Below are 112,444 nucleotides of genomic sequence, written 5' to 3' on the forward strand. Positions count from 1 at the left end.
CGGCGACGAAGCCGCGGTGTGGGCCGATGCGGCCTACGACACCCATGCCAGACGAGCCCGGTTGAAAGCGGAAGGCAAAAAGCCCCGCATCGCGTTCCGTCCCAACAGACATCATCCGGAACTGCCGCCAAGGCTCAAACGCTACAACCGCCTCATCGCACGCCGGCGAGCCCAGGTCGAGACCACCTTCGCCACTCTCAAACGCCGCATGCGACTGACCTGCATCCGCTACGTTGGTCTGATGAAGGCAAGCGGGCAGGTCCTGCTCGCCTCGATCGCCTTCAACATGAGGCGGTGGGCCACGATCGCGGCCTGAACCGCCCGCCGAGGGCGACCACTACAGACTTGGCTAGCAATTGCCGTAACCACGGCCCTTCTCCTGCTGTCCTCAACCTCAAAAGCCGATAACGCAACAGGCCCACAAGGGGAGAAGGAAGAGGAGCGAAGCCGCGCGAGGTAAATCCGGCTGCCACTGCTCACCGCGGGAGAAGCGCTTCAGCGCGCTCACGGCAAATATGGATAGCCATTTCATTGACCAATCGCGGCAATCGCTCGATATTCGCAACATCGAAACTGCTCCTCGAGTCAAAGCCGCACGATGAGAACCGATCGCCAGCGCAATTCTAATGACATGCATGCGTGCATGACGCCGCGCTGTTTCTCGGCGGCGACGGGTGCCTGTTGTTGTTGCTGACCGCGTCCTAGCAACATCCACATCGCAATTGCCAGACAGGAGCGCCGGAATTCCGGCGAACGAGCAGTCATGTCCCACACCCAGTCCAACGCCTATATCATCGAGATCCACGACCGTGCCGCCGGCATCGTCACCCGCGATGCCCGCGGCTTCCGCTTCTTTTCCTCTGAGCGCCTGTTCGACAGTCTCGAAGGGCGTCAGTTCCGCTCGGCGCGCGAAGCCGAGCGCGCGGCGCGCGCGGTGCTCTCGGAGCGGGGGCGGCGCCTGAGCTGATCAGCTCAGGCGGCGTGCCCTGGTGCGGGCCGCTTTCTTCGCGGCAGCGGAGCGGGTCTTGGCGCCCTTGGTCTGGCTCGCCTTCCGTGCGGCAGCCGAACGCGACGCCGCGGTTCGTCCGCTCGCGGCGCGCTTGCCCTGCTTCGACAGCGCGCTGCGCGATGCGGTCGAGCGCGGCTCTTTCTTCAAAACGTTCTCGACCGCGCGCGACACTTTCGGCCGGCGCTTCGGCGTGCGTTTGCCTTGGCCGACCTCGTAAGCATATTTGGCGCTGCGGCGTGTCGATTTCTTGGTTCGTCCTTTGCGCGGCGGCGGCAGATCGACGCCGGCGCGGCGCGCCTCGGACAGGCCGATCGCAATGGCCTGCTTGGTCGACCGTGCGCCGTGCTTGCCTTTCCGGATCCTGTCGATCTCGTCCTTGACGAATTCGCCTGCCTGCGTGCTTGCCGATTTGCCCGCGCGCTTGTCCTGCTTCGCTTTGCGGATCACTTCTTGTCTTGGCATGGGTGAGTTCCCTCAAGATGTACAGGGATGTCTCACCGCAACGCGCAGAATGATCGATTGATCCTTCTCAGTTCCGCAAGGCCGCAAGCAATTCGTCAGGCCGCTCTGCCATGATCATATGCCCGGCGCCCGGCACCATGACGGTCTTTGCATGCGGGATGGCGGCTGCAAGAGCCTTGCCCGCCTTCGCCGGGGTCATTATGTCCCGTTCGCCGAGAATTAATGTCGTCGGCACCTTCACGCTCGCTGCGGCGGTCAGCGCATTCGCGTAGGCATTGCAGGCCGACAGATCCCTGAACAGCACGCCGGGCTCGCAAGACTTCAGCACCGCCTGCGCCCCGCCATGCATCCACAGGCCCGGCGCGAGGCTGCCGCCAAGCTCGGCGTTGAAGCCGAGGCCCCAGATCGAGACCATGTCGTTGGCATCCTGCGAGTTGGCCTCGGCGGCCTTCAGCAGATCCGGGCCGACCGTCATGGTCGCGGCGGTGCCGATCAGGCTCAGCGCGGAAACCTTGTCGGGGTGACGCGCCGCCGTCTCCAGCGAGATCAGCGATCCCATGGAATGGCCGATCAGATGCGCCTTCGCGGCGCCTGCCGCATCGAGCAGTGCCGCGGTCCAGTCGGCCATCTCGGCGATGCTGCCGAGCGAAGGTCCGCTGGAGCGGCCGTGAGCGGGAAGATCCGGCGCCAGCACGCCAAAACCGTGATGGGCGAACCAGCGCGTATGCAGCGCCCAGGTCGAATGGTCGAAGCCGGCGCCGTGGAGGAAGACGACCGCGGGCAGGGACTTGTCGAAGTCGCGGCCGCCGGTTGCGACGAACACATCAGCGCCGTTGACGGAGAGCTTCATGGTGTCAGACCTTCTGCGAGATGCGCAGCGCCTGCGCGAGATCGTCGATGATGTCGCTGGCGGCCTCAATGCCGACCGACAGCCGCACCAGCTCCTCGCCGATGCCGGCCGCCTTGAGCTGCTCGGCATCCATCTGCTGATGCGTGGTCGAGGCGGGATGAATGACCAGCGTCTTGGCATCGCCGACATTGGCGAGATGACTGATCATGCGCAGCGATTCGATGAACTTGCGGCCCGCAGGGCGGCCGCCCTTGATGCCGAAGGAGATGATCGAGCCGGCGCCGCGCGGCAGGAGCTGCTTGGCGAGCTGATAGTCCGTGTGCGTCTCCAGCGAGGGATGCAGCACCCAGTCGACGGCCTTGTTGGACTTCAGGGCTTCCAGCACGAGATGCGTGTTCTGCATGTGGCGGTCCATGCGCACGCCGAGTGTTTCGACGCCCTGCAACAGCTGGAACGCGTTGGTCGGCGACAGGCAGGCGCCGAAATCGCGCAAGCCCTCGGTCCGCGCGCGCATGATGAAGGCGGCAGTGCCGAACTGCTCGTCGAAGACGATGCCGTGATAGCCGCCATAGGGCTCGGTCAGCACGCCGAACTTGCCCGAAGCGCGCCAGTCGAAGCGGCCGCCGTCAATGATCGCGCCGCCGATCGCGATGCCGTGGCCGCCGATCCATTTGGTCGCCGAATGCATGACGATGTCCGCGCCCAGCTCGATCGGGCGGCTGAGATAGGGCGTGGCAAAGGTGTTGTCGATCAGCAGTGGAATCTTTGCGTCATGTGCGATCTGAGCGACCTTGGGAATGTCGAGCACTTCCAGCCCGGGATTGCCGATGGTCTCGCCGATCACGAGCTTGGTGTTCGGCTTGATCGCCGCGCGGAACGCATCGAGATCGCGCGGCTTCACGAAAGTGGTGGTGATGCCGAAGCGCGGCAGCGTGTGCGCCAGCAGGTTGATGGTGCCGCCATAGAGCGAGCTCGACGCCACGATGTGGTCGCTGGCATTGAGCAGCGTCGCGATGGCCAGATGCAGCGCGGCCATGCCGCTCGCGGTGCAGATCGCTCCGACGCCGCCCTCCAGCGCCGCGAGCCGCTCCTCCAGCACGCCGGTGGTCGGGTTGGAGATGCGCGTATAGATGTGGCCGGCGCGCTCCAGATTGAACAGTGCGGCGGCGTGATCGGAATCCTGGAACACGTACGACGTGGTCTGGTAGATCGGCACCGCGCGGGCCCCGGTCACGGGATCCGGATGCTGGCCCGCATGCAGGCTCAGGGTCTCGAAGGCGGGCGGTTTCGGCGCGGGCATGCGGGGGCCTCGTTGTCGATCGGCGGAGGAGGCGTTGTGCCATAAAAATGCACACGAAGTTAGCCCATTGATGGCCGCGATGACGGTGCGCTCCCTCTCCCGCTTGCGGGGGAGGGCTGGGGAGGGGGTGTCTCCGCGTCGGGATTGTTGCTGATTGCGGAGAATGTCCCTGCGTGGCGAGAGCCCTCACCCGCCGCGCTTCGCGCGTCGGCCTCTCCCGCAGGCGGGAGAGACGAAGAACTAGCACCGTCCGCGCCTAACCCCCGATCGCTTGCTCGATACTCCGCGCCTCCCGTAACAAGATCTCCGCGACCTCCTGCTCGCGGCGGGGGCCGAGCCTCGTTCGCACCGCGGAGACGGTGATGGCTGCAGCCGGTCGCCCGTCCGGGGTCTTGATCCAGGTCGAGATCGATTTCGTGCCCTGCACGAGGCCGATCTCCCTCAGGCCATATCCCAGCCGTCGCGCGGCGGTGACCTCGCCGAGGACCGTCGCCATATCGGTCTTGTAAGCCTCGAACCGCTTCTCGTTCGCTGCGACGATCTTTCGCGCCTCCGGCGCCGGCATCGCCGCGAGGATGGCGACGCCGGCACTGGAGACGCCGAGCGGGCGGCGCGCGCCGATCTCGATCGACAGCACCTGGATCGGATAGATTCCGATCCTGCGATCGACGCACAGCGTGTCGTTGCCGGTGCGCACCGTCAGGAACATCGTGTCGCCGATTTCGGTGGAGGCACGTTGCAGCGATGGATTGGCAGCGATCAGCAGCCGCGACGGCCGTGGCCGTGCCAGCGCCAGCTCCGGCACCTGGTTGCCGATCGCGTAGCGGCCGGTCCGCTCGTGCCGCTCGACGATGCCTTCCTCGATCAGCACGTGGACGATGCGGTGCACGGTCGGACGGGTGAGGCCGGTCGCCCGGATCACTTCGGCCAATGGCACACCGTCCTCGCGGCCTGCGGCAAGAATGCGCAGCACTGCGAGCGCGCGCCGGATCGCCTGCGCGCCCTGTCGGGGTGATGTCGCGTTGCTGGCGATTTTCGTCTTGTCCATAATATGGACAAGAACGCCACAATTCACTCGACAGGACAAGCGCGCGTCTGGAGATTGCGCCCCGGTCGATCTGCCGCGCGCATCGCCGCACTCGACGTGAATTTGGAAGCGCTGCCGGGAGGTTAACATGAGATTAATCTGGATTGCCATAGCTGCCGCCACCGCGATGCTGGCAGGGCCCGCGTCGGGCCAGCAATGGCCGGCCCGCAGCGTCAAGCTGATCGTGCCTTATCCGGCCGGCGGCAATGTCGACAGCGCCGCGCGCATCGTCGCCGACAAGCTGCAGGAAAAGCTCGGCCAGCCCTTCATCATCGAGAACAAGGCCGGCGCCGGCGGCATGATCGCGGGCGAAGCCTTCGCGAAGTCCGCGCCCGACGGCTACACGCTGTTCGTCGGTGCCAACGGTCCGGTGCTGTTCGCAACCGAGATCAACAAGCGTGAAGCCTATAACTGGAAAAAGGACTTCATGCCGATCTCGACCATCTCGATGACGCCGCTGGTGCTCGAGGTGCATCCGTCGGTGCAGGCGACGACGCTGAAGGAATTCCTCGATCTCGCCAAGCGCGAGCCCGGCAAGCTGACGATGGCCTCGCCCGGCCCCGGCACCACCAACCATCTGCTCAGCGAGCTGATGCAGTCGAACCTCGAGCTGCAATGGGTCACCGCGCATTACCGCGGCAACGCGCCGGCGATCAACGATCTGCTCGGCGGCCAGGTGCAGTTCGCATTCGACCAGCTCACGGTCAGCCTCCAGCACATCAAGGCCGGCCTGTTCCGCGCGCTCGCCGTGACCAGCCCGCATCGGCTGAAGTCGCTGCCCGACGTGCCGACCTTCGCCGAGCTCGGCTACAAGGATTTTGACGGCCAGACCTTCACCGGCCTGTTCGCGCCTGCCGGCACGCCGGCGCCGATCATGGACAAGCTGCACGAGACGCTGGTTGCGATCCTGAAGGATCCTGCCGTGGTCGACAAATTCGAAAAGCTCGGCGGCGAAGCCACGCCGATGACGCCGGACGAGTTCAAGGCCTACCTCGAGCGCGAGGACGCCAAGTGGATTCCGGTGGTGCGCAAGGCCAACATCAGGGCGGATTGATCGATGCGGATCGATCCGACCGAACTCGGCGCCGAGCGCATCTACCGCCTGATGACCGGCATCGTGGTGCCGCGTCCGATCGCCTGGGTCACCAGCCTGTCGAGCAAGGGCGTGCTCAACCTCGCGCCGTTCAGCGCCTTCACCTTCGTCTCGCAGAAGCCGCCGATGCTGGCCATCAGCGTCGGCCGCAAGGGCGCCGACTACAAGGACACCGCGCACAACATCCTCGATACCGAGGAATACGTCATCCACATCGCCGATACCCCGCTGATGTTGGCGGTGCACGACTCATCGGTCGAGCATCCGCCTGAAATCAGCGAGGTCGAGCATCTTGGCCTGGAGACCATTCCGAGCGAGCGTATCAAGGTGCCGCGGCTCGCCGCCGCGCCTGTGGCGATGGAATGCCGCTTCCGGCAGTGCCTCGAATTCGGCGAGGCCAAGAGCCGGCTGATCGTCGGCGAGGTCGTGATGTTCCATCTGCGCGACGGCCTCGTGAACGACGGCAAGGTCGAGACCAAGGCGCTCGACCCGATCGCGCGCATCGGCGGTCCCCGTTACGCCCGCCTCGGCGAGATCGTGACGCTGAACACCGTATTTCAGACGCCCAAATCGAAAGACTGAGCGCGCCGCCCGCCGCGCTGCCCGACACAAATTGGAGAACGACCATGCGACTGGTAAGCTATCTCGTGGACGGAGAGCCGCGCTACGGCGCGGCCGTCGCTGAGGGTGTGATCGATCTGACCAGGCGGATCGGCCGCGACTTCTCCGACGTCAAGGCGCTGATCGCGGCCAACGCGCTGTCCGACGCGCAGGAAGCCATCGCGGGCGCGAAGCCGGACTATGCGCTCGACGATCTCGTCCTGCTGCCGCCGGTGCTGGCGCCGGAAAAGCTCTGGTGCATCGGTGTCAACTACGCCGAGCGCAATGCCGAGTACAAGGACAATTCGGACCTGCCCAAATATCCGAGCCTGTTCGTGCGCAGCATGTCGTCGATGACAGGCTCCGGCCAGCCGCTCGAGAAGCCCAAGGTTTCGGAGCAGCTCGACTATGAGGGCGAGCTCGTCATCGTGATCGGGCAGGGCGGCCGTCACATTCCGCGCGAAAAAGCTTGGTCGCACATCTTCGGCATGACGTTGTGCAACGAGGGCACCATTCGCGACTGGCTGCGTCACGGCAAGTTCAACGTCACGCAAGGCAAGAATTTCGATCGCTCCGGCAGCATTGGTCCGTGGGTCGTCACGTCGGACGAGCTCGACCCGCGCGGCCCGCACGACATCGTCACGCGCGTCAACGGCGAGGTGCGGCAGCAGGACACGACCGAGCGGCTGATGTTCCCGTTCGATTATCTGATCTCCTATCTCTCGACCTTCGCGACGCTGAAGCCCGGCGACATGATCGTCACGGGCACGCCGACGGGGGCGGGCGTTCGCTTCGATCCGCCGCGCTGGCTGAAGGTCGGCGACGTCGTCGAGGTCGAGTCGAGCCGCGTCGGCGTGCTCCGGAACACCGTGGCCGCGGAGCAATAGATCATGCTGGATGCCGCCACGATCGAGCGCCTCGCCGCGCGCCTGGATGAAGCCGAGCGCACCAAGTCGCTGATTCCGATGTTCACGAAGGAATATCCCGATTTCAGCATCGAGGATGCCTACGCCGTTCAGCGCGCTTGGACCAAGCTGCAGCTTGGCCGCGGCCGTGTCATCAAGGGCCACAAGATCGGCCTGACCTCGAAGGCGATGCAGAATGCGGTCGGCATCAACGAGCCCGATTACGGCGTGCTGTTCGCCGACATGTTCTATGCCGACGCCACGCCTGTTCCGTTCGATCGATTCCACGCGCCGCGGATCGAGGTCGAGCTCGCCTTCGTGCTGAGGGCGCCGCTGCAAGGGCCCGATTGCACCATCTTCGACGTGCTCAACGCCACCGATTACGTGACGCCGGCGCTGGAGATTCTGGAAACGCGCATGCACCGCGTCGACCCCGAGACCGGCAAGACGCGAAAAGTGATGGACACGATCTCGGACAATGCGGCCAATGCCGCGCTGGTGCTCGGCGGCCGGCCGTTTCGTCCCCTCGATGCGGATTTGCGCTGGATCGGCGCGCTCTTGTTCCGCAACGGCGAGGTCGAGGAGACCGGGCTCGCGGCCGGCGTGCTCAATCACCCCGCCAACGGCATCGCCTGGCTCGCCAACCGCCTCGCGCCGCATGACGAGCATCTGAAGGCCGGCGAAGTCGTGCTGGCGGGCTCGTTCACGCGCCCCGTGGACATCCGCCGCGGCGACACGTTCCATGCCGACTATGGCGCCTTCGGCTCGGTGTCGTGCCAGTTCGTCTGAATCAATAACAAAGAGGGAGCGCACCATGAGTGGTCACACGCGGCGCAAGAGCATCCATATCGGCGGCTTCAAGCACGTCAATCCGATTCCGAACGCCTGCCGCATCGGCAATCTCGTGATGTCGGGCGTCATCCTCGGCCGCGATAACGCCGGCGTCATGCCGGAGAGTCTCGATGCGCAATGCGCCAACATGTTCGCGCACATGAAGGCGACGGTGGAAGCCGCCGGCGGCACCACCGACGACATCATCAAGATGACGGTATGGCTGAAGGACCGCACGCAGCGCGGCCCGGTCAATGTCGAATGGCTGAAGATGTTTCCGGACGAGCATTCGCGCCCGGCGCGCCATGCGCTGCCGATGGACAATATGGACGGCGGCGCGCTGGTGCAGTGCGACTTCACTGCCGTGATCGACTGAAGGAGTTCTAGCGCATGCCGACCTATCTGCCGTTCGATCCCAATCCGCGCCGCCCGGTCAAGGCGCCGCCGCCGAAGACGGTCGACAGCCAGTTTCACGTGCTGGGTCCGATCGACAAATATCCGGAGCGCCCCGGCGCGGCCTACCGCATGCCGACCGCGACCTGGGAGGCCGCGCTGCGCGTCCACAAGGCGCTCGGCATCGAGCGCGGCATCATCGTGCAGACCACGACCTATGGCGCCGACCATGCCGTCGTGCTTGACGGCCTCGCCGCGATGGGCCCGAACTATCGCGGCTGCGCCAACGCACTGGTATTCGCGGAGGCGAACGACGCCTATCTCGCCAAGCTGCATGACGCCGGCGTGCGCGGCGCGCGCTTCAGCTTCCGCCAGGAGCTCGGCGCCGTGCTCTCGGATGCCGATTTTGCCCGCGCCATCGCCCGCATTCGTGAGCTCGGCTGGTACGTCAAGATCCAGCCGGAGAAGGACGGCATCATATCGAGCGTCGCCAAGTACGAGAATCTCGACGTCCCCGTGCTGATCGATCACATGGCGCGCCCCGATCCCGAGGCCGGCAGGAACGATCCGAATTTGCGCAAGATGCTCGAGCTGCTGGCCAAGGGCAATTTCTGGGTGATGCTGTCGCTCGGCGAGAAGACCTCGAAGGCCGGCGCGCCCTATGACGACGTGATCCCGATCGCGCGCGCCTATATCGAGGCCGCCGTCGACCGCTGCGTCTGGGCCAGCGACTGGCCGCACCCGGTCTCCGTCAAGCAGCCGCCCAACGACGCCGATCTGCTCGAGCTGATGTATCGGTACGCGCCGGACCAGGCGGAGCTCGAAAAGATTCTCGTCCACAATCCGGCCAAGCTGTTCGGTTTTCCGGACTAGCCGGAGCATTCACGGTCGGGGGGCCGCATGTTGATCGTCTCGGCACGTAGGCTGCGTCGTCCGGTCTGGCAGGCCGCGCTTGCTTGCATCGCGAGCGTTGCCGCCACCGCAACCGCATCGGCCGGCGCCGACACTATCCCGCCCGTGACCGCATGCGATCGGCTCCACCAGGAGTCCGGTCCGACGATGCGCGTCAGCGAGGCGCAATCACGTCCAGCGGCCGGCGGCCTCGCCGCGCATTGCGAGGTGATCGCTTATCTCGACGAGCGAACCGGCGCCGACGGCCAGAAGTTTGCGATCGGCCTGCATCTCCGATTGCCGGACGCATGGAACGGCCGCTTCGTGTTCCAGGGGCAGGGCGGCACCGACGGTTTTCTCGGCAGCGGCGATGCACAGCCCGGCGGCGGACAGCCGAGTGCGCTCAATCAGGGCTACGCGACGGTTACGACCGACGCCGGACACAGCAACGCGCCGGGCCCTCTCGGCGGCGCCAGCTTCGGCCTCGATCCGCAGGCGCGGATCGATTTCGGCTACCGCGCCGACGATGTCGTGACACGGCGGGCGAAGCACTTCATCCAGGCTTACTACGGCCGCTTGCCAAAATACTCCTATTTCCTGGGCTGCTCCAATGGCGGACGGCACGGCATGGCGATCACGCAGCGCTTCCCCGACCATTTCGATGGCGTGGCGGCCGGTGCGCCGGCGTTTCGAATGCCCGAGAAGGGGCTCTCGGGCGCCGCCGTGACGCAAGCCTTTGCGGCGATCGCACCGAAGGCGCCGGACGGCCGCCCCATCCTGGCGCAGGCCTTGTCCCAGGCCGATATGGACTTGCTCTCCAAGGCCATCGTTCAGTCCTGCGATGCAGCCGACGGGCTTGCCGACGGCATCATCGACAATGTGCCGGCCTGTCGTTTTTCGCCGCGCACGCTGCAGTGTTCCGCCGAGAAGACCGCGAGCTGTCTCTCCGCCGCGCAGGTCACAGCGGTCGAGAACTATTTCGAGGGACCGACCACGGCACAGGGCCGCCGGATCTATGCGCCCTATCCCTATGATTACGGCATCGCCACGGAGGGATGGCGGCGCTGGATTCTCGGCAACGCACCCGACAGCCGCGTCAACGCCTTCAACGTCTCCTTTGGCGCGACGCTGGCCTATCTCTATATGACCCCGCCCCACGCGCCCTTGGCGAGCGAAGCGGACGCCGTCTACGATTTCTATCGCTCCGTGGATGTGACGGAAGCCCACGCGAAAATCTTCGGCACGAGCGCGGCGATGCCGGAAAGCTCCGTGCAGACGATCTCGGCGAACGCGGTCGATCTCTCGGGTTTCCGTGCGCGGCGCGGCAAGCTGCTGCTCTATCACGGCGTCAGCGATCCCACGTTCTCCGCGCTGGATACGCTCGATTGGTACAAGCGCCTCACGAATGCGGTGGGCGGAGAAAAAGAAACGGCCGACTTCGCCCGCCTCTTTCTCGTGCCCGGCATGAACCATTGTTCGGGAGGGCCTGCCACCGACAGCTTCGACGTGCTGACCCCGCTGGTGAACTGGGTCGAGCAGGGCCGCGCGCCTGAGCGCATCCAAGCTCGTGCGGGTGCGAAGACGCCCTGGCCGGAGCGCAGCCGGCCGCTGTGCCCCTATCCGCGCCAGGCGCGCTATCTCGGCCAAGGCAGCATCGAGCAGGCCGAGAACTTCACCTGCGCCGTCCCTTAAGCCGCCGCGACGCTCGCGGCGCGCAGGGCTCACGCCGCCGGCTGCTTTGCCAGCCCGTCCCGCACCTCGGCCGCGATCTCGAACGAGCGCAGCCGCGCGGTGTGGTCGTAGATCTGCCCGGTGGTGATCAGCTCGTCCGCGCCGGTATCAGTGATCAACGCCTTCAGCTTCGCCTCAATCACATCGGGTGAGCCGACCGCGGAGCAGGACAGCGACTGGCCGACCATGGCCTTTTCCGCCGGCGACCACAGCGCGTCCATGTCGTCCACCGGCGGCGGCAGCGGCCCCGGCGTGCCGCGGCGCAAGTTGATGAATGCCTGCTGCAGCGAGGAGAACATCCGCTGCGCCTCGGCGTCGCTATCGGCCGCGAACAAATTGACGCCGATCATCGCATAGGGCTTGTCGAGCTGCGCCGATGGCTCGAAGCGCGCGCGATATTCGCGCAGCGCCGGCATCATCATCTGCGGCGCGAAATGCGAGGCGAAGGCGAACGGCAGGCCCAGCATCGCGGCGAGCTGCGCGCCAAAGGTGCTCGATCCCAAAATCCAGAGCGGCACCCTGGTCCCCATGCCGGGCACGGCGCGGATCGCCTGGTTCGGTTGCACGTCGCCGAGCAGCGCAGCACGTCATGCGGAAAGTTCTCGGAGCTGGTGGCGAGGTCGCGCCGCAGCGCCCGCGCGGTGAACTGGTCGGTGCCGGGCGCGCGCCCGAGCCCGAGATCGATCCGCCCGGGATAGAGCGATTCCAGCGTGCCGAACTGCTCGGCAATAACCAGCGGCGAATGGTTCGGCAGCATGATCCCGCCGGAGCCGACGCGGATCGTCTTCGTTCCGCCCGCGATATGCCCGATCACCACCGACGTCGCCGCGCTCGCGATGCCCGTCATGTTGTGATGCTCGGCCAGCCAGAACCGCTTGAAGCCCCAGCCTTCCGCGTGCCGGGCGAGATCCAGCGAGTTGCGGAACGCCTGCGCGGCGTCGCCGCCCTGACAAATCGGCGCGAGGTCGAGCACGGAGAAGGGGATCATGGGGAGGGTACCGGCGAGAAGGAGCTGTGCCACCACATGTAGTGTCCGTGCGCAGGAAGGGTAGAGCACTTGCGAACCCATCATCCTTCGCCGCCGAACGAGCCAGATGAGTTTCGCTCCGCTTGACCCATGCTACGAAGCTGTTCGAGCGGCCGCGCACCCGTTCACAACACTGTTATTGCGACCCGTTGCGCCCTGCGTCGTAACTGGGCGTTTCAGGCCTGGTGTTGTATCGTTGAAGCAGCAATTGCCCGGTAGTCGCGTGTCCCGGACGCGGTGCAGCGTGAAACGCTGCTCCGCAGAGCCGGAACCCGTCAGGCTAGGCCCCGGCTCTGCAGCGCATCACTGCGTGCTGCACCGCGTCCGGGGCACGAGAAATCATCGTACGGCGCGCCATCGCGCCGACCGCCCGGAGGAACTGACATGACCACGGTCGTATTCAACCGCCGCAATCTTCTCGCCGCCGGCGGCGCCGTTCTGGCAACCGGCGTGTCCGGCCTCCTGCTGCCGGCCCGTGCGGCAGGCCTCGCACCGACCGAAACGATGTCGGGTGGTGCGAACAACTACCGCAAGGGCGCGGCGATCGTGGATCGCATCGGCAAGGGCGGGTTCTGGATGAGCGGCACCGTGCGCCGCGCCGGCGACGGCGCGCCGCTCGCCGGGCAGCGCATCCAGATCTGGGCGCATACGGTCGAAGGCCAGGAGCACGAGCCGCAGAGCCACGGCGCCACGCTCACCGACAAGGACGGCAAGTTCCGGCTCGAGATGCCGCAGATCATTCCGATCTTCGGCCAGCCGCATGGACACCTCGCTTATGACAGCGGCGAGTTCAAAACGGTTTTCCTGCGGCCGGTGATGCGGAGCGCCAAGGAAACCAGCCTCGAAGCGCATTTCGTCCTGCAGCCGGCCTGATCGGGCCAGCGAATGACGGGGTGGAGATTGGCCCGGGCGATCCTGATCTGGGTTGCCCTCGCCCTGGCCATCGGCGTTCCGATCGCAGCTGCTGCGACGAGCGAGCAGCTCGCATGGCGTGGACCGGTTTATATCCTCGCAGGATTCGCCGGGATTATCGCGCTCGGTCTCGTGCTGGTTCAGCCGCTGCTGATCGGCGGATATCTGGCGCCGCTGTCGGCCTATCGCGGGCGGCGTGCCCATCACTGGATCGGCGGCACGCTCGCCTTCGCGGTGGTGATCCACGTTGCCGGCCTCTGGATCACCAGCCCGCCCGACATGATCGACGCTCTCACCTTCTCATCGCCGACGCCTTTCTCCCCCTTCGGCGTGGTCGCCATGTGGGCCATCTTCATTGTTGCGCTGCTGGCGTCCCTGCGCCGGCGGTTGGAGCTGCGACCGCGAACCTGGCGCATCATTCATATTCCGCTGGCGATCGTCATCGTCGCGGGCAGCGTGGTCCATTGCCTCCTGATCGAGGGAACGATGGAGACGATCTCGAAGGTCGTGCTGTGCGTGTTGGTCCTTGCGGTGACTGTGAAAGTCATGATCGACCTGCAGGTTTGGCGAAAGCGACGGACGCTGCGCGGGGAGAGTGGCGCGCGGTCCGCGGCCGAGGGCCCCGGATTACTCTAACGCTCTATTCGGCTACGGCGCTCTGCTTGCCGCTGATGGCGACGGGGCGTATCCTTGCGCAATGGCTGTCAGTGCTCCCGATCTGGAAGCGTTCCTGCTCGCGACGCCGTTCTTCGGCGGTCTTCCGGAGCCAGGTCTCGACCTCCTGATGTCCATGCTGGTCGAGCGCAGCTTCGACGCCGGCGCAACCGTCGTGGCGGAAGGCGAGCCGGGGCGCTCGATGTTCATCGTCAAATCCGGCCGGCTCGCGGTGAGCAAGCGGGCGAATGCGGGCAGCGTCATCCCGATTTCGGTACTGGAGCGCGGCGACTTCTTCGGTGAGATGACGCTGATCGAAATGCAAAACCGCTCGGCAACGGTGGTCGCGGAGGTGCCGACGGTGCTGTACGAGCTGACCGCCCAAAATCTCTACGCCTGCTACAAGGCCGACATCCGCGCCTATGTGATCGTACTGCAGAACATCAATCGCGAGCTGTGCCGGCGCTTGCGCCGGGCCGACGATCGGTTTGCCCGGCGTGCGGCGGGTAACGACAATTGACAGTGCGTAGGATGGGTATGCCCTGATACGGCTACAGCAACGCCATCGCGTGCAGTGAGTTTCTATGAAAGCCGAAGGCAACGATGCCGGAGAGAAGCAACGCAATCCCGGTCACGATCAGGCAGCACGCAAACACTATCGAAGCCTCTGGTTCATCATCCACGGCAAAACGATAATAGATAAAACTTTACCGACAATCGAAAGGAAGAATTAACCTTACCTGCGCAGCCAAACCGGCCGGAGCCCGGTATCAGCGCGCAGGATGGGCGGAGCGCAGCGATCGTGCCTTGGCCCGAACAAACGGCTGCGCGGGCGGATGAGCGGTTCGCGGCACTGCGGATGAATGGCCGAAAATTGATGGTGCGCAGGGGACAGAGCCGTTGCGAAACCATCATGTTTTGCCGCTGAGATCGGCCTCGAGGACCTTGGCAGTCACGACTTGTCGTGCGCGTACTTCTCCAAGACCAGTCGATTATACTCGTCCCTGACGGCTCTGCGGGAAATATGTCCCTTCCGGTCCTTGGCGATTTTCAGAAGATCAGGGTCGGTCGGTGCCTTCGATTTCCGCCGAAATCTCGCAAAGAGAGGGGTCGTCGGCTCCGACATCCTTACAAACAGGCGGTCGAACCATCCCATTGTGTCCTCCCGGACAGGCTGCGAGCCAAAGATTATCACCATGAAGCGAGGGGTCAACGTGCAGTGCAACGGCATCTTATAAGCCGCCCGGTTCACCCCGAGCCGCCGCGCCCAATCGGACGCAGAGCCATCGGTTCTTGTGGCTCGCTTGATGCGATGCGAACCAACTGGCGCCATTGTTCCGAAGCATTCGGCAAATGAATTTGGTCTATGGCTGAGGCGCAGGAATTGGAAGGATGCTTGTTATCTTCCAACCGTCGCCCGTTTTCACCAGCACTTGATTCATCAGGAACCGTGTCGGCTGCGCAGCCTGCCCAGGCGGTGAAATCATAAAGGTCACCGGCACATAGAGTTGCGCCACCCCCGTCTGCAATTCGATGACCTTCAGTTCGTCCATTTTCGGGTCGAGGGACCAAGTGCCTTGATACAGGGTCTCAAAGCGCTTGATGGCTGCGGCGTGACCCCAGACAGGGGCGCCACGGGTGATCCACAAGAACTGAGCTGAATCTTGCAAAAGCTCACCAACCTCCTTGAGGTCATGAGCGTTTTGTGCGGCAACAAATCTTGCGAAAAGAGCCTTCACCTCGTCCTCGCTGCCCGCGCAAACCGCGTCAGCCGTAGTCAGGAGCAGGAATGAAGCGAAGAGAGCCAGATGGCTTCGTGCGCGGAAGGTCATGATCGTCCTCCCTCGATGTCGCGGCGAAGAACCGCTCGCGGTTATCCGTCGCAACAGAAAATTACCCCAACGATGGTCCAAATACCACGTGATCTAGGACGCCATGGCCGGTGGGTAGGAGTCCTGCATCGGGCCAAAACCCGATATTGACCGCAACGCTTCTGACCCGTCGGGCAAAACACCCCAAATCCCGTCAACCCCTTCCCGCAAATAGATTCCGCTTTACCGAAATTCGGAATTGCGGCATATTCCCGCCATCCCGGCCCGAGGAGAGGGGCGATCGTACGTCGCAACGAACGTGGGCCGGGGTGCGATGGACGCGGCTGCGTCGGGCACGGGAAGGCGGGACCAGGGCGGGTGAACCTCGTGAGGTCCTTCTCCGTGTGACGAACGAAGCAGTCGCGTACGGCTAAACCATGTGGTCCTGGCTGTCGTTGCTACAGCCAAGCTTTCGCGAAGATGCATCGGCCAACCGGACGCGGTGCATCGGTTTTCGCGAGGTGACGGAGGCCAGAAGGAATTCGGCTCCGGGGAGAGCAGGCATAGGCCGTCAACCCATCGCGCAGGGAAGGCCGGGTGTTTTCCGGCCCACCTGTTGTCCGCCTGCGCATTTGCGTGTGCAAATTCTTCGCGCAGCGGGTCATGGGTGCCAGCCGGCACCCGGTCTTCCCTGCGCCCTCTTCAAGGAAGAGGGTCAAGGAAAACAGCAAAACTCGGACGCTTCGCGCCGCGAGAACGCTGCTCGATGTGTGAACACTGGAATGACCGCGCGCTCTCGCCTCGCCCGTGTCGCTCCAGTCAGCGGCGGGCGGCGATCGCCGTCAGCTCCAGCTTGACGCCCGGGCCGAGATCCGCAACGCCAACGGCCGCACGCGCCGGCAGATGGTCCGCGGGGAAATAGCGCTTCCACACCTGGTTGAACGCCGCCTTGTCGGCGAGATCAGCCACAAAGATCGTCACCTGCAGAACGCGGGAGAGATCGGAGCCGGCCCCCTCGAGCAGGGTCTTCATCTGGCGCAGCACATCGTCGGCCTGGCCCGTCATATCGAGCCCCGCATCTTCGGGGACGATGCCGCCGAGATAAAGCACGCCATTATGCTCGACGATCTCGTGGAGCAATCCTTCATAGGGCAGGGAACGTGTGATCACGATCGCATCCGTGGGTGTTGCGGGCTCGCTGCAATGGGAAAAAATGGTGCTGCCAGACAGGATTGAACTGTCGACCTCTCCATTACCAATGGAGTGCTCTACCACTGAGCTACGGCAGCATGTGCTGGTGAAGAATCGGGCGCCCGAGGGGCGCTACCAAGCGGGCCGATATCTGCCACAAGCCCCCCTCCTGTGCAAGCTTGCTAGGCCCGTCAAACCGAGAAAATCGGGCCGATATCGCGGCCAAAATGCCCATTTTGACGCAAAATCACCGACTTCCCGCCGAATCGGGCCCCGATATCCCCCGCCAACTGGCCAGTTGCCCCAGGCCTCGGATTCGATCCATTTCGCGTTTCGCACGAATGGATCGCGCTCGCCTCTTGAGCTGTCGCCATTCGGTGGCATCCTGCCGCCGATCGATGTGATGGACCCGTGATGGCTAACGAGACCGACAAGAGCACGAACGAGGCGAGGACGTCCCGGGATGACCGCCTGAAATCGGCGCTGCGCGAAAACCTGAAGCGGCGGAAGCTGCAGGCGCGCGAACGCGCCGCAAGCACGGACCCCTCGCAGAACGACGATGGTTCCCTAAATGAGGGGGCCGCCGGGAAAGCCGGCACTTAAGAATTTGGAATGAGTGAGCATGACGATGGGGCAGAACGGACAGCAACCAACCGGTGATGAGGCGCTGATGTCGCGCTTCACCCGCCCCGAGCAGACCTTTCCGACGCTGACGCCGGCCGAGATCGAGCGGATCAGGCATTTCGGCGAGGTCCGCAGCTATGCGGACGGTGAGTTCCTGTTCGAGACCGGCAAGCCCGGGCCCGGCATGTTCGTCGTGCTGAAGGGCCATGTCGCCATCACCCAGCGCGATGGCCTCGGCCACGTCACCCCTGTCATCGACCAGGGGCCGGGGCAATTTCTGGCCGAGCTCAGCCAGCTCTCGGGCCAGCCGGCGCTGGTCGACGGCCGTGCCGAGGGTGATGTCGAGACGCTGCTGTTGCCGCCGGACCGGCTGCGCGCGCTGCTGGTCGCCGAGGCCGATCTCGGCGAGCGCATCATGCGTGCGCTGATCCTGCGCCGGGTCAATCTGATCCAGGGCGGCATCGGCGGCCCCGTGCTGATCGGGCCGTCGAACTCCGCCGGCGTGGTGCGGTTGCAGGGCTTTCTCACTCGCAACGGTCAGCCGCATCATCTGCTCGATCCCGATCGTGATTCCGACGCGGCCGAATTGATCGCGCGCTATTCGCCCAAACCAGAAGACTGGCCGCTGGTCGTCGCCGCAAGCGGCGCGGTGCTGCGCAACCCCAGCGAGACCGAGCTTGCCCGCGCCATCGGCATGATCGGCGGCGCCAAGGACGGCCGCATCTACGACGTTGCGGTCGTCGGCTGCGGGCCGGCCGGGCTTGCCACCGCCGTGTATGCGGCGTCCGAAGGGTTGTCTGTCGCGGTGCTCGACATCCGCGCCTTCGGCGGCCAGGCCGGCGCCAGCGCGCGCATCGAAAATTATCTGGGCTTTCCGACCGGCATCTCGGGCCAGGCCCTGACAGCGCGCGCCTTCACCCAGGCGCAGAAGTTCGGCGCCGACATCATGATTCCCGTGACGGTGAAGTCGCTCGACTGCACGCGCAAGGACGGCGCATTCGCGGTGGCGCTCGACGGCTGCGATCCCTTGCGCTCGCGCGCGGTGGTGGTCGCGAGCGGCGCGCGCTATCGCCGGCCGGAGATCGCGAACCTCGACAAGTTCGAGGGACGCGGCGTCTGGTACTGGGCCTCACCGGTCGAGGCGCGGCTCTGCGCCGGCGAGGAGGTGGCGCTGGTCGGCGCCGGCAATTCGGCAGGCCAGGCGGCCGTGTTCCTGTCGGGGCACGCCAAGAAAGTCTTGATGATCATCCGCGGCGGTGGCTTAGGGGCCAGCATGTCGCGCTATCTCATCGAGCGCATCGAAGCGACGCCGAACATCGAATTGATGTTCAACACCGAGATCACCGCGCTCGAGGGCGACGAGGCCGCGCTGCTGCGGCGCATCCGCTGGAAGAGCCGGCTGTCCGATGACGAGGATTCTGCTGACATCCGCAATCTGTTTCTGTTCGTCGGCGCCGATCCCGCCACCGCCTGGCTCGACGGCTGCGGCGTGACGCTCGATCGCGGCGGCTTCGTCGTCACGGGCGCGCAGTCCGAGCAGAACCAGGGCAAGCTGGTGGCGCCGCTGGAGACCTCCGTGCCCGGCGTCTATGCCGTCGGTGACGTCCGCTCCGGCTCGGTCAAGCGCGTCGGCGGCGCCATCGGCGAGGGCGCCCAGGTGGTGGCCTCCCTGCACGGCTATCTCGGCGACGCCGCAAAACCGGCGCTTTAGTCAAGGACAAGACAAGCGAATGGCAAGTCGAATGAGGCTTGCCATCGTGCCGCGTCCTGCGGACTATCGCGGCACCCGCGAGGCGTATCGCCCGCGGAACGAACAAGAGATCAATCGGGAGGACTAAATGGCTGAAGTCGTCGTGCTCTACAAGACACCCAAGGATGCTGCGGCTTTCGACAAGTACTACGCCGAGACGCACATTCCGCTCGCCAAGAAACTTCCCGGCCTGAAGAAATACGCCGTCAGCAAGGGACCGGTCGCATCTCCCGCAGGTCCTTCCGGAATCCATCTCGTTGCCATTCTCACCTTCGACAGCGTGGGCGACATCCAGGCGGCCTTCGGCAGTCCGGAAGGCAAGGCCACCGGCGCCGACGTGCCGAAATTCGCCAGCGGCGGTGCCGATTTGCTGATCTTCGACACCAAGGAAGTGTGAGGCTCGATTCAACTTTCGTTGAAGATCTCGTAGCCCGGATGGAGCGAAGCGTAATCCGGGACCTGCTTTCCTGTGGCACGATTCCCGGATTACGCTGCGCTCCATCCGGGCTACAAAATTCGCGCTACGAACCACAAACTGCCGCCGTTTGTGACAGCGGTGCAAAAAATTCAGCCATGCGTTTGTCGATTCGCACGATGACGCATGGCTTCGCACATGCATGTGACGACAACGCAGGTGGCAATCCCATGAGGGTCGTAATACTACTCTCCTGAATCTTGACGCCAGACGAGTAGGAGAGATGTCATGGTCCTCGGCTTGAGCTTGCCCGCCCTCACGTTGGTCCATGTCGTCATCAGCCTGATCGCCATCGCCGCCGGCCTCGTCGTGATGTTCGGCCTCCTCGGGTCGAAGTCGATGCCGGGCCTCACCGCGATCTTCCTGTTGTTCACGATCCTGACCAGCGCCACCGGCTTCCTGTTTCCGTTCGAGAAGCTGCTGCCCTCGCACATCATCGGCATCATCTCGCTGGTGCTGCTCGCCATCGCCTGCTTCGCGCTGTACGGCATGAAGCTCGCGGGCGCGTGGCGCCCGGTCTATGTCGTGACCGCGATGATCTCGCTCTACTTCAACGTCTTCGTGCTGGTGATCCAGTCGTTCCTCAAGGTGCCGGCGCTTGCCGCGCTCGCGCCGGCCGTAGCGCCGGCGCCGCCGTCGGGCCCCGTGTTCGCGGCGGTGCAGGGCATCGTGCTGGTGTTCTTCGTCGTGCTCACCATCGGCGCCTGGCGCCGCTTCAAGCCGATGGCGTTTGCCTGATCACACGATTCTCAACATTCCCTGTTGATGCCCGGCATCGCATTCGCGGTCTCGCGCGACTATCTGCGCATCACCGGCGCGTGCTTGCGCACGTGCAGCGTCACTGATCCTCACCGAAAGAGAGCAATCCATGCCCACCATCACCACCAAAGACGGCGTCGAGATCTTCTACAAGGATTGGGGAAGTGGCCAGCCGATCGTGTTCAGCCATGGTTGGCCGTTGTCGGCGGACGACTGGGACGCGCAGATGATTTTCTTCGTCAACAACGGCTATCGCGTCATCGCCCATGACCGCCGCGGCCATGGCCGCTCGTCGCAGGTTTCCGACGGCCACGACATGGATCACTATGCCGACGATCTCGCGGCCGTCACCGCGCATCTCGACCTCAAGAACGCCATCCATGTCGGCCATTCCACCGGCGGCGGCGAAGTCGTGCACTACATCGCGCGCCATGGCGAGAGCCGGGTGGCGAAGGCGGCGATCCTGTCCGCGGTGCCGCCGCTAATGGTGCAGACCGCGGCCAATCCCGGTGGCCTGCCCAAGAGCGTGTTCGACGATCTCCAGAAGCAGCTCGCGGCCAGCCGCACGCAGTTCTATCGCGACCTCCCCGCCGGCCCGTTCTACGGCTACAACCGTCCCGGCGCAAAACCCTCGGAAGCGGTGATCCAGAACTGGTGGCGCCAGGGCATGATGGGCGGCGCGAAAGCGCATTACGACGGCATCGTCGCGTTCTCGCAGACCGACTTCACCGAGGACCTGAAGAAGATCAACGTGCCCGTGCTGGTGATGCACGGCGACGATGACCAGATCGTGCCCTATGCCGATTCTGCGCCGCTGTCGGCCAAGCTGCTCAAGAAGGGCACGCTGAAAACCTACAAGGGTTTCCCGCACGGCATGCCAACCACGCACGCCGAAACCATCAACGCGGACCTGCTGGCGTTTTTCAGGGAGTGAGCAGGATGACTCCTACCCCCTCTCCTTGCGGAGACGGGTGAGGGGTCTCTCTTCGCAAGTCCGAAAACGTAGGGTGGGCAAAGGCGCAATTGCGCCGTGCCCACCACCTGCCATCGATTACGAAGAAGACGTGGGCACGCTTCCGCCTTCGCTCTACGAGCTACGGCGGACAAGTCGCTTTGCCCACGCTACGATACTGGAGGGTGAACGCATCACTCACTTCAGGATCGCCCTGATCGCATCGAAGGTGCGCTTGACGAAAGCCTCCGGCTTCTCCCGCGCGCCTTCGCCGATCCAGCTCTCGCCGCCGACGCGCATCGCGCCGGTGGCGATCATGGCGACGAGCCGCGCCTGCAGTCGGTCGGATTTGGTTCGCCCGCGCTGGGCAAGGCCCTCGGCCAGCGCGCGCTCGAGCTTCTCGTATTTGAGCTGATCGCGCGCCTGCAGTGCCGGATTGTCGCGCTTGAGTCGCGACATCGCAGCTGCTTCCGCCGGATCGAGCCGCTTGACCGCCGCCGCGATCGCATTCTCCGCCGCCGTCAGCATGGATTCGTCCGCGGGCCGTGCGACGACCTCGGCGACCAGCGCGCTGGCGGCATTCTCCTGCCAGGCGGCCACCACGTCCTCCTTGGACGCGAAATAGTGGAAGAAGCTCCGGCGCGACACGTCCGCCGCCGCCGCGATATCGTCGATGGTCGTGGCCTCGAAGCCGCGCTCCAGGAACAGCGCCATCGCCGCCCGGGTCAACCGCTCGCGGGTCTGTTGCCGCTTGCGCTGGCGCAGGCCGGGCGCGGCCGGGGATTTTCCGTCCCCGGACAATAACTTGGCGCGTTTCCGGACCACCTTCGAAGCCTTCAAATCGGTTCACCTCTTGCAAAATTGCACTAAGTGCACATTTAGACCGGTCGCGGGCCTCGTTCCAGGCCCGAACGGAGACATGGCATGACCGACTGGACCACGGCAGACATCCCCTCTCTCGCCGGCAAGACGGCCGTCGTGACGGGGGCGACGGGTGGCCTCGGTTACGAGACGGCGATGGCGCTGGCAGGCGCCGGTGCCATTGTCATACTCACCGGACGCAACGACGCAAAGGGCCTGCAGGCGATCGAAGGCATCTGCGAGCGGTTTCCCAATGCGCTGATCGCCTTTGAGCCTCTCGATCTCGCTAGCCTCGCCTCCGTCGCCGATTTCGCCAGGCGCTTTGCCGCCGGCAACGAGCAGCTCGACCTCCTCGTCAACAATGCCGGCGTGATGGCGCTGCCGAAACGGCAGCAGACCGAGGATGGTTTCGAGATGCAGCTCGGCACCAATTATCTCGGTCACTACGCGTTGACGGCGCAACTGTTGCCGCAGCTTCGCCGCGCGAAGGCACCTCGTGTCGTCAATCTCTCGAGCCTTGCGCACCGCTCCGGCGCGATCAATTTCGACGATCTGCAGAGCAAGCATTCCTATCGTCCGTGGCGCGCCTATTGCCAGTCGAAGCTGGCGATGCTGATGTTTTCCCTCGAATTGCAACGTCGCAGCGACGCGGCCGGCTGGGGCGTGAGCAGCATTGCCGCGCATCCCGGCTTTGCGCGCACCGACCTGATTGCGAACGGGCCGGGCGCCAACACGTTCCAGTGGCGGATTGGCCGGCTGCTCCAGCCGCTGTTCAGCCAGTCCGCGGCCGAGGGCGCACTGCCGACGCTGCTCGCCGCGACTTCGCCCACGGCAGAGCCTGGCGGCTATTACGGCCCGAACGGATTCTACGAAATGAAGGGGGCGCCAGCGCCCGCGCGGATGATGCCACACGCGAAGGATTTCGCCACCGCTGCCATGCTGTGGGATGTCTCGGCGACGTTGACCGGAGTATCCTTCGACGAGATCGCGGCCGCGGCATGAGCCGCGAGCCCGCCAGGAACATCCCGATGCAAGTCATCATCTTCGGCGCGACCGGCATGGTCGGGCAGGGCGTTTTGCGCGAATGCCTGGTCGACACCGGCGTCGCCCGTGTGCTCGTGGTCGGCCGCAGCCCAACCGGCGTGCGCAACGCCAAGCTCACCGAGATCATCCACGTCAATTTTCTGGACTATTCGACGATCGAGGCCCAGCTCACCGGCTTCGATGCCTGCTTTTTCTGCCTCGGCGTGTCCTCGATCGGCATGAGCGAAGATCGCTACCGCCATCTCACCTATGACCTCACGCTTGCGGCTGCGACGACGCTGGCGCGCCTCAATCCGCAGATGGTCTTCACCTACGTCACCGGCGCCGGCACCGATTCCACCGAGCAGGGTTCGCGGATGTGGGCACGGATCAAGGGCAAGACCGAGAACGATCTCTTGAAGCTGCCGTTCCGGGCCGCCTACATGTTCCGGCCCGGCGCGATCCAGCCGCTGCACGGCGCCCGTTCCAAGACCGCCTGGGTGCAGGCGGTCTATACCGCAACCTGGCCGCTCTGGTCGGTGTTGCGCAGGCTCTCGCCGCGGCTCGTCACCTCGACCGAGCAGATCGGCCGCGCCATGATCCGCGTCGCCCGGGAGGGGTATCCGCGGAAGGTCCTGGAGATGGAGGATATCAATAGCCTCTAGCCTGCCTGCCCGTTAGTTTGAGCGGAAATTTCGGGGCCTGTGCGCGTTAAACCCTGTCCATTTCGAAGGAGAAGCGTCGGCGATGTCGCCCCAGCTCAAACTGATCGCCCTCGACGCCGACGATCTCGCCGTGATCTCGACCCATGTCCAGGACGCCCGTGTCCAGGCCTCTGACATCATCTGGCGGCAGAGCGAGAAGCGGCTTGTGGTCGGGATGAGCCGGCTGGACTGGGAGCAGACGCTGGAGGGCGAGGCCGAGCCGCGCCGGCTGGTCGCCGCGCTCCGCTTCGACCGCGTGCTCGCCTGCAAGTCGCGCAATATCGAGCTCGCCGCTCCCGACAAGGTCCTGGACCTCGTCGGCATCGAATTTCATCCCCGGGACGGGCGCGACGAGGAGCCCGGCGGCAGCGCCCTGCTCTTGTTCGCCGAGGGCGGCGCCATCCGGCTCGACGTCGAATGCCTGGAATGTGAGCTGACCGACCTCGGCGTCGACGCGCTGGGAACGGGGTTGGAGATCGAAGGGGAGGGATGAGGTGACCTGTATACCAGCCGCACCGGCTCAGGCCTGCGCCAGAACGGCGGCTTGCGAGGGTTGACGCCGCTTCCCCGCCGCGCCATTGAGCAGGGGACCTGGTGCGCCAATCCGCCCCAAAGACCAGCCAGAAGCCAAGCCAGATATGCCCGTTCGCCTCGACCGCAGCAGCGCCGATTTTGACCAGCGATTCGCGGCCTTCCTCGCCGCCAAACGCGAGGTCTCGGCCGACGTCGAAGCCGCCGCGCGCGCCATCGTCGACGACGTGGCAAAGCGGGGCGATGCCGCGCTGCTCGAGGCCACCGCAAAGCTCGACCGCTTGACGCTGGATGCGGCCTCCTTGCGCGTCTCGGCCGCCGAAGTCGAGGCCGCGAACAAGGCCTGCGAGCCTGCGACGCTGGATGCGCTCAAGCTCGCGCGGGACCGCATCGAAATCTATCACCGCCGGCAGTTGCCGAAGGACGAGCGCTTCACCGACCCGCTCGGCGTCGAGCTCGGCTGGCGCTATACCGCGATCGAATCGGCCGGCCTCTACGTGCCCGGCGGCACTGCGGCCTATCCGTCCTCGGTGCTGATGAACGCGGTGCCTGCAAAAGTCGCCGGCGTCTCGCGCCTGGTGATGGTGGTGCCGTCGCCGGACGGCAAGCTCAATCCGCTGGTGCTGGCGGCGGCCTCGCTCGGCGGCGTCACCGAGATCTACCGCGTCGGCGGCGCGCAGGCCGTGGCGGCGCTGGCGCACGGCACCGCGACGATCGCGCCGGTCGCAAAGATCGTCGGCCCCGGCAATGCCTATGTCGCCGCCGCCAAGCGGCTGGTGTTCGGCAAGGTCGGCATCGACATGATCGCCGGCCCCTCCGAGGTGCTGGTGATCGCCGACGACACCGGCAATGCCGACTGGATCGCCGCCGATCTCCTGGCGCAGGCCGAGCACGATGCCAGCGCGCAGTCGATCCTGATCACCGATTCGGCGCGCCTTGCCGCCGACGTCGAAAAGGCGGTCGAGGCGCAGTTGAAGACGCTACCGCGCGCCGCGATTGCCGGCGCGTCCTGGGCCGATTTCGGCGCCATCATCATGGTGAAGAACTTAAGCGACAGTATTCCGCTCGCGGATGCGATTGCCGCCGAGCATCTCGAGATCATGACGGCTGATCCCGATGCGCTCGCTGCGAAGATCCGCAATGCCGGCGCGGTGTTCCTCGGGCCCCACACGCCGGAGGCGATCGGCGACTATGTCGGCGGCTCCAATCATGTGCTGCCGACGGCGCGCTCGGCGCGATTCTCCTCAGGGCTGTCGGTGCACGACTTCATGAAGCGCACCTCGATCCTGAAATGCGGCCCGGATCAGCTGCGCGCGCTCGGTCCTGCCGCGATGACGCTCGGACAAGCGGAGGGGCTGGACGCCCATTCGCGTTCGATTGGATTGCGTCTCAATCTGTCATGACAGTGCTGCCCGAACAGGACGACTCGACCAATCGCATCGTCGGCGTCACACTCGACGAAGAATCGATCGGCCGTTCCGGGCCTGATATCGAGCATGAGCGTGCGATCGCGATCTACGACCTGATCGAGCAGAACCTGTTCGCGCCCGATGGCGCCGACGGGAAGGGCCCGTTCACACTGCATATCGGCATCACCGGCAACCGGCTGATGTTCGACATCCGCCGCGACGACGGCACGCCTGTCGTCGCGCATCTGTTGTCGCTGACGCCGTTCCGGCGGATCGTGAAGGACTATTTCATGATCTGCGACAGCTACTACCAGGCGATCCGCACCGCGACCCCCGACAAGATCGAGGCCATCGACATGGGTCGGCGCGGCATCCATGACGAGGGATCGCGTACACTGCAGGAGCGGCTGAAGGGCAAGGTGCGGGTCGACTTCGAGACCTCGCGCCGGCTGTTCACGCTCATTACTGTCCTGCACTGGAAGGGCTAAGCGCGATGGCGGGTCCGCCACGCGCACGCGATCCGCAATCGGTGCTGTTCGCCTGCGCGATGAACAGCGTGCGCTCGCCGATGGCCGAGAGCCTGTTGCAGCACATGTTTCCGCAGGGCCTCTACGTGAAATCGGCCGGCGCGAGGCGCGGCGAGCTCGATCCGTTCGCGGTGTCCGTGATGGCCGAGCTCGGCCAGGACATCTCCGCCCACAAGCCGCAGACCTTCGAGGAGCTGGAGGATTGGGAGGGGCTGAATTTCGATCTCATCATCACGCTCTCGCCCGAGGCGCACCACAAGGCGCTGGAGCTGACGCGGACGCTGGCGGCCGACGTCGAATATTGGCCGACGCAGGATCCCACCACCATCGAGGGCAGCCGCGACCAGAAGCTGGCAGCCTATCGCGACGTCTGCGACCAGCTGTTGATGCGCATCCGCCGGCGTTTTGCGAAGGTGGGCGCGGCGAGCGGGTAGCATTCGGCACCCGTAACACCGCCGTCACACACCGTGGGCACATGCTGTCGGAAGCCTCGAATCACCAAAGCTCGGGTTCCCGGGTTGTGAAATCAGCCCCCTTCCGATAGGTTCCGCGCGCAATTCACCCCCTGCTCATCCCCCAAATCACTGATGCTTGGCCGCCCCAAATTCGTACTTGCCTCCGGTTCGCCGCGGCGCCTGTCGCTGCTCAACCAGGCCGGCATCGAGCCGGACGCGCTCCGGCCGGCCGACGTCGACGAGACGCCGAAGCGGGGCGAGCTGCCGCGCGCCTGTGCCAATCGGCTCGCAAGGGCCAAGGCGGACGCGGCGCTCAAATCGGTGCAGCTGGATGACGAACTGCGCGGCGCCTTCATCCTCTCCGCCGACACGGTGGTGGCGGTGGGCCGCCGCATCCTGCCCAAGGCGAATCTCGTGGACGAGGCGGCGCAGTGCCTGCGGCTGCTGTCGGGCCGCAACCACCGCGTCTACACCGCGATCACCCTGGTGACGCCGCGCGAGGCGTTCCGCCAGCGGCTGGTCGAGACCCGCGTCCGCTTCAAGCGTCTCTCGGAAGACGACATCCAGGCCTATATCGGCTCCGGCGAATGGCGCGGCAAAGCCGGCGGCTACGCCGTGCAGGGCATCGCCGGCTCCTTCGTGGTGAAGATGGTGGGGTCCTACAGCAACGTCGTCGGCCTGCCGCTCTACGAGACCACGACGCTGCTCGGCGGCGAGGGCTTTCCGATCCGCTTCGGCTGGCTCAACGCCACCGCGGTGTGAGCCGGCCAGCCGCGGCCCAACAAAATCGCGAAAACAACCCCATGCACAGTAGAATGGCCTGACGGGGCGCATGCGCCGCCGGTACGAGGAACCCGTGTGCCGACAGGCTCTTGAACCCCTTCACCCCGTGCAAGCTGCCGACATCATGGACGACCACGTCAAAAAGCCCGCCAGCCCGCTCAAAACCTGCCCGATCTGCGGCAAGCCGCAATCGGAAGCCACCCGTCCATTCTGCTCGTCGCGCTGCCGCGACGTCGACCTGAACCGCTGGCTGAAAGGCTCCTACGTCATCCCCGGCCGCGACGATGACGTGGACGATGTAGAATAAGCAAATAATTTCATAGGCTTATTCGGCCGGTCGACGCGCCGCGCGCCAGCGGCGGCAGCTTGTGCACAGCCGGGCCGCGCCCGGCGAAGCCTCTTGGCGAAGCCGGGTGGACAGGCCGCTTCCGGCCCACTATAAACCGCCCGCTCGATGGGCTTTGGCCCCTCTCTTGGAGCACGCCCAGGTAGCTCAGTTGGTAGAGCATGCGACTGAAAATCGCAGTGTCGGTGGTTCGATTCCGCCCCTGGGCACCAATTGTCCTTATTCAGAGCGAGAAGCGCGAATCGCGACGCTAGGTCCGAATACCTGGCTTGAGCGCCTATAGCCTCTTGAACGTCAGTCCGCCGTTCCTGCCATCCGCTGGACGTCGACCGTCCTCTGAAAAGCCCTTCAGAATCGGGCGCCCCGCCGATCCTTCCTCCCAAGCGGCAATTACGCGGAAGGTTGCGAATCTCATAAGGCCATCGTGTTCGGTCTCATCGAAAGGTTCCGAAGCTACCTGGAGATTGACCTCATTTTTGCAACCGATTTGTCTGGCCTGCGGAACGAGATAGCTCGAAAAGATCCGAGGAAATTTTTCGAGACAAGCCCGAATGCGCGTGGGCGGGACGCAACGAGATGTCGAAGAAACTATTGCAGCGGAGCGTCTGTCGATGTTCTGCCACCGCTATTGCACTCGCCATTTCGATTGGCATCTCGGTCGGATCAGCATTTTCGCAGGAGAAGATGCGAGACCCGTTTGCCAATGCCCCAACGGGGCGCCTCTCGATTTCCGTGGAGCTCAAGGGGGCAGGCCGCCGCGACTTGCCGAACAAGGTTGAATGGTCGCGCCTCAAGGTCGGCCGCAAGCTCGAGGTGGAACTCGCCATGCTGGTCCCAGGGGCGAGCACGGTACCCGCGGTCAAGGTCGGCGGCATAACGAGGGATGACGTACAAATACCCGTCGGTATGCAAGCGATCGGGAAAGTTATCGCAGCGTGCGGGGAGGATGAGTCTTGTCGCGCGCGGGCAATGACGGTGATCGGCCAACGGTTGAAAGGAAATCCCGGCGCGCTTGGCGAGCTGAAGCAGGATGATACACGCTACGAGAACTGGATACCCGACCGTCGCGGCGTCTGCGCCACTGGCACAATCACGGTGGAAGACGAGGGCGACGGCGTCAACATTGCGCCTCCCGCACCTGCTGCACCCTATCGCTTCAGGCGCAGCGGCAAGCTTACCCTGCCCGTCGAGACCGCCGTGGTGATCGAAAGACTCTGCCGCGCCGATGTCACTGTCGACCGCCAGAGCGGCCTATTGAGTCTGAGAGTGGGGGCAGGTGCGATACCTGTGCCTGTCCGCCTCGAAGGCCAGGCCTTTACCAACGAGACTTCGGTACCGTTCCGCGAAGGTGGTGGCGACTTGGAGATACTGGATCAGAAGATCGATCCGCAGGCCCGCTCATGGCAAGGTGCTGGGCGCATCGAAAAGGCAGGCAGCGTCTCTCATAATTCCGGATCGGTGGTCGCGCCTGTTGCAGCGGCAATCACGTGGCGATTTGTACGAAACTGAGCTGATGCTCCAAAGCGCGATGAGATTGGGATGAATCGTCATCGCGCTTTAGGTTATTGTTTTGAGCATGATTTTTTCGGAAAACCGCTTCACACTTTTTCGGATCATGCTGTAGCCGGTCCGTCTCACGGTTTGCGCGACCGGTTTCGGACATCAGACGGCGTGGTGGCATAGCGTCGGCGGAACATGCGATTGAAGGCCGAAAGGTCCGTGAATCCGGCATCGTAGGCAATGTCGCTGATGCGGTTCGCGCGATAGCGCCAATCGACCAGCATGCGATACGCGCGTGCAAGCTTCTGGCCGTTGACGAATTCGGTGAAACTGGCTCCTTCGCTTTCGAACAGCCTGTGGATGTGACGCGGCGTGACGTGGTGGCGTGCTGCTACCGCAGTGACCGAAAAGTCGAGCTGTCCGATGTTCTCCATGACGTCGGCCTTGATCGCCCGCAATCGCGCCGCTCGCATGCCGCGATGCCCGGCGACCTCCGCGGCATCACGGCGAGCCCCGATCACGAGTGCTGCAAGATCGACGATGTGCGTTGTGACGACGCGCTGGACCGCGAGGTCGGTGATGGTGGCGTGGTCCCGAAACACGCTCAGATAATTGATCAGCAATCGGAGGGCATCCGTATCATGCGGAATGGGGCGGCCGAGGGCTGCGTCCAAATCGGGCACCAGCGGCGCGATCAGGTCACGGGCAATGCGAATGACGGTGAATGAGCCTCCTTCCGGCAGTGCCCACACGCCTGGGTCGACCGTCGTGCTGACAACAGTTTCGCCGGGACCGATCTTGGTCTCGCGGCCGCACTGCTGGATCACTCCGAAGCCACTCAACAGAATAGGCAGGCCAATACTGTCCGTGCTCTGTGCGATTAGTTGCGGCGTCGAGCGATAATTGGCAGCCGAGCAGGGGCCGGAAGCGACACCGAGGCCGGGTAACAGCCTCAGCGTGAGGTCGGCGCAAAAAGGTTCGCCGTCCAGTGGCTCAATCTCGACTTGGTGGATCAAGCGCCCATAGACCTCGCGCCAGATCGCGAACCGGTCGCGCTCAGGTATGTCAGCGGTGGAGAGGCGCAACGGGCCAATGTCATCGGGTGCGGTCATGAAAGCCATGATTGTCGTTTGCGAGGCCAATATCGCAGAGCCGAGAGGAGGCCGAAACCATTATTGTCGCTCTCGGCAAAGGGGGCGGTCCCTCCCAGCCAAGAAATGGCGTCCCGTTGGCCGGTAATAAGACGATATGATCGAGGGCTCTGCGGATCGGCCTGAACCGAATCTTACAACCGACGGCGGCGTCGTGAAGTCTCCGAAGCGTGTTGGTCAGGACGAGGATACGGCTCTGGTGCAGGACCCCGACACCGCGTTAACGCGGGAGCAGCGGGCAGCACTCGCCCTCGATGTTGCCTGGTTAGCCTGGCGCACCGAGTTTCGCCGGCGCATGATCCGGGAAGGCGTGCTGAAACACCCTTGGCGCAGCGTTTTCGAAGCCGACATGATCTTCAGCATGGTCGCTGTTCGTTGGCTCGAGAACCATCCCATCACGCTGAAAGAACTGGCGACCCATTTCCAGCTGTTCGCCACCGAGGCGACCGTAAGCCGCCATATCGACGACATGGAGGCAGCGGGGACGTTGCGGCGTATTCCCGACGCAAAGGATCGGCGGCGGTTGCTGCTGGTGCCTACGGAGCGCCTCGCCGAGATCGGCCGCACCTTTCTGCAGGCACGGGTCGACATCGCGCGCCAGCATGGATTCGTCTTCTGCCCGACCGAGGCGATCGACCACGACGAAGCAACGTGCGACTAGACCGCTTGCCGTCTGATCGTGGCGCCGGTCATCGCCATTGCGTCTTTGCGTCCCAGAACGTGAGTCGACCAAAAAATTGCAATTGATCCAGGCTGCTGGTCGCGTCCTGTCTTCGGTATAGGACAACACCAGACCTCATTGAGAGGTCCCAGATCCACCGCAAGGTTCGCTGTGAACCCGAGCGCGCTTTCGCGTGACCGGATGAGCATGCCTGTGCCTGCGATTTGCAAATTGCGAGGACAGCCGTGCTCAGACCAAAGACCTTCGTGCGATTTCTCTTGGCCACGAGCTCACTCGTTACCGCCGCGCTGAGCTCCAGCCCCGCAGCGCGCGCCCAGACGATCGATTATGCGAGCGGCGAGGTCCGCAGTATTCCGATCGACCTGGATGGGGGCGACGTCACACTCAACGTCGCCCCCGGGAACCCCGCATTTCAATCCGGCGACGTGATTGGCGCTAACGGCATCAACAAGACCGGGTCTGGGACCCTAGTGCTGTCCGGCGTAAGCGACTACGTTGGTGACACTCGGCTAGCCGGTGGGTTCCTCCTGTTCGGCGCGCAAGGTGCGCTGGGCCGCGGCAAGCTTATTCTCTCCGGAGGAGACGTCGGCTTCAAGGCCGGGGGCAGCCTGACCATCAGCGGCATGAGCCAGGATGATAGGATAATCAGCCGGTTCATGGTCAGTAACGGCGAGACCTTGCGCCTGAAGATCGCCAATGGCGGCTCCTTCGGAGCGGGGAAAGGGTCTATACTGTACCTCGGCGTCAATGGCTTCGGCGGTACGATCGAAATCGACTCGGCGGCGTTCGTCGGCGAAAAGTCCACGACGAACGTTCGGGCAGGCACGGTGCGTTTGGCGCGCTCCAGCGAATTCGGTCTCTCCAGCAGCCGCGGCGGGTTGGAGGTCGATCCGGGCGCCACCTACGACCTTAACGGCAACAGTGCCGGCGCCAGCGCCCTCTCTCTGTTCGGCGGGGGCGTCATCACCAATACCGCGGGCGACACGACCTCCTATGTGACCGTCGGAAGCGAGGGTAATTTCGCGGGCCGCATCGTAGACGATGCCGGACAGGTCGGCCTTATCAAGCAGGGCCTCGGTACGCTCATCCTCGGCGGTGTCAACACCTATACCGGCACAACGACAGTAAGTGCCGGCACATTGTCGGTGAACGGCTCGATCGCATCGTCGTTGCTGACGACGGTCAATGCCGGCGGCACACTCGGCGGCACCGGCACCGTGGGAAACACGGTTATCAACGGCGGCGGCGCGCTGGCGCCAGGCAACTCGATCGGAACGCTGAAGGTTGCGGGCAGTCTTACCTTCGCCGCTGCATCAAGCTACATGGTCGAGGTGTCGCCTGCTTCGGCGGACCGGACCAACGTCACGGGAACGGCGACGCTGGGCAGCGCCACGGTGAATGCGTCGTTCGCCTCGGGGACCTATGTCGCCAAGCGGTATACGATCCTTAACGCAGCGGGTGGTGTTAGCGGTACGTTCGGCGCGCTCGCCAACACCAATCTGCCGTCTGGCTTTCGATCCAGCCTGAGTTACGATACCAGCAACGTCTATCTCGATCTGGCGCTGAACTTCAGTTCGCCGTCATCCGGCCTCAACGTCAACCAGCGCAACGTCGCCAATGCGCTGACCACGTTCTTCAACACGAGCGGCGGCATTCCGATGATGTTCGGTGCGCTGGATCCGGCCGGCTTGACGCGGGTCTCCGGCGAGGTGGCGACCGGTGCGCAACAGAGCACATTCAATGCAATGAACCAGTTCATGGGCGTGTTGAGTGACCCGTTCATCGAGGGTCGCCGTCCCGCCATCGCGTCGCACGCCGGCGCAAATTCGTTTGCGGAGGAGCCAGCCCCGAATCCGACACGCCCGAGGTCGAATGCAGACGCTTATGCAGCGGCGGTCAAGGCGGGGGCGGGCAACCCATATTTGTCGGCTCAGCCCGTCAACCGCTGGAGTGTCTGGGCCGCAGGCTACGGCGGATCGCAGACCACGAACGGCAGCGTGAGTACCGGATCGAATACCGCGACTAATCGCATTTACGGCACCGCAGTCGGCGCGGATTACCGACTCTCCCCCGAGACGCTCGTCGGCTTCGCGCTCGCTGGCGGCGGAACTTCATTCAGCATTGCCAATGGCCTCGGTCGGGGGTCATCGGATCTGTTTCAGGCCGGTGCGTTCGTGCGACACAATGCCGGCAATGCCTATCTCTCCGGCGCGCTTGCCTATGGCTGGCAGGACGTCTCGACTGATCGAGCCATCGGCACCGATCAACTGCGCGCGAAGTTCAACGCTAACGCGCTCTCGGGCCGTCTCGAGGGCGGCTGGCATTTTGTGGCTCCCTGGATGGGGCTGACCCCCTATGCTGCGGCACAAGTGACACGGTTCGATCTGCCGACCTATGCCGAACGAGCGTCAACCGGGGCCGGCACATTTGCGCTGGGCTATGCTGCGAAGGATGTGACTGCAACCCGCACCGAACTGGGCCTTCGCGCCGACAAATCCTTCGCGATGCAGGATGCAATCCTGACCCTGCGCGGTCGCGCCGCCTGGGCACATGACTTCAATACCGAGCGCGGCGTCGCCGCGACATTCCAGACCCTGCCGGGTGCATCGTTCGTGGTCAATGGCGCCGCGCCGGCGCATGACAGCACGCTCACCACGGCGTCCGCCGAACTCAAATGGCTGAATGGCTTTTCGCTGGGTGGCACCTTCGAAGGTGAGTTCTCCACCGTTACCCACTCCTATGCCGGCAAGGGCGTGGTGCGGTACGCATGGTGAGCGGCGAGGGCAACTTGCGGACATCGGCGGATAGCCAAAGGCCTGACTGTTGGCATTATATAGCAATTTCAACGGCATAGGAGTTCGTAATTTTATTCTGAATGGCGCACCAAATCTACGCTTTTCCACGCTGGAGCACGATCTTGTACGATTGCGCCTCGCCAGATGATCGGCGCGAAGCGCGCTCGCGTATTTCTCTTCCTAGGGCTCGCTAAGTCTATGTACGTCAAATCCAGCGTTCAGGACCACGCTTCCGCACGCCCTTCCACGCCGGCCTCCGCGATCGACACTATCTGTTGACCGTCGACCAGCTCGAAACGGCATCGTACCGGCGCCTTCAAAGCAGCGACGCGTGGAAGAGGCATTTGGAAAACCGCGGCTCGCGGCGGTGTCTGGAATCAAGGCATCTAAGTCGTTCGGCAGGCTTGGCCGACCGCCTAGGCTCCCGCCACAAAGGCCGCGCGTCACACGCTCCGTTCGGCGCTGACAATCGGCGCTCGCGCTTTGAGCCGAGCCGGGTGGCTCTGGAAGCTGACGACGGAACGGTGCTCGAAGAGCTGCTTGAACCGCGGGCGAGCTTTGCCGGCCATGAGTTGCAAACGCCGTGGACGGAACTGCAACTCGCCTACTTCGCCGGCTGCGCCATGTGGACCTATCTGAACATGCCGTTCCTGCTCGCCTGGCCGAGAGTTGAGACCGAGGAACTGGAGCCCTGGCCGACCGATAGCGGCGACTGGCGCCGCCTTGCGGTGCGATTTCCGGCAGAGATCGCGACCCTGGACGAGTGAGGGAGGGGACAGACGCGTGATCTTCAGCAGCAGGCAATCGAGGCCCATGGCGGCCTCGTTGGCGTCGACATCACAGACTATCGCTTCGAGTGAGGTCGGCCGTCGGGACTCAGGCCTGGACGAGGTCTCCCAGCAAATTGGCTGCCACCGTCAGCTTGGCGAGCGTCAAGCCGCTGGCCGCGATCTCCTCGACCAAGCGGCGAACGCGCATCGCCTCAGGATGAGCCGCAATCCAGTCGCCGGTGGCCTGCTGGCCGGATTCGCCGTTTGCCAGCATGTTGGCGACCAGTGCTCTTTCCGCGGCCGCGATCTGGCCAACGGCACGATCGATGGCGAGACGTTCGTAATTATCGTTGGCCGGCACGCTGCGCGCGGCGGCGATGATCCGATCGAGTCTGAATTCGGCCTCGGCGGCGAAGAAGGTCGTGGCGGCGTCACCGATGGCCCGGTTGGTGCGCTCCGCGACGGTGACGATATCCGGTGCGGAGAGGAGCGCATCGAGATCGGCGAGTTCTGCGGCAAGGCCCGCCGGGACACCGGCATCGATCAGATCCTGCCGCCGCCTGGTGCGCCCAGCCTGCGAATCCTGCGGCAGGGTCTTGTCGAGCCCGGCGGCGATCTCTTGGATTCCGGGGCCGAAGCGTGCGATCACGGCGTCCAGACCGGCCTTGAAATCAGCATTGCGCACATACCAGACCATGCGTGAGAGCAGGAGATCCTGGATCGCCGCGTAGAGGCCGAGTTGCAATTGCCCGTCGATGCGGGTGTCGAGTGCATCGATCCCGGCATTGAGCCGCTTGAGGCCGTAGGATTCGTCCACCGCCACGAAGGCCATGACGATGGTGGCGATATCGGCGTCGGTCTCGTCGGTCAGGCGCACGACACAGGCCGGGCCGCCCCGGTTGATCACGGCATTGGCGAGACTGGTGGCGATGATCTCCCGCCGGAGCCGATGCAATTGTACCGCTGTCGGGAATTGCTCCTGCACCTGGCGCGGAAAATATTGGGATAGTTCGCGGGCGAGATAGGGATCGTCGGGTACGCCAGTCGCAAGCAGGTCGTCGTACAGCGTCAGCTTGGCGTAAGCGAGCAACACGGCAAGCTCGGGCCGCGTCAGGAGCTGGCTGCGTCTCGTACGCTCAGTGATCGCCGCATCGTCGGGCAAGAACTCCACGGCGCGGCTGAGCAGGCCGCGCTGCTCTAGCGACTGCATCAGTCGGGTGAGGAAGCTGATCTCGGCCACCCCTTTCCGTTCGGCCAGCGAAAGCGCCAGCGTCTGAAGATAATTGTTGCGCAGCACCAGCGCGCCGACCTCCTCGGTCATCGCGGCGAGCAGGCTGTTGCGGTCGCCTGGACTGAGGCGCCCCTCGCGCTCGGGGCGCGCCAGCGCGATCTTGATATTGACCTCGACGTCGGACGTGTTCACGCCGGCCGAATTGTCGATGGCGTCGGTGTTGAGCTTCACGCCCTTCTGTGCCGCCTCGATACGGCCGCGCTGGGTGACGCCGAGATTGGCGCCTTCGCCGATCACCCGGGCGCGGACATCGGCGCCTGTGATGCGGATCGGATCGTTGGCGCGATCGCCGGCCTGATCATCGCTTTCCGAGGACGAGCGGATATACGTGCCGATGCCGCCAAACCACAGGAGGTCCACGCGGGCCTTGAGGATCGCTGTCATCACCTCGAAAGGCGTGGCCTGCGGCTTGTCGAGATCAAGCAGTGTGCGCACTTCCGGCGCAAGCGGGATCGCCTTGAGCGAGCGCGAGAACACGCCGCCGCCTTGCGAGATCAGGGACTTGTCGTAGTCCTGCCAGCTCGATCGCGACAGGCTGAACAGGCGCTTGCGTTCGGCGAGGCTGACCGCCGGATCAGGCGAGGGATCGATGAAGATGTCGCGGTGATCGAACGCCGCGACGAGCTTCGTCGCCGGCGATAGCAGCATGCCGTTGCCGAAGACATCGCCCGACATATCGCCTACGCCGGCAACCGTGAACGGCTTGGTCTGGATGTCGGCGCCAAGCTCGCGGAAGTGACGCTTGACCGCCTCCCAGGCGCCTCGCGCCGTGATCCCCATCTTCTTGTGGTCATAGCCCTGACTGCCGCCGGAGGCGAAGGCATCGGCGAGCCAATGGTGCTTCTCGGCCGAGATCGCATTAGCGATGTCGGAGAAGGTGGCGGTGCCCTTGTCGGCGGCGACGACCAGGTAGGGGTCGTCGCCGTCATGCCGCACAGTCGAGTCGGACGGCACGATGGTGTCGCCGTCGAGATTGTCGGTGAGTTCGAGCAGCGTGCGAACGAAGATACGATAGGCTTCGGTGCCTTCCGCCATGAAGTGGTCGCGACCCGAGGGTGACGGCAGGCGCTTGGGCACGAAGCCGCCCTTCGCGCCGACCGGCACGATCACGGCATTCTTCACCTGTTGTGCCTTCACGAGGCCCAGGATCTCGGTACGGAAATCCTGCGGCCGGTCGGACCAGCGCAGACCGCCGCGCGCGACCTTGCCAAAGCGCAGATGAATGCCTTCGACGCGGGGCGAGTAGACGAAAATCTCGTACAGTGGTCGCGGTGCCGGCAGGGCCTCGATCTTGCGGGCGTCGAACTTGAAGGAGATCACCGGATGCGGATGTCCATCCTGACCGACCTGCCACAAATTGGTGCGGATGGTTGCCTGCACGAGATTGGTGAAGCGGCGTAGGATGCGATCTTCATCGAGCGAGGCGACGGATTTGAGCTGCTCCTCGATCTCGGCGACGAGAGCCATCTCGCGCGCCGAGCGCTCCGCAATCGTGAGTCCAAGGCGCGGATCGAGGCGGCCCTGGAACAGGGCGACGACGTTGGCGGTAATCGCGGCGTTCCTGCGCAGGGTCTCCCACATATAGTCCTGGGTGAACGGAGCGCGGATCTGATGGAGGTAGCGCGACAGCGCGCGGATCGTCGATACTTCCCGCCAACTCAGGGCTGTGCGCAGGATCAGTGCGTTGAACCCGTCGGATTCGGCGCGATCGCGGACCACCGCCATGATCGAGGCTTCCAGACGGTGGTTGAATTCACGGCTGATTGCGATCGGCTTGCCGTCGCTGGTCTCGATTGTCATATCGTGCAGCCATACCGGCGCCTGCCTGGTGCGCGGCACGATCTGATAGGTGCGTTCGTTGACCACGTTCAAGCCGTGATTTTCAATCACCGGTACGCGATAGGATAGCGACAGCGGTGCGGCATCCGAGAAGACCTTCAGGCCGAATCGTCTGGGATCGTCGTCCCCCGCGAGGCGGTAAACCGAAATCGTCACCGGTCGGGCTGAGGTGAGCTTTTCGATGGTGGTGATGTCGGCGATCGCCTGTTCGGCGCTGAATATCTCGGTGTAGCCGCCGGAAAAGGCCTGGGCATAGCGGCTTGCGAGCATGCGCGCCCGCATGCCGTCGGCAGACGCTGCGAGCGCGACCTTCAACTTGTCGGCCCAGGTCTCGGCAATGGCGCTGATCCCGGCTTCGAGTGTCTCGCGCTCGACGACCGGGGTCTTACCTTCATATCGCCCGATGATGTAGTGGACGCGCGCCAGTGATCCTTCGGGGAAGGACACGTAGGAGGCCGACAGGGTCCCCTTGTAGACCTGCGAGAGGAAGGCGCCGACGCGCGTGCGCACGTCGGTATCGTATTTGTCGCGCGGAATGAAGCAGAGGATGGAGACGAAGCGATCGAACTTGTCCACGCGTGCCAGCGCCCGGACCCGGGGGCGCTCATAGAGGATCAGGATCTCCATGACGAAATTGTAGAGCGTGTCGACGTCGATCTGGAACAGATCGTCGCGCGGATAATCTTCGAGAATATGCGTCAGCGCCTTGCCCGAATGGCTGTTCGGGTCGAAGCCGGCGCGCTGTAGCACCTGCGCCACCTTGTGGCGGGCGTAAGGGATTTGCTTGACCGATCGGGTATAGGCGCCGGACGTGAACAGACCGACGAGGCGCAATTCTCCTTCGAGCCGGCCGTCGGGGCTATAGAGCTTGATGCCCACATAATCCATCCGGATGCGGCGATGAACGCGGCTGGACACGTTGGCCTTGATCACGATGAGAAGGCTCGGCTCCCGCATGAACTCGCGAATTTCCGACGTCATCACCACCATTTCGCGACCGCGGCGCAGGACCTTCACCTCGGGATCGCGCAGGATGCCGAGGCCCTCGCCGGTCGTGATGTCATCCGACGCATCGCCGTCGGGGGAGAAGCGATATTCGCGCACGCCCAGGAAGGTGAAATTGTCCAGGCATAGCCAATGCAGGAACTGGCTGGCTTCGGCGATCTCGTCGATCGGCAGCGGCGGCGGATTGGTGGAGAAGATCTTGATCGCCTCCTCGATGCGGGCGCGCATGGGCTTCCAGTCGGTGACGCAGGCACGCGCGTCGTTCAACGTCATGGTCAACCCATCGACCAGCTTTTGGCGGTCGGCGTCGACGTCCATGCGGGCGATGTGGAGATGGATGAGGCTTTCGCGCGTGCCCCTTGCTCCCGCCGGCAGGGTTTCGCCATGGAAGCGCATCAGCTTGCCTTGCTCGTCGCGCTCCACGGCGATGATCGGATGGGCGACCAGGGCGACCTCGATGCCCTGCTCGGCTAGCTCGGCCAAAGTGGAGTCGAACAGGAAGGGCATGTTGTCGTTGAGAATTTCGAGCACGGAGATCTCGCGGCCATCCGGCATCGTCGGATTGACGATGCGGATATCGGCGTGCCCCGCCGTGCGCCGCTGTACATGTTCCCAGGCCTGCTCGGCCAGGAAGGCCAGCGAAGCGGCGTCGTGGTTGGCGAGATCCTCGCTATTGGTGTGGCCGAACAGGAGTTCGGCAAAAGTCCGGGGCGCGTTGCCTAGCTGCACGTTGGCCGCAGCATTGCGAATCAGGGTCGACCGGGCCTTGTCGTCACGCCACGCTTCCATAACGTCCTCCATCTCTCGCATCGTCCGATCGCAACCGCGATCATCAGTTTGCTTCTGGAGTTTCATCGCTTCGAGCGCCGTTATCTTGACCGAGATCCGGCGCCGCGAAATCTGCCCTCGGCACCTGATCTTACCACTCCGGCGGCCAAGGCGCGCGGAACCGCGGCAAAAAGGCCTACGACACGGCCGGGTCGCAGATGCCACGAGAAATCATAAGTGTATTCAATGGCATACGAGTTCTCAGTTTTGTTCGGAGTGGCGCACCATCCCTCTCAGTTTCGGACGCCCCCAGCTTCGCCGCATGCGTTCGCTGTACGCGTAGGGCCACAGCTGATATGCTTTTCGCCATTGGGTGAACGGCAGCTCGCCACCATACTTTTTCTGCGATGCCGGCCTTCTGATCGGACCTCGATCCCGCTCGCGCCTTTTCGCCTTGCTTCGACAAGAACGCTGAACAAATTTGTCAACGGCTGCCGCGTCCCCGCTCACATTGGGAGATGTGCCATGGCTGCATCGGACTGGCGTCTCGAAGGCGAATGGATGAAGAACTGCACCTGCGCGTTTGGCTGCCCCTGCGATTTCAACGCACGGCCGACCCAAGGCTATTGCAAGGGAATGGTCGCCATGCGGATCGCCAAGGGACATTTCGAAGGGACCAGGCTCGATGGTCTCTGCTTTGCGATCACGGTCGATTTCCCTGGGCCACTTCATGAGGGCAACGGGACAATCCAGCCCATCATCGACGAACGCGCCACGGCGGAGCAGCGGCAGGCGTTGTTCGATATCTTTTCCGGCAAGCATTCGGCCGAAGGTACGCTTTTTCAGATCGTCAGCATGATCGTGACCAAGATCCACGATCCGGTATTTGCGCCGTTCGAGTTTTCCTTCGACAAAGAAGGACGCGTCGCAAAACTCGTCGCCAGGGGTGTGCTCGAGACCGATGTCGAGCCGATCAAGAATCCGGTGACCGGTGATCCGCACCGCATCCAGGTGGTCATGCCCGAGGGGTTCGAACATCGGGCGGCCGAGGTCGCATCCGCCAACATCCGCTCGACCGGCGCGATCCCGTTCGAGACCCGCGGTACGCATAGCTCGCTCGCCAATGTCGTGCAGACGCCCGAGGGCGTAGCGGCATGATGCGGCGCTGACACCGAGACAAAACCTCGGTGTCAGCTCCTCATCGCCATGGACAAGTCGATGCAGGGGCGCTCGATACTGGAACATTTGCTCCACCGCGACCGGCTGATCGTCGCGATCGGGACCGCCGCAGTGGTGGCGCTCGCCTGGGCCTATCTCGCCGCGGGCGCCGGCATGGACACCGAGATGATGGCCGACATGCCGGACATGGCGCCGATGCCGTGGACGCCATTCTATGGCGTGCTGCTGTTCGTGATGTGGTGGGTGATGATGGTCGCGATGATGGCGCCGAGCGCGGTGCCCACCGTTCTCCTGTATGCGACCGTCAAGCGCAAGCAGGAGACTGCCTCCCGCGCCGCAATCGATACCTGGATCTTTCTCGCCGGCTATCTCGTGACGTGGGCGGGGTTCAGTCTCGCGGCGGTGGTGGTGCAGGGAGCGTTCGAACGCTTCGGATTGCTGTCGATGGCGATGGCAAGCACCAGCGCGATTCTGGGTGGCGGCATTCTGATTGCAGCAGGGGTATATCAGTTCACACCTCTCAAACAGGCGTGCCTGCGCTACTGCGAGAGCCCGCTGTTGTTTCTCAGCCGACATTGGCGGCCCGGCACGCGCGGCGCATTGCGAATGGGACTTCGCCACGGCAGCTACTGCGTCGGCTGCTGCTGGTTTCTGATGGTGCTGCTGTTCGTCGGCGGCGTGATGAACCCGGCCTGGATCATCGGCATCGCGCTCTATGTCGCCGGCGAGAAGCTGCTGCCGTTCGGCCGAAGATTGAGCTATGCGGCAGGCGGGGTCCTCATCCTGTCCGGCGCGATCGTTCTTGCGCGCGCAATCTGAAAAGGCCCAAAGGCGGCCAAAAATGTGCGGCTTTCGACTTGCCCATGTACCTGATTGCTCAAGGCCAGCCGACCTCCGTGATGATACGGATGTTTTAATCTGAAGAATTGAGCTTTACCCAAACACAAACTTAAGGCTGTTTCAGCTACCTTTGCGCTATGAACAGCACCCGCGCGCCGCTTTCGGCCGCGGGTGTCCCTGTGCAGTCGAGGCGGAGACAAGGCGATGCCAATACTGCGGGCGAGCGCAGTTCTGCCCTGGCGGCCGAAGCGGGGGTGCGCGTCGTGATTCCCGCAGGGGCAGTCCGCAAAGCCGGAAGAACGATCCTGCGGAATGGTCCGCTGCAGATCGCGTTGTTCTTTCTGCCCCTGGTCTGGATCGGCTATTTCGCAATCACCGCGTCGGAGCGGATGGACGCGGTCGAGCAGGCGCGGTCGCACGGCAACAGCGTCGCCGAACTGTTCGAGGAAAACACCGAACGCATCTTCGAGCGCGTCGATCAGTCATTGCTGGTGGTGCGAGCGCTCTACGCCCAGGATCCGCTCACCTTCAGCTTGAAGTCATGGTCGGACACGGCCCGCATTGCGACCGGCGACGTGGTTCAGTTCGCACTGATCGGATCGAACGGATACATGACCGAGACGACCGCGGGCTATTCCGGCCCGCCGCTTTTTCTTGGCGATCGCGAGCACTTCATCAATGTCATGGCGCAAGCCGACGATCGCCTCTACGTCGCCAAGCCGGTGCTGGGAAGGGCCTCGAACAAATGGACGATCCAGCTCGCAAGAAAGGTCTTCGACCTCGCGCGGAATCCGGCCGGAGTGGTCGTCGGCTCGATCAGCGTCGACGTGGTCGGCAGGTTCTACGACACGGCAAAGCTCGGCGTCGGCGGAACGCTGGTGCTCAGAAATGCCAATTACGTCGTGCTCGCCGCCCGGGGCGTGGACCAGGGCTCCGTGCTGGGACAACACGCACCCAGCCGCGTCGAGGGCGAGCTGGGTGACGGCTTCTATGTGCAATACTGGAACGAGAACCGACCGAACCGCAGTGACCGGTTGACCACGGCGCGCAGGTCGCGTGCGTTTCCGCTCATCTTCACCGTCGGCATTTCGGGGCAGGAGATTTATTCCCGCTCCGCCGTCAGGCAGAAGGTTTATCTCGGCGGCGCGCTGCTGCTTACGTTCATTATCCTCGCCGCGACGACATTCCATTGGCGACGGCAGCAGGCGCTGGATCGCGCTCACCGCGAGCGGCGCGATTTTGCCAGCAAATTTGAGGATGCGCTCCGGAACCTTCCCCAGGGCTTGAGCATGTTCGATGGCCGCGACCGCCTGATCGCATTCAACCCGCAATGGCTCGAACTCTATGGCCTCCTGCCGGAAGACATTCGGATCGGCATGCATTTCCGGGATATATTCGCAAAACAGACCGCCGTGCTCGACGTCGAGACCTATCTCGTCGATTTGAAGAACCGGCTCGCCCGGTCGGAGCAAATCTCGAACACCGTGCAGTTTCCCGATGGACGGGTCGTCTACATCTCCTACGGCCGGCGCGAGGGTGGCGGCTGGGTCGCTACTCATGAGGACATCACCGAGCGCAAGGCGTCGGCGGACCGCATCGAGCGGCTGGCGCATTACGACAGCCTGACCGGCCTTGCCAACCGCAACCTGTTCAAGGAGCGCATCGACGAGGCGCTGGCCAGCTCGCGCCGGCTGGAGCCTGGGTTCGCCGTACTCCTGCTCGATCTCGACAAGTTCAAGTCCGTCAATGATGCGCTCGGCCATCAATGCGGCGACGCGTTGCTGAAGCAGGTCGCCGACCGGATCAAGGCGCAGATTCGTGATGCCGATACGGCGGCGCGAATTGGCGGCGACGAGTTTGCCGTGATCGTGGCCGCGATGCGCGACGGCGCTGCAAGCCTGGCAGAGCGGCTGGTCCAGGCCATTGCCGAGCCCTATCACATCGATGGCCATCCCGTCGTGATCGGCTGTAGCATTGGCCTTGCGCTCGTGCCCGAGCACGGCACGCGGGTCGATGAGATCCTTCGCAACGCCGATCTTGCGCTCTACAGGTCGAAGAATGCCGGCCGAAGCTGCTTCCACCTTTATTCAGCGGAGCTCAAGGCGGAAGCGGATCAGCGCAACGTGCTCGAGATCGAGCTGCGCGAAGCGATCTGGCGCGAGGAGCTGGAGGTGTTTTATCAGCCCGTGATCGAGCTCGGCACCGGTCGGGTAAAATCGGTCGAAGCCCTGGCGCGCTGGCATCACGGCACCAGGGGCTACATTCCTCCGGCTGAGTTCATTGCGGTTGCGGAGGCGGGGGGCTTGATCGTCGAGCTCGGCAATCAGGTGCTGGCCCGGGCCTGTCGCGATGCGATGAGCATGCCGGCCGACGTCAAGGTCGCTGTCAATCTCTCTGCCCTGCAATTTGCCGGCACCAATCTCGTCGACACCGTGACGTTTGCGTTGGCGCAGAGCGGCCTTCCGCAAACCCGGCTCGAGCTCGAGATCACCGAGAGCGTATTTCTCGCCGACACCGAGGAGAACCTCAAGACGCTCCAGCGCCTCAAGGCGCTCGGCGTCTCAATTGCCCTCGACGATTTCGGTGTCGGATACTCGTCTTTGTCCTATTTGACGGCCTTTCCTTTCGACAAGGTCAAGATCGACAAATCGTTCATCGACAGGATCGATCGCTGCGAGACCGTCGCCGTGCTGAAGTCCATCGTGCAGCTCGCGAAGACGTTGAAGCTCTCGATCGTCGCCGAGGGGGTCGAGTCCTTCGAGCAGGTCAAACGGCTCCAGTCACTCGGCATCCCGCTCGGCCAGGGATTTCACTTCAGCAAGCCCGTGCCGTTCGCCGGCCTCTCGTGGCAAAGCCCCCCGGCGCGACGGAAACGGCGGGCGGCGTGAGCTGAATGCCTCCGGCGTTTGCCATCATCGCCCGCCGCCCAAGAGCAGGAAAGCTGAGCAGGTGAAGGCTCCCTTTGAATAGCTTGGAAGGGGGAAGATTTGGTGGTTCCCTGGCACGTTAAGCTTCCGCTGAGAGGCGAAGGACCGCACCGCGTGGAACCAATTCCCGAGCCCAATCGCACCCGCCGATCCTGGCACTCCACTTGCTGAGTCATGACCAAAGCCGGGCCTCGGCAGGGAGGCCCGTTTCAGGTTGAGGCATGCGATGCAAGAAATGTCCCGTTCTGGTACTGCCGGAGAACTCCGGCTCGATGCGCTGATCGCCGATTTGTGGTGGCGCGTTCGGCTGTTGAATACCGACATTCTCGAGGAGGAAGCCAAAGCCGGGGTGTTTGACGTGCAGCAGCCGACCTATCCGCTGCTTGCACTCAACCTCCGAGCGCGGCGCGACAATCTGGTCTCCACGATCGGCGTGCTCGAGCAGCGTGCGAAGTCGGTGTCGGAAGCGGCTTGAGAGCGGCCACCAATTGATGGCGGCGATCGATCGCGACGGCATCAGCCGGGCGATCGACACCTCCTCGCCATCGTAATGATGGGGCGAAGTGCTTCCGCCGTTCTCCGCCGCAAGCTCATCGCGACGGCCGTGCTAAAGCGCGATGAGATTAGGATGAAACATCATCGCGCTTCAGTTTATTGTTTGAGCATGATCTTTTTGGAAAACCGCTGCACACTTTTCCGGATCATGATCTAGAATTCGCACACGTCAGGATGCAATAGCGGTCCCCGCTTGATCCAAACGCGGGCGCCCTCCGCGCCAACCTGCGCATGCAGATTCACGCCCGCCGGCAGACGCCCCCAATCCTGCGGGCTCATCGCCTCGCCGTCGACCGTGAGGCCGCCCGACACCAACAGAAACTCCAAGCCGCCCGAATTCTCCACTATGACGGTCGCGGTCGCCCGCCAGTCCTCCAGCAGAACCGTTTCATGGCCATCATCGAACAACACTGTTGCGGCGCTTGCGCCGGGGCGCGGCTCCGCGGGCTGACCTTCGCCCGGCAGGCGGACGGTCTGCGCCCTGTCGTCAGCGCGGAACTGCCATAGCCGCACGAAGATCGTGCAGCCGCCCTGTGATGCGGGTGCATGCGAGGTGCCCGGCGGATTGCGCACATAGGTCCCGGTTGGATAATCGCCCTCGTCGTCCTGGAAGACGCCTTCCAGCACCAGAAACTCCTCCCCGCCGCTATGCACATGGCGCGCAAAGGCGCTGCCGGGCGCATAGCGGACGATCGAGGTGGCGCGCGCCTTCTCCTCGCCGATCCGAAACAGCATGCGGCGGTCGACGCCGGGCGCCGGACTCGGGATCCAGTCCTCCTGCGAGGCGTGGGCGATGACAGGGCGAGAAAGGTCGTCATTGATGCGCATGATCAGATCTCCGCAAATCCGCCGTCGACATTGATCTCGGCTCCAAGCAGGTAGCGCGAATCGTCGCCGGCCAGGAATGTCACCGCCGCCGCGATCTCCTCCGGTTTACCCATGCGGCCGGCTGGAACCTTGGAGCCGACCTTATCAGCATAAGCCCTGAACTCCTCTTCGGTCTGCCCGGGTGCGCGATGGATCGGCGTGTCGATCGGACCTGGGCTGACTGCATTGACGCGGATTTTTCGGGCGACAAGCTCCGCCGCCAACACGCGTGTGAAGGACCGTACGGCCGCTTTAGAGGCAGACAAGACCGCCCGGCCCGGCGTGCCGACCTGACCCAGCCATGAGGTGTTGAGAATGATCGAGCCGCCATCGGCCATGATCGGAAGCACTGCTTGGACCGTGAAGAATACGCCCTTCACATTGATGTCCATCAGGCGGTCGAAGCTCTCTTCGTCGGTCGTTTCAATCGGCGTTCCATAGGCGACGCCGGCATTGGCGAAGAGGATGTCGAGCTTGCCGAAGGCGTGGCCGACGATCTGCACCATCGCCTTCAGATCGGCAAGGGAGCGCACGTCGGCGCTGATCGTGAGCGTATCGCCGCCGACTTCCTGACGCGCGGCCTCCAGCTTGGCCGCATCAGTGCCGGTGATGGCGATGCGGACGCCCTCAGCGCGAAGCCGCTTGGCCGTGGCAAGGCCGATGCCACTATTGCCGCCGGTGATGAGCGCGGTCTTTCCGTTCAGCATGTGATGGTCTCCTGTGCATCGATCAATCGGGCGAGGACCTGCGCCCGCCAAAGCGATCTCTCGCCTCAAGCAGATGGAAGTCGATGCCGGCCGCATCGAGCAGACGCGCGGCGTAAAGGCCGGCAAGACCGCCGCCCACAATGGCTACCTTGGTTCGCATGCTCATTTTTCGCAACTCGTGCGCCAGTCCACGTGTGTCGCTGTGACGATCATGTTGAAGGGTGCTCCCGAGAGCACCCTTCGATGATTCAGGCGAGGCGGTTCGCGAGAGCTTCCGCAAGCGGCACGGCGGAGGCGGGGCTCTGACCTGTCATCAGCACGCCATCGACGACCACGTTCGGCTCCCAATTGGCCTTGCTCTGATATTTGGCTCCGCGATTCCTGAGCTCGTCCTCGAGCGAGAACAGAAGATGGTGCAACAACTCGATTTCGGTGTCTTCCGCGTTCTTGAAGCCGGTCAGGTTCAGGCCGTTGACGAGATATTGGCCGTCGTCCTTCTTGACGTCGCGCAGGATAGCGGGCGCGTGGCAGACCATCGCGATGGGACGCTGCGCGTTGTGGAAGTCACGGATCAGCTTGATCGCGTAGGAATCCGACGCGAGATCCCAGAGCAGGCCATAGCCACCGGGGAAGAACACGGCATCGTACGTGCGGTAGTCGATATTGCGCAGCTTCCGGGTGTTGCGGGCAGCGAACATTGCGACCGGATCAGCGAGGAAGCGCTCGGTATATTCGGTGGTGAACGGCGACTTCATGCTGAGGAGGTCGATCGGCGCTTCGCCGCCCCGTGGGGAAGCAAAGACGACCTCAAAGCCGGCCTTGGTGAGGATGTAATAGGGGGCCGCCAGTTCGTGGAACCAGGTGCCCGTCTGCTTGCCGCTGATCCCCATCTCGTCGACCGACGACATGATGAGGAGGATGCGCTTTTGTCGGTTGCCAGTGCTCATAAATTTTCCTTCAGGTGATCAGAGCTTTGCGGATATCTACCTGTCGACAGGTAGATAATGATGGCGCACATACAGCTTGTCAGGCGCGATAGCAAGATCTACCTGTTAACAGGTAGGTGAACGACTTGGCAGACTGGAAGGCTATGACCGACACGGTGGAAGCAATCATGGACGCGACGGAGCGTCGAATCCGGGAGGCTGGCTATAGCGGCTTCAGTTTTCGAGAGGTCGCCGCCGACGTCGGGGTGAAGAGCGCGAGCATCTACTATCATTTCCCGACCAAGAGCGCACTGGCGGCCGCTGTGGCTCGACGTTACAACCAACGCGTGGTCGCGGCCGCCGATGCCGGGGTCGCCGCCGGACAGAATGTGGTCCAGGCCTGGCGGGCGGTGTTTCGCAGCGCCCTCGATGATGGCGCCAAGATGTGCCTCTGCGGATCGCTCGGCGCTACCGTCCCCGACCTGGCGCCGGACGTGGCCCATGAGGTACGGCAGTTTTTCCAGGCGGGCATCGCCAGCCTCGTCGCCGGCGGCCTCACCGAACAGCGTGCGACCCAGGTGCTCGCGACGCTCGAAGGCGCGATCCTGATGGCCAGCGCACAGGGCGATCCGACCCTCTTCGACCGCGCAACCGAAGCGCTCGGTTGAGGCGGAGTCGCGCCGACATCGAGGAGGGGAAGCTCCATAGCGGCCTCCGATAAGGATTCGCGCTTCACCGGAAACGTCAGCGACTTCGCCAGCCTCACCCGGTCGACCGAGCGCCGGCAGCCGGTCTCTTTGAAGAAATGAAAAGGTGGCTCTTCACGGTGCTGACGGACACACCCAGCGTATTGCAGCAGCGTGGCACTCGCTGCGGGCTGGCGTTGAAGTCGCGGCGGCTACTCTCGTGCCTCTTCCTCCGATCGAACGACGCACGGTCGCCAGCAGGAGCGATGATCATCGCGTGACCGGTGACACATATCTTCCTCGCGGGTCGATCTAGCTTGCGGTCAGGTGGTTCGCAGTGATCCACCGGGAAGAGGACAAGACTTATGCGCAATACCATCCTTGTGGCCTTCGCAGCGATCACCTTGGCAAGCTTGGTGACACCCGCGAGCGCGCTGACCATCGTCCGCGATCATCGCGACCCGCCCATCGTGCGCGACCATCGCAATCAGACCATCGTCAGGGACCACCGCACGCAACCCGAGGTCCGCGATCATCGCCACTAAACGTCCCGGCGGCGGAGCCGAATCGAACGGGTTCGGCTTCGTCGTCTTGTCGAAAAGCCCGACAATCGTCCCGCGCACAACGCCGGTGTCCATTCGCGATTGTGAGGCCTGAGCACGCGCCAGCTTCCCGCTGCCATGCTATTGCTGCCTCCGCAACTTCCCGCGAGGCCGCCATGCTCCCCATTCCCGCCGATATCTTCACCGAGCCCGAGGACGTCTCGCCCGACGGCCTCGCCAATCTCGGCCCGCTCCGCCGTCTCGCAGGGCATTGGCAGGCGGACAAGGGCATCGACATCAATCCGAAGGCGGAGGGGCCGGAGCGGCGGACCTTCATCGAGCGCATCCGCATGGATCCGATCGATCCGCAGGCCAACGGGCCGCAGCTGTTGTACGGGCTGCGCTATCACATCCACATCAACACGCCCGAGGAAGACATCACCTTCCACGACCAGGTCGGCTATTGGCTGTGGGAGCCCGCGACCGGCCTGATCATGCAGACGCTGGCGATTCCGCGCGGGCAGGTGCTGCTGGCCTCGGGCAAGGCCGGGCCCGACGACAAGACGATCTCGGTCACCGCAAAGCGCGGCGACACCGCCTACGGGATCTGCTCGACCGACTTTCTGGAACAGGCCTTCCGCACCGACTCCTATCGCTGCGACATCACCTTCAACGACGACGGCAGCTGGACCTATCTGATCCAGACCGAGTTGTTCGTCCGCGGCGCGCCGTTCGACCATCGCGACACCAACACGCTGCAGCTCGTCGCGCCACCACAGCTCAATCCGCTCGCGGTGATCGTCAACGAACGCGCCAGGAGCGATGAGAAGGGCGATGGGTCGGCAGTGTGAAGCGCGGCGTCGGAGAATCGCATGAAGCCCTATGTCATCTGTCTGATGCACTCCAGCCTCGACGGCCGCACGCATCCCAGCCGCTGGCGCCCGAAGGGGGCGGGCACGGATTGGTTCGAGAAGATCCATGACGAGCTCGGCGGCGATGCCTGGGTGATTGGCCGCGTTACCGGCTCGGAGTTCGCCAAGGGCCAGCCCTATCCCGCGACGAATGCGAAGCTGCCGCGTGAAAACTGGTTCGCGCGGCGTGATGCGAAAACCTATGGAATCGTTCTCGATGCGCAGGGCAAGATCGGCTGGGGCCGCTCGGACATCGGCGGTGATCCGATCGTCGTCGTGCTGACCGAGAGCGTGCCGGATTCGCATCTCGCCGGCCTGCGCGGCGAGGGCGTATCCTACATCTTTGCCGGCAAGTCCGAGCTCGATCTGGCGCTGGCGTTGGATATTCTCAGCCGCGAGTTGGGGGTGAAGCGGCTGCTGGTGGAGGGCGGCGGCGTCGCCAATGGCGCGTTCCTGCGTGCCGGTCTGATCGACGAGTTCAACCTGATTCTCAGCCCAGCGATCGATGGCGCAGAGGGCGCGCCCTTCGTGTTCTCTTCGACCGAGGCGGACAGCGACAAGCGCGCACCGATCACGGCGATGACGCTGGAGAGTACGCGCCAGCTCGGCGACGGTGTCCTGTTGCTGCGCTATCTGATCACGAACGATCCGCAAGCCGCGAGCCGGTAACGCGCGGCCATGCCCGAGACAACAGAGCATATCGTCATCGTCGGCGCCGGCGCGGCCGGCCTGATGGCGGCGCGTGAGCTGGCGCGGGCCGGCCGCAAGGTGACGGTGCTGGAGGCGCGCGAGCGCTGCGGCGGCCGCATCCTTCCGCTGCCGGTCTCGGAGTTCGGCTACCCCGCCGCGGGCGGCGCCGAATTTGTCCATGGCGAGGCGCCGGTCACGCGCGGATTGCTGCGCGAGGCCGGACTGTCCCTTCACGAGATCGCAGGCGAGCAGTGGAGCTTTGACGGCACGGCGCTCTTGCGCGAGGAGCGCGACGATCCGCACGAGGCGAAGCTTCAGGCCGTGCTGAAGGACTTGAAGGACGATCTCTCCGTCGCCGAATTCCTGCGCCGGCATTTCGCCGGGGACGACTATGCGCCGATGCGCCAATCGATCGAACGGATGGTCGAGGGCTATGACGCGGCCGACCCCGAGCGCGCCTCGACGCTGGCGCTGCGCGAGGAATGGATGGATGGCGGACACGCGCCGCAGGCGCGCATCGATGGCGGCTATGGCGCGCTGATCGACTTTCTGGCCGCCGATTGCCGCAAGTCTGGCGTGACCATCCATCTCGGCGCCGTAGTGTCGGCGATCGAGGAGGACGGTGACACGGCGGCGGTTCGCTGCGGCGGCGGCGATGTACACGCCTGCGATCGCGTGATCCTGACCGTGCCGCTGCCGCTGCTGCGCGAGATGGCTCTGCCGGCGAGCGCGCGCGAGAAGCTTGCTGCTGCTGCTGATGACATCGGCTTCGGCAACGTCATCAAGATCCTGCTGCGGTTTGCGCGGCCGTGGTGGCGCGAGCGGCACGAGGATCTCGCAGCCATGACCTTTCTGCTGTCCGACCGGACTATCCCGGTGTGGTGGACGCAATATCCGAGCGGGCAGGCCGTGCTCACCGGCTGGTTCGGCGGCCCGCGCACGGCGGAGCTGGAAAGCCTCGGTCCACAAGGACTGATCGCCGCCGGGCTCGATTCGCTCGCTGCCATCTTCAAGTTGCCGCGTGAGGACGTCGCGCGCGAGCTTGTGGCGGCCACGGCGACCAACTGGGCGCATGATCCCTTTGCCCGCGGCGCCTATTCCTGGGCGACGCCGCGGACGCGCGCGGCACAAGCGGTCCTCGCGCGTGCCGATGGCCTGGTGCTGTTCTCCGGCGAAGCTCTCTATCGCGGCCGTGACATGGGCACGGTGGAAGCGGCACTGGCGAGCGGCCAGGAGACGGCAGAGATGATTTTGCGGGGGTAAGAAAAAGGCCCGCATCGCGGGCCTTTCCTTTTACCAGCGTCCGCCGCCGAAGCTGAACGTCACGCCCGGACCGCCGCCGCCGTAATATCCGTACGGCCCGCCGCCGTAATAGCCGTGGTGCCGCGGGTAATAACCGTAGCTCCGGTAGTGCGGACGATAGTAGCCGTGATGGTGGTGATGATGGCGCCAGTGATGGTGATGGCGGTGGCCATGGTGCCGGTGCTGCGCGCTGATGTCGGTCGACTGGCCGGCTGGCGCGTTCTGCTTCGCGCCTGAATTATTGGCCGCGTTCGCCGCCGATCCGCCGGCAAGCGCCGCAGCACCGACCGCCATCGCGACAATGAGATACTTCATGGTGTCATCACTCCAGTTGAATGTCGTGTGACAACAGATGGGCGTCGGCTGCGTTCCGGCCAGTGCGGGCGTCGAAACGACGCAGTATCGCGACGTCCGATTCGCGCGCGTGAACGCACATCGTGAGATTTATTGTCGCATCATCGGCATTGATCGCATTGCTGCCATCACTTGGCCGCGAACGAGGCGAGCACGTCGTCGCTGGTGACGATGCGCGCGAACTCGCCGTTGAGGTTCGACAACGTCATTGCATGGATTTGCTCGGCGGAATGCTTGTCGCCGTCGGGCCCGACGCGGTCGAACGTCCATGTCGCATCGCGCACGAGGTGCGCGTCGAACCCGAGATTGCCGGCCATCCGCGTCGTCGTCTCCACGCAATGATTGGTGGTGGCGCCGCAGATCACGAGCGTGCCGATGCCGGCCGCGCGCAGGCGCTCTTCCAGGTCGGTGCCGATGAAGGCGCTGTTGACGCGCTTGATGATGACAGTCTCGCCCGGTTGCTCGCGCGCCTCGTCCTTGACGGCGTAGCCGGAACGCGATGGCAGAAACGATGAATTCGGCTTGGTGCCTTCATGGCGGATATGAAAGATCGGCGCGCCGCGCGCTCTGAATGCCTGCAACAGACTGGCGATCCGCGCCACCGCATCCGGATTGTTGCGCCGCTGTCCCGCCGCCTCCCATTCGTCGAACGCGCGCTGGACGTCGACGACGATGAGAGCGGGGAGGGAGCGAGGCATGGAGGTGCTTTCGGTTCTATTGCTGAGTCAATTATGCGAGGCGAAGACGACGACGGGCAATGTCAATCTTCCCTCGTTTCGAGCCCCGTAGCCCGGATGCGGATTGGGAAAGCCGTGGCGTTCGGAGAGCGCCGCGAGGAACGCGTCCTTGCATGGCCGCCTTGCTGAGGATCAAAGCGGCAAGGGCTGGCCGGCCTAGTGTCGAGGCACCAAATGGTTGGGAATCGATGAGATGCGAGAGGACGCCATGCCGGGGCCGACGAGTCAACCGGACGGACTTGCCGGGATCAGGACGCTGCCGGAGCTGCTGCACTGGCGCGTCAAGGCGACGCCGGCGGCGGAGGCTTGCCGCCATTTCGATGCGACCGCGCGGCGCTGGGTCAGCCAGTCCTGGCGCGAGATCGATGCGCGATTCGAGCTGTGGCGGCGCGCGCTCGCCGCGGAGGAGTTCGCGCCGGGCGAACGCGTCGCCATCCTGATGCCGAATGGCATTGCGCATATCGCCATGGACCAGGCGGCGCTGTCGCGCGGCCTCGTGCCGGTGCCGATGCATGCCGTCGACAACCCCGACAGCATCGCCTACGTCCTCGTCGATTCCGGCGCGCTGCTCCTGTTCGTCGATACACTGGAGCGCTGGCAGGCGATCGTGGCGACCGGCCAGCCGCTCGACCATCTCAAGCGCGTCGTCTGCGCGGACGCAGGCGGGCTCATCACGCCGGACGCGCGCATCGTCGGGCTCGACCACTGGCTCGCACAAGCAGCCGGCGCGACCGCGCCGCTGCCCGATGTCGTGATCCAGCCGGACGATCTCGCCGCCATCGTCTACACCTCGGGCACGACCGGGCGGCCGAAGGGCGTGATGCTGTCGCACGGCAATGTCGTCGCCAATGTGAAGGCGATCGCGCATCGCATCGCCGCCGAACCGCACGACGTCTTCCTGTCCTTCCTGCCGCTCTCGCACACCTTCGAGCGCACCGGCGGCTATTATTATCCGATCGCGGCCGGCGCCTGCGTCGCCTATGCCCGCTCGGTGCCGCAACTCTCGGAGGACCTGAAGCGTGTGCGGCCGACGGTGCTGATCTCGGTGCCGCGGATCTACGAGCGCATCTACGCGCTGATCATGCAGCATCGCGCATCAGCTGGAAGTATCGAACGCGCGCTGCTCGACCTCACCATAGCCGTCGGCGGGCGCCGTTTCGATGCACGGCAGCGGCATGGCGTGCCGTCGCTGCTGGACCGGCTGGCCTGGCCGCTGCTCAAGCGGCTCGTCGCCGATAAGGTGCTGGCGCGGCTCGGCGGCCGCCTGCGCGTCGCGGTCTCGGGCGGGGCGCCGATCGCGCAGCCCGTCATTCGCCTGTTTCTCGCGCTCGGGCTCGACGTCCTCCAGGGCTACGGCATGACGGAGACCTCGCCGGTGGTGTCGGTCAACACCATCGATGACAATGATCCGCACTCGGTCGGCCACGTCCTCGACGGCGTCGAGGCGAGGCTAGGCGAGAACGACGAATTGTTGGTGCGCAGCCCCAGTGTGATGCTCGGCTATTGGCACAAGCCGGACGAGACGCGCCGCGTCAAGGACGCCGACGGCTGGCTGCACACCGGCGACCAGGCCCGCATTGAGAACGGGCGTATCACCATCACCGGCCGCATCAAGGACATCCTGGTCACGTCGACCGGCGAGAAGATCGCGCCGGTGGATCTGGAGACCGCGATCCTCGCCGATCCCCTGTTCGAGCAGGCGCTGGTGGTCGGCGAGCAGCGGCCGTTCCTTACCGCGCTGGTCGTGCTGAATGCCAAGGCCTGGGTGCAGGAGAAGGAACGGTTAGCTGCCAGCGGCAAGCAAGGCGGCGCGGCGGAACGGGCCGCCCTGCTGGCCAGGATCGCCGCGGCCGTGAAGGCCTATCCGTCCTACGCGACACCGCGCGCGGTGTGGTGGACGCTCGATCCGTGGACCATCGCGAGCGGCCTGCTCACGCCGACGCTGAAGAACAAGCGGCCCGCGCTCGAACGCCGCTTCGCAGACGAGATCGAAGACGTCTATGCGAAGAAGCCCGCGGCGATAACGCCGACGTGAATTCGCCTCTCCCCGCGGTTGATCCAGCGCAACTTCGGCCCCTGCCTCGCGATGCAATGTCGCCCTCGAATTCGAACGGCAGTCGAGGCAAGTCATGAAGGCGTATTTCATCGGCGGTGGCATTGGTTCGCTCGCGGGCGCGGCGTTCCTGATTCGCGACGCGCAGCAGCCGGGGCGTGACATCGTGATCCATGAGGCGCAGCCGCTGGTCGGCGGCAGCCTCGACGGCGCGCTGCTCGCGAACGGCGCCTATTCGCTGCGCGGCGGACGCATGCTGACCACCGACCATTACGAATGCACCTGGGATCTGCTCTCCAGCATCCCTTCGCTCGAGCATCCCGGCCGCAGCGTGCGCGACGAGACCATCGCGTTCAACCTGGAGAACCCGGCGCACTCGCAGGCGCGGCTGGTCGATCGCAACCGTTTCAAGCTCGACGTCTCGCATATGGGCTTTTCCGCGCGCGACCGGCTCGAGCTGTTGCGGCTCACCGAGGCTTCGGAGGAGACACTCGGCAACAGCCGCATCACCGACTGGCTCTCGCCAAAATTCTTCGAGTCCAATTTCTGGTACATGTGGCAGACTACCTTCGCGTTCCAGCCCTGGCACAGCGCGGTCGAGCTGAAGCGCTATCTGCACCGCTTCATGAACGAGTTTCCGCGCATCGAGACGCTCGCCGGCGTCAAGCGCACCGTCTACAATCAGTATGATGCGATCGTGCGGCCGCTTGCTGACTGGCTGAAGCGGCAGGGCGTGCAATTCGTGCGCGGCACCCGCGTCACCGACATGGCGATCGAGAGCGAGGACGGACGGTTGCGGGTGCGCCAGCTCGTGCTCGATCGCGACGGCCGCATCGCCAATGTCCGGCTCGAGGACGGCGATCTCGTATTCTTCCAGAACGGCTCGATGACGGACGCCTCGAGCCTCGGCACCATGACCGAGCCGCCGCCGCATCTGACCAAGAAAGACAGCCAGGGCTGGGCGCTGTGGGAGACGATCGCGAAGGAGCGTCCCGAATTCGGCAATCCCGCCGCGTTCAACAGCTCGATCCCTGAATCCTATTGGCTGTCCTTCACCGTCACCTGCCGCGATCCACTCTTCTTCGAGAAGATGGAGGCGTTCTCCGGCAACCGGGCCGGCACCGGCGGCCTCGTCACGTTCAAGGATTCCAACTGGCTGATGTCGGTCGTGCTCTATCACCAGCCGCATTTCGCCGGACAGCCGAACAATGTGCAGGTGTTCTGGGGCTATGCGCTACATCCCGACCGCGTCGGCAATTTCGTTGCCAAGCCGATGTCCGATTGCGGCGGCGCGGAGATCCTGAAGGAGCTGTGCGGCCATTTGAATTTCGATGTGAGCGTGTTCGCGGACGCGATCTGCGTTCCCTGCCGCATGCCCTACATCACCAGCATGTTCATGCCGCGCAATCTGGCCGACCGGCCGCTGCCGGTGCCGAAGAATTCGGTCAACCTCGCTTTCGTCAGCCAGTTCGTCGAAATCCCCGACGACGTCGTGTTCACGGTCGAATATTCGGTGCGCGCGGCGCAGATGGCGGTCTATCAGCTCATGAAGATCGATCGCCCGGTGCCGCCGGTGACGCGGCACGACAAGTCGCTCGCGGTGATCTTCGCAACGCTGGAAAAGGCGTTCGCGTGACGGCTGGCCAGCGTCGCTGGCGCCTGCGATAGGAGCTATCGCAACGCTGCCAGCGGCAGGCTAACGTGAAAGACGGCGCCCCCTGACGGCGCGTTCTCTGCCCAGATGCGCCCGCCATGCGCCTCGACGATGGTATGGGCGATCGAGAGGCCGATGCCCATGCCTTGGGTCTTGGTCGTGAAGAACGGCTCGAAGATCTCCGTCATCTTCTCCGCCAGGATCCCGTCGCCGGCATCGGCGACCGAGACGAGGGCCACATTACCGTCGGCAAGACTGGTTCGGCCGATGACGCGGCGCCGCTTGTCCGGGAGATGCGCCACGGCATCGATGCCGTTCACGACGAGATTCAGGATGGCCTGCTGGAGCTGAACCTTATCGCCCTTAACGCGGATATCCGCGGATGAGGGTTCGGTCATGAGTTCGACGTCGTGGGTCAGGGCCTGCACGGAGAGGAATCGAAACACCTCGCCAACCATCGCATTGAGATCGAGCTCGCGCCGTTCGGTCGGGTCTCGCTTCAGAAACGAGCGCAGCCGGCTGATGACGTCGGCGGCCCGCTGATCGTCCCGGCGAATGTGGTCCAATAAGTCCCCGATCTCGCCGAGGTCGGGCGCCGGATTCCGCAAGATCTGCTGGGCCGTCTCGGCATTGATCAGGATGGCGGCGAGCGGCTGGTTCAGCTCGTGGGCGAGCGAGGCGGACATCTCACCCGCGGTGGCGCGGCGATTCATGTGGGCGAGCTCCGACATGCGTTGCCGCGCCTCGACCTCGGCCACGAAGCGCAAGCGGCGCTCGCGCAGCAGAATGGCGATCATCAGCGCCTGCACCAGAACGACACTGGCGACGATGGTGGCGTGCCAGTGATACTTCTCCCAGAAGGTTGGTTCACGGAAACGCACCTCGCTGCCGGGAGGCAGATGGGCCTCGTCCACGTTCCAGCGTTTCAGCTCCCGCCAGTCGAAGATCGGCTTCACGTGATTCCCGCCGAAGGGGACGATGCTCGACGGGGCCTCGCCGCCGAGAATCCGCATGGCGACTTCGCCGGCTTCCCGTCCGATCATTTCGGGCAGCAGCAGGAAGCCGCCCACGCCCGAGCGCCCGAGGAACGTATCGGACGTGATGATGATCGGGCGGTTGGCGCTCTCGGCGATGCGTGCGAGCGCGGCGGCCGGGGAATAATAAGTGCCTTCGCCGTCGGAATACATCGCCGAGGTCAAGATCGCGGAGCGGGCGGGCAGGGACGCGACGTGAGCGCGGACCTCGCGCAGCACCGCGCCCGACAGATCGGTGACTTCGAGGTCGGGCATTGCCGCCGCGAAGTCCTGCTTCCAGTGTCCGTATGTCAGCGGATTCTTCCAGGCCTCGCCGACGAGAACGACCCGGTTGAGGTCGGGAACGACAGCGCGGGCTGCGGTCAGCAGCTGCGCCGGTCTCACCCGTGTGAAGACGGTCGTCGTGTTGGGCAGGAACAGCGCGCGCGTCTCGGGCAGATCGGGCACGAAGCCGTAGACGACCGGTGCATCTGGCCAGATCTCCTGCTTGCGCTTCCGAAGGAATTTCGCCGATGAAACTCCGATCGAAACGATGACGTCGATCGGCTGCTGCGCATATTTGGTCTTGAAGTGACCGACCAGGCTCTCTTCGTAGTCCGGTCCCGGGAAGCGGGCGAGATCGAGGCTCTCGCCGTAGGTCACCGTGTGACTCGTCCCGTTCGGCTTCGCGACGGCGCGGATGCCGGCAAATATCTCGGAATAGAAGGGCGAGCGAAAATCAGCCTCTTCCAGAACCAGGATCGAACGCTGCCGCTTGCCGTCGGCCGCGATGCATTCACGCGACAGGCTTGCGAGGAGGAAGATGAACAGGATGCGCATGAGCCCGGTGATCATACGCATTGCCGGGCTCTCGGCCCCGCCTCCAGTTGCAATCGGGCTTCCTCGGTGAGGACGCGCGCGAGAGCATACAAGCCGGACCTGGAGTTTCAAACGGAAGGATGCGCTTTCACTTCGCCGACACAGCAGGCGAGACGAAGTGCCGCTATTTGAACGGGTCCTGGATCGAGGGCAGCGATTGCCGGATGCGGCGCACGCTCACCGGCGTACCGTCGGAGACGAACAGCAGTTCATATTGCCGGCCCTCGCTGTCGGTGGCGGAGCAGGTGACGTCGGTCACCTTCCTGGCGGCGAAATTGCCGGTCTGGCGGCAGAGGCCGGTGGAGGTCTGCTCGGCCGGCACCGGCAGGCCGTCGACCCTGGGCCGGTCCTTGGAGTTGAGCAGCATGCGGTCGATCGGCAGCTCGTAGGAATTGTCGTCGGCGCGCTTGCCGTTCTCGCCGGAGAACGACACGACGTGGCTGTCGTCGGAGGGATCGTCGACCGCGACCGCGAAATTGACCCGGCCCTTGTCGCCGTGGGCGTAGGCCACCGTCTTGCAGGCGAAGGTGCGCCCGGCAACCTTGAAGGTCTTGCAGTGGCCGGACATCAGCGCCAGCAGGTCGATGAAGGCATTCTGCGGCGCCGGCGGGTTGTTGACCGGGATCGGCTTGGAAGTCTCGGCAAAACAAGGACTTGCCAACGCGGCGGCGAAGACTAGCTTGGCGGCCAGAAGCGGTCGGCAGAGGCGCATCGGAAGGCTCACGTGCCAGGGAACCACGGTCGGGTTCCGCACCATAACGATCGAACCGCAAATTGGTTGCGATCCCGTTTGTCCTGCAAGTCCCGCCTGGAATACCACCGCGCCACCCCCGACGGCGTCCACATCGCCCAAACCGTCCCGCAGGCACTTGCCGTCAGGCCGGTGTTTTTTTCGTGGCGGAACTCAGGCCATTGCCGCCTGCCAGCGCGCATCGCGAAGCGAAGGTCGGCGGTGCAGGCGGGCATCCAGCACGGCGCGGGCGCGGGCCAGCTCGCCGCTGCGCATCAGGGCGACGATGTAGGTGTCCTCGACCAGCTCGCGCTGGGCATGGCTGCCGCCGATCCGTACGACCTCGCCGAGGACCGGCGCCAGCGTTTGCGCGCATGAGGCGTAATCCTCATCCGCAAAGGCCGCCAGCGCGCGGAAGATCGCCGGCACCACGGGGCCGGCCGGCAGCTTGCCCTCGGCGAGGCGCTGCTCGATGGCCGCAAGGCGCGTGGTGAGCGCCGCGTGATTCTGCGTCGCTGCCGCGAACAGCGCCATGTGGATGTCGGCGAAAGACAGGCTCGACTTCGGAAACAGCTTTTGCGCGCTGGCGTCGGCGTCGAGCCACAGCTCCCTCGGCACGGAATGGCCGTAAGCCGACAGGCGCCACAGCAGCGAGGCGGCATCGGTGATGACGTTGAGCGGCGGCGCCTGCGTGACTGATGGCTGAAGCACGTCGGCATAGATCGCGAGCGCGCGAGCCGCATCGCCATGCTCGAGCGCGCCGAGCGCCTGGTGCCAGCTGATATGGCCGTGCAGAATTCCGGCGCGGTCGTAAGAGGGGATCCAGTCGTCGACGAGGCGGTCGGCCGCCTCGATCGAGCCGTCCTCGAACATTGCATGCAGCACCGCGTGTGCGGCGTGGGCATTCTGACGGCGTAAATTGAAGCCGCGCTCGGTCATGGCGCGACCGCGTGCGACGTCGCCGTTCTCGGTCATCGCCCAGCCGGCCATGGTCAGGAACCACCAATCCTCGCCATAATGCTGCGCAAGCGGCTCGCACAGCTCATGCCGCGCGCGGTCGTGGTCAGCTATGCCGGAGAAGGCGAACAGGCCGAACGCGCCGAGCGGCAGCGACAGCACCAATGCATCGCGCGGCCAGCTCTCGATATGCCTCAGCGTCGACACGATCGCCTCCGGCAGCCGGCCCTCGATCGCCAGCGCCAGCGTCTCGACATGCGAGCGCTCGCGCTCTGTGCCGCGCTTGGCGACCAGCTCGCGCGCAAGCGCCGCCTTTTGCCGGGCCAGATCGCCCTGCTGGTAGAACGCGTGCACGCGGGCGCGGGCGATATGGGGAAGCGCGAAATCCGGATCGGTCGCAATCGCGCGCTCCAGCATCTCCGCCATGCCGGTCCAGCCCGCGAGCATGAGATCGACGCCTTCGCGATAGGCGGATGCAGCCGCATCGGATGTGGTGGAGAGCGGCAGGCCGTAGCGGTCTTCGAGCGCCATCGTCGTCTCCCGGTTTCACGCCGTCCGCGCGCGGCGGCCTTCGATGGGGTAGGCGGGATCGTTGTAGCCCGGCGTCGAGGGGTGGCCCGGCACGACCAGCCGGTCGATCAGCGCCTCGTCATCCCCAGTGAAGCGGTAGTCGAGCGCGCTGATGTAGCCATCCCATTGCGCCTCGGTGCGGGGACCTGCGACGATCGAGGAGACGAAGGCGGAGTTGAGCACCCAGGCAACCGCGAACTGGCCGGCGGTAATGCCCTTTTTCTCGGCGTGAGTCTTGATCTCCTGCGCGAGCTGGAGCGATTCCGGCCGCCATTCGGTCTGCATCATGCGGGTGTCGTTGCGGCCGGCGCGCGTCTCCTTGTCGGGCGCTGCATCCGGCTTGTACTTGCCGGTGAGCACGCCTCGCGCCAGCGGGCTGTAGGGCACGATGCCGAGACCGTAATAGGAGCAGGCCGGAAAGTGCTCGACCTCGGGCATGCGATTCATCGCATTGTAATAGGGCTGGCTCACCGCGGGACGGTCGATGCCGAGACGGTCGCAGATGTTGCAGATCTCGGCGACCCGCCAGGCGCGGTAGTTCGAGACGCCGAAATAGCGCACCTTGCCGACGCGGATCAAATCGCCCATCGCGCGCACCGTCTCTTCCAGCGGTGTCGAATGGTCTTCCTTGTGCAGATAGTAGATGTCGATGTGGTCGGTGCCGAGCCGCGCTAAGCTTTCGTCTACGGCCTGCAGCACCCAGCGCCGTGACAGCCCGCTGCGGTTGGGATCGTCGCCCATGGGGTTGGCGAGTTTGGTGGCGAGCACCCAGGCGTGACGGTTGCCCGCGATCGCGCGGCCGACCACCTCCTCGGAGCCGCCCTTCGAGTAAGCGTCGGCGGTGTCGATGAAGTTGATGCCGGCGCCATGCGCTTTGTCGATGATCCGCTTTGACGTGGCTTCATCGGTGGGGCCACCGAACATCATGGTGCCCAGACAGATCGGCGACACTTTCAGGCCGCTGCGGCCGAGCTGACGGTATTGCATGGGCGGGTCCTCGATATCTTTATGGAGATCAGCATAGCCAGCTACAGTCGTCATTGCGAGCGCAGCGAAGCAATCCAGAGATGCGTCCGCGGATAGATGCTGGATTGCTTCGTCGCAAGAGCTCGTCGCAATGACGCGTGGCGGAAACTGCCCGCCATCCTCACAACTGTCATCGCCCGACTTGATCGGGCGATCCAGTATTCCAGAGACGGCTATGGTTGAGCCGAGAGGCTGCGGCGTACTGGGTCGCCCGGTCAAGCCGGGCGATGACGGCGGAGTGTGTGGTGGGCTGCGGGGGCAGCCCGACGGCGCGCTACCCCGGCCCCTTCAAGATTTTGAACACGCCATTCGCCATCACGATGCAGCGACCATCCACCGTCACTTCCGTGCTCATGAAGATCAGGCTGCGCGTCGAGCGCACCACGCGCGGGCGGGAGATCAGGATGTCGCCGATCTGGCCGGCCTCGACGAAGTGGGTGTCAAGCTGCACCGTCGCCATAAACTCTTTGCCTGAGATATAGCGGGCGGTCATGCCGCAGGTGCGGTCGGCAAAGGTCATCATCACGCCACCCTGAACCATGCCGCGGCGGTTGTGGTGCTTGTCTTCGGTGGCAAGCGCGAACTCGTAGTGGCCGTCGACCTTGCGCTCCCACAAGGGGCCGATCAGATGCAGGAAGCCCGTGGTCTCCAGGATGCTCCAGCCGTCTGATTTGAGCCTTGCGGCGGCCTTGTTGGTCATGTCGTCGTCCATTCAGGTGCGGGCCTTGCGATCTCGTTTCATCGAGGCCTGACGTGGTGTAGTCAAGCATCATGAGACCGTTCGATGATGCCACACGGCGGAATATCGCGAATGCCTGCGCGGCCTTCATGCGGCTGCCGGCGGGTGAAGTGCCGACGACGCTGAAGCGTGCCGCGGTGTCAGTTGTGCTGACCGCGAGCGAGGGCGATGACACCGCATTCCTGCTCACGCTGCGCGCATCGCATCTGCGCGCCCATCGCGGCCAATGGGCGCTGCCGGGCGGACGCTGCGATGTCGGCGAGACGCCGGTCGAGGCGGCGCTGCGCGAGCTCGACGAGGAGCTCGCGCTAAAACTTTCGGCCGACGCGGTGCTCGGTCTGCTCGACGATTATCCGACCCGTTCCGGGTATCTGATCACGCCGGTGGTGGTGTGGGCGGCCGATAGTGCCGCGATCAGGCCGAACCCGGACGAGGTGGCTTCGGTCCATCGCATTGCGCTCGACACCATCGAGCGCGACGACGCCTTCGATTTCGTCGCCATCCCCGAAAGCGCGCGCCGCGTGATCCGTTTCCATCATCAGGAAAGCCTGATCCACGCGCCGACCGCGGCCCTGATCTACCAGTTCCGCGAGGTGCTTGCGGGCCGGCACACCCGCGTGGCGGAGCTGGAACAACCGGTGTTCGCCTGGAAGTGACGATGGTAAACGGCGCGTTAACGTGACGGTTACCGGATGCCTGCTAAGAGGGCAGCATGCATCATTCGATTCGAAACAGCCTCTCTCGAAATTGCCTTGCGCTGGTTCCACTCGCACTCGTCCTGCTCGCGCCCGCCGCGCGTGGCGGCGAGATCGACGCGCTGCCGCCTGCCGTCCGCGATGCCAACGCCCAGTTGCTGTCGCAATTCTTCGCGCAAGGCGGCGCGTCCCCGGCGGTGCTCGAATATCGCCGCAAGCTCGCAGAATATCAGGCGGCGCGCGCGGCCTTCGACGCCGAGGCTGGCGCCTATTGGAGCCAAATCTCCGAGAAGCGGAAAGGCCGCAATGCCAAGCGGCGCAGCGGGCAGCAGGTGACGCTCGACGACTACGTGCTGGAGCATCCGCCACTCTATAACGGGCCGAAGAAGCCGGTGAATCCGGAGCCGGAGGAAACGCCGGACCGCCCCCCCAGAAAACCGATTCCCGTGGTTGCCGATTTCCTGCGCGCGGCGCAGGAGCTCTACCAGTTCACACCGCAGCGCCCGGCGAGCGAGATCGAATTCAAGCGCGCCTATGCGCGCTATGCGCTCGCCTCCGGGCTGACGCGCGAGCAGGCCGTGCGGGTCTATTCGTTCGAGACCGGCGGTACCGGCAGCCACGACGTGCAGGCGGGAATCGAGCATGGCGGCAAGCGCGCGATCTCGACCGCGATGGGCTACAACCAGCTCCTGACCACCAACAGCGTCGAGCTGCTGGCCGAGCAGGGCCACGAACTCATTCGCGCGCTCTCCGAGAAGGTGGCGCGCACGTCGGGACCGGCGCGCCAGTCGCTCGAGCACAAGCTCGTCGTGCTGAAGAAAATGGTGGCGCATGCGAAGTCGGTGCCCGATACCTGGTCGGAGCACGAGAAGATCGGCAACACCGCGCAGGGCTGGGCCATGCACGCGATGGTGCTCGACATCGACGTCGGTCCGATGCTGCAGACCCACAAGCTGCTGACCTCGGTGCTGTTCGCCCGCGCCAAGGGCTACACCCGTCCGCTGACGGCGGCCGAGCTCGAGATGATGAACCTCACCGGAGACGGCACCGGGCTCGACATGGTGACGATGCCGCAGGCGATGCGCGAGCAGGTGCCGACCTCGAACTTCTTCCAGCGCGGCGGCTACGAGCGCAACCCGGTCGCGATCCGCCACAACACGGTGGCCAAGCTGCTGGCGGTGACGGACGATCGGATGGATTCGAACAGCAGCAAACCCGGCGCAAGGGAATTGGCGGGGGCGTTTTAGGGAGCTGGCGAGCTGCCGCAGGGTGGGCAAAGCGACCTGTCCGCCATAGCTCGAAGAGCGGCGGCGGAAGCGTTGCCACGCACCTTTTGCGATAGGGAGAGATGGTGGGCACGGCGCTACGCGCCTTTGCCCACCCTACGGCAGCTTCGTTCGTGGCGAGAGCCGCCGCTCCTACTGATCCGGGCCGAACTTGAACTTGCCGTCGCCTTCCAGATAGGGGCCGCTGCGCATGTAGAGCTGGCCGTTGTGGCCGATGAAGAACAGCGTGCCCTTCGGGACTTTCTTGGCGCCCTTCAAGAGCTCGCCGGCGTTGCTGGTGCCCATCTTGTAGGAAAAGGTCTTGCCTTCCCTGTCATAGGCGTAGCCGGTGTCGGGCTTGAGCTCCCACGGCGTCGCCGGGGTTTGTGCGCATGCGGGCGCGGCGAATGCGCCGAGCACCGTTACGAGTGCAGCCGAAACAAGTGCAAATGTCTTGGTTGAAAATGCCATCATCCATCCTCCCCGTCGCTGGGGTACCCGGCTTGAACAAATCACGAACGGCGTATCCGGGTCAATTTGCGAAAGCGCCGCAGCGCATCACGTCTTGCCCAGCAGTTTGTGATTTTCCCTTCGTCCCCTCGCGACTATGTTCCGCTTTCCGTCTAGAACGCAACTCGACAAAATTATTGGTGGGGATGATTCGGATGCGCCATGTGATTAAACTTTGCTGGGCTGCTGTATTGTCGTTGACGGCGTTGGCGCCGGCAGCCCGGGCCGATGATTACCAGCTCAGCCACAACCAGCGCATTTCGTGCAGCCGCGGCCTTGCCCCGGGCAAGCTGAACACGGCGACCTGCAAGTCCTACACCTATCTGTTCAACACCAAGACCTCGGAATATTTCCGCTGCCAGGTCTCGCTGGCGCTGACCCGCGACAACAAGGAGGTCATCAACGTCCAGACCGACGGCGGCTGCATCAAGAAGCCGCGCATCTTCGAGACCGATGGGAAGTATGATTTCGACGCGACCGAGACCGAGCCGCCGAACACCAACTCGTTCTTCGGCCCCGGCGGCTATTCGGTGTGGGCGGCCGATGTCAGCGCGCAGAAGGTGCGCGGCTGCATCATCATCTCCTCCGGCCTCGGTTCCGACATCTCCAAGTGCCTGGACATGACGTTCCAGTGAAACGTCGATGGCGATGGCGCCGCTCCGGACTACGGCTGCGCCACCTCGCCGCACCCACAGGTTCCCAAAAACCCAGCCGGATCGGCCGTTTACCGCAGTCCTGTTTTGTCTTTTGGATGGGTTGACCCGCATCCCTCATCCGGCCAATTTCGCCGCCGGTTTGGGGAGAACAACAACCATGAAACGGACCATTTTCGGCGCGGCCGCGGCTCTTGCTCTGGCGGCGTCGGCACCTTGCGCGCAGGCGCAATCCTTCATCAACGTGCTGACCGGCGGCACCTCCGGCGTCTATTATCCGCTCGGGGTCGCGATCGGGAAGATCTACGGCGACAAGATTCCGAACGTGAAGACGCAGGTGCAGGCCACCAAGGCGTCGGTCGAGAATTTGATCCTGCTGCAGCAGGGCCGCGGCGAGCTGGCGTTCACGCTCGGCGATTCGCTCAAGGCCGCCTGGGACGGCGAGGAAGAGGCGGGCTTCAAGACCAAGCTCGACAAGCTCAGGACCATCGGCGCGATCTATCCGAACTACATCCAGATCGTCGCGACCACCGAGTCCGGCATCAAGACGCTGGCCGACCTCAAGGGCAAGAGCCTCTCTGTCGGTGCGCCTAAGTCGGGCACCGAGCTGAATTCGCGTGCGATCCTGGCCGCCGCCGGCATGAGCTACAAGGATCTCGGCAAGGTCGAATATCTGCCGTTCGCCGAATCCGTCGACCTCATGAAGAACCGCCAGCTCAACGCCACGCTGCAATCGGCCGGCCTCGGCGTCGCCTCGCTGAAGGATCTGTCGACCTCGAGCCCGATCACGGTGGTTTCGGTGCCGAAGGAGACCGTCGACAAGATCGGCCCGCCCTTCGTCTCCGCGATCATTCCGGCCAACACTTATACCGGCCAGGACAAGGACGTGCCGACGGCGGCCGTGATCAACTATCTCGTCACGAGCTCCGCCGTATCGGACGATCTCGCCTATCAGATGACCAAGCTGGTCTTCGAATCGCTGCCGGAACTGCAGAATGCGCACGCGGCCGGCAAGGAGATCAAGCTCGAGACCGCGGCCAGCGGCAGCCCGGTTCCGCTGCACCCCGGCGCGATCCGCTATTACAAGGAAAAAGGGCTGATCAAGTAAGACGCGCTCTATCCGCGAACGTCATGCCCGGGCTTGTCCCGGGCATCCACGTTCTTGGAGACACCGTAAGACGTGGATGGCCGGGACAAGCCCGGCCATGACGGTGTGGTGAGCAATGCCTCGATGTTATAAGCCACAGGGCTGAGGACGAATAAGATGCTGGAAAAGGCAGAGGGCACGGCGCCGGAGCCCGACAAGGTCAAGGTTGAGTTCGACAATTTCGAGCACGGTTTCCCGGAAGGTTTCGGCCCTCGCTGGTGGGGACAACTCGCCTACTGGATCGGCATCGCTTTCGCCACCTTCCAGCTCTATGTCGCCGCCTTCAACTATCTGCCGAGCCAGGTGGTGCGCGGCGTCCATGTCGGCTTCCTCGTCCTGCTCACCTTCGGCCTGATCGCCAATTTCACCGCGAAGAGCAACGCCGGCCGCGCGCTCGGCTGGGTGATCGGCGGCGCCGGCTTCCTGTGCGGGCTCTACCAGTGGATCTTCTACGCCGATTTGATCGCGCGCGACGGCGACCCGACGCGGCTTGATCTCGTGGTCGGCACGGTGCTGGCGGTGCTGATCTTCGAGGGCACGCGGCGCCTGATGGGCGCGGCGCTGCCGTTGATGTGCGGCGCGTGCCTCGTCTACTGGTTCTTCGGCCAGTACCTGCCGTCGCCGCTCAATCATCGCGGCTACGACTTCGACCAGATCATCACGCATCTGTCGTTCGGCACCGAAGGCTTCTACGGCGTGCCGATCTACGTGTCGGCGACCTACATCTTCCTGTTCATATTGTTCGGTTCGTTCCTGGAGCGCGCCGGCATGATCCAGCTGTTCACCGACGTCTCGCTCGGCCTGTTCGGCCGCACCCGCGGGGGACCTGCGAAAGTCGCGGTGTTCGCCTCGGGCATGATGGGTACGATCTCCGGCTCGGGCGTCGCCAATGTCGTGACCGTCGGCCAGTTCACGATTCCCTTGATGATCCGGTTCGGCTATCGCCGCGCCTTCGCCGCCGGCGTCGAGGCCACGGCCTCGATGGGCGGGCAGATCATGCCGCCGGTGATGGGCGCGGTCGCCTTCATCATGGCCGAGACGCTCGGCGTGCAATACTCCGAGATCGTCAAGGCGGCCGCGATTCCCGCGATCCTCTATTTCGCTTCCGCGTTCTGGATGGTGCATCTGGAGGCCGGCAAGCACGGCCTCGTCGGCATGAAGCGCTCGGAGATCCCGAGCGCCTGGAGGGCGCTGGTGACGCGCTGGTACCTCGTGCTGCCGCTCGCCGCGCTCGTCTACATGCTGTTCGAGGGTTTTACGCCGCTCTATGCCGGCAGCATGGGCCTCGCGCTGACGGTGGCGTTGATCCTCGGCACCGCCATCACCACCGGCGCCTCCTCGAATGTGATCCGCACCATCTTCTGGATCGGCCTTGCGCTCGTCGTCGCCGCGCTCTCGCGTGACGGCCTCAAGATCGTGCCGGTCGCCAGCGTCGTGGTCGGATTGATCGTGATCACCGCCTTCGTGCGCGGCGGCTTTGCGGCGTTGCGCGCCTGCCGCGATGCGCTGGCCGAGAGCGCCAAATCCGCGATCACCGTCGGCATGGCCTGCGCCATCGTCGGCGTCATCATCGGCATGATGTCGCAGACCGGCGTCGGCACCATCTTCGGCGGCTGGGTGATCGGTCTCGGCGAGAAGAGCCTGTTCCTGGCGCTGATCATGACCATGCTGCTGTCGATCCTGCTCGGCACCGGCATCCCGACCATCCCGACCTACATCATCACCGCCGCGCTCGCCGCGCCGGCGCTGGCCAAGCTGGGGGTGCCCTTGATCGCGAGCCACATGTTCGCGTTCTATTACGGCATCATGGCCGACCTCTCGCCGCCGGTGGCGCTCGCCGCGCTCGCGGCGGCGCCGATCGCCAAGGAGAACCCGGACAAGATCGGCTGGGAGGCGATGCGCATCGCGCTCGCCGGCTATGTCATTCCGTTCATCTTCGTCTACTCGCCAGCCCTGATGCTCCAGGCCGGCGACCCCATGGCGGCGAAGCTCGGCTTCTACGGCGCGGTGGCGCTAGCGAGCCTGAAGGCATTGGTGGCGATCGGCCTGTTCGGCATGGTGGCGATCGGCTTCCTGTTCACGCGGCTGACGTTGATCGAGCGCCTGGTCGCACTCGGCGCTGCATTCTGCCTGCTCGGCGAATTCGCGTTCAGCGACACCGCCGGCTTCGTGCTCGCCGCGGGGGTCGTGCTGTGGCAATGGCGGCAGCGCCCGCCTGTGACGGTCGAGGCGGCGTGAGCCTCTGCTTCGCAACGGCTTTCGGCGTGAAGGCGCTGGCGCTGTCCGCCTTCACGCTTGCATGGACGCATTCGATCGCGAAAGTCGACTGGCAGGAGGATTGGCGCGTCACCCCCGCCGGTCTCGAACTGGTGCAGGCCCGCGTCAAGGGCACCGGCCCCGGCATGGAGCCACCGCCCGAGGCGCGGCTGGTCGACGGCTGGTTTCAGTGGCAGCCCGCGCAGGCACCGATGCAGGAAGTCGTGCTCGGCAATTCGGGCGCGGCCGGCGAATGGCGGCTGTGCCATGATGGGCAATGCCAGACGCTGTCGGAGATTGTCGGGCATCCCATTGGTGCTAACGTCACCACGATGAAGATTTGCAACGATCCGTAGCCCGGATGGAGCGCAGCGCAATCCGGGACAGTGGCCCCGGATTTCGCTTACGCTCCATCCGGGCTACAACAAGAACAACAAGGAGACACACGATGGATCGGCTCAAGGGCAAGGTTGCGATGGTGGTGGGCGCCGGCTCGATCGGACCCGGCTGGGGCAACGGCAAGGCGACCGCCGTGACCTTTGCGCGCGAGGGCGCGCAGGTGTTCTGCGTCGACCGCAACGGTGCTGCCGCGGAGGAGACCGCGAAGATCATCACCGGCGAAGGCGGCAAGGCGACGGCGTTCACGGCCGACGTGTCCCGGTCTGCCGAGATCGAGGCGATGGTGGCGGCGTGCCTGAAGGCCTATAGCCGCATCGACGTGCTCGACAACAATGTCGGCATCGCCGAGATGGGCAGCGTGGTCGAGGTGACCGAGGAGAGCTGGGACCGCGTCTTCAGCGTCAACCTCAAGAGCGCCTATTTCGCCATGAAGCATGTCATCCCTGTCATGGTGAAGCAGGGCGGCGGCTCCATCATCAACATCTCCTCGATCGCCTCGATCCGCCACATGGGCATCTCCTACGTCACCTACGGCACCTCGAAGGCGGCGATGAACCAGATGACGCGCACCACCGCGATCGAGTTCGCGCGCCAGCATGTCCGCGTCAACGCGATCCTGCCCGGCCTGATGAAGACGCCGATGGTCGAACACTCTGCCGGCCTTGCCGCCAGCTACGCCAAGGGCGATGTCGAGGCGATGTGGCGCGCGCGCGATGCGCAGGTGCCGATGGGTCACATGGGCGATGCCTTCGACGTCGCCAACGCCGCGCTGTTCCTGGCGTCCGACGAGTCGAAATATGTGACGGGGATCGAGCTCGTGGTCGATGGCGGGATCACGTGCAAGGCGGGGGCGTGATTTTATTCCGGCTAGCCCCGTCATCCTGAGGTGCGAGTGGCGCGATGCAAAAGCATCGCGCCGGGAGCCTCGAAGGATGAGCGGCCCCGCTGCAGCCGGGCCGTCGCCCTTCGAGGGCCGCTGAAGAAGCGGCCACCTCAGGGTGACGGGGTTACATGGATGTTGCGGCTAAAGCGCCTACTGCGCCAGTGCCAGAATTCCGCCGGCGAACGAATGCCACGCGGCGCTCTCGCTGATCGGCCAGTTCAGGACCTTCACCGCCAGCAGGGCCAGTGTGCCGTAGATGTAGACCGGATGCACGCGGCCTTCGCTGCGCCAGTCGCGCACCATGGCGACGACGAGCAGAAGCGATGCGACGACGGCCGGCGCGATCGTCACCGGCACCGGCGGCGGGCCGGGCGGTCCCGGAGGCGCCAGGAACGTCAGGAACCAGCGCGCGATCGCGGCATCGAGGATCGAGACCGCGGCGAGCAGCATCAGGCGCTTGTGAATCTCGGGCCTGCGCGTGTTCACGATCCCCAGCACGAACACGATGGCGAAGAACGCAATCCCGCTCATCGGCACGATCGAGAAGCCGATGCCGGCCTCTTTCTGCCCGAGCGCGGCGGAGTGCTGCATCACGTGCACGGAGGCGAGGAAGCCGAAGATCGTCATCGCGGTGGCGAGCGACACGCCGGCGATGCCGAGTGAACGGTGATTGACCACGCGCCCCGAGGCCGCGAGCCAGGTCTGAAGCACGAAATAGACAGACCAGGTGAAGAACAACAGTCCGTGAAAGTGAATGACGGGGCTTGCGGACAGCGTCCGGTTGGCGAGCGGAACCCAATAGGTCGGTGCGAAGCCGAGAAATGCGGTGGCCGCGCAGGCCAGGGCCATATGCAGATAAAAATATCGCGCAGGCGACGCATCTCGCGCGCGTACACGACGGTCGTCGGTCAGAGTCGTCATCAGGAATGAGTCTGGGAAGGTGGGGTTTGGTTCAAACCCCGCTGTCGTCCCGGGGCGCGAGCCCGGGACGACAGCCGAGAGAATCATCCCCCCGCGCTCAATTCTGCGCGATCGAGCTCCTCTTCGAGCCGGTGGAAGGCATCGTCGCCGATCACTTCGGTGGCGCGGAGGTCGAAGATCGATTTGCGCGCGGCCGCGATGGCGCGGCGGCGCAGGGGATCGGCGGGCAGCTCGCCATTGGCGATGCCGCCGTTGGGATCGCTCCCGGCCTGCATCAGGATGGCGCGATATTCGAGCCGCAGGATCTCCGCCTCCTCCGAGGGATCGCTCTCGATCGCATCGAGCGCGGCGCGATAGGCGACGGCGCGAGCGCGCGCGACCTCGGTGCCGACGGGATCGTCGTCCCTGAGGCCGAACGCCAGGATCAGCGGCCGCAGCGTCAGGCCCTGGATCACCAGCGATCCCAGCACCACCGCAAAGGCGATGAAGACGATGAAGTCGCGATACGGGAAGTTCTCCGGCAAGGCGAAAGCTGTGGCAAGCGTGACGAGGCCGCGCATGCCGCACCAGGAGATGATGAGGCCGCCTTTGGGCGAGGCGACGGCCCTGGGGTCGTTCGGATGATAGATCCCCTGCGCGACCAGCACACGCAAGGTCGTGCGATAGAACGTCACCCAGGCGAGGCGCACCAGGATCACCGTCAGCAGGATCCAGGCCGCGGCCACGCAATATTCCCAGCGCACGTCCGCATCGAGCCGCGTCCAGATCGGCCGCATCTGCATGCCGATCAGCATGAAGGCGAGCACGTTGAGCACGAACACCATGGTTTCCCACACCGCATAAGACGGCACCCGCAAACGTGCCGGCATGCGCGCCCCCGCCGTACGCGCCATGGTGATGGCGTAGACGACGATGGTGAGAATGCCGGACAGGCCGAGATGCTCCGCGGCGATCCAGACCATGAAGGTTGTGGCGAACTGCACGATGATCGCGCTCGGTGCTTCCTTGACCCGCTCCAGGAGCAGCGGGATGATGTAGCCCGCGAGCAGGCCGGCGACGACGCTGCCGACCAGTGCCAGCGCCATCGTCGGCGCGACCTGGCTCCATGTCAGATGCTCGGTGGCGATGGCACCGACCGCGATGCGGTAGATCAGAAGCGCACTCGCGTCGTTGAGCAGGCTTTCGCCCTCCAGGACTTTCACCATGCGGTGGGGCAGCTTGACCTGGCTCAGGATCGCGACCGCAGCGGCCGCATCGGGCGGTGCCACGATGGCGCCGAGCGCGACCGCGGCGGCCCACGGCATATCGGGCATCAGCCGGTGCGCGACGAAGGCGACGCCGGCCGTGGTCAGGCCGACCGCGGCGACGACCAGGGTCGAGACCGGAACCCAATTGTTGCGCAGATCGCGCAGCGAGGTGTCGAAGGCGGCATCGAGCAGCACCGGTGCGACAAAAAGCGCCAAGGCCAGGTCCGGCTCCAGTGTCCAGGACGGGCTGGACGGCACGAAGGCGATCAGCGCGCCGCCGATGGCGAGAAAGGTCGGGTAGGGGACCTTGATCCGCCGTGCCAGCGCCGATAAGGCAACGGCGCCGAGCAGAAGCGCGATGATCCATTCGAATGTCGACACGATGATCCCCGAAGCCGGTTTGAGCGGCGCCACAAGCTAGCACCAATCCGGCCGTATGACGGATAGTACGGCCGCGAGGCAAGACTTAAGGCAAGACTTAAGGCAAGGCTCAAGGCAAGACCGAAAGCAGACGTCCGACAGCAACGAGCATGCGTTTTCGAAAACTCATTCAATCGTCAGGTGCCGTATTGTTTTGCGCGCTGTCGCTCAATGCCGCCCGGGCTGCGACCGGCGGTGAGCCGGCTGCGGTGATACAGGTCGATGTCGCCTCATGCCTCGCGGCGACCGCGGCGGACGACATGGACAAGGCCGTCACGGCCTGTGCCGCCGTGATCGACAATGAGAAGACGGCGAAGGGCGATCTGATCAAGGCACTGATCGCGCGCGCGGCGCTCTATGCGCGGCACGATCAGGTCGACCGCGCCATCGCCGACGACAGCCGCGCCCTTTTGCTCGACCCCGGGCTCGCGGACATCTGGAATGCGCGCGGCGAGCTCTGGCTGAAGAGGGGCGACAAGCCCAAGGCGGTGCAGGATTTCGGCGCGGCGCTGAAGCTCGACCCGAACCACGAGAAGGCCAAGGCCAATCACAAGGCGATGGCGCGCGAGCTGGAGCGGATCGGCGCGCAGATGGCGGTCGCCGGCAAGCCCAGCTTCAATTGCAGGCGTGCGGCCCGTGCCGTGGAGAAGGCGATCTGCGGCAACCGCGAGCTCGCCGATCTCGACCGCGAGATCTTTGCCTCCAATGCCCGGGTGATCCGGGAGGCGCGCAATCCGGCGGAAGCAAAGAACCTCCAGCGCGAGCAGGACGAGTTTATCGCCCGCCGCAATGCAGGGTACGGCCGGCCAGGATACGATCTGAAGAAGGCGATGCAGGAGCGACTGCAGCGACTGAATGGCGTGGACGGGCATTGACGATTCTTCGCCTCTCCCCGCGTGCGGGGAGAGGCCGGAATTTGCGTCACCCTCACCCCGCCCTCTCCCGTAAGAACGGGGCGAGGGAGTACACGGGCCCGTGCGTCCCTGACAGGCCCGATTTGAACCCACCCTCTTTCTGCCGCGACAACGGTGAGAACCCGACGCCACGGAGCCCTATGCCATGTGCGGCACGCATTCTTCCGCGCAAGCGCCTTCGCTTGCCAAAACCTCGCTTCGCGCCCTTCTTCTCGGGGCGGCGATGAGCCTCGTCCTTGCAGCCCCTGCCTCGGCGGGCACCGATTGCGTGATGGGCAGCAAGGCTGCTCCCGCGGAGCTGATCCCGGCCTGCACCGTCATCATCGACCAGAGCGCAAGCCCCGCGTCCGACCGCGCCGCGGCGCTGCTGGTTCGTGCCGACGCCAATGCGCGGACTTCGGGCGGCCTCACCCAAGCCCTGCGGGACATCGACCGCGCCATCGCAATCGACGGCAAGAATGCAAGGGCCTGGCGCCTGCGCGGCGACCTCTTGCGCGAGGCCGGCGGCGATCTCAACCGCGCGGCGGCGGATCTGAGCAAGGCGATCGAGCTCGATCCGCAGGATGCGGAGGCTTACGAGCTGCGCGGTGTCGTATACACCACCCAGCGCAGGCTTGACCGTGCGCTCGCCGATTACGACCAGGCGATCAAGCTGAAGCCGGATGATGCACAGGCATGGTCCGACCGCGGCGTGAACTACTATCTCGGCGGCGACAACGAGAAGGCGATCAAGGATCTCAGCGAGGCGCTGCGGCTCGATCTCAACCGTCCGCGCACCTACACCAACCGCGGCGCGGCATACAAGAAGCTCGGCCAGCTCGACAAGGCAGTGGCCGACGACGGCGAGGCGATCAGGCTCGATCCGAAGGTGCCCGAATATTTTGACAATCGCGGGCTCACCTATGCCGCCATGAAAGAGTACGACAAGGCGATCGCCGATTACGACCAGGCGCTGCGCCTGGCGCCCCGGCCGAACTTCTTCACCAACCGTGGCGATTCCTATCAGTTCAAGGGTGAGTTGGGAGCGGCGCTCAGCGACTACGACGCTGCGCTGAAGCTCGATCCGAATTTCGCGCAGACCTACAACAACCGCGCCGTGCTCTACAAGAAGATGGGCGAGCGCACGAAGGCGCTGGCCGATTACGAGACGGCGCTCAAGCTCGATCCCGGTAACGAGAATGCTGCCAACGGCCGCCGCAGCATGATCGCGGAGATCGCGAAATTCGGCGGTGAGCCGCCGCGGGCGCTGAATGCGGCGTCCGGCAATGGTCCGTCCTTCGCATGCGCGACGGCCAGGCGCGAGGTCGAGAAGGTGATCTGCGCCGATCCGCAGCTGGGCGTGCTCGACCGCCAGATCGCCGAGACCTACGAGCGCGTGCCGAAATCGGCGGGCAAGCGCTCGGCCGGCGAGCTGCGCAAGACCCAGCGCGATTTCCTTAGCCTCCGTAACGCCAGCTTCGGCCGGCCGGGCTATGATCTGAGGAAGGTCATGCAGGAGCGGTTGCAGAAGCTGAACGCGATGGAGAGCTGAGGAGCGTTGAAGAAGCCGAAGTCGCGCGGCTGGCTCGCTCACCTCTCCCGCTTGCGGGAGAGGTCGCCGCGATCGAAGAGCGCGGCGGGTGAGGGCTTTCTCCTCTTGGAGACTTCCTGCTAAAGCCTCGGGCAATCCCGACGCGGGGGCACCCCCACCCCAGCCCTCCCCCGCAAGCGGGAGAGGGAGCGCAGCGCCGATGCGGCAGCAATTGCGTCTCCACCAAAAGGCCCATCCTTTTCAGCTTGAACCGCGGCCCGTTCCCGGGAAAATACCTCTCAAACAAGGCCGGCACTTGATCCGGGTCATGGCGGGGCGACCGTCCGGCCGCAAGGTTCAAGGTCAGGCTGATAAAGGTAACGGGAGCGCGGGAATGAACATCCAGGGCAAGAGCAATTACCACGAGGTCCATGCCCGCTCGCTGGCAGACCCCGAAGGCTTCTGGGCCGAGGCGGCGAAGGAGATCGACTGGATCGAGCCGCCCAAATCGATCTTCGACCCCTCGCAGGGAACCTATGGCCGCTGGTTCACGGGGGGCGTCGTCAATACCTGCTACAACGCGCTCGACCGCCATGTCGAAGGCGGCCGCGCCGACCAGGTCGCGCTGATCCACGATTCCCCGCTGGCGGGCAGCGTCACCAAATTCACCTATGCCGAACTGCTGAACGAGGTGCAGGCGCTCGCCGCCATCATGCAGGATTTCGGCGTCGCCAAGGGCGATCGCGTCATCCTTTATATGCCGATGGTGCCGGAGGCCGTGGTCGCGATGCTCGCCTGCGCGCGGATCGGTGCGGTGCACTCGGTGGTGTTCGGCGGCTTTGCCGCGAAGGAGCTTGCGACCCGCATCGACGACGCGCAGCCGAAACTCATCCTCTCCGCAAGCTGCGGCATCGAGCCCGGCCGCATCGTGCAGTACAAGCCGCTGCTTGACGAGGCGATCAGGCTTGCCGGCAGCAAGCCGAAGGCCTGCATCGTGCTGCAACGTCCGCAGCTCACTTGCGACCTGACCCCGGGGCGGGACTACGATTGGGCGAGCCTGCGCCGCAAGGCGATGAACGACGGCAAGAAGGCCGCATGCGCGGCTGTTGCCGCGACCGATCCGCTCTACATCCTCTACACCTCGGGAACGACTGGCATCCCGAAGGGCGTCGTGCGCGACAATGGCGGCCATCTCGTCGCGGTGAAATGGTCGATGTTCAACCTCTATGGCGTCAAGCCGGGCGAGGTGTGGTGGTGCGGCTCCGACATCGGCTGGGTGGTCGGCCACAGCTACATCGTCTACGGCCCGCTGCTGCACGGCGCGACGACCATCATGTATGAGGGCAAGCCGGTCGGCACGCCCGACGCCGGCGCGTTCTGGCGCGTGATCTCGGAGCACAAGGCGGTCGCGTTCTTCACCGCGCCGACCGCGTTCCGCGCGATCCGGAAAGATGATCCGGAAGGAAAGTTCATCCGGCAATACGACCTGTCGAAATTCCGCACCCTGTTCCTCGCCGGCGAGCGTGCCGATCCGCCGACGGTCGAATGGGCGGAGCAGCAGCTGAAGGTGCCGGTGATCGACCATTGGTGGCAGACCGAGACCGGCTGGTGCATCGCCGGCAATCCGGTCGGGCTCGGCATGCTGCCGGTGAAGCACGGCTCACCGACGGTGCCGATGCCGGGCTACCAGGTCGACGTGGTCGACGAGGCGGCAAAGCCGGTCGGGCCCAACATCATGGGCTCGATCGTCATCAAGCTGCCGATGCCGCCGGGCTGCCTGCCGACCCTGTGGAATCAGGATGCGCGCTTCAGGGAGGCTTATCTCAGCGAATTCCCCGGCTATTACAAAACTTCCGACGCCGGCTACAAGGACGAGGACGGCTATGTCTTCGTCATGGGCCGCACCGACGACATCATCAACGTCGCCGGCCATCGGCTCTCCACCGGCGGTATGGAGGAGATCCTGGCCTCGCATCCCGATGTTGCCGAATGTGCCGTGCTCGGCGTCAAGGACGCGATCAAGGGCGAGGTGCCGTGTGGCTTCCTGGTGCTCAAGGCCGGCGTGAAGCGTGCGCCCGCCGAGATCGAGAAGGAGATCGTCGCGCTGGTGCGCGACAAGCTCGGACCGGTCGCCGCCTTCAAGCTCGCCATCACCGTCGGCCGCCTGCCCAAGACGCGCTCCGGCAAGATTCTGCGCGGCACCATCAAGAAGATCGCCGACGGCGAGTCCTGGACCATGCCGGCGACGATCGAGGATCCCAAGACGCTCGACGAGATCGGGGAGGCGCTGAAGGGGCGGGTGTGACGCGAAGCGTCATCCCGGGGCGGTCCGCAGGACCGAACCCGGGATCTCGAGATTCCGGTCCTGCGGACCGCCCCGGAATGACGGTGTTGCCGACTTACAATCTCCTCATTCCGCGCTAAACAGGGCCGGCCAACAGGGGACCTCGTATGCCACTCGCCGCCGCGCCGCGCCTGCTTGCAGCCTTAGCTCTCGCCATCGCTCTCTCCGCCTGCTCCGCGCGCTACCAGACGCCGGTGGCGGTGGGCGGCGACGATGACGATGCGGTCTGCCTGAGCCGGGGCAATGCGCAGGGCTCGCCGGAATACGTGGCCTGCCGCAAGGATCGCGACGTGCAGCGCAACGCCGCCACCGCCCGTGCCGATCGCCGCCAGCGCGACCTCGGCGAATACATGTTGAACCATCCCGAGCGGCCCTGAGGGGGCGGCATTATCCTGCCGCGCCGCGCACCCCGCATTCGTGACTTCCGTGACAGATCTGCAACGCCGCGGCCAAATCGGGGCGGCCTCTGGCTGAATTGATCGAAGTCAAATCCTTCAGCGCCCCCTTTCTGTTCTGACGCTCATGTCGCGCAACGACGCGCGAGTGAAGGCTGAAGGGGATTGCAATGCAGAGAACGACAAGAAACCTGGCGCGGCTTGCGACGGTTGGCGCGATGCTCGCGGGCACGTTTGCATCGGTGCAGGCTGCCGATCTGCCGGTCTACAAGAAGGCGCCGCCGCCGGTGGAGGCGTTCAATCCGTGGATGGTGCGTCTGCGCGTGCTCGGCGTGTTGCCGGATGCCGGCGGCTCGACCGTCAACGTGGTGGGTGTGCCCTCGCTGTCCTCGCCGAATTCCGGCCTTTCGATCAGCGACCAGGTCGTCCCTGAGCTCGACATCAGCTACTTCTTCACCAGGAACATTGCGGCCGAACTGATCCTCGGCGTGACCCGGCACTCGATCAGCGGCACCGGCTCGCTCGCCAACCTGCCGATCGGCAAGACCACGCTGCTGCCGCCGACGCTGACGCTGCAATATCACTTCGACCAGTTCGGCGCGTTCAAGCCGTATGTCGGCGCCGGCGTGAACTACACCGTGTTCTTCAACAATTCCGCGGCCAACACGCCTGCCGCAATCGCCGGTCCGCCCGCGATCGTCGCCACCACCACCAATTTGCACGTCAGCAACGCCTTCGGCGGCGCCGTGCAGTTCGGCTTCGACTACATGATCGACCGGCACTGGGGTCTCAACGTCGACGTCAAGAAGCTCTGGCTGCGTCCGGATTACAGCGCCACCGTCTCCGGCCTGCCGGTCACCGGCACCGCGCATATCGATCCGTGGCTGGTCGGCGCGGGCGTGACGTACAAGTTCTGAGGGGCGTTGCTTGGAGACAAGCTGTGGCCGCAGCCGACCCTGCACTCCCTCCCCCCTTGTGGGGGAGGGCGGGGGAGAGGGGTGGTCCAGGAAAAGGTGCGAGAGACTTGCGCGCGATGCTCTTGAGCTGATCGAGGGTGTCCCCGTGGGATACCCCTCTCCCTAACCCTCCCCCACAAGGGGGGAGGGAACGCAGCTCGCGTGTGGCGACATGCGTCGCATTCACTCAGCCGTTCTTACAAACAAAAACGCGGCGGGATTTCCCGCCGCGTTTGCATTCGATGGTGAATGAACGAGAGAAGGACTACTCCTCCTCGTCTTCCTGCTTCTTGCCGCCGAGCGTCTTCAGCTTGGCGAACACGGCGTCGAGGTTGAGGTCGTCGCTCGATCGCTCGGCCGGCTCGAACTCGTCCTTCTTGGTGGTCTCGGAAGCCGGCAGCAGCGTGGCGCCGCCATAGGCTGCGTCGATCGGCTTCTCCTTGGCGGCGCGCGCCACCTCGAAATCGAGCTCGATCTGCGAGCAGAGGCCGAGGGTGACGGGGTCGATCGGGGTCAGCTGGGAGGTGTTCCAGTGGGTGCGGTCCCGTACGCTCGCGATGGTGCTCTTGGTGGTGCCGACCAGGCGCATGATCTGGGCGTCCTTGAGCTCGGCATGGTTGCGCAGCAGCCAGAGGATGGCGCTCGGACGCTCATGGCGGCGCGAGACCGGAGTGTAGCGCGGGCCCTTGCGCTTGGGCTGGGGCGGCAGCACCACCTTGCTCTCCTGGAGGCGGAGCCGATAATCCGGATTCCGCTCGCCCTTCTCGATCTCCTCGCGGGTCAGCTGGCCGTTGGAGAGGGGATCCATGCCCTTGATGCCCTGGGCAGCATCGCCGTCGGCGATCGCGCGCACCTCGAGGGGATGCATCTTGGTGAAATCGGCGACCTGATCGAAGGTCAGCGCGGTGTTGTCGAGCAGCCAGACGGCGGTCGCCTTGGGCATCAGAGGTGCGTTGCTCATGGCAAATCTCCTTTGTGCTTCGCCCACCCCTCTGGAGGCGAAACCGGTGGTCATCAGCGATGACTGGGAATTCGCGCTATATAAGCCCGGAGGGGGTAGCCACGCAATGGTTCTGCTATAGATAGTGCCTTGACAGCGCCCGAAAGGGGGCCCAATTCCCTGTAAGCTCGTACCCAAGCCCTATTCCATTCATCGACCGCTTCCCGCCCATTTGGCGAGGTGATTCGGTCCCGAGATCGCTCAATGTCAGCCAAACCAGACCTCAAGATCGTGCTTTGTTCTCCCCGTGGCTTCTGCGCCGGGGTGGTCCGGGCGATCGACACCGTGGAACGGGCGCTCGATAAGTACGGCGCCCCCGTCTATGTTCGCCATGAGATTGTGCACAACAAATATGTCGTCGACGGGTTGAAGAAAAAGGGTGCCATCTTCGTTGAGGAGCTCGCCGAAATCCCGGAAAACACCACCGCGCCGGTGGTATTCTCGGCCCATGGCGTGCCGAAATCGGTTCCGGCCGATGCCCAGTCCCGCAATTTGTTCTCGCTGGATGCGACCTGCCCGCTGGTCACCAAGGTGCACCGCGAGGCCGCGATCCACTTCAAGCGTGGCCGCGAGATCTTCCTGATCGGCCACTCCCATCATCCCGAGGTGGTCGGCACGCTCGGCCAGCTTCCGACCGGCGCCGTGACCCTGATCGAGACCGCCGAGGATGCCAAGACGATCTCCCCGAAGGACCCCAACAACCTCGCCTTCGTGACCCAGACCACGCTGTCGATCGACGACACCGCGGAGATCGTGGCGCTGCTGAAGGAGCGCTTCCCGAACATCAACGGGCCGCACAAGGAAGACATCTGCTACGCCACCACCAACCGCCAGCTCGCGGTGAAGAAGGTGGCGCCGGTGGTCGACGCGCTCATCGTCGTCGGTGCTCCCAATTCGTCGAACTCGCAGCGCCTGCGCGAGGTCGCCGAGCGCGAGGGCTGCCGGATCGCGGTGCTGGCGCAGCGCGCCACCGACATCGACTGGGACAAGTTCGGCAACATTTCGAGCCTCGGCATCACTGCGGGCGCTTCCGCGCCGGAAGTGATCGTCGAAGAGATCATGGACGCCTTCGCCGAGCGCTACACGCTGCATGTGGAGACGGTCTCGGCCGCTGAGGAGAACGAGTTCTTCCCGCTGCCGCGTCAGGTGCGCCCCGAAGCCGCCGCCGAGTAGACCTTTATGGCGGTCTACACCGACGTTGCCGCCGACGAGCTTGCGGATTTCCTGAAGCAATACGAGCTCGGCGAATTGCTCTCCTACAAGGGCATCGCCGAGGGCGTTGAGAACACCAACTTCCTGCTGCATACCAGCCAGGGGTCGTTCATCCTCACGCTCTACGAGAAGCGCGTGGCGAAGAACGATTTGCCGTTCTTCCTCGCGCTGATGACGCATCTGGCCGAGCACGGCATCAACTGCCCGCTGCCGGTGAAGGGAAGAGACGGCGAGGCATTGCGCGAGCTGTCCGGGCGTCCCGCGGCGATCATCACCTTTCTCGAAGGCATGTGGCCGCGCAAGCCGAACGTCGCCCATTGCGCCGGCGTCGGTGCGGCGCTGGCGAAGATGCATCTGGCCGGCGCGAACTTTGCGGTTCGGCGCGCCAACGCGCTGTCGGTCGCGGGCTGGCGGCCGCTGTTCGATGCGGCCTCGAACCGTGCCGATGAGGTGCAGTCGGGCCTGCGCGCGTTCCTGGCGACCGAGCTCGACCATCTCTCGAGCGGGATCTGGCCGGATAATCTGCCTGAGGGCGTGATCCACGCCGACCTCTTCAACGACAACGTCTTCTTCCTCGGTGACCAGCTCTCGGGGATCATCGACTTCACCTTCGCCTGCAACGACATGCTGGCCTATGACGTCGCGATCTGCCTCAACGCCTGGTGCTTCGAGCCGGATCATTCCTTCAACGTCACCAAGGCGCGCGCCTTCCTCAACGCCTATGGCCGCGTGCGAAAGCTTTCGGAGGCGGAGGAGGCCGCGCTGCCGCTGCTGGCGCGTGGTGCTGCGATCCGCTTCCTGCTGACGCGGCTGGTGGACTGGCTCAACGTGCCGCCCGGCGCGCTGGTCAAGCCGAAGGACCCGCTGGAATATTTTCGCAAGCTGCGCTTCCACCAGAGCGTGACGAGCGTACGCGATTACGGGCTGATGCCGTCAGGATTGGTCGCGTGAGCGAAAAGCCCGTCGTCACGATCTATACCGATGGCGCCTGCTCGGGAAACCCCGGGCCGGGCGGCTGGGGCGCGATCCTGAAGTTCGACGACAAGGAAAAAGAGCTGAACGGCGGCGAGCGCCACACCACCAACAACCAGATGGAGCTGATGGCGGCGATCTCCGCGCTCGAGGCGCTGAAGAAGCCGTGCACGGTCGATCTCTACACCGACAGCCAGTATGTCCGGCAGGGCATCACCGGCTGGATCTTCGGCTGGAAGCGCAACGGCTGGCGCACCGCCGACAAGAAGCCGGTGAAGAATGTCGAGCTATGGCAGCGCCTGGATGCCGCGCTGAAGCAGCATGAGGTCCGCTGGCACTGGGTCAAGGGCCATGCCGGCCACCCCGAGAACGAGCGCGCGGACCAGCTGGCGCGCGACGGGATCGTGAAGGCGCGGTTGCAGCAGCGGCTGGCGGAGTAGGGGCTCGATGTGTCGGCGGTGCAGCTCGGTCTCGCTGCCGTCGCCGGTTTCGTAGGGTGGGCAAAGCGAAGCGTGCCCACGGGTTCTTCTAATTCGAGGAAAGAGGTGGGCACGGCGCTGACGCGCCTTTGCCCACCCTACGGCACTTTCGCCGCGGCTCAGAGCTGCCCGAGCAGCGTATCGCCGCCGGAGACCTCGACCTTGCCGGGCATTGCCTCGAGGTTGAGCTTCTTGACCACGCCGTCCTCGACCAGCATCGAATAGCGCTTGGAGCGGATGCCGAGGCCGTTGGCGGAGGCGTCCAGCTCCATGCCGATCGCCTTGGTGAAATCGGCGTTGCCGTCAGCGAGGAAGATGGCCTCGTCGCGCTGGTCGGTGTCGCGCTTCCAGGCGTTCATGACGAAGGCGTCGTTGACGGAGACGATGGCGATGCTGTCGACGCCCTTGTCCTTCAGGGCATAGGCGTTGAGGAAGATGCTCGGCAGATGCATCTTGTGGCAAGTGCCGGTATAAGCGCCGGGCACCGCGAACAGCGCCACCTTCTTGCCCTTGAAGATATCGTCAGTGGTCTTCACTTGCGGGCCTTCCGCCGTCATCACGCGGAATTTCGCCTCGGGCAGCTTGTCGCCAGTCTGGATCGCCATTGTCGGTCTCCCTGAATATCGATCCCGCTTATTAGACCGTGCGGCGGGCCTGCACAATATTGCCGGCGGGCGAAGCGGTGAGGGTGGGTCCCTTTCACCGTGATGTCATCAGCCGGCGAAGCCCCCCTTGTCGAGAAAGGCCTGCTCTTCCTCGGTGCTGTCGCGGCCGAGCAGGCGGTTGCGGTGGGGAAACCGGCCGAACCGCTGAATGATGTCGGCGTGCTCCCGGGCGTATTTCAGGTTTTCGGCATTCTCGGTGTTCTGAAACAGCGCGACGCAACGCAGCTGGTCGGGCAGGTGCTCGGAATGCATGAAGGGCAAATAAAGGAATTCGAGCAGGACCGGATCGATCCTGCCAGCGACCCCGCGATCAATCGCCCGGCGGGCGACGTCGCGCGCCTGGGCATCGCTGGCAAAGGCCTGGGGCGTGCCGCGGAACATGTTGCGGGGGAATTGGTCGAGCACGATGACCAGCGCGAGTGCGCCGTCATCGCTTGCCTCCCATGACGCGAGCTCGCCGGCGACCGCCTTCTGCCACAAAGCAAGGAAGCGGCGCCTGACCTCGGCGTCGAAGGCCTGGTTGCGCTTGTACCAGCGCTCGCGGCCGGCCTCGCGCCAGAAGGCGAGAATGCCTGATGGCGCGATATCGTCGACGACAGTCATGAACCGCAGACGCGCTTACGCCGCCTGAGCTTTCTTCTCGTCGCGCAGTTCGCGTCGCAGGATCTTGCCGACATTGGTCTTGGGCAGGTCGCTGCGGAATTCGATGTGCTTGGGCACCTTGTAGCCGGTGAGCTGCTCGTGACAGAATTTGATCACGGCCTCGGCAGTGAGGTTTTGATCCTTCTTCACCACGAAAGCCTTCACCGCTTCGCCCGACTTGGAATCGGGGATGCCGATCACGGCGCATTCGAGCACGCCCGGATGGCTCGCGATCACTTCCTCGATCTCGTTGGGATAGACGTTGAAGCCTGAGACCAGGATCATGTCCTTCTTGCGGTCGACGATCTTGGTGTAGCCCTTCTCGTCCATGATGCCGATGTCGCCGGTACGGAAATAGCCGTCCGCGGTCATCACCTTCGCGGTCTCCTCGGGCCTGTTCCAGTAGCCCGACATCACCTGCGGACCCTTGGCACAGATCTCGCCGGCCTGGCCGAGCGGCACTTCGTTGCCGTCGTCGTCGCGGATCGAGATGTAGGTCGACGGCACGGGAATGCCGATCGTCCCCGTGAACTCGGTTGCCGTTGCCGGATTGCAGGTCAGCGTCGGCGAAGTCTCCGACAGGCCGTAACCCTCGGCGATGAAGCAGCCGGTGATCGCTTTCCATTGGTCGGCCACGGGGCGCTGCACCGCCATGCCGCCGCCGTTGGAGATCTTCAGCTTGGAGAAGTCGAGCTTCTTGAAATCAGGGTGGTGCATCAGGCCGTTGTAGAGCGTGTTCACGGCCGGGAAGCTGTTGACCTGGTATTTCGCCAGCTCCTTGACGAAGCCGGCGATGTCGCGCGGGTTGGGGATCAGGAGATTGCAGCCGCCGGCGCGCACCGCGAGCAGGTAGCAGGCCGTCAGCGCGAAAATGTGATAGAGCGGCAGCGCGCAGACGATCATGAGCTGGTCGACATGCGGCGGCGCGGCGAGCGCCGGCTGGAGCCAGGCGTCGTTCTGCAGGACGTTGGCGACGATGTTGCGGTGGAGCAGGGTGGCGCCCTTGGAGACGCCGGTGGTGCCGCCGGTATATTGCAGGAAGGCGACGTCGCCCGGCGAGAGTTTTGGCTTGTTGAAGGTCATGCCGCGGCCGGCCGACACCGCATCGTTGAAAGAGACCGAGCCCGGCAGCGACCATGCCGGTACCATCTTCTTGACGCGGCGGACGACGAGATTGACGATCACGCCCTTGAAGCCGAGCAGATCGCCCATGCTGCCGACGATGACGTGCTTCACCTGCGTCTTGGCGATCACCTGCTCGACGGTGTGGGCGAAATTCTCCAGCACGATGATGGCTTCGGCGCCGGAATCCTTGAGCTGGTGCTCGAGCTCACGCGGCGTGTAGAGCGGATTGACGTTGACCACCGCGAAGCCGGCGCGCAGCACCGCGGCGGTCGCGATCGGATATTGCAGCACGTTCGGCATCATGATGGCGACGCGGGCGCCGCGCTGCAGTCCGCGGCCCTGCAAATAGGCGCCGAGCGCGACCGACATCTGGTCGAGGTCGCGGTAGCTGATGGACTTGTCCATGCAGATGAACGCCTTGCGGTCGGCGAACTTGGTGAAGCTCTCCTCCAGCAGATCGACCAGCGATGCGTATTGGGTCGGCTCGATATCGGCGGGCACGCCGGGCGGATATTGCTTGAGCCAGATGCGCTCCATGGAAAACTCCCCTCATCTACCAGAGCCCGTTGTGTCTCGGGCTTGCCTCATTGCCGCCAGTATCGAGCCTGCCGGAACGGGTGGCAAGTCGTCGAGGCTTAAGACATAGGTCAGGAAGTGGCTACTGGAATCGTCGATACCGCGCTGCCGCAGGTGCGAATCGCGGGGGGGCCCGGTTCGGCGCGCCGTTAACTGTTGTTGGCCGGCTTGGCCGCGGGCTTGGTTGCGGCCTTGGGCTTGGCGGGCTTCGGATCGCTGCTTGCCGCAGGCTTCTCGGCGGGTTTTGCCGCCGCATCGTGCTTGGCGGCGGCATGCTTGGGCGCCGCCGGCTTAGCCGCAGTCTTCGCGTCGCTCTTATCGTTGCTCTTATCGTTTTTCTTGGCCTCAGCCGGCTTGGCAACAGGCTTCACGGCCGCCGTCTTGGTGTCCTTCGCGGCGTCCTTGCCCGCGTCTTTCGGCTTGTCGGCCGCGTCAGGCTTCTTGGCCACGCGCGACTTCTTGCCACGCGGCTTGGACGCCGTCTGCTGGTCGGCATCGGCCGCGACCGCCGCGATCAGGGCGGTGCCGGTGCGGGTCGGGCCGGTATAGACCAGCACGGGCTCGGTCGCCGCCGGAGCCGAGGCCATCAGCTCGGAGGCCTTCATCAGGGGCGGCTGGAGGCCGGCGGTGAAGAAGGTCACCTGGGCTTCGCCGCCGGTGGCCGAGGCCGATCCGCTGGGGCCGCCATTGGCCGCAATCAGCGCATCGTCGTCGTCGCTGGCCGGCCGCTTGCGATGGCCGCCGCACATCTCGTCGCGCAGGTTCGGCGGCGAGGCATCGACCGGCACGAGATTATCGACCGTGCCGAGCGAGGGGCGCAGCCACGTCAGATTGTCCTGGCCGAAGCCGCGCTCCAGCAACTGCGCCGCCTTCACCGCGCGCGCAGTGCCGGAATTGGCGCCGAGCACCACCGCGATCAGCCGGCGGCCGTTGCGCGTGGCCGAGGCGACGAGGTTGTAGCCGGAGGCGCAAATGAAGCCGGTCTTGAAACCGTCGGCGCCGGGATAGCGGCCGATCAGCTTGTTGAAATTGCCGGTGGTGCGCTTGCCGAAGCGGATCGCCGGGATGTGCACGAAGTATTCGTATTCCGGCAGGTCGCGCAGGAACGAGCGGGCGAGGATGCCGAGGTCGCGCGCCGACGTGATCTGGCCGTCTGCGGGCAGGCCGTTCGGATTGACGTAGCTGGTCTGCGTCATGCCGAGCTTCTTCGCGGTGTCGTTCATGATCGCGGAGAAACCGTCGATCGAACCGCCGACGCCTTCGGCGAGCACCACGGCCATGTCGTTCGCCGACTTGACCATCATCATCTTCAGCGCGTTGTCGACGGTGAGCTGCGTTCCCGGACGGAACCCCATCTTCGAGGGCGACTGCGAGGCCGCCGTCGGCGAAACCGTGAGCAGCGTGTCGAGCGTCAACCGGCCGTCCTTGACCGCCCTCAACGTCACATAGGCTGTCATGATCTTGGTGACGGAGGCCGGATACCAGGGAATGGTCGCGTTCTCGGCCTGCAACACCTTGCCAGTGTCGGCCTCGATCAGCAGCAGCGCTTCGGCGCTCACCGCGCGCGGCGCCAGCAGCGCGGCACATGCGAGGCTCGCAGCGAACAGGTTGAACAGGGATTTGCGAAGCAGCGGGCGTAGGGCGTGCACTATCCGATTCCGGTCCTTGGAGACCCGCCAGTTCCGGGCGGTGCTCGTGATCTGAGTGTCGGTTCTGAAATCCAGCGCCGCCGCTTGCGGCGCCGCAAACCTATACCGGCTGGTGCGTCGAGAACAGGGGCATGAGCGGGGTATTCCGCAATGAAATAGGCCGAATTTCGACGATCCTGTGGGGACTTGCTAGGGGGATTTGGCAGCAGTCGCAGCAGCCTCAGCGGCTGTCACACTGGCCCGTGTGGTCTCGTGGACCATGAACTGGGCCCTGGCGAGCTCGGCGAAATGGCCGCTGTTGGCCACCAGTTCATCGAAAGTTCCGCTTTCGATCACCCGTCCGTTCTCGAACACCAGGATCCGCGTGGCGTTGCGGATGGTGGAGAGGCGGTGGGCGATCACGAAGGTGGTGCGGCCCTTCATCACTTCGTCGAGAGCGGCATTCACCTTGGCCTCGGTGACGGCGTCGAGCGCGGAGGTAGCCTCGTCCAAGATCAGGATCGGCGGGTCCTTCAACAGCGCGCGGGCGATCGACAGCCGCTGCCGCTCGCCGCCGGACAGCATGCGGCCGCGCTCGCCGGCATTGGTCTCGAAGCCGCCGCTGCGCTCGATGAAATCGAGCGCCTGCGCCCGCTCGGCCGCCTTGCGCATCTCGGCCTCGGTCGCGTCCGGCTTGCCGACCCGCAGATTCTCCTCGATCGAGCGGTTGAACAGCAGCGCCTCCTGGAACACGACGCCGATATTCCGGCGCAGCGAGGTCAGCGTGACGCCGCGCACGTCCATGCCGTCGATCTTGATGATACCCGACTGCGGGTCGAAGGCGCGATGCAGAAGCGCGATCGCGGTGGATTTGCCGGCGCCGGTCGGGCCGACCAGCGCGATGGTCTGGCCGGGCAGTGCGGTGAAGGTGAGGTCCTCGATCGCCGGCCGCTTGCCGTCATAGGAAAAGGTGACGTCGTTGAACTCGACGAGACCGGACAGCCTGCCGGCGTCGATCGCGTCGGGCCGGTCGTGCACCGCGGGCACGGCGTCAAGCACATTGAAGAACTCGCGCAGGCGGGGCGCTTCCATGAACACGTTGTTGATGAAGCTCACCACCTGCTCGAGCTTCTGGATCAGCAGCGTCGCAAAGCTCACGAACATCACGATCTCACCGACCGAGGTCAGCCCCTGGTCGTGGAGCGCGATGCCGAGCGTGAAGATTGCGAGCACGGTGATGGTGGTGGAGGCACGCGTGATGACGGTGACGAGAGCCCACCACGACAGCACCGGCATTTGCGCGGCGAGCAGCTCGTCGGCGACGGAGCGCAGTCCCTTCACCTCGGATTCGACGCGGACGAAGCTCTGCACCAGCGCGACATTGCCGAGCGCATCGGATGCGCGCGCGGACAGCTCGCTATATTGCTCCTCGACCGCCATCTGCATGCCGAAGGTCTTGCGCACCACGAAGGTCGTCAGTGCCGTGAAGACGATGCAGAGCACGAACAGCAGGATCGCCAATCGCCAGTTCAGGTAGAGCGACAGCGGCAGCAGCACCACGACCGAGAGGATCGCGGCAAAGTGCTCGCGGAAGAAGCCGAGCCACAGCCGCCACAAGGCGTCGGTGCCGTTGAGCATCACCTTCATCAGCCGGCCCGAATGGGTTCCGGAGTGGAAGGTCAGCGGCAATTGCAGGATGTGCTCGAAATAATCGGTCAGCACCGCCTGGCGCTGGCGGTGCGAGAGCCGGTCGGCCTGCAAGGCCACGAGCGCGCTGCAGAGAATGGTGAACAGCCCGAACGCGACCCAGGCTACCAGGAACGGCCAGGCCGAGCTCGACCCGGCCACGGTCTTGCCCGACAGCACGTCGACGATCCGCCCGAACAGCACGGGCTCGGCGAACTGCGAGCCCGCCAGCAGGAGGTTGGCGACCGCAAGCAGCCAGCCCAGCCGCGCCTCCTTGCCGAGCAGCTCGAGAACGCGGGTATAGAGACGGAGGATGGGCATGCGGGCGACGAACTCGAGCGGATAACGGAGCCCGTATTTTAAGCAGGGATCGCGCGGGAGATATAGCGGAAGCTGTCAGTTTTTCTCAGTTGATCAGCCGCCCCGCCACCGGCGGCAGGAACCGGTCGTCGAAGATGTCGCCCGCCGTGGGCCGTTTGCGGAATTTGAAGTCCTGGGCGATCTGGTCGATCGAGCGCTCCAGGCGCGCGGGCTCGACGCCGCCGAGGCCGTTGCGCTTGACCTCATCGGTCAGGATGTTGTCGACGAGGACGGTGCGCAGGCGCTCCAGCTCCAGGTCGCGGTCGCCGTCGTCGATGCGGCCCGCGGCCTCGTCCGCCGCACGTGCCGGCTCCCTGATGGTCGCATTGATGCCGGCGATCAAGGCGCGGAGGAAGCCCTTCACGGCGTCCGGCTTCGCCGCGGCGAAGGCGGGATTGACCACCACGGCGAAGCCATAGGCCTCGCAGCCATAGTCGGCATAACGCAGCACGACGAGATCGGCGCCGGGCACGCCGCGGTCGCGCAGGTTCACCGCGGAGAGATAGTTGAAGCCTGCGACGGCATCGACCTGTCCCGCGGACAGGATCGGCTCGCGGACCGCAGCGCCAATCTTGTGGAATTTGACGCGCGATGCCTTGATGCCGTTCTGCTGCGCCAGCGCCGGCCACAGTCGCATCGACAGATCGCCGTCGGCAACGCCGACGGTCTTGCCGTCGAGATCGGGCAAGACATGGATGCCGCGGCTCCTGCGCGCGACGATCGCGTAGGGCGCGCGGTTGAACAGCACGAACGCCGCCTTGACCGGCGCCGAGTCCTCCTTGTCGCGAAGGCGGATCAGCTCGTTGATGTCGACCAGCGCAAGCTCGCTGTCGCCCTTGGCGACGCGTGCGAGCGCCTCCGGCGATCCGGCTGCACTGTTGAAGGACACGTTGAGACGTTCGGCGCTGAACCTGCCGTCCTTCGCCGCAAGGAAGAACGGCGCCATGCTCGCGTCCAACGGGCGGTCGAAGGTGAAGTGAATCGCAACGGACGGCGCAGCGGTCTCGGCCGCACTGACATCGCCTGCAACGAGCGTTGCAAGCGAGATCGAGAGAGCCAGCAGGCAACGGAGGGCGGTCGTCTTGAATCCTGACATCGATTGCGCCGGTTCCGCATTGTTATGGTTTCGTGACGCTTCGCGGCGCCCGGCTGCGGCCAGTCTCTCCGCGCCAACATGAACGGCAGATGAGCGGCGGTTGCGGCACGATTACGCAACCCCGTTCAGCTTGTGTTGGGGTTGGGGAACCCAACTTAGGCTGTGCGGGTTTTAAAGGCATGAGCCTGTCCGCAGGCGTCCATTCCAGGTCCCAAGGAGGGCCCAAGACATGTTCGAGCGATTCTCCAAGTTTGCGGGCCGAAAGGCCGTTCTGGCCACCGCCGCGGTGCTGGCGCTGACCGCGCTTGCCCCGACCGCGTCCTATGCAGGCGGCCGTCACTGGCATGGTGGTGGAGGCGGCGCGGCCGCAGCTGCGGCTTTCGCGGCCATCGGCACCGGTCTTGCCATCGCCGCGACCCGTGACTCCTACGCCTATGACTACGGTCCGGGCTATGGCTATTACGGCGGTCCCGCCTATTACAGCGGCCCAGCCTACGGGCCCTATTATGGTCCAGGCCCGAACTTCCAATATCAGCGCTACGGCGGCACCGCTCCGTCCGAGTTCTGCGGCCAGGGTTACTACCAGAACTGCTACTAGCTCTGGCAGCTGGAGTTCACCATGACAGGCCGTCGCGCTTGCTGCGCCGGCCTGTTTTTTGCTTTTATTGCCGCGCGTTAACACGCCCGCCATTTGTTTAGAGTAGTTTTGAGTACCATGAGTGATTCGCTTGAGCGGCTATATCTGGCTGTGCTCGCGGCCAGGGATCTTGATCCGGCAACATCGCGTACGGCCCGGCTGTTTCAGCGCGGGCCCTCGAAAATGGCAAAGAAGCTCGCCGAAGAGGCCATCGAGGTCGTGATCGACGCCGTCAATGGCGACGCCGACGCCGTGATCCGGGAAAGCGCCGATCTCCTGTACAATCTCACCGTGCTCTGGGCCTCTGCGGGCGTGCGTCCCGAGGACGTCTGGCGCGAGATGGCGCGGCGGGAAGACATGCTCGGCATCGCCGAGAAGCTGCCGAAATCGTCGATGAAGCTGCCTAAAGTCGCGTCACCGCGCGTGGCCGCCAGGCGGCCAATTGTCGCGCTCGAGGGGCGTGCCGCGCGCAAGCGCCACTAAAGCGCGATGGGATCGCGGTGAATGGTTCATCGCGCTTTAGCCTCTTGTTTGAGCATGATCTTTCCGGAAAACCGCCGCACACTTTTCCGGATCATGCTCGAAACGTCATAATTCGCCTCAATCTCGGCATGGACAAATCCGCCCCATGGTGCTTCATCGCGGCGCCATGCTGAAACGTATCTACGACTGGTGCATCGACGCCGCTCACAAGCCCTACGCGCTCTGGATTATGGGAGCGGTGTCTTTCGCCGAAAGCTCCTTCTTTCCGGTGCCGCCGGATGTGATGCTGATCCCGATGTCGCTGGCGCGCCCGCAGCGCGCCTGGCTCTACGCGGCCGTCTGCACCATCACCTCGGTGCTCGGCGGCATTCTGGGCTACGCCATCGGCGCGCTGCTGTTCGACTCGGTCGGTCATTGGCTGATCCAGGTCTACGGCCTCGGCGACAAGGTCGACGCCTTCCGTGCCTCCTATGCGGAGTGGGGCGCGGTGATCATCCTGCTCAAGGGTTTGACGCCGATCCCCTACAAGCTCGTCACGATCACCTCGGGCTTTGCTGGCTACAATATTCTGTTGTTCACGATCTGCTCGATCGTCGCGCGCGGCGGACGCTTCTTCGTCGTTGCGATCCTGCTCAACCGTTATGGCGACTGGATCCGGCACAAGCTCGAAGAGCGTCTTGGATTGTGGGTGGCGATCGGTGCTGCGCTGCTGGTGCTCGGCTTCGTGGTGGCGATCAAGCTGATCTAGAGCATGATCCGGAAAAGTGTGAAGCTGTTTTCCGAGAAGATCATGCTCACTTGGTAACCCGCGCTTTGCCGCCGGGCCGGGTTCGGCTACGGTTGCCGCCATGATGGTTCGATCCGGCAATCCGGCCTTGCGGCTCGGGACGCTGATATCAGCAGTGCTGCTGGTCCTGCTCGGTGCCGCCGGGACCGGATGGCCGCAATCCGCTCCGCCGGCGCTTGGCTTGCAGGAGCAGGGGCCGCAGGCTGCGCCTCAGCCGTCGACACCCGCTCCATCGGCGCCGCCGGCGGCAGCGGAAAATCCCGGGCTGATCAATGAAATGGGCAAGCTGTTCGACAAGCTGCCCTCGATCCTGCCGCCGATCAAAAGCCCGAACGAGACCATGAACGATCTGTCGCGGCTGGCGAAGCCCTCGACCATGGTGTCGGGCCGGGTGGCCTGTCCGGCCTCGTCCAACGGTGCGCCCGATTGCAAGCAGGCCGCCGACCAGCTCTGCCAGAGCAAGGGTTACAAGGACGGCAAGAGCCTGAATGCCGACTCCGCGGAAAAATGCTCGGCCAAGGTCCTGATTCCCGGCAGGGCTCGCAAGCCGGACGACTGCCGCACCGATACTTTCGTGACCAGCGCGCTGTGCCAGAACTAAAGGACGTCGCGCAGCAACAAGGAGCGCCCATGAGCCGTACGGAGCAGGACTTCCTCGGACAGCGTGAGATCGCCGACGACATCTATTACGGCGTCCAGACCATCCGGGGTAAGGAAAACTTCCACATCACCGGCATTCCGATGAACCAGGAGCCTTACTTCGTGAAGGCGCTCGGTTACGTCAAGAAGGCAGCCGCCATGGCCAATCGCGATCTCGGCGCGATCGATGCCAAGGTCGCGGACGCGATCATCCTCGGCTGCGATCGCGTCATCGCCGGCGACATGATGGACCAGTTCGTCACCGACTTCATCCAGGGCGGCGCCGGCACCTCCACCAACATGAACGCCAACGAGGTGATCGCGAACCTCGCGCTGGAATCGCTCGGCTTCGGCAAGGGCGACTATCAGCACGTCAGCCCGAACGATCACGTCAATTACGGTCAGTCGACCAACGACACCTATCCGACCGCCTTTCGTCTCGCGCTGATCCTGCGGCTCGAGAGCTACATGACCGCGCTGCGTCAGCTCCAGGAAGCTTTCTTCGCCAAGGGTCGCGAGTTCGACCGCGTGCTGAAGATGGGCCGCACGCATCTGCAGGATGCCGTGCCGATGTCGCTCGGGGCCGAATTCCGGGGCTGGGGCACCACGATCGGTGAGGAGGTCGACCGCATCTCGGAAGCGCGTGCGCTGCTGCGCGAGATCAATCTCGGCGCCACCGCGATCGGCACCTCCGTCACGGCTGCGGTCGGCTATCCCAAGCTCGCGGTCCGGCACCTCAGCGCGCTGACCGGCGTCGACTTCATTCTCGCCGGCGATCTCGTCGAGGCGACCTCCGACACCGGCGCCTATGTGCAGCTCTCGGGTGTGTTGAAGCGCACCGCGAGCAAGCTGACCAAGATCTGCAATGACATCCGCCTGCTCGCCTCCGGCCCGCGTGCCGGCTTCAACGAGATCAACCTGCCGCAGCTGCAGCCGGGCTCCTCGATCATGCCCGGCAAGGTCAATCCTGTCATCCCGGAGGTCGTCAACCAGACCAGCTTCCTCGTTATCGGGCTCGACACCACGGTGACGCTCGCGGCATCCGCCGGCCAGCTCCAGCTCAACGTGATGGAGCCGGTGATCTCGTTCGCGTTGTTCTTCTCGATCCGCACCATGGAGCGCGCGGTCAACAGCCTGCGCGAGAATTGCGTGGTCGGCATCACCGCCAACGAGGAGCACACCCGCAACATGGTGCTGAACTCGCTCGGCATCGTCACGGTGCTGAAGCCGCTGCTCGGCTACAAGCAATGCGCCGAGATCGCGCGCGAGGGCTACAAGAGCGGCAAGTCGCTCCACCAGATCGTGGTGACCGAACGCAAGCTGCTGACGCAGGAGAAGTGGGACGAGATGTTCTCGTTCGAGCGGCTGATCAATCCGGATATGATCGGGTAGGAGCAGCTCTCGCCTCTCGTCATTCCGGGGCGCGCGGAAGCGCGAACCCGGAATCCATTCTACCATTCGCGCTGACGCCCGATGGATTCCGGGTTCGCGCCAAGAGGCGCGCCCCGGAATGAGGAGAGGCGAATTCCGCTGCTTGGAAATTGCTGCCCAGGCATCCGCTCCGGCGACAAAACGCAATACTTGACAGTGGAAAGATTGCCTTGTTGGTATGGCGGTCAACCTTCCATTGACTTGCCAACAGAGGATCGTCCCGCAATGTCCATGCCTGCCTTGTTCAAAGGACGCCTGTCGATCCCCGTGATCGGCTCGCCGCTCTTCATCATCTCGGTGCCCGATCTGGTAATCGCGCAGTGCAAGGCGGGGGTGGTCGGCTCGTTTCCGTCGCTGAACGCGCGGCCGCCGGAGCTGCTCGACGAATGGCTGGCGCGGATCACCGAGGAGCTCGCGGCCTACGACCGCGCCCATCCCGACAAGCCGTCGGCGCCGTTTGCGGTCAACCAGATCGTGCACAAGTCGAACAACCGGCTCGATCACGACATGCAGCTCTGCGCCAAGTACAAGGTGCCGATGATCATCTCCTCGCTCGGCGCGCGCGAGGAGCTGAACCAGGCCGTGCACGGCTGGGGCGGCATTGTCTTCCACGACGTGATCAACCAGAAATTCGCCCACAAGGCGATCGAGAAGGGCGCCGATGGCCTGATCCTGGTCGCGGCCGGCGCCGGCGGCCATGCCGGCACCATTTCGCCGCTGGCTTTCGTCGCCGAGACACGAAAATGGTTCGATGGCCCGATCGCGCTGTCGGGGGCGATCGGCAACGGCAAGGCGATCCGCGCCGCGCGCATCTTGGGGGCCGACTTCGCCTATATCGGTTCGGCCTTCATCGCGACCAAGGAAGCCAACGCGGTGGAGAAGTACAAGGAGATGATCGCGGGATCGACCGCCGACGACATCGTCTATTCCAACCTCTTCACCGGAGTGCACGGCAATTATCTGAAACCCTCGATCCTCGCCGCCGGCATGGATCCGGAAAACCTGCCGACCTCCGATCCCTCCAAGATGAATTTCGGGACCGACGCTTCCGGCGAGCGCGCCAAGCCGAAGGCCTGGAAGGAAATCTGGGGCTCGGGCCAGGGCATCGGCAGCGTCGAGGCCATCCTGCCCGCCGCCGAATTGATCGCGCGCTTCAAGAAGGAATACGACGAGGCGATCGATCCGCCGTTGTAAGCGGCGGTTATCGTAGCGCGCGAATCCCTCATCCGTCGTCCCGGACAAGCGAAGCGCAGATATGGGACCCATAACCACAGGGAGCAGTTTGGCGAAGACTCGTAGTAAGTCTCGCGTCAAAACTTCTTCCTGGGGTTATGGGTCCCTGCTTTCGCAGGGACGACACTTTTTGCTGAATTCCGATTGTCCAAGCCAACAGAGATTTGAGCGATGCCCCCCATCTACCGCGTCGACGGCAACAGCGTCGTCACCAGCCCGGATGCCGCCGGTCCCTGGGACCGGGGCATGCAGCACGGCTCGGCGCCGGCGTCGCTGGTGACATGGGCGGCCGAGCGCATTCCGACGCCTGCTCCGATGGATATCGCGCGCGTCACCATCGATCTCATGCGCCCGGTGCCGGTGGCGCCGCTGACGATTGAGACTGAGGTCTTGCGTGAGGGCCGCAAGATTCAGCTCTGCGAAATCAAGCTGCTCGCCGACGGTGTGCAGGTCGTCGGCGCCACCGTGCTCAAGATCAGGCGCCAGGCGCTGTCGTTGCCCGACGACGTCAAGGCGCTGCCGGTGACGCTGCCCATGCCGGAGGACTCGCTGGCCGAGGATGGCCACGCCGCCACCAGCCCGTTCGTGCGTTCGGTCTCGATGCGCGCCGCGCGCGGCCGCTTCGGCCAGGCCGGCGCCGGCGCGATCTGGTTTCGCGTCGACCATCCGCTGATTGCCGGCGAAGCAATCTCACAGGCCATGCGTGCCGTGGTCGCCGCCGATTTCTCCAACGGCACCGCCTCGACGCTCGACTTCCGCGCCTGGACCTACATCAACGCCGATCTCACCGTGAACTTTTCGCGCCAGCCCATCGGTGATTGGATTCTGCTCGACGGCGATTCCTGGATCGGCCCCGACGGCGCGGGGCTCGCGATGTCGCGGCTGGCGGACCGGCAAGGCTATTTCGGCCGCGCGGTGCAGAGCCTGGTGATCGAGAAGCGGCAAGCGTGACGGCGGGGCCGCGATGGCTCCTTCCGAATGAACGGCAGGCTTCCGCCGCCGCGGAAGGGATGTTTGGTCGTGTCGACCAGAGCATCCTGCCAGTTCACATTCCGTAGAAGATCTTGATCTCCCACAGCACCACGATGATAGCCGTGATCAACGTGACCGCGGCGACTGCACTTTCCAGGGAAGCGACTCGCATGTCTTACTCCGCTTCCCAGCCCCATCAGCGGTCTAGGTGATTCCCTGATTCGCCTGCAATCGGGCGGCCATCGCCGGCGCATACTCCGTTGCTTGTTGTGGTGCCGGGGCCACAATCACACCGTAAAATCCCGGGGTAATTACCCCACCATCCGGTCCCGCCCGCTCCAAAACCCGGCGCGCAGCACCTTCTTGTCGACCTTGCCGACACCGGTCATCGGCAGCCGCTTGACGAACTGAATCTGCTTGGGCGCATGCGCCGAGCCTTTTCGCGTTTTCACGAGGTTGATCAACTCGTCCGGATCGGGCCTTGCGCCCTCGCGCGGCACGACGATGGCGGTGACGGCCTCGCCCCATTTCTCGTCGGGGACGCCGACGACCGCGACCATGGCGACGTCGGCGTGCTGCGACAGCACGTCCTCGACCTCGCGCGGAAAGATGTTGAAGCCGCCGGACACGATCATGTCCTTCTTGCGGTCGAGGATGAACATGTAGCCGCGTTCGTCCTTGCGCGCGATGTCGCCGGTGTGGACCCAGCCGTTCTTCAGCGTCTCGGCGGTGATGTCGGGCCGCTTCCAGTATTCCGCCATCACATGCGGGGCGCGCACGCAGATCTCGCCGGCCTCGCCGGTCTTCACCTCCTGGTCGTCGTCATCGAGGATCCTGACCTCGCAGGCCGCGATCGGGAAGCCGCAGGACAGGAATAGCTCGGGTGCGTTGAGATCGTGATCCGCCTTGCGCAGCACCGAGACCGGATAGCATTCGGTCTGCCCGTAAAGCTGCGAGAACACCGGTCCGATGCGCTCGATGCCCTCGACCAACCGGCTCGGCGACATCGCCGACGCCCCGTAGAGCACGAGCTCGAGCGAGGACAGGTCGGTCTTATCAAGCGCAGGATGGTCGAGCAGCACGTAAATCATGGTCGGCACGAACAGCGTGAAGTTGATGCGCTCGCGCGCGATCGTGGTCAGCACGGCCTCGGGATCGAATCCCTTCAGCATGTGCACGGTGCCTCCGCGCATCAGGGTCGGCAGCACTTTCGTGCCGGCGACATGGCTGATCGGGGCGACCGTGAGGTAGCGGGCGGCGTCGGGGATTTCGAAATCGGCGAGGATCGCGGCGGCTGCTCCGGCATTCTCGCGGTGATAGCGCAGCGCGCCCTTGGATTTGCCGGTGGTGCCGCCGGTGTAGTTCAGCGTGGAGAGATCGTCGAGACCGGCGAGGCACTGCGCGCTGGCGTGTCCCGCGCTCTCGATGGCCGCCAGCAGATTGACACCGTAGCCGGCTGGTCCCGTCGTGAAGATCGCCTTCAGCCGGGTCGCCCTTGCGGAAAGCTCGCCGCCGCGGTCGCGGAAGGCGGCCGCATCGACCACCAGCATCTCGGCCTCGGAGTCCTCGAGCTGGAACAGCTGGTCCTCCAGCGATCCCAGCGGATGCAGCCAGGTGATGCAGAGCCGCGACAATTGCGCGGCGACGCCGGCGCACCAGGTGTCGGCGCGGTTCGCGGTGAGGAAAGCGACGCGCGCACCGGGCTGCAGGCCAAGCCGCATGAACACGCCCTGTATGCGTCCGATCAGGTCGATAGTGCCCTGATAGCTCAACGATCCCTCGGGCCATGCGAAAGCAGTGCGGCCGGGATAGCGCGACAGCGCCCGTAGCGTCTGCGCACAAGTCGGGGACGATGCGTGGAGCGGATCGGACATATGTTTCCTCGTTGCTTTGTCACCGGCTTCTGGCGTGCCAATGTTGCCGATGACGCTAGCACAGAGACTGCGGGAGGAAACGACAAAGCCCGCACGGGAGGCAAGCGTGACGAGGAGATTTGCGTGCCATCAGATCGACTGCAACGCTTCGGCGATCGTCTCGCTCTGCCGCTGATCGCAGCGCCGATGTTCCTGGTGTCGGGCGTCGAGCTCATGGTCGCGGCCTGCCGCAACGGCGTGATCGGCAGCTTCCCCACCGCGAATTGCCGCAGCACGGTGCAGCTCGATGAATGGCTCTCCGCGATCGCGATGCGGCTGCGGCAGCACGAAGACCAAACCGGCTGCAAGGCAGCGCCGCTCTGCCCGAACCTGATCGTGCACCGCTCCAATGCAAGGCTGGCGCAGGATCTCGCCGTGCTGCTGCGGCACAGGCCGGAGATCGTCATCACCTCGGTCGGCTCGCCCGCGCCCGTGCTGAAGCCGCTGCATGACGCCGGTGCGCTGGTGCTGGCGGACGTCGCCTCCATCCGCCACGCCGAACGGGCGGCGGAGGCAGGTGCCGATGGGCTCGTGCTGCTCACGGCGGGCGCGGGCGGGCAGACCGGCTGGCTCAATCCGTTCGCCTTCGTCCGCGCGGTGCGCGCATTCTACGACGGCATCATCGTGCTCGCCGGCGGCATCAGCGATGGCCATGCGCTGCACGCGACCGAAGTGCTCGGCTGCGATCTCGCCTATATGGGCACGAAATTCATCGCGACGCGCGAGAGCATGGCGGACGATCGCTACAAGCGGATGCTGGTCGAGAGCTGCGCCGACGACATTTTGCTCACCACTGCGTTCACGGGTCTGCAGACCAGCATGCTGAGGCCGTCGATCGTGGCCGCCAGCCTCGATCCCGACGATCTCCCGGCACGCGGGGCGATCGACATCGCTGAGGATATCGACGTTGCCGCGCGCGAGAGCCGGCCAAAGCGCTGGCGCGACATCTGGAGCGGCGGGCACTCGACCTCGGGGGTGACGGACGTGCCGGCGGTTGACGAGCTGGTTGCGCGGACGCTCGCCGAATATCGTGCGGCGGGCGGGCCGTAGGCGCAGCCCGTCGAGCCCGGCCACGACGGTGTGGGTCACGGTTAATCCCGGGCTCCTCCGCCCTCCTTATTTAACGGCAGATTAACCATCGCCGGCCAAGAATCCCCTCACGGCCGCCAATCAGGGCCGAGAGGGACAGGCGATGGACTTCGATTTTCTCAACAGCAAGACAGCGGCTTCGCTGGACGAAATCCGCGTCCGCGTCGCTCATGCCCTGGCGCGACACCCGCTGTGCCGCAACGTCCGTTTCGACATCGTCAGCGTCCCCCGCACCCGTCGGGGCGGCAACTGGACGGTGACGCTGCAATCGGTCGAGCCGCGCGCGGTATGGGAGGCCTCGGAGATCGTCGCCGATATCCAGGACGCCTACGACCTTTCGGCAGCTGCCTGATTTCCTTGAACTTTCCGGGCGATGTCGCCGCAGTCCGCGCGATTGCCGCCGCGATGGCACGGTTAAGCCTTAATTATCGCCCAGTTGTCGGGCAGTGATCACGTGGACTTGAAGTTGGGCGCGGAGAGACGTTTGTCCAAAGCCATCACCATCGTTGTGCTGACCTGTTTCCTCGTCCTGGGCGCCGCCACCACCGCCATTCTTGGCCGGGACAGCGTGCCCAGCGTCAGCGAAGAGATGATCGCGCAGACGCCTCCGGCCAAGCCGCTCTCCACCAACCGCGCCGCCAAGGCCGACCGTCTGGTTCCGACCCTGGCCCTGGCTTCGGCCGCGTTCGAGCCGGTCCAGGTGCCGGCCGACAGGCTTTCGCGGGCGCCCGTGCTGGCCGAGCCGCTGCGCCAGGCCTTTGCCGCCGCCACGCCATCCGATTTCCCGATGCCCAAGGCGTCGAGCCTCTCCGAAGCGCCCGTGGCGGCTGAAGTTCCTGCCGTCGAAGTTCCGGCCAAGCCGAAGGTCGTGGCCAAGCCGCAGCCGCAGAAACACTATACCCTGCTGTCGGACGCACAGATCTCCGGCATCCGGGATCGCCTGAAGCTGTCCTCATCGCAGGAATATTACTGGCCTTCGGTCGAGACCGCGCTGCGCAACGTTGTCCGCAAGATCTCGGCCAACAAGCTCTCCAATCCGAACGCGCCACCCAGCGCGCAGATCGATCCGAACTGCGACGAGGTCCAGCAATTGAAGTCGGCCGCCATGCCGCTGCTGTTCCAGCTGCGTGACGATCAGAAGGAAGAAGTGCGCAAGCTCGCCCGCCTCATCGGGCTCGAAAAAGTCGCGCAGCAGATCTGACGCGGCGTTCCTTCCCAGGAACCGCTCGCCATCAGGAACATCCGGTAATCCCACGGCGTTGCTCGCTCCAAACAGGGAGTGGGTTAATGCGCGCCACGACAGCTTATTTCGTCGGTGCCGGAACCATTGTCGCGGCCATTGCCATTGGTCTGGGCGGCGGCATCGTTGCCGGCAACATCATGAATCCGGTCGCGTCCAAACAGGGCCCGGACACCAGCAAGATGGCGCAGCGCGCCGAGTCCGCGGGCGCGCCGGCACAGACGAGCGCGCCGTCGGAACGCGTCAATTATCTCACCGGCTCGCAAGCCTTCGGCGCAATGATTGCCGCGCCCGCGCAAGCCGAAGCGAAGCCGGAAGCTGTAAAGCCCGACACGCAGACCACTCAGGCGAATGCCGGACCGCCGGCGCCGCCGCCTTCGCAAGCGGCCGCGGTTGAGCCGCCCAAGGAACAGTCCAAGGAACAGTCGAGGTCAGCAATCGCATCGCCTCCGCAAGCCGCAAAGCCGGCTGAGCAGCAGGCCTCGACCGAGCCGGCCTCTTCACCCGAGAACGCCTATGCCAAGGCGAGGGACTCCGACGCGAAGCGCGCTGCGTCCGAGCGGCGCCGGATGGAGCGCCGCGAGCGCTGGACCGAGCGCCGCCACTACGATTCCCGCGAGCAGCGCGGCTTGCGCGACCGCACCGATTGGGACGACGTCGCGCGCAACATCCGCGAAGATTCCGATGTGCGTGATTACGCCAGCCGGCCGCGCGGCGGCTTCCCGCAGATCAGGTTGTTCGGGCCCGACGACGACTAGCGCCGAGCCCGCGATCGCGGCTTGCGATGGGAGAATGTCCGCGCGCATCGTCACGTCATTCCGGCGCGCCGCAATCCTTCGAGATAATGCGCACGATCCTCATCCCGCAGCATCGGCAGCTCGCGCGTGATCCAGCCGAGCGAGACCTCGGGCTGGGCGCGGCGCAGGCCTTCCAGGGCGGACGCTGCGAGCGCCGGATTTCCTGACATTCCGGCCGCCGCCGTCAAGACACGGTGCGCGCCGACGAAATCGCCGCGCTGTCGCATCGATTCCCGCGCCATCTGCACGGCTCCGTCATAGTCGCGGCCGACGAACCGGGCATAGGCCGCAACCCCGCAATAGATCGCTGCGAGCGGATCGCGCGGGCTCAGCCGCAGTGCGCGACGTGCGGCGGCATCGCCCTCTTGCCATCGTCCGGCGTAGCACAGCGTCACACCGTAAAAGGCATGCGCCATCGCGAAGTTCGGGTTGAGCGTCAGCGCCAGCTCGAACTCCGCCAGCGCGTCATCGAAGCGGCGGCGGAACAGGTAGGTGTAGGCAAGGCCATGATGGGCCCAGGCATCCTCGCGATCGGCCTCCACCGCCGCAAGCGCCGCGCGTTCGGCGATCGGCACTGTCGCGGCCATGTCGGCCCAGCCCATATGCGCGCCGAAGATATGGCTGGTCGCGAGCAGGCCCAGCGCCTTGCCATAGGCGGGATCGATCGCGACGGCCTTTTCGAGCAGCCCTTGCGCAGCGGCATTGTCCTCGCGCGTGCTGCGCCAGTGATGCGACAGCGCGCGCATCACGAGGTCCCAGGCATCCAGGCTGCCCGGCGGCTTCTGCTCGGCGCGAAAACTTTCGGCGGCGTAGAGCTGCGGCTCGATTGCGGCGACGATCGCCTCGGTGATCTCGTCCTGCACGGCGAAGATGTCGGCGAGCTCGCGGTCGTAGCGCTCGGCCCAGAGATGGCTGCCGGTCGAGACGTCGTTGAGTTGAGCCGAGATGCGCACCCGCTCGCCGCTCCGCCGCACGCTGCCTTCGACCACATAGCGAACCCCGAGCTCCTGCGCGACCTCGCGGATGTGCACGGCGCGGCCCTTGTAGACGAAGGAGGAATTGCGCGCGATGACGAAGAACCAGCGCAGCTTCGACAGCGCGGTGATGATGTCCTCGCTGATGCCGTCGGAGAAATAGTCCTGCTCGGCCGCGCCGCTCATATTGGTGAAGGGCAGCACGGCGATCGCGGGCCGTTCGGGAAGCGCGAGTGCGGCGCGCTGCACCCGTGCGGCGTAGCCAGGCTCCGGCGCGATCGCGCCACCCATCGTGCTACCTTTGGCCTCGACATCGCCGACGAAGCGAAAGCCCTTGCGGGCGATGGTGCGGATCAGGGCCTGGTTCGCGCCACTGTCGCCGACGGCCTTGCGTGCCGCGTTGATCCGGCTGGTCAAGGTGGATTCGGAGACGCTGCGCCCGTGCCAGATCTTGTCGATCAGCTCGTCCTTGCTGACCACCCGGTCGCGGTTCTGCATCAGGTGGACGACGAGATCGAAAACCTGTGGCTCCACGGCAATGGGAACCTGCTCGCGGCTCAGCTCGCGCCGGTCGGTATCGAGAAGGTGATCCCGGAACAGAAACTGCACGTCGAAACTCAGGCCTCATTACGAATTTGGGTAGCAAACGACAAAATGAAAATTTGGGTCGAAAACTGTGAGTCTGCCGAAGGGGACGTTTGGTTCATCGCGATCGCGTGATGGCAGCCATGCCGTGCGATTGGGGTCGGATCGCTGGGGGTGACGTGTTGACCGGATATCTCCCTCCGCAATCGACCCGTCATCCTTCGAGGCCTCCGCTTCGCTCCGGCACCTGCGGATGAGGGGCGATCGTGCGAGTGCGCCGTATGTCGTCGTGCGGGACGAATGTGCGACGAGCCGCGAATGTCCTTTGCCGGACCGTGTGCCCTGCGTAAGCTGTCGCCCACACAAACACCAACCACGAAGAAACGCCGATGCCTGCTTTTCCTGCCTCCACCACCGTGCTCGATTCCATGCTGTTCCGCGACGCCTTCGGTACGCCCGAGATGCGGGAGGTGTTCTCCGACGTCGCGCTGGTGGCGCGCTATGCCGAGGTCGAGGTGGCGCTGGCGAAGGCTGAGGCGAAATGCGGCGTGATCCCGCGGGAGGCGGCCGAGCAGATCGCGGCGCGGACGGACGTCGCCGCGCTCGATTTCGATCTGCTCAGGCAGGAGACCGACATCGTCGGCTATCCGATCCTCCCACTGGTGCATCAGATGGTGAAGCAGTGCGGCGAGGCCGGCCGCTACGTGCATTGGGGCGCGACCACGCAGGACATCATGGACACCGCCGTGGTGTTGCAACTGCGCGCCGCGCTCGGGATCGTCGAGCGCGACATCGCCGAACTTCGCCGCATCCTCGCCGACCTCTCGAAGCGTTACCGCGACACGCCGATGGCCGGCCGCACCCATCTCCAGCAAGCGCTGCCGGTGACCTTCGGCTACAAGACCGCGATCTGGCTCGCCATGTTCGACCGCCACGCCGAGCGGCTGGCGCAATTGAAGCCGCGCGTGCTGGTCGGCCAGTTCGCCGGCGCCGCCGGCACGCTGGCCTCGCTCGGCGACAAGGGCTTTGAGGTCCAGGAGGCGCTGTGTGCTGAGCTGAAGCTCGGCGTTCCCGCCTCGACCTGGCACGTCGCGCGCGACGGCTTTGCGGAGGCCGTGAACTTCCTCGCGCTCGTCACCGGCTCGCTCGGCAAGATCGCGCTCGACATCATGATCATGGCCTCGACCGAGTTCGCCGAGGTCTATGAGCCTTTCGTCAAGGGACGCGGCGCCTCCTCGACCATGCCGCAGAAGCGCAACCCGATCTCGTCGGAGCTGATGCTGGCGGCGTCCAAGGCGGTGCGCCAGCACGCCGGCCTGATGCTCGACGCCATGGTACAGGATTTCGAGCGTGCCACGGGCCCCTGGCACGCCGAATGGATGGCGATCCCCGAAAGCTTCGTGCTGACCGCCGGCGCGCTGCACCAGGCGAAGTTCGCACTCGCAGGTCTCATCGTCGACGAGGCGAAGATGAACGACAATCTCGCCGTCAGCCGCGGCCTGATCGTGGCCGAAGCGGTCATGATGGGGCTCGCGCCGCAGCTCGGCCGGCAGGAGGCCCATGACGTGGTCTATGACGCCTGCCGTCAGGCCAACGAGAAGGGCATGAGCCTGGCCGACGCGCTGTCCGTGGACTCCCGGATATCGAGCCGCATCGATCGCGCCACAATCGAGGCGCTCACCTCACCGAAAAATTACCTCGGGCTCGCGCCCGCCATGGTTGACCGGGTGCTGAAATCGGCAACGCGTTGAAAACCAAAATGCGTGAAACTGCGTATCTTCTCCATGTCGCAAGGTGCTCGCGCACTTGCGTCCCGCGATGCTAGACTTAGATTGAACGACAGACTTCGGCAGAGGGCCCCGCATGACTGATCACCGCAATTCCGCCACTTCCATCGATCCCGTGAAACTCGACCGGCTGGCCGAGGTGGCGGTGAAGGTGGGCCTGGGCTTGCGGCCGGGACAGGATCTGCTTCTGACGGCGCCCGCGATCGCGCTGCCGCTGGTGCGGCGGATCGCCGTGCATGCCTACAAGGCCGGTGCCGGCATCGTGACACCGATCCTGTCGGACGAGGAGATGACGCTGGCGCGCTACCGCCACGGTCACGACAGCAGTTTCGATCGTGCCGCCGGCTGGCTCTACGAGGGCATGGCCAAGGCGTTCTCCGACAACACCGCGCGGCTCGCCATCGTCGGCGACAATCCGATGCTGCTGTCGGGCGAGGATCCTTCCAAGGTGGCGCGCGCCAGCAAGGCGAACTCGATGGCCTATCAGCCCGCCCTGGAAAAGATCGTCAATTTCGACACCAACTGGAACATCATCGCCTACCCAAGCCCGTCCTGGGCCAGGCAGGTATTCCCTGATGATCCCGAGGACGTTGCGATCGGCAAGCTCGCGGATGCGATCTTCGCGGCCTCGCGCGTCGATCGCGAGGATGCGATGGGCAATTGGGCGAGCCACAATGCGGTGCTGCGCGAGCGTACCAACTGGCTCAACGGCCAGCGCTTCCGTGCGCTCCAGTACAACGGACCGGGGGTCGACCTCACCATTGGCCTTGCCGACGGCCACGAATGGGAGGGCGGCGCCTCGCTCTCCAAGAACGGCATCAGCTGCAACGCCAACATCCCGACCGAAGAGGTCTTCACCACGCCGCATTGCCGCCGCGTCTACGGCCATGTCGTGAGCTCGAAGCCGCTGTCCTATCAGGGCACGCTGATCGACAACATCGCGGTGCGCTTCGAGGACGGCAAGATCGTCGATGCAAAAGCCTCGCGCGGCGCGGAGGTGCTGAACAAGGTGCTCGACACCGATGAGGGCGCCCGCCGCCTCGGCGAAGTGGCGTTGGTGCCGCATTCCTCGCCGATCTCGCAGAGCGGGCTGTTGTTCTACAACACGCTGTTCGACGAGAACGCGGCATCCCACATCGCGCTCGGCCAGTGCTATTCGAAATGCTTCGTCAACGGCGCGCAGCTCACCCCGCAGCAGATCGCCGCGCAAGGCGGCAACCAGAGCCTGATCCATATCGACTGGATGATCGGCTCGGCCGAGACCGATATCGACGGCATCTTGCCCGATGGCAGCAAGGTACCCGTATTTCGCAAGGGCGAGTGGGCGAAGTAGCGCGTCTTGCGGCCATCCTTCGAGACGCCCGCCGCTGGCGGGGCTCCTCAGGATGAGGACGGAGTGCGCGGCCGTCGCTCCAGCGGGCACCGAAGTCGATCAGCCTCATCCTGAGGAGACCGCGAAGCGGTCGTCTCGAAGGACGAGGCGCGCGCTCAGGCCTCTGCCGAACCGCCTCACGCCGCCGCGTTGCGCAGCATCGGATTGTTGTCGATGCTGAAGCGGTTGAACAATGTCGTGAACGGGCTGCCGTCCGTGGCCCGCACGATGGCGTCGGAAGCGGCGATCGCCTCGTAGAGCGCGCCGACGGGATCGTCCGCCTCGCCCAGGGCGAGGTTCATGCGGATCTCCTCGCGAGCCTCGTTGATCTCGTCCTCGTCGTCGAGTGTCGCCTCCAGCGCCTCCGCCGCACGCCGCATCTCCGCGAGGTCGCCGCCGCCGGAAAATTTGAGGATGTCGAGCCAATAGGGGCGGGCGACGACGAGCTGGACGAACGCTTCGAACGTATCGGCGATAATTCCCGCGCGGCCTTCCGATGAGACGTAGAGCACGTTCTGCGACGGCAGCAGCACGAAGGCGCCGCCGGAGCCGTCACTGCCGATCTGCCGGGGGCTTTCGATGCCGTCGATGGTGAACCAGGGCTCCTCGTCGGGCGCGAAGGAGACATCGAGGCTGAACAGCCAGGCGACGGCCTCACGATTGGCTGTCAGAACCTCGGGCGTGAGGGGCATCGGCGTGGCTCCGTTCTATGCTTCCGCGCACTTTGTCGCACCCCAAAAAGGATCGGTTCATGTGCGCGAATTTGCAGGGAAATCGCGACGTTAACCGTTTCGCGCCTGCAACTTGCGGCTGATTTTCGAGGCCTGCGTAAGAAAGAATTAAAAACGGATGACTAGCGTTCCCGACATCTTTCGAAACAATGCGGGCCGAGACCCGGCCATACTTAATTATATCCCCTGGGGAAGAAGATGTCGCGCTCATTGATTGAAATCGGTAGTTGTAACGTGGATCTCGAGCTCCGGCCGATCGAGCCATCCTGGATCATCGAGGGCAATCCCGTGTCGCGCTCGCATATCCTGTCCACCAGCGCCGACGGCACCGCCTCGACCATTATCTGGCAGTGCACCGAGGGCCGCTTCAACTGGTACTACGATATCGACGAGACGATCATGATCATGGAAGGATCGATCGTGCTCGAAAGCGACGGCATGCCGCCCAAGCGCTACGGCCCCGGCGACGTGATCTTCTTCCGCGACGGCGCGCATGCCAAATGGCATGTCGAAGGCCACGTCAAGAAGATCGCCTTCTGCCGCAAGACCAATCCCGTGATGATCGGTTTCCTGATCCGCGTCGTCAACAAGCTGAAGAAGATCTTTACCTCCACCGGCGAGCGCCGTCCGGCCTCGCTGATGGGCGCCGGCTAGAGCATGATCCGGAAAAGTGTGCAGCGGTTTTCCGAAAAGATCATGCTCAAACAATAGTCTCAGTTCAAGAACGCTTCCCAGCGGCCACGACGGAAGAGGGGTCGGGATCAACATCCCGGCCCCTTTTCTCGTCATGACGGCAGCTCGAGCCGATAAACGTCGATGGCGGTCTGCGAGAACAGCGCGGTCTTCTCGGCCTCGCTCAGGGGTGCGGCGATGCGCTTGAAGGCGTTGAAGATCACCTGGTAGCTGCACTGGCCCTTGTCCGGCGGGAAGTTGCTCTCGAACATCGCGCGGTTGGGTCCGAACGCCTCGATGCAGGTTTCGACGTAAGGGCGCCAGGCCGCGGCAAGCTCCTCGGATGACGACGGCCTGTCGCGCATGTGGAAGTCGTAGCCGAGCAGGCACATAGCGAGGCCGCCGAGCTTCACCACCACGTTCTCACATGTCGCGATCTCGCGGATCGAGGCGCGCCATTGCGCAAACACCTCTTCGCGCCGCCCCGCAAAGCGGCCGACGCCGGCCGGGCCGCCGCAATGGTCGAGCACGATCCTGGTGTCGGGGAAGGCGCGCGCCAATTCGGTCAGTTCGCCGATCTGTGGATGGAACAGCCAGGCATCGAAGCTGAGGTTGAGTGGTGCCAGGCAGGCAAAGCCTTTGCGGAAAGCGGGATCCTGCAACAGGCCCTTCGGCCGGTTCGCATACATGCCGGCGACGACAGGATCCTCGTCCCAGGCCGAGGAATGCCGGATGCCGCGGAAGCGGCCATTGCCGGCGGCGATCTCGGCTTCCAGCAGCGGCTTGGCGGCGTCGCCGAGCAGCAGATTGGCGTGGCTGACGATGCCGGCACAGATCGCCGCCTTGCCGTAAGCGCCGCTCGCGCTCATCGCGGCGACGCCGTTGGCGAATTCGACCTCGCCGACGGGCCGGAACGCCTCCGGCCCGTGCGCGCGATACATCGAGCGGCAATCGACATAGACCGTGGCAATCACGTTGTGGCCGGAGGCGATGTCGGCCGCCATCTCCTCGATCAGATAGCGGTGCCCGCGATTCCAGAGATGGTGATGGGGATCGACGATCGGCCGCAAGGGATCAATGATCTCCTCTTGATGCAGCGCGAGCCAGTCCTCGCGCGGCTCGACGAACAGCCCGCTCGTATTCGCGGGCACACTGCTTGCAGCCATCGCGTGTTCGCTCCCTCTAAATTTTTGTGTCGGGAGCCTAGCATCTCACGCGCACGCACAGGAGCGCGCATTGCTCAGAGCCCCACAGCAGCGGTGGAGCAAGGTGCGCTCCCTCTCCCGCTTGCGGGGAGGGCTGGGGTGGGGGTGCTTCCGCAATGGGACACTCCCGATACGGAGAAAGCCCCCACCCGGCGCTACGCGCCGACCTCCCCCGCAAGCGGGAGAGGTTGCAGCGAGTTTGCCGCCGGATCGTTTCAATCAAAATCCAATCGGCCTAAGTCCTTCCGCCGCTTCGCCTTCACATCGACCATTAGCCGCCAATCACTTGCATCGGCCGGCTTGGCCTCGCCGAGCCAGTGGAAGAAATCGCCGGTGATTTCCGTAAAGCTCCAGCGGGTCAGCTCGCCGGCCTCCGTTGTGCCTTCCTGCACGATGTCGGCGCCGCGCGGCCGGCCGATCTGCTGGCGGAAGACGCTGCGTCCGGGATCGAACCAGGAAATCCGCCACGCAGCGATGGTCGGATCGTAGACGCGCAGCGTCGTGCCGTACCAATTGCCCGCAATCGGAAAGTCGGGGCTGCCTGCGGGGCGCGGGATGATCCAGACGTCCTGGACGGCGCGGCCCTCCAGCACCCAGCCAAAATGGATCTCGCCGGCTGCCGTGTGTTTCGCTGCGCCGGGCCCATGGGCGCTGATCTCGGCAACCCAATCCCCGACGAAGCGGCCATAGAGCTGCAGCGCCGCCGCGTGCTCGGGGTTCGGTCCATCCGCGTGCAAGAGTCTGGCAAAGTCGGTCATGTCGATCTCCTGTTTCAGACAGATCAGCACGACCGGCCGATCGCCGGCTTGGAGAAAATTGCGCGTCAGACCCCGTCGAGGATGATCACCGTCGGCTTCGACGGCAGCGCATCCCGCGACATGCGGAACGACCGCTCGGAGCGCCGGTCGATCTCGAATTGCTGGCCGATCCGGCGCATGAAATCGTCGAGCGGGGTGGCGAAGCGATGCATCGGCAGCACGACCGAGGCGCGCAGGCGCTTGGTGATGTCAGAAATCCCTTCGAGCGACATGGTGTAAGTGCCGTCGATCGGCACCATCACGATATCGAGCCGTCCGATCTGGGCGAAATGGCTGTCGTCGAGCTTGTGATGGAGGTGGCCGAGATGGCCGATACAGAGCCCCGCGACCTCGAAGATGAAGATCGAATTGCCGTCGCGGATCATGTCGGCGCCGGCATCATCGCCGAAATAGCGGCGGATGTCGGTCGTGACATTGCGGATGAAGGCGTCACTGATGCGCTCCGACACGATCGCCGGCTTGCCGTCCTCGCCCCAACCATGCAGCACGTGAGGAATGCGCTTATCGGGAAACAGCGAGTAGTGCGTGCTGTGGGCCCGGTTCATGGTCACGACGTCGGGCAGTCGTCCGACCTGATAGGCGCCGCTATAATCGGTCGCGATGCGCAGGCCGCCGGGCGTGTCGATGAAATAGGTGGAATGGCCGGCATAGGTGATCTCGACCCCGCCTGTGCCGGCCGCCGGCCGGAACGCCACCGGCAGGATACGCGGGGCCGCGTTGGCCATCGCTAGGCATTCGCTGCGCTGTGGCTGCTGGGCGGGGGCAGGGGCGGCCAGCCAACTGAGAAACGCAAGAGCCGTCAGCAATGGTCGAAACATGCAGAACCGTCCGCCGCTCATCGACGATCTGCTGAGTGTATCGACGAATTATCCTCGCGTCATGTGGTGCCGGCCAGCCGCGCCAATCCGCCGCTTGCCTCGATCAGTTTCACGGCTTTCCTGTCGAAGGACACGAAAGTGTCGGCTCCAAGCCAATTGCCTTCATGGGCGATGACGCCATCGGCGAAATCGCCCCCGGCCTCGAGGAGCGACAATCCAGCCTCGGCTGCCGGCCGATCGACGACCGCATTGGAGGCATTGATCAAATGCCGGATCGAAGCCGAGATATTCTCAGCCGAAGTTTTGTAGCCTCGAGAGAGAACCCAGGCCAGTTCGCACAGTGCGGGAATCGAGATGGCTATTAGGTCTGCCTTCTTGAGAAGGGCTTCGGCCACCTTGCTCTGTTCGGCGTCATCCCCGACCAGAACGCGCACCAACACGTTGGTGTCGGGCGTTATCTTCATCGCTTGCCGGTCCAGCCGTCAGCGATGACTTCGTTCATCTCCTCGATCGACAATGATCGACCGTTCGTTTTTCCTCTCAGGAAACCGAAGGCGTCCGAAATCTTTCCGACGGGCCGAGCTGCCTTCACCTCAACCCGCCCTCCAGGAAGCTTCTCTATCGAGATCTTGTCGCCGGGATGCACACCGAGGTGCTCCAGGAGATCCTTCCGCAGCGTAACCTGCCCCTTTGCCGTGACAGTAAGCGTGCCCATGGGATCCTCAATTCTTGATAGCCGATAGGTAAGGTAATTTAGCCTTACTTTCAAGTGAGGCAGGCAAGGCGCCTCTCACGCCTTCTTGTCCCGCCTTGGGCTGAACTTCCAGGTGATCGCAACGAGGCTGGCGGTGATCAAGCCGCTGATGAGGCCGGCGATGGGGAGTGCAAGCAGCAATGCCGCGGTTGCGGCCCAGCCAATCGAGGAGAACGCCTCCGCGAAGGTCGCGAGCCGCGACGAGGTCTGGCGGCGGCGGAATTGGCTGCGCCGGGCCTGCACCCGGAACCAGAGCTGGATCGCGGTCGCGGAGGCCGCGCTGAGAATGATCGCGCCGGCACTCACTGCTGCCTGGATCGGTGCGGCGAAGGCCAGAGCGGCGATCAGCGGGCAGAAGATGACGGCGATCGCGATTAGCACCACCTCGATCTTGGCGCGGATGACGGCGGATGGCGTCAGCGGCGCAGTCGCGACCAGGTCGGGGGCGTCCTCGCCCGAGATGGTCAGCCAGGCCAGTCCGCCGGCAAGCTGTCCGGCCGCCATCACCACGACTGGCGTGATCAGCGTCAGCGCCGCGGAGCTGTCGGCAAAATTGCGCCAGAGCAGCAAGGCCGGCGGCACCAGATAGAGCAGCTGCATCAGGGTCTGCGAGATCAGCCAGGGATCGCGCCAGAGCAGCGAGAACTCCTTGCGCCGCAGCGCCTGCTGCCGCGACCCGGCGCGGAACGGGCGCTCCTTCGCGCGCCTGTTGCCGGAGGTGCCGTAAGCGGCGGCATCGATCGCCGTGTCGGCAAAGCGATGCGAGAAGATCGCCATGACGCTTCCGAGCAGCACCAAAGCGAGCGCCAGGAGCGGCAGCAGCGCTTCGCTGTCGCCCATCGCCGCCCGCGCCGGCCACCACCAGATGCTCTCGACATCGGGGGCATGGGCGGCCACGCTGCCTGAGGTCAGGATGGTGAAGCGCGACAGCGTGCCGTAGGACATGATCGCCGCGACCTG

General features: G+C 64.6%; 107 protein-coding genes, 2 tRNA genes and 3 pseudogenes (1 of these 112 cut by a window edge). 70 read left to right on the forward strand and 42 right to left on the reverse strand.

Annotation, left to right across the window (positions count from 1 at the left end; genetic code table 11):
- Positions 1-316: transposase (locus tag BM190_RS10010; RefSeq protein WP_143109032.1), on the forward strand; the 316-nt coding region annotated here is incomplete at its 5' end.
- 269 nt (positions 317-585) lie between these two features.
- On the opposite strand, the gene BM190_RS40350 is transcribed toward BM190_RS10010, so the two are convergent.
- Entirely contained in the window at positions 586-765 is a 180-nt protein-coding gene (locus tag BM190_RS40350) for a hypothetical protein (protein WP_177237011.1), read from the reverse strand.
- On the opposite strand from BM190_RS40350, the gene BM190_RS10020 reads away from it, so the two are divergent.
- Positions 764-967 (forward strand): hypothetical protein, encoded by a 204-nt coding sequence (locus BM190_RS10020; RefSeq protein WP_092254027.1) that lies wholly within the window; start codon positions 764-766, stop codon positions 965-967. The genes BM190_RS40350 and BM190_RS10020 overlap by 2 nt on opposite strands.
- On the opposite strand, the gene BM190_RS10025 is transcribed toward BM190_RS10020, so the two are convergent.
- The 4 genes from BM190_RS10025 to BM190_RS10040 form a co-directional block, all read right to left on the reverse strand.
- The gene (locus BM190_RS10025; RefSeq protein ID WP_092254029.1) at positions 968-1,471 is read right to left on the reverse strand and encodes a DUF6496 domain-containing protein; all 504 of its coding nucleotides are present in this window, start codon (positions 1,469-1,471) and stop codon (positions 968-970) included.
- 67 nt (positions 1,472-1,538) lie between these two features.
- On the reverse strand, positions 1,539-2,321 hold the full coding sequence (locus BM190_RS10030) for an alpha/beta fold hydrolase (protein ID WP_092254031.1): 783 nt from the start codon (positions 2,319-2,321) through the stop codon (positions 1,539-1,541).
- Between the two features lie 4 nt (positions 2,322-2,325).
- Positions 2,326-3,621: an O-acetylhomoserine aminocarboxypropyltransferase gene (locus BM190_RS10035; protein ID WP_092254033.1), complete on the reverse strand. Its 1,296-nt coding sequence runs from the start codon at positions 3,619-3,621 to the stop codon at positions 2,326-2,328.
- A gap of 256 nt (positions 3,622-3,877) precedes the next feature.
- Entirely contained in the window at positions 3,878-4,669 is a 792-nt protein-coding gene (locus BM190_RS10040) for an IclR family transcriptional regulator (protein WP_177237012.1), read from the reverse strand.
- Positions 4,670-4,796: 127 nt separating this feature from the next.
- On the opposite strand from BM190_RS10040, the gene BM190_RS10045 reads away from it, so the two are divergent.
- From BM190_RS10045 to BM190_RS10075, 7 genes are read left to right on the forward strand one after another with little or no spacing between them, the layout of a single operon-like run.
- Positions 4,797-5,762 (forward strand): Bug family tripartite tricarboxylate transporter substrate binding protein, encoded by a 966-nt coding sequence (locus tag BM190_RS10045; protein WP_092254037.1) that lies wholly within the window; start codon positions 4,797-4,799, stop codon positions 5,760-5,762.
- A gap of 3 nt (positions 5,763-5,765) precedes the next feature.
- The gene (locus tag BM190_RS10050) at positions 5,766-6,383 is read left to right on the forward strand and encodes a flavin reductase family protein (RefSeq protein WP_092254039.1); all 618 of its coding nucleotides are present in this window, start codon (positions 5,766-5,768) and stop codon (positions 6,381-6,383) included.
- A gap of 44 nt (positions 6,384-6,427) precedes the next feature.
- Complete coding sequence (locus BM190_RS10055) at positions 6,428-7,288, forward strand: fumarylacetoacetate hydrolase family protein (RefSeq protein WP_092254041.1); 861 nt, start codon at positions 6,428-6,430, stop codon at positions 7,286-7,288.
- 3 nt (positions 7,289-7,291) lie between these two features.
- Positions 7,292-8,095: a 2-oxo-hept-4-ene-1,7-dioate hydratase gene (gene hpaH, locus BM190_RS10060; RefSeq protein ID WP_092254043.1), complete on the forward strand. Its 804-nt coding sequence runs from the start codon at positions 7,292-7,294 to the stop codon at positions 8,093-8,095.
- 25 nt (positions 8,096-8,120) lie between these two features.
- Entirely contained in the window at positions 8,121-8,513 is a 393-nt protein-coding gene (locus tag BM190_RS10065) for a RidA family protein (protein WP_092254045.1), read from the forward strand.
- 14 nt (positions 8,514-8,527) lie between these two features.
- Positions 8,528-9,403 carry an amidohydrolase family protein gene (locus BM190_RS10070; protein WP_092254047.1) on the forward strand — a complete coding sequence of 292 codons (876 nt, stop codon included), beginning with the start codon at positions 8,528-8,530 and terminating at the stop codon, positions 9,401-9,403.
- A 27-nt stretch (positions 9,404-9,430) separates the two neighbouring features.
- Entirely contained in the window at positions 9,431-11,113 is a 1,683-nt protein-coding gene (locus BM190_RS10075; protein ID WP_210311078.1) for a tannase/feruloyl esterase family alpha/beta hydrolase, read from the forward strand.
- Positions 11,114-11,142: 29 nt separating this feature from the next.
- On the opposite strand, the pseudogene BM190_RS10080 reads toward BM190_RS10075, so the two are convergent.
- Positions 11,143-12,140 (reverse strand): annotated as a pseudogene (locus BM190_RS10080) (LLM class flavin-dependent oxidoreductase).
- Between the two features lie 423 nt (positions 12,141-12,563).
- On the opposite strand from BM190_RS10080, the gene BM190_RS10085 reads away from it, so the two are divergent.
- From BM190_RS10085 to BM190_RS10095, 3 genes are all read left to right on the forward strand, one after another.
- Positions 12,564-13,052 (forward strand): peptidase associated/transthyretin-like domain-containing protein, encoded by a 489-nt coding sequence (locus BM190_RS10085; RefSeq protein WP_018321247.1) that lies wholly within the window; start codon positions 12,564-12,566, stop codon positions 13,050-13,052.
- A 12-nt stretch (positions 13,053-13,064) separates the two neighbouring features.
- Positions 13,065-13,727: a ferric reductase-like transmembrane domain-containing protein gene (locus tag BM190_RS10090; protein WP_092254049.1), complete on the forward strand. Its 663-nt coding sequence runs from the start codon at positions 13,065-13,067 to the stop codon at positions 13,725-13,727.
- A gap of 61 nt (positions 13,728-13,788) precedes the next feature.
- Positions 13,789-14,265 (forward strand): cyclic nucleotide-binding domain-containing protein, encoded by a 477-nt coding sequence (locus BM190_RS10095; protein ID WP_092254051.1) that lies wholly within the window; start codon positions 13,789-13,791, stop codon positions 14,263-14,265.
- A gap of 844 nt (positions 14,266-15,109) precedes the next feature.
- Here BM190_RS10095 and BM190_RS10105 read toward each other — a convergent pair.
- The 3 genes from BM190_RS10105 to BM190_RS10120 form a co-directional block, all read right to left on the reverse strand.
- The gene (locus BM190_RS10105; RefSeq protein ID WP_092254055.1) at positions 15,110-15,577 is read right to left on the reverse strand and encodes a YybH family protein; all 468 of its coding nucleotides are present in this window, start codon (positions 15,575-15,577) and stop codon (positions 15,110-15,112) included.
- Positions 15,578-16,375: 798 nt separating this feature from the next.
- Entirely contained in the window at positions 16,376-16,726 is a 351-nt protein-coding gene (locus BM190_RS10115) for a RidA family protein (RefSeq protein ID WP_092254057.1), read from the reverse strand.
- Positions 16,727-16,770: 44 nt separating this feature from the next.
- Positions 16,771-16,845: transfer RNA gene (locus tag BM190_RS10120), tRNA-Thr, on the reverse strand.
- Positions 16,846-17,161: 316 nt separating this feature from the next.
- Here BM190_RS10120 and BM190_RS10125 point away from each other — a divergent pair.
- The 5 genes from BM190_RS10125 (at position 17,162) to BM190_RS10145 (ending at position 21,289) form a co-directional block, all read left to right on the forward strand.
- Entirely contained in the window at positions 17,162-17,350 is a 189-nt protein-coding gene (locus BM190_RS10125) for a hypothetical protein (RefSeq protein WP_092254059.1), read from the forward strand.
- Positions 17,351-17,375: 25 nt separating this feature from the next.
- The gene (locus BM190_RS10130; RefSeq protein ID WP_092254865.1) at positions 17,376-19,082 is read left to right on the forward strand and encodes an FAD-dependent oxidoreductase; all 1,707 of its coding nucleotides are present in this window, start codon (positions 17,376-17,378) and stop codon (positions 19,080-19,082) included.
- A 127-nt stretch (positions 19,083-19,209) separates the two neighbouring features.
- Positions 19,210-19,518: an EthD family reductase gene (locus BM190_RS10135; RefSeq protein ID WP_026202518.1), complete on the forward strand. Its 309-nt coding sequence runs from the start codon at positions 19,210-19,212 to the stop codon at positions 19,516-19,518.
- Positions 19,519-19,824: 306 nt separating this feature from the next.
- A complete protein-coding gene (locus BM190_RS10140; protein WP_092254061.1) occupies positions 19,825-20,334 on the forward strand; it encodes a hypothetical protein in 510 nt (169 codons plus the stop codon).
- 130 nt (positions 20,335-20,464) lie between these two features.
- A complete protein-coding gene (locus BM190_RS10145; RefSeq protein ID WP_092254063.1) occupies positions 20,465-21,289 on the forward strand; it encodes an alpha/beta fold hydrolase in 825 nt (274 codons plus the stop codon).
- A 216-nt stretch (positions 21,290-21,505) separates the two neighbouring features.
- Here the strand turns inward: BM190_RS10145 and BM190_RS10150 are convergent, their stop codons facing one another.
- Positions 21,506-22,147: a TetR/AcrR family transcriptional regulator gene (locus BM190_RS10150; protein ID WP_092254065.1), complete on the reverse strand. Its 642-nt coding sequence runs from the start codon at positions 22,145-22,147 to the stop codon at positions 21,506-21,508.
- A gap of 84 nt (positions 22,148-22,231) precedes the next feature.
- Here BM190_RS10150 and BM190_RS10155 point away from each other — a divergent pair, with 84 nt between their 5' ends.
- From BM190_RS10155 to BM190_RS10200, 10 genes are all read left to right on the forward strand, one after another.
- Positions 22,232-23,170 (forward strand): SDR family oxidoreductase, encoded by a 939-nt coding sequence (locus BM190_RS10155; protein WP_092254067.1) that lies wholly within the window; start codon positions 22,232-22,234, stop codon positions 23,168-23,170.
- A gap of 26 nt (positions 23,171-23,196) precedes the next feature.
- Positions 23,197-23,856: an NAD-dependent epimerase/dehydratase family protein gene (locus tag BM190_RS10160; protein ID WP_177237014.1), complete on the forward strand. Its 660-nt coding sequence runs from the start codon at positions 23,197-23,199 to the stop codon at positions 23,854-23,856.
- Positions 23,857-23,938: 82 nt separating this feature from the next.
- Positions 23,939-24,388 (forward strand): DUF2948 family protein, encoded by a 450-nt coding sequence (locus BM190_RS10165; RefSeq protein WP_092254070.1) that lies wholly within the window; start codon positions 23,939-23,941, stop codon positions 24,386-24,388.
- A 145-nt stretch (positions 24,389-24,533) separates the two neighbouring features.
- Complete coding sequence (gene hisD / locus BM190_RS10170; protein WP_092254072.1) at positions 24,534-25,829, forward strand: histidinol dehydrogenase; 1,296 nt, start codon at positions 24,534-24,536, stop codon at positions 25,827-25,829.
- A complete protein-coding gene (locus BM190_RS10175; protein WP_018321266.1) occupies positions 25,826-26,323 on the forward strand; it encodes a UPF0262 family protein in 498 nt (165 codons plus the stop codon). Before hisD ends, BM190_RS10175 begins: the two co-directional genes overlap by 4 nt.
- 5 nt (positions 26,324-26,328) lie before the next feature.
- A complete protein-coding gene (locus tag BM190_RS10180; RefSeq protein ID WP_018321267.1) occupies positions 26,329-26,796 on the forward strand; it encodes an arsenate-mycothiol transferase ArsC in 468 nt (155 codons plus the stop codon).
- 153 nt (positions 26,797-26,949) lie between these two features.
- Positions 26,950-27,579 carry a Maf-like protein gene (locus tag BM190_RS10185; RefSeq protein WP_018321268.1) on the forward strand — a complete coding sequence of 210 codons (630 nt, stop codon included), beginning with the start codon at positions 26,950-26,952 and terminating at the stop codon, positions 27,577-27,579.
- Between the two features lie 145 nt (positions 27,580-27,724).
- Positions 27,725-27,907, forward strand: coding sequence for a DNA gyrase inhibitor YacG (gene yacG, locus BM190_RS10190; RefSeq protein ID WP_026202520.1), 183 nt, complete (start codon positions 27,725-27,727; stop codon positions 27,905-27,907).
- A 175-nt stretch (positions 27,908-28,082) separates the two neighbouring features.
- A tRNA-Phe gene (locus tag BM190_RS10195) sits at positions 28,083-28,158 on the forward strand.
- 364 nt (positions 28,159-28,522) lie between these two features.
- Positions 28,523-29,455 carry a hypothetical protein gene (locus tag BM190_RS10200; RefSeq protein WP_143109033.1) on the forward strand — a complete coding sequence of 311 codons (933 nt, stop codon included), beginning with the start codon at positions 28,523-28,525 and terminating at the stop codon, positions 29,453-29,455.
- A 125-nt stretch (positions 29,456-29,580) separates the two neighbouring features.
- Here the strand turns inward: BM190_RS10200 and BM190_RS10205 are convergent, their stop codons facing one another.
- Positions 29,581-30,567 (reverse strand): helix-turn-helix domain-containing protein, encoded by a 987-nt coding sequence (locus tag BM190_RS10205; RefSeq protein ID WP_092254076.1) that lies wholly within the window; start codon positions 30,565-30,567, stop codon positions 29,581-29,583.
- 127 nt (positions 30,568-30,694) lie between these two features.
- Between BM190_RS10205 and BM190_RS10210 the strand changes: the two genes are divergently transcribed.
- From BM190_RS10210 to BM190_RS41070, 3 genes are all read left to right on the forward strand, one after another.
- Positions 30,695-31,258 (forward strand): MarR family winged helix-turn-helix transcriptional regulator, encoded by a 564-nt coding sequence (locus tag BM190_RS10210; RefSeq protein ID WP_092254078.1) that lies wholly within the window; start codon positions 30,695-30,697, stop codon positions 31,256-31,258.
- 245 nt (positions 31,259-31,503) lie between these two features.
- On the forward strand, positions 31,504-34,053 hold the full coding sequence (locus BM190_RS10215) for an autotransporter family protein (protein WP_177237015.1): 2,550 nt from the start codon (positions 31,504-31,506) through the stop codon (positions 34,051-34,053).
- A gap of 296 nt (positions 34,054-34,349) precedes the next feature.
- Complete coding sequence (locus BM190_RS41070; RefSeq protein ID WP_244550631.1) at positions 34,350-34,841, forward strand: hypothetical protein; 492 nt, start codon at positions 34,350-34,352, stop codon at positions 34,839-34,841.
- Between the two features lie 109 nt (positions 34,842-34,950).
- Here the strand turns inward: BM190_RS41070 and BM190_RS10225 are convergent, their stop codons facing one another.
- Positions 34,951-39,780 (reverse strand): NAD-glutamate dehydrogenase, encoded by a 4,830-nt coding sequence (locus BM190_RS10225; protein ID WP_092254082.1) that lies wholly within the window; start codon positions 39,778-39,780, stop codon positions 34,951-34,953.
- A gap of 492 nt (positions 39,781-40,272) precedes the next feature.
- Here BM190_RS10225 and BM190_RS10230 point away from each other — a divergent pair, with 492 nt between their 5' ends.
- The 4 genes from BM190_RS10230 (at position 40,273) to BM190_RS10245 (ending at position 45,168) form a co-directional block, all read left to right on the forward strand.
- Positions 40,273-40,905, forward strand: coding sequence for a DUF1326 domain-containing protein (locus BM190_RS10230; RefSeq protein WP_092254084.1), 633 nt, complete (start codon positions 40,273-40,275; stop codon positions 40,903-40,905).
- 60 nt (positions 40,906-40,965) lie between these two features.
- Entirely contained in the window at positions 40,966-41,745 is a 780-nt protein-coding gene (locus BM190_RS10235) for a DUF2182 domain-containing protein (protein WP_244550632.1), read from the forward strand.
- A gap of 353 nt (positions 41,746-42,098) precedes the next feature.
- Entirely contained in the window at positions 42,099-44,654 is a 2,556-nt protein-coding gene (locus BM190_RS10240; RefSeq protein WP_177237016.1) for a bifunctional diguanylate cyclase/phosphodiesterase, read from the forward strand.
- Between the two features lie 265 nt (positions 44,655-44,919).
- Complete coding sequence (locus tag BM190_RS10245) at positions 44,920-45,168, forward strand: hypothetical protein (RefSeq protein WP_026202521.1); 249 nt, start codon at positions 44,920-44,922, stop codon at positions 45,166-45,168.
- A 233-nt stretch (positions 45,169-45,401) separates the two neighbouring features.
- Here BM190_RS10245 and BM190_RS10250 read toward each other — a convergent pair whose 3' ends face one another.
- The 4 genes and pseudogenes from BM190_RS10250 to BM190_RS10265 form a co-directional block, all read right to left on the reverse strand.
- Positions 45,402-46,076, reverse strand: a complete 675-nt coding sequence (locus BM190_RS10250) for a cupin domain-containing protein (RefSeq protein WP_092254090.1) — start codon at positions 46,074-46,076, stop codon at positions 45,402-45,404.
- Between the two features lie 2 nt (positions 46,077-46,078).
- Positions 46,079-46,822 carry an SDR family oxidoreductase gene (locus tag BM190_RS10255; protein WP_092254092.1) on the reverse strand — a complete coding sequence of 248 codons (744 nt, stop codon included), beginning with the start codon at positions 46,820-46,822 and terminating at the stop codon, positions 46,079-46,081.
- 25 nt (positions 46,823-46,847) lie between these two features.
- A pseudogene (locus BM190_RS41740) lies at positions 46,848-47,102 on the reverse strand (NAD(P)-binding protein); the annotation flags it as partial.
- Positions 47,071-47,769, reverse strand: a complete 699-nt coding sequence (locus BM190_RS10265) for a type 1 glutamine amidotransferase domain-containing protein (protein WP_092254094.1) — start codon at positions 47,767-47,769, stop codon at positions 47,071-47,073. The gene BM190_RS10265 and the pseudogene BM190_RS41740, both read right to left, overlap by 32 nt.
- 143 nt (positions 47,770-47,912) lie before the next feature.
- Here BM190_RS10265 and BM190_RS10270 point away from each other — a divergent pair, with 143 nt between their 5' ends.
- From BM190_RS10270 to BM190_RS10290, 5 genes are all read left to right on the forward strand, one after another.
- Positions 47,913-48,416: a TetR/AcrR family transcriptional regulator gene (locus tag BM190_RS10270; RefSeq protein WP_018321281.1), complete on the forward strand. Its 504-nt coding sequence runs from the start codon at positions 47,913-47,915 to the stop codon at positions 48,414-48,416.
- Positions 48,417-48,799: 383 nt separating this feature from the next.
- Positions 48,800-48,979, forward strand: a complete 180-nt coding sequence (locus BM190_RS10275) for a hypothetical protein (RefSeq protein ID WP_092254096.1) — start codon at positions 48,800-48,802, stop codon at positions 48,977-48,979.
- 173 nt (positions 48,980-49,152) lie between these two features.
- Positions 49,153-49,827 (forward strand): FABP family protein, encoded by a 675-nt coding sequence (locus tag BM190_RS10280; protein ID WP_092254098.1) that lies wholly within the window; start codon positions 49,153-49,155, stop codon positions 49,825-49,827.
- A 21-nt stretch (positions 49,828-49,848) separates the two neighbouring features.
- The gene (locus BM190_RS10285) at positions 49,849-50,556 is read left to right on the forward strand and encodes a RibD family protein (protein WP_092254100.1); all 708 of its coding nucleotides are present in this window, start codon (positions 49,849-49,851) and stop codon (positions 50,554-50,556) included.
- Positions 50,557-50,565: 9 nt separating this feature from the next.
- Positions 50,566-51,840 carry a flavin monoamine oxidase family protein gene (locus BM190_RS10290; protein ID WP_092254103.1) on the forward strand — a complete coding sequence of 425 codons (1,275 nt, stop codon included), beginning with the start codon at positions 50,566-50,568 and terminating at the stop codon, positions 51,838-51,840.
- Between the two features lie 30 nt (positions 51,841-51,870).
- Here the strand turns inward: BM190_RS10290 and BM190_RS10295 are convergent, their stop codons facing one another.
- Entirely contained in the window at positions 51,871-52,194 is a 324-nt protein-coding gene (locus BM190_RS10295; RefSeq protein ID WP_018321286.1) for a hypothetical protein, read from the reverse strand.
- A gap of 167 nt (positions 52,195-52,361) precedes the next feature.
- The gene (locus tag BM190_RS10300; protein ID WP_092254105.1) at positions 52,362-52,931 is read right to left on the reverse strand and encodes a cysteine hydrolase family protein; all 570 of its coding nucleotides are present in this window, start codon (positions 52,929-52,931) and stop codon (positions 52,362-52,364) included.
- Between the two features lie 247 nt (positions 52,932-53,178).
- Between BM190_RS10300 and BM190_RS10305 the strand changes: the two genes are divergently transcribed.
- Positions 53,179-55,005, forward strand: coding sequence for an AMP-dependent synthetase/ligase (locus BM190_RS10305; RefSeq protein WP_177237017.1), 1,827 nt, complete (start codon positions 53,179-53,181; stop codon positions 55,003-55,005).
- 76 nt (positions 55,006-55,081) lie between these two features.
- Positions 55,082-56,659, forward strand: a pseudogene (locus tag BM190_RS10310) (oleate hydratase); the annotation flags it as partial.
- Positions 56,660-56,694: 35 nt separating this feature from the next.
- On the opposite strand, the gene BM190_RS10315 reads toward BM190_RS10310, so the two are convergent.
- The 5 genes from BM190_RS10315 to BM190_RS10335 form a co-directional block, all read right to left on the reverse strand.
- Positions 56,695-58,551: a sensor histidine kinase gene (locus BM190_RS10315; RefSeq protein ID WP_092254113.1), complete on the reverse strand. Its 1,857-nt coding sequence runs from the start codon at positions 58,549-58,551 to the stop codon at positions 56,695-56,697.
- Positions 58,552-58,693: 142 nt separating this feature from the next.
- Positions 58,694-59,281, reverse strand: coding sequence for a hypothetical protein (locus tag BM190_RS10320; protein ID WP_092254871.1), 588 nt, complete (start codon positions 59,279-59,281; stop codon positions 58,694-58,696).
- A gap of 192 nt (positions 59,282-59,473) precedes the next feature.
- Complete coding sequence (locus tag BM190_RS10325; protein ID WP_092254115.1) at positions 59,474-60,787, reverse strand: tetratricopeptide repeat protein; 1,314 nt, start codon at positions 60,785-60,787, stop codon at positions 59,474-59,476.
- A 15-nt stretch (positions 60,788-60,802) separates the two neighbouring features.
- The gene (locus tag BM190_RS10330) at positions 60,803-61,813 is read right to left on the reverse strand and encodes an aldo/keto reductase (RefSeq protein WP_092254117.1); all 1,011 of its coding nucleotides are present in this window, start codon (positions 61,811-61,813) and stop codon (positions 60,803-60,805) included.
- 313 nt (positions 61,814-62,126) lie between these two features.
- Positions 62,127-62,552, reverse strand: coding sequence for a PaaI family thioesterase (locus BM190_RS10335; RefSeq protein WP_177237018.1), 426 nt, complete (start codon positions 62,550-62,552; stop codon positions 62,127-62,129).
- Between the two features lie 68 nt (positions 62,553-62,620).
- Between BM190_RS10335 and BM190_RS10340 the strand changes: the two genes are divergently transcribed.
- The gene (locus tag BM190_RS10340) at positions 62,621-63,247 is read left to right on the forward strand and encodes an NUDIX hydrolase (protein ID WP_092254121.1); all 627 of its coding nucleotides are present in this window, start codon (positions 62,621-62,623) and stop codon (positions 63,245-63,247) included.
- A 56-nt stretch (positions 63,248-63,303) separates the two neighbouring features.
- The gene (locus BM190_RS10345) at positions 63,304-64,533 is read left to right on the forward strand and encodes a hypothetical protein (protein ID WP_018321297.1); all 1,230 of its coding nucleotides are present in this window, start codon (positions 63,304-63,306) and stop codon (positions 64,531-64,533) included.
- A 171-nt stretch (positions 64,534-64,704) separates the two neighbouring features.
- On the opposite strand, the gene BM190_RS10350 is transcribed toward BM190_RS10345, so the two are convergent.
- Positions 64,705-65,022: a hypothetical protein gene (locus BM190_RS10350; protein WP_026202526.1), complete on the reverse strand. Its 318-nt coding sequence runs from the start codon at positions 65,020-65,022 to the stop codon at positions 64,705-64,707.
- Positions 65,023-65,216: 194 nt separating this feature from the next.
- On the opposite strand from BM190_RS10350, the gene BM190_RS10355 reads away from it, so the two are divergent.
- The 5 genes from BM190_RS10355 (at position 65,217) to BM190_RS10375 (ending at position 70,372) form a co-directional block, all read left to right on the forward strand.
- Positions 65,217-65,696, forward strand: coding sequence for a hypothetical protein (locus tag BM190_RS10355; protein ID WP_177237020.1), 480 nt, complete (start codon positions 65,217-65,219; stop codon positions 65,694-65,696).
- 178 nt (positions 65,697-65,874) lie between these two features.
- On the forward strand, positions 65,875-66,822 hold the full coding sequence (locus tag BM190_RS10360; protein ID WP_018321299.1) for a TAXI family TRAP transporter solute-binding subunit: 948 nt from the start codon (positions 65,875-65,877) through the stop codon (positions 66,820-66,822).
- A 156-nt stretch (positions 66,823-66,978) separates the two neighbouring features.
- A complete protein-coding gene (locus BM190_RS10365; protein WP_092254123.1) occupies positions 66,979-69,099 on the forward strand; it encodes a TRAP transporter permease in 2,121 nt (706 codons plus the stop codon).
- Positions 69,060-69,473 carry a DUF1850 domain-containing protein gene (locus BM190_RS10370; RefSeq protein WP_092254126.1) on the forward strand — a complete coding sequence of 138 codons (414 nt, stop codon included), beginning with the start codon at positions 69,060-69,062 and terminating at the stop codon, positions 69,471-69,473. The genes BM190_RS10365 and BM190_RS10370 overlap by 40 nt, the downstream gene beginning before the upstream one ends.
- Positions 69,474-69,565: 92 nt before the next feature.
- Positions 69,566-70,372 carry an SDR family NAD(P)-dependent oxidoreductase gene (locus tag BM190_RS10375; RefSeq protein ID WP_092254128.1) on the forward strand — a complete coding sequence of 269 codons (807 nt, stop codon included), beginning with the start codon at positions 69,566-69,568 and terminating at the stop codon, positions 70,370-70,372.
- 177 nt (positions 70,373-70,549) lie between these two features.
- On the opposite strand, the gene BM190_RS10380 is transcribed toward BM190_RS10375, so the two are convergent.
- On the reverse strand, positions 70,550-71,320 hold the full coding sequence (locus BM190_RS10380) for a hypothetical protein (protein WP_092254130.1): 771 nt from the start codon (positions 71,318-71,320) through the stop codon (positions 70,550-70,552).
- 83 nt (positions 71,321-71,403) lie between these two features.
- A complete protein-coding gene (locus BM190_RS10385) occupies positions 71,404-72,981 on the reverse strand; it encodes a cation:proton antiporter (RefSeq protein WP_092254132.1) in 1,578 nt (525 codons plus the stop codon).
- Positions 72,982-73,097: 116 nt separating this feature from the next.
- Between BM190_RS10385 and BM190_RS10390 the strand changes: the two genes are divergently transcribed.
- The 5 genes from BM190_RS10390 (at position 73,098) to BM190_RS10410 (ending at position 79,067) form a co-directional block, all read left to right on the forward strand.
- The gene (locus BM190_RS10390; protein WP_092254134.1) at positions 73,098-73,862 is read left to right on the forward strand and encodes a tetratricopeptide repeat protein; all 765 of its coding nucleotides are present in this window, start codon (positions 73,098-73,100) and stop codon (positions 73,860-73,862) included.
- A gap of 184 nt (positions 73,863-74,046) precedes the next feature.
- Positions 74,047-75,432 (forward strand): tetratricopeptide repeat protein, encoded by a 1,386-nt coding sequence (locus BM190_RS10395; protein ID WP_092254137.1) that lies wholly within the window; start codon positions 74,047-74,049, stop codon positions 75,430-75,432.
- 373 nt (positions 75,433-75,805) lie between these two features.
- Entirely contained in the window at positions 75,806-77,716 is a 1,911-nt protein-coding gene (locus tag BM190_RS10400) for a propionyl-CoA synthetase (protein ID WP_092254139.1), read from the forward strand.
- 146 nt (positions 77,717-77,862) lie between these two features.
- On the forward strand, positions 77,863-78,132 hold the full coding sequence (locus tag BM190_RS10405) for a hypothetical protein (protein WP_092254141.1): 270 nt from the start codon (positions 77,863-77,865) through the stop codon (positions 78,130-78,132).
- Positions 78,133-78,320: 188 nt separating this feature from the next.
- Positions 78,321-79,067, forward strand: a complete 747-nt coding sequence (locus BM190_RS10410; RefSeq protein ID WP_092254143.1) for an OmpW/AlkL family protein — start codon at positions 78,321-78,323, stop codon at positions 79,065-79,067.
- A 304-nt stretch (positions 79,068-79,371) separates the two neighbouring features.
- Here BM190_RS10410 and BM190_RS10415 read toward each other — a convergent pair whose 3' ends face one another.
- Complete coding sequence (locus BM190_RS10415; RefSeq protein ID WP_026202531.1) at positions 79,372-80,067, reverse strand: DUF1013 domain-containing protein; 696 nt, start codon at positions 80,065-80,067, stop codon at positions 79,372-79,374.
- Positions 80,068-80,310: 243 nt separating this feature from the next.
- Here BM190_RS10415 and ispH point away from each other — a divergent pair, with 243 nt between their 5' ends.
- From ispH to rnhA, 3 genes are read left to right on the forward strand one after another with little or no spacing between them, the layout of a single operon-like run.
- Entirely contained in the window at positions 80,311-81,279 is a 969-nt protein-coding gene (gene ispH, locus BM190_RS10420; protein WP_092254145.1) for a 4-hydroxy-3-methylbut-2-enyl diphosphate reductase, read from the forward strand.
- Positions 81,280-81,285: 6 nt separating this feature from the next.
- Entirely contained in the window at positions 81,286-82,269 is a 984-nt protein-coding gene (locus BM190_RS10425; protein ID WP_092254147.1) for a homoserine kinase, read from the forward strand.
- Positions 82,266-82,730: a ribonuclease HI gene (gene rnhA, locus BM190_RS10430; RefSeq protein WP_092254149.1), complete on the forward strand. Its 465-nt coding sequence runs from the start codon at positions 82,266-82,268 to the stop codon at positions 82,728-82,730. The genes BM190_RS10425 and rnhA overlap by 4 nt, the downstream gene beginning before the upstream one ends.
- A gap of 158 nt (positions 82,731-82,888) precedes the next feature.
- On the opposite strand, the gene BM190_RS10435 is transcribed toward rnhA, so the two are convergent.
- The 6 genes from BM190_RS10435 to BM190_RS10460 all read right to left on the reverse strand — a co-directional run bounded on the left by BM190_RS10435 (position 82,889) and on the right by BM190_RS10460 (position 90,547).
- Positions 82,889-83,374, reverse strand: a complete 486-nt coding sequence (locus BM190_RS10435) for a peroxiredoxin (protein ID WP_018321314.1) — start codon at positions 83,372-83,374, stop codon at positions 82,889-82,891.
- 108 nt (positions 83,375-83,482) lie between these two features.
- Positions 83,483-84,037 (reverse strand): DUF924 family protein, encoded by a 555-nt coding sequence (locus tag BM190_RS10440; protein ID WP_092254151.1) that lies wholly within the window; start codon positions 84,035-84,037, stop codon positions 83,483-83,485.
- A 15-nt stretch (positions 84,038-84,052) separates the two neighbouring features.
- Positions 84,053-85,738 (reverse strand): long-chain fatty acid--CoA ligase, encoded by a 1,686-nt coding sequence (locus tag BM190_RS10445; protein ID WP_018321316.1) that lies wholly within the window; start codon positions 85,736-85,738, stop codon positions 84,053-84,055.
- A 188-nt stretch (positions 85,739-85,926) separates the two neighbouring features.
- A complete protein-coding gene (locus BM190_RS10450) occupies positions 85,927-87,426 on the reverse strand; it encodes a D-alanyl-D-alanine carboxypeptidase family protein (RefSeq protein ID WP_092254153.1) in 1,500 nt (499 codons plus the stop codon).
- 189 nt (positions 87,427-87,615) lie between these two features.
- A complete protein-coding gene (locus BM190_RS10455; RefSeq protein ID WP_092254155.1) occupies positions 87,616-89,412 on the reverse strand; it encodes a glucan ABC transporter ATP-binding protein/ permease in 1,797 nt (598 codons plus the stop codon).
- An 85-nt stretch (positions 89,413-89,497) separates the two neighbouring features.
- Positions 89,498-90,547, reverse strand: coding sequence for an ABC transporter substrate-binding protein (locus BM190_RS10460; RefSeq protein WP_092254157.1), 1,050 nt, complete (start codon positions 90,545-90,547; stop codon positions 89,498-89,500).
- Between the two features lie 229 nt (positions 90,548-90,776).
- Between BM190_RS10460 and BM190_RS10465 the strand changes: the two genes are divergently transcribed.
- The 7 genes from BM190_RS10465 (at position 90,777) to BM190_RS10495 (ending at position 96,708) form a co-directional block, all read left to right on the forward strand.
- Positions 90,777-91,145 (forward strand): hypothetical protein, encoded by a 369-nt coding sequence (locus tag BM190_RS10465; RefSeq protein ID WP_018321320.1) that lies wholly within the window; start codon positions 90,777-90,779, stop codon positions 91,143-91,145.
- Positions 91,146-91,262: 117 nt separating this feature from the next.
- Positions 91,263-91,667, forward strand: coding sequence for a phosphoribosyl-ATP diphosphatase (hisE, locus tag BM190_RS10470; RefSeq protein ID WP_018321321.1), 405 nt, complete (start codon positions 91,263-91,265; stop codon positions 91,665-91,667).
- 145 nt (positions 91,668-91,812) lie between these two features.
- Positions 91,813-92,415, forward strand: coding sequence for a YqaA family protein (locus tag BM190_RS10475; RefSeq protein ID WP_018321322.1), 603 nt, complete (start codon positions 91,813-91,815; stop codon positions 92,413-92,415).
- Positions 92,416-92,515: 100 nt separating this feature from the next.
- A complete protein-coding gene (locus BM190_RS10480; RefSeq protein ID WP_092254159.1) occupies positions 92,516-93,055 on the forward strand; it encodes a hypothetical protein in 540 nt (179 codons plus the stop codon).
- A gap of 29 nt (positions 93,056-93,084) precedes the next feature.
- Positions 93,085-94,485, forward strand: coding sequence for an aspartate ammonia-lyase (locus tag BM190_RS10485; RefSeq protein WP_092254161.1), 1,401 nt, complete (start codon positions 93,085-93,087; stop codon positions 94,483-94,485).
- Positions 94,486-94,749: 264 nt separating this feature from the next.
- Positions 94,750-95,718 (forward strand): NAD(P)H-dependent flavin oxidoreductase, encoded by a 969-nt coding sequence (locus tag BM190_RS10490; RefSeq protein ID WP_018321325.1) that lies wholly within the window; start codon positions 94,750-94,752, stop codon positions 95,716-95,718.
- A 210-nt stretch (positions 95,719-95,928) separates the two neighbouring features.
- Positions 95,929-96,708: a thioesterase family protein gene (locus BM190_RS10495; protein WP_092254164.1), complete on the forward strand. Its 780-nt coding sequence runs from the start codon at positions 95,929-95,931 to the stop codon at positions 96,706-96,708.
- Between the two features lie 332 nt (positions 96,709-97,040).
- Here the strand turns inward: BM190_RS10495 and BM190_RS10500 are convergent, their stop codons facing one another.
- Positions 97,041-98,603 carry an AMP-binding protein gene (locus BM190_RS10500; protein WP_092254166.1) on the reverse strand — a complete coding sequence of 521 codons (1,563 nt, stop codon included), beginning with the start codon at positions 98,601-98,603 and terminating at the stop codon, positions 97,041-97,043.
- A gap of 123 nt (positions 98,604-98,726) precedes the next feature.
- On the opposite strand from BM190_RS10500, the gene BM190_RS10505 reads away from it, so the two are divergent.
- The 4 genes from BM190_RS10505 to BM190_RS10520 all read left to right on the forward strand — a co-directional run bounded on the left by BM190_RS10505 (position 98,727) and on the right by BM190_RS10520 (position 101,729).
- A complete protein-coding gene (locus tag BM190_RS10505) occupies positions 98,727-99,692 on the forward strand; it encodes an NAD(P)H-dependent flavin oxidoreductase (RefSeq protein ID WP_177237021.1) in 966 nt (321 codons plus the stop codon).
- Positions 99,693-99,834: 142 nt separating this feature from the next.
- The gene (locus BM190_RS10510) at positions 99,835-100,083 is read left to right on the forward strand and encodes a hypothetical protein (RefSeq protein WP_028140683.1); all 249 of its coding nucleotides are present in this window, start codon (positions 99,835-99,837) and stop codon (positions 100,081-100,083) included.
- Between the two features lie 132 nt (positions 100,084-100,215).
- On the forward strand, positions 100,216-100,932 hold the full coding sequence (locus BM190_RS10515) for a hypothetical protein (RefSeq protein WP_177237022.1): 717 nt from the start codon (positions 100,216-100,218) through the stop codon (positions 100,930-100,932).
- An 86-nt stretch (positions 100,933-101,018) separates the two neighbouring features.
- Positions 101,019-101,729 carry a hypothetical protein gene (locus tag BM190_RS10520; protein ID WP_018321332.1) on the forward strand — a complete coding sequence of 237 codons (711 nt, stop codon included), beginning with the start codon at positions 101,019-101,021 and terminating at the stop codon, positions 101,727-101,729.
- Positions 101,730-101,779: 50 nt separating this feature from the next.
- Here BM190_RS10520 and BM190_RS10525 read toward each other — a convergent pair whose 3' ends face one another.
- Positions 101,780-103,351 carry a winged helix-turn-helix domain-containing tetratricopeptide repeat protein gene (locus BM190_RS10525; protein ID WP_092254170.1) on the reverse strand — a complete coding sequence of 524 codons (1,572 nt, stop codon included), beginning with the start codon at positions 103,349-103,351 and terminating at the stop codon, positions 101,780-101,782.
- Between the two features lie 365 nt (positions 103,352-103,716).
- Here BM190_RS10525 and pcaB point away from each other — a divergent pair, with 365 nt between their 5' ends.
- Together pcaB and BM190_RS10535 are read left to right on the forward strand one after the other, a co-directional pair.
- Positions 103,717-105,078 (forward strand): 3-carboxy-cis,cis-muconate cycloisomerase, encoded by a 1,362-nt coding sequence (pcaB, locus tag BM190_RS10530; RefSeq protein ID WP_092254172.1) that lies wholly within the window; start codon positions 103,717-103,719, stop codon positions 105,076-105,078.
- Positions 105,079-105,190: 112 nt separating this feature from the next.
- Positions 105,191-106,447, forward strand: a complete 1,257-nt coding sequence (locus tag BM190_RS10535) for an aminopeptidase (protein ID WP_092254174.1) — start codon at positions 105,191-105,193, stop codon at positions 106,445-106,447.
- Positions 106,448-106,623: 176 nt separating this feature from the next.
- Here BM190_RS10535 and BM190_RS10540 read toward each other — a convergent pair whose 3' ends face one another.
- Positions 106,624-107,178 carry a hypothetical protein gene (locus BM190_RS10540; RefSeq protein ID WP_092254176.1) on the reverse strand — a complete coding sequence of 185 codons (555 nt, stop codon included), beginning with the start codon at positions 107,176-107,178 and terminating at the stop codon, positions 106,624-106,626.
- 237 nt (positions 107,179-107,415) lie between these two features.
- Between BM190_RS10540 and BM190_RS10545 the strand changes: the two genes are divergently transcribed.
- Positions 107,416-107,871 carry a cupin domain-containing protein gene (locus BM190_RS10545; protein ID WP_018321336.1) on the forward strand — a complete coding sequence of 152 codons (456 nt, stop codon included), beginning with the start codon at positions 107,416-107,418 and terminating at the stop codon, positions 107,869-107,871.
- 131 nt (positions 107,872-108,002) lie between these two features.
- Here the strand turns inward: BM190_RS10545 and BM190_RS10550 are convergent, their stop codons facing one another.
- From BM190_RS10550 to BM190_RS10575, 6 genes are all read right to left on the reverse strand, one after another.
- The gene (locus BM190_RS10550) at positions 108,003-109,055 is read right to left on the reverse strand and encodes an amidohydrolase family protein (protein WP_092254178.1); all 1,053 of its coding nucleotides are present in this window, start codon (positions 109,053-109,055) and stop codon (positions 108,003-108,005) included.
- A 254-nt stretch (positions 109,056-109,309) separates the two neighbouring features.
- Complete coding sequence (locus BM190_RS10555) at positions 109,310-109,852, reverse strand: hypothetical protein (protein ID WP_177237023.1); 543 nt, start codon at positions 109,850-109,852, stop codon at positions 109,310-109,312.
- Positions 109,853-109,917: 65 nt separating this feature from the next.
- Complete coding sequence (locus BM190_RS10560) at positions 109,918-110,730, reverse strand: MBL fold metallo-hydrolase (RefSeq protein ID WP_092254881.1); 813 nt, start codon at positions 110,728-110,730, stop codon at positions 109,918-109,920.
- A 59-nt stretch (positions 110,731-110,789) separates the two neighbouring features.
- Positions 110,790-111,194: a type II toxin-antitoxin system VapC family toxin gene (locus BM190_RS10565; protein ID WP_092254182.1), complete on the reverse strand. Its 405-nt coding sequence runs from the start codon at positions 111,192-111,194 to the stop codon at positions 110,790-110,792.
- Positions 111,191-111,445: an AbrB/MazE/SpoVT family DNA-binding domain-containing protein gene (locus BM190_RS10570; protein ID WP_018321341.1), complete on the reverse strand. Its 255-nt coding sequence runs from the start codon at positions 111,443-111,445 to the stop codon at positions 111,191-111,193. The genes BM190_RS10565 and BM190_RS10570 overlap by 4 nt, the downstream gene beginning before the upstream one ends.
- Before the next feature lie 75 nt (positions 111,446-111,520).
- Positions 111,521-112,444, reverse strand: partial view of a permease gene (locus BM190_RS10575; RefSeq protein WP_092254184.1) — the 3' portion only. Its footprint extends 612 nt past the window's final position; 924 of the gene's 1,536 nt are visible here — the last part of the coding sequence; its start codon lies off the right edge, out of view; it ends in the stop codon at positions 111,521-111,523.

It is taken from the genome of Bradyrhizobium sp. Rc3b, assembly GCF_900114915.1.
Classification (GTDB): domain Bacteria; phylum Pseudomonadota; class Alphaproteobacteria; order Rhizobiales; family Xanthobacteraceae; genus Bradyrhizobium.

Excerpts from the sequence above, each read along its gene's own strand:
- BM190_RS10040 (WP_177237012.1), bottom strand. The coding sequence starts at position 4,669 with ATGGACAAGACGAAAATCGCCAGCAACGCGACATCACCCCGACAGGGC.
- BM190_RS10410 (WP_092254143.1), top strand. The coding sequence starts at position 78,321 with ATGCAGAGAACGACAAGAAACCTGGCGCGGCTTGCGACGGTTGGCGCG.
- BM190_RS10565 (WP_092254182.1), bottom strand. The coding sequence starts at position 111,194 with ATGAAGATAACGCCCGACACCAACGTGTTGGTGCGCGTTCTGGTCGGG.
- BM190_RS10350 (WP_026202526.1), bottom strand. The coding sequence starts at position 65,022 with ATGGCATTTTCAACCAAGACATTTGCACTTGTTTCGGCTGCACTCGTA.
- BM190_RS10070 (WP_092254047.1), top strand. The coding sequence starts at position 8,528 with ATGCCGACCTATCTGCCGTTCGATCCCAATCCGCGCCGCCCGGTCAAG.
- BM190_RS10335 (WP_177237018.1), bottom strand. The coding sequence starts at position 62,552 with ATGACCAACAAGGCCGCCGCAAGGCTCAAATCAGACGGCTGGAGCATC.
- BM190_RS10035 (WP_092254033.1), bottom strand. The coding sequence starts at position 3,621 with ATGCCCGCGCCGAAACCGCCCGCCTTCGAGACCCTGAGCCTGCATGCG.
- BM190_RS10075 (WP_210311078.1), top strand. The coding sequence starts at position 9,431 with ATGTTGATCGTCTCGGCACGTAGGCTGCGTCGTCCGGTCTGGCAGGCC.
- BM190_RS10230 (WP_092254084.1), top strand. The coding sequence starts at position 40,273 with ATGGCTGCATCGGACTGGCGTCTCGAAGGCGAATGGATGAAGAACTGC.
- BM190_RS10245 (WP_026202521.1), top strand. The coding sequence starts at position 44,920 with ATGCAAGAAATGTCCCGTTCTGGTACTGCCGGAGAACTCCGGCTCGAT.
- BM190_RS10250 (WP_092254090.1), bottom strand. The coding sequence starts at position 46,076 with ATGCGCATCAATGACGACCTTTCTCGCCCTGTCATCGCCCACGCCTCG.
- BM190_RS10105 (WP_092254055.1), bottom strand. The coding sequence starts at position 15,577 with ATGACCTTCCGCGCACGAAGCCATCTGGCTCTCTTCGCTTCATTCCTG.
- BM190_RS10500 (WP_092254166.1), bottom strand. The coding sequence starts at position 98,603 with ATGTCCGATCCGCTCCACGCATCGTCCCCGACTTGTGCGCAGACGCTA.
- BM190_RS10135 (WP_026202518.1), top strand. The coding sequence starts at position 19,210 with ATGGCTGAAGTCGTCGTGCTCTACAAGACACCCAAGGATGCTGCGGCT.
- BM190_RS10320 (WP_092254871.1), bottom strand. The coding sequence starts at position 59,281 with ATGCGCCTCTGCCGACCGCTTCTGGCCGCCAAGCTAGTCTTCGCCGCC.
- BM190_RS10290 (WP_092254103.1), top strand. The coding sequence starts at position 50,566 with ATGCCCGAGACAACAGAGCATATCGTCATCGTCGGCGCCGGCGCGGCC.
- BM190_RS10555 (WP_177237023.1), bottom strand. The coding sequence starts at position 109,852 with ATGACCGACTTTGCCAGACTCTTGCACGCGGATGGACCGAACCCCGAG.
- BM190_RS10025 (WP_092254029.1), bottom strand. The coding sequence starts at position 1,471 with ATGCCAAGACAAGAAGTGATCCGCAAAGCGAAGCAGGACAAGCGCGCG.
- BM190_RS10560 (WP_092254881.1), bottom strand. The coding sequence starts at position 110,730 with ATGTTTCGACCATTGCTGACGGCTCTTGCGTTTCTCAGTTGGCTGGCC.
- BM190_RS10510 (WP_028140683.1), top strand. The coding sequence starts at position 99,835 with ATGGACTTCGATTTTCTCAACAGCAAGACAGCGGCTTCGCTGGACGAA.
- BM190_RS10520 (WP_018321332.1), top strand. The coding sequence starts at position 101,019 with ATGCGCGCCACGACAGCTTATTTCGTCGGTGCCGGAACCATTGTCGCG.
- BM190_RS10490 (WP_018321325.1), top strand. The coding sequence starts at position 94,750 with ATGTCCATGCCTGCCTTGTTCAAAGGACGCCTGTCGATCCCCGTGATC.
- BM190_RS10540 (WP_092254176.1), bottom strand. The coding sequence starts at position 107,178 with ATGCCCCTCACGCCCGAGGTTCTGACAGCCAATCGTGAGGCCGTCGCC.
- BM190_RS10425 (WP_092254147.1), top strand. The coding sequence starts at position 81,286 with ATGGCGGTCTACACCGACGTTGCCGCCGACGAGCTTGCGGATTTCCTG.
- BM190_RS10465 (WP_018321320.1), top strand. The coding sequence starts at position 90,777 with ATGTTCGAGCGATTCTCCAAGTTTGCGGGCCGAAAGGCCGTTCTGGCC.
- BM190_RS10140 (WP_092254061.1), top strand. The coding sequence starts at position 19,825 with ATGGTCCTCGGCTTGAGCTTGCCCGCCCTCACGTTGGTCCATGTCGTC.
- BM190_RS10405 (WP_092254141.1), top strand. The coding sequence starts at position 77,863 with ATGCCACTCGCCGCCGCGCCGCGCCTGCTTGCAGCCTTAGCTCTCGCC.
- BM190_RS10160 (WP_177237014.1), top strand. The coding sequence starts at position 23,197 with ATGCAAGTCATCATCTTCGGCGCGACCGGCATGGTCGGGCAGGGCGTT.
- BM190_RS10085 (WP_018321247.1), top strand. The coding sequence starts at position 12,564 with ATGACCACGGTCGTATTCAACCGCCGCAATCTTCTCGCCGCCGGCGGC.
- BM190_RS10185 (WP_018321268.1), top strand. The coding sequence starts at position 26,950 with ATGCTTGGCCGCCCCAAATTCGTACTTGCCTCCGGTTCGCCGCGGCGC.
- BM190_RS10165 (WP_092254070.1), top strand. The coding sequence starts at position 23,939 with ATGTCGCCCCAGCTCAAACTGATCGCCCTCGACGCCGACGATCTCGCC.
- BM190_RS10030 (WP_092254031.1), bottom strand. The coding sequence starts at position 2,321 with ATGAAGCTCTCCGTCAACGGCGCTGATGTGTTCGTCGCAACCGGCGGC.
- BM190_RS10355 (WP_177237020.1), top strand. The coding sequence starts at position 65,217 with ATGCGCCATGTGATTAAACTTTGCTGGGCTGCTGTATTGTCGTTGACG.
- BM190_RS10045 (WP_092254037.1), top strand. The coding sequence starts at position 4,797 with ATGAGATTAATCTGGATTGCCATAGCTGCCGCCACCGCGATGCTGGCA.
- BM190_RS10295 (WP_018321286.1), bottom strand. The coding sequence starts at position 52,194 with ATGAAGTATCTCATTGTCGCGATGGCGGTCGGTGCTGCGGCGCTTGCC.
- BM190_RS10325 (WP_092254115.1), bottom strand. The coding sequence starts at position 60,787 with ATGGCGCTCGAAGACCGCTACGGCCTGCCGCTCTCCACCACATCCGAT.
- BM190_RS10050 (WP_092254039.1), top strand. The coding sequence starts at position 5,766 with ATGCGGATCGATCCGACCGAACTCGGCGCCGAGCGCATCTACCGCCTG.
- BM190_RS10265 (WP_092254094.1), bottom strand. The coding sequence starts at position 47,769 with ATGAGCACTGGCAACCGACAAAAGCGCATCCTCCTCATCATGTCGTCG.
- BM190_RS10390 (WP_092254134.1), top strand. The coding sequence starts at position 73,098 with ATGCGTTTTCGAAAACTCATTCAATCGTCAGGTGCCGTATTGTTTTGC.
- BM190_RS10375 (WP_092254128.1), top strand. The coding sequence starts at position 69,566 with ATGGATCGGCTCAAGGGCAAGGTTGCGATGGTGGTGGGCGCCGGCTCG.
- BM190_RS10415 (WP_026202531.1), bottom strand. The coding sequence starts at position 80,067 with ATGAGCAACGCACCTCTGATGCCCAAGGCGACCGCCGTCTGGCTGCTC.
- BM190_RS10495 (WP_092254164.1), top strand. The coding sequence starts at position 95,929 with ATGCCCCCCATCTACCGCGTCGACGGCAACAGCGTCGTCACCAGCCCG.
- BM190_RS10445 (WP_018321316.1), bottom strand. The coding sequence starts at position 85,738 with ATGGAGCGCATCTGGCTCAAGCAATATCCGCCCGGCGTGCCCGCCGAT.
- BM190_RS10090 (WP_092254049.1), top strand. The coding sequence starts at position 13,065 with ATGACGGGGTGGAGATTGGCCCGGGCGATCCTGATCTGGGTTGCCCTC.
- BM190_RS10550 (WP_092254178.1), bottom strand. The coding sequence starts at position 109,055 with ATGGCTGCAAGCAGTGTGCCCGCGAATACGAGCGGGCTGTTCGTCGAG.
- BM190_RS10225 (WP_092254082.1), bottom strand. The coding sequence starts at position 39,780 with ATGGAGGACGTTATGGAAGCGTGGCGTGACGACAAGGCCCGGTCGACC.
- BM190_RS10305 (WP_177237017.1), top strand. The coding sequence starts at position 53,179 with ATGCCGGGGCCGACGAGTCAACCGGACGGACTTGCCGGGATCAGGACG.
- hisE (WP_018321321.1), top strand. The coding sequence starts at position 91,263 with ATGAGTGATTCGCTTGAGCGGCTATATCTGGCTGTGCTCGCGGCCAGG.
- BM190_RS10360 (WP_018321299.1), top strand. The coding sequence starts at position 65,875 with ATGAAACGGACCATTTTCGGCGCGGCCGCGGCTCTTGCTCTGGCGGCG.
- BM190_RS10235 (WP_244550632.1), top strand. The coding sequence starts at position 40,966 with ATGCAGGGGCGCTCGATACTGGAACATTTGCTCCACCGCGACCGGCTG.
- BM190_RS10485 (WP_092254161.1), top strand. The coding sequence starts at position 93,085 with ATGAGCCGTACGGAGCAGGACTTCCTCGGACAGCGTGAGATCGCCGAC.
- BM190_RS10130 (WP_092254865.1), top strand. The coding sequence starts at position 17,376 with ATGGGGCAGAACGGACAGCAACCAACCGGTGATGAGGCGCTGATGTCG.
- BM190_RS10435 (WP_018321314.1), bottom strand. The coding sequence starts at position 83,374 with ATGGCGATCCAGACTGGCGACAAGCTGCCCGAGGCGAAATTCCGCGTG.
- BM190_RS10255 (WP_092254092.1), bottom strand. The coding sequence starts at position 46,822 with ATGCTGAACGGAAAGACCGCGCTCATCACCGGCGGCAATAGTGGCATC.
- hpaH (WP_092254043.1), top strand. The coding sequence starts at position 7,292 with ATGCTGGATGCCGCCACGATCGAGCGCCTCGCCGCGCGCCTGGATGAA.
- BM190_RS10370 (WP_092254126.1), top strand. The coding sequence starts at position 69,060 with ATGGCGGCAGCGCCCGCCTGTGACGGTCGAGGCGGCGTGAGCCTCTGC.
- BM190_RS40350 (WP_177237011.1), bottom strand. The coding sequence starts at position 765 with ATGACTGCTCGTTCGCCGGAATTCCGGCGCTCCTGTCTGGCAATTGCG.
- BM190_RS10460 (WP_092254157.1), bottom strand. The coding sequence starts at position 90,547 with ATGTCAGGATTCAAGACGACCGCCCTCCGTTGCCTGCTGGCTCTCTCG.
- BM190_RS10155 (WP_092254067.1), top strand. The coding sequence starts at position 22,232 with ATGACCGACTGGACCACGGCAGACATCCCCTCTCTCGCCGGCAAGACG.
- BM190_RS10205 (WP_092254076.1), bottom strand. The coding sequence starts at position 30,567 with ATGGCTTTCATGACCGCACCCGATGACATTGGCCCGTTGCGCCTCTCC.
- BM190_RS10275 (WP_092254096.1), top strand. The coding sequence starts at position 48,800 with ATGCGCAATACCATCCTTGTGGCCTTCGCAGCGATCACCTTGGCAAGC.
- BM190_RS10175 (WP_018321266.1), top strand. The coding sequence starts at position 25,826 with ATGACAGTGCTGCCCGAACAGGACGACTCGACCAATCGCATCGTCGGC.
- BM190_RS10055 (WP_092254041.1), top strand. The coding sequence starts at position 6,428 with ATGCGACTGGTAAGCTATCTCGTGGACGGAGAGCCGCGCTACGGCGCG.
- BM190_RS10095 (WP_092254051.1), top strand. The coding sequence starts at position 13,789 with ATGGCTGTCAGTGCTCCCGATCTGGAAGCGTTCCTGCTCGCGACGCCG.
- yacG (WP_026202520.1), top strand. The coding sequence starts at position 27,725 with ATGGACGACCACGTCAAAAAGCCCGCCAGCCCGCTCAAAACCTGCCCG.
- hisD (WP_092254072.1), top strand. The coding sequence starts at position 24,534 with ATGCCCGTTCGCCTCGACCGCAGCAGCGCCGATTTTGACCAGCGATTC.
- BM190_RS10280 (WP_092254098.1), top strand. The coding sequence starts at position 49,153 with ATGCTCCCCATTCCCGCCGATATCTTCACCGAGCCCGAGGACGTCTCG.
- ispH (WP_092254145.1), top strand. The coding sequence starts at position 80,311 with ATGTCAGCCAAACCAGACCTCAAGATCGTGCTTTGTTCTCCCCGTGGC.
- BM190_RS10345 (WP_018321297.1), top strand. The coding sequence starts at position 63,304 with ATGCATCATTCGATTCGAAACAGCCTCTCTCGAAATTGCCTTGCGCTG.
- BM190_RS10315 (WP_092254113.1), bottom strand. The coding sequence starts at position 58,551 with ATGCGTATGATCACCGGGCTCATGCGCATCCTGTTCATCTTCCTCCTC.
- BM190_RS10330 (WP_092254117.1), bottom strand. The coding sequence starts at position 61,813 with ATGCAATACCGTCAGCTCGGCCGCAGCGGCCTGAAAGTGTCGCCGATC.
- BM190_RS10270 (WP_018321281.1), top strand. The coding sequence starts at position 47,913 with ATGACCGACACGGTGGAAGCAATCATGGACGCGACGGAGCGTCGAATC.
- BM190_RS10380 (WP_092254130.1), bottom strand. The coding sequence starts at position 71,320 with ATGACGACTCTGACCGACGACCGTCGTGTACGCGCGCGAGATGCGTCG.
- BM190_RS10065 (WP_092254045.1), top strand. The coding sequence starts at position 8,121 with ATGAGTGGTCACACGCGGCGCAAGAGCATCCATATCGGCGGCTTCAAG.
- BM190_RS10300 (WP_092254105.1), bottom strand. The coding sequence starts at position 52,931 with ATGCCTCGCTCCCTCCCCGCTCTCATCGTCGTCGACGTCCAGCGCGCG.
- BM190_RS10020 (WP_092254027.1), top strand. The coding sequence starts at position 764 with ATGTCCCACACCCAGTCCAACGCCTATATCATCGAGATCCACGACCGT.
- BM190_RS10200 (WP_143109033.1), top strand. The coding sequence starts at position 28,523 with ATGTCGAAGAAACTATTGCAGCGGAGCGTCTGTCGATGTTCTGCCACC.
- BM190_RS10400 (WP_092254139.1), top strand. The coding sequence starts at position 75,806 with ATGAACATCCAGGGCAAGAGCAATTACCACGAGGTCCATGCCCGCTCG.
- BM190_RS10210 (WP_092254078.1), top strand. The coding sequence starts at position 30,695 with ATGATCGAGGGCTCTGCGGATCGGCCTGAACCGAATCTTACAACCGAC.
- BM190_RS10440 (WP_092254151.1), bottom strand. The coding sequence starts at position 84,037 with ATGACTGTCGTCGACGATATCGCGCCATCAGGCATTCTCGCCTTCTGG.
- BM190_RS10570 (WP_018321341.1), bottom strand. The coding sequence starts at position 111,445 with ATGGGCACGCTTACTGTCACGGCAAAGGGGCAGGTTACGCTGCGGAAG.
- BM190_RS10125 (WP_092254059.1), top strand. The coding sequence starts at position 17,162 with ATGGCTAACGAGACCGACAAGAGCACGAACGAGGCGAGGACGTCCCGG.
- BM190_RS10285 (WP_092254100.1), top strand. The coding sequence starts at position 49,849 with ATGAAGCCCTATGTCATCTGTCTGATGCACTCCAGCCTCGACGGCCGC.
- BM190_RS10145 (WP_092254063.1), top strand. The coding sequence starts at position 20,465 with ATGCCCACCATCACCACCAAAGACGGCGTCGAGATCTTCTACAAGGAT.
- BM190_RS10535 (WP_092254174.1), top strand. The coding sequence starts at position 105,191 with ATGACTGATCACCGCAATTCCGCCACTTCCATCGATCCCGTGAAACTC.
- BM190_RS10180 (WP_018321267.1), top strand. The coding sequence starts at position 26,329 with ATGGCGGGTCCGCCACGCGCACGCGATCCGCAATCGGTGCTGTTCGCC.
- BM190_RS10455 (WP_092254155.1), bottom strand. The coding sequence starts at position 89,412 with ATGCCCATCCTCCGTCTCTATACCCGCGTTCTCGAGCTGCTCGGCAAG.
- BM190_RS10545 (WP_018321336.1), top strand. The coding sequence starts at position 107,416 with ATGTCGCGCTCATTGATTGAAATCGGTAGTTGTAACGTGGATCTCGAG.
- BM190_RS10480 (WP_092254159.1), top strand. The coding sequence starts at position 92,516 with ATGATGGTTCGATCCGGCAATCCGGCCTTGCGGCTCGGGACGCTGATA.
- BM190_RS10365 (WP_092254123.1), top strand. The coding sequence starts at position 66,979 with ATGCTGGAAAAGGCAGAGGGCACGGCGCCGGAGCCCGACAAGGTCAAG.
- BM190_RS10395 (WP_092254137.1), top strand. The coding sequence starts at position 74,047 with ATGTGCGGCACGCATTCTTCCGCGCAAGCGCCTTCGCTTGCCAAAACC.
- pcaB (WP_092254172.1), top strand. The coding sequence starts at position 103,717 with ATGCCTGCTTTTCCTGCCTCCACCACCGTGCTCGATTCCATGCTGTTC.
- BM190_RS10475 (WP_018321322.1), top strand. The coding sequence starts at position 91,813 with ATGGTGCTTCATCGCGGCGCCATGCTGAAACGTATCTACGACTGGTGC.